Annotated in this window: 93 protein-coding genes and 1 riboswitch (2 of these 94 running past the window's edge); of the genes, 56 read left to right on the plus strand and 37 right to left on the minus strand. The window is 50.9% G+C overall.

Going from position 1 to position 115,343, the window contains the following annotated elements; genetic code table 11:
• Positions 1 to 216 carry the final stretch of a M48 family metalloprotease gene (locus tag J3P34_RS00445; protein ID WP_210485904.1) on the plus strand. The gene continues 1,263 nt to the left of window position 1, outside the view, so 216 of the gene's 1,479 nt are visible here — the last part of the coding sequence; the start codon falls outside the window, past its left edge; it ends in the stop codon at positions 214 to 216.
• A gap of 76 nt (positions 217 to 292) precedes the next feature.
• Here the strand turns inward: J3P34_RS00445 and J3P34_RS00450 are convergent, their stop codons facing one another.
• The gene (locus tag J3P34_RS00450) at positions 293 to 1,249 is read right to left on the minus strand and encodes a CvpA family protein (RefSeq protein ID WP_210485906.1); all 957 of its coding nucleotides are present in this window, start codon (positions 1,247 to 1,249) and stop codon (positions 293 to 295) included.
• Positions 1,250 to 1,454: 205 nt separating this feature from the next.
• Here J3P34_RS00450 and J3P34_RS00455 point away from each other — a divergent pair, with 205 nt between their 5' ends.
• Both J3P34_RS00455 and J3P34_RS00460 read left to right on the plus strand, forming a co-directional pair.
• Positions 1,455 to 1,742 carry a GNAT family N-acetyltransferase gene (locus J3P34_RS00455; protein WP_210465747.1) on the plus strand — a complete coding sequence of 96 codons (288 nt, stop codon included), beginning with the start codon at positions 1,455 to 1,457 and terminating at the stop codon, positions 1,740 to 1,742.
• 173 nt (positions 1,743 to 1,915) lie between these two features.
• Complete coding sequence (locus J3P34_RS00460; RefSeq protein WP_210485908.1) at positions 1,916 to 2,788, plus strand: prephenate dehydrogenase; 873 nt, start codon at positions 1,916 to 1,918, stop codon at positions 2,786 to 2,788.
• Between the two features lie 27 nt (positions 2,789 to 2,815).
• On the opposite strand, the gene J3P34_RS00465 is transcribed toward J3P34_RS00460, so the two are convergent.
• Entirely contained in the window at positions 2,816 to 5,743 is a 2,928-nt protein-coding gene (locus J3P34_RS00465; RefSeq protein WP_210485910.1) for a PKD domain-containing protein, read from the minus strand.
• 246 nt (positions 5,744 to 5,989) lie between these two features.
• Between J3P34_RS00465 and J3P34_RS00470 the strand changes: the two genes are divergently transcribed.
• A complete protein-coding gene (locus tag J3P34_RS00470) occupies positions 5,990 to 6,631 on the plus strand; it encodes a hypothetical protein (RefSeq protein WP_210485912.1) in 642 nt (213 codons plus the stop codon).
• 173 nt (positions 6,632 to 6,804) lie between these two features.
• Here the strand turns inward: J3P34_RS00470 and J3P34_RS00475 are convergent, their stop codons facing one another.
• The 14 genes from J3P34_RS00475 to J3P34_RS00540 all read right to left on the minus strand — a co-directional run bounded on the left by J3P34_RS00475 (position 6,805) and on the right by J3P34_RS00540 (position 28,475).
• On the minus strand, positions 6,805 to 8,310 hold the full coding sequence (locus J3P34_RS00475) for an ATP-binding cassette domain-containing protein (RefSeq protein WP_210485914.1): 1,506 nt from the start codon (positions 8,308 to 8,310) through the stop codon (positions 6,805 to 6,807).
• 172 nt (positions 8,311 to 8,482) lie between these two features.
• Entirely contained in the window at positions 8,483 to 9,979 is a 1,497-nt protein-coding gene (locus tag J3P34_RS00480) for a calcineurin-like phosphoesterase C-terminal domain-containing protein (protein ID WP_246853485.1), read from the minus strand.
• Between the two features lie 181 nt (positions 9,980 to 10,160).
• Positions 10,161 to 11,204, minus strand: coding sequence for a glycerophosphodiester phosphodiesterase (locus J3P34_RS00485; RefSeq protein ID WP_246853486.1), 1,044 nt, complete (start codon positions 11,202 to 11,204; stop codon positions 10,161 to 10,163).
• A 111-nt stretch (positions 11,205 to 11,315) separates the two neighbouring features.
• Positions 11,316 to 12,755 carry a SusD/RagB family nutrient-binding outer membrane lipoprotein gene (locus J3P34_RS00490; RefSeq protein ID WP_210485916.1) on the minus strand — a complete coding sequence of 480 codons (1,440 nt, stop codon included), beginning with the start codon at positions 12,753 to 12,755 and terminating at the stop codon, positions 11,316 to 11,318.
• A gap of 92 nt (positions 12,756 to 12,847) precedes the next feature.
• Complete coding sequence (locus J3P34_RS00495; protein ID WP_246853487.1) at positions 12,848 to 16,123, minus strand: SusC/RagA family TonB-linked outer membrane protein; 3,276 nt, start codon at positions 16,121 to 16,123, stop codon at positions 12,848 to 12,850.
• 1,086 nt (positions 16,124 to 17,209) lie between these two features.
• On the minus strand, positions 17,210 to 18,478 hold the full coding sequence (gene ilvA, locus J3P34_RS00500) for a threonine ammonia-lyase IlvA (protein WP_210485919.1): 1,269 nt from the start codon (positions 18,476 to 18,478) through the stop codon (positions 17,210 to 17,212).
• A gap of 82 nt (positions 18,479 to 18,560) precedes the next feature.
• The gene (ilvC, locus tag J3P34_RS00505; RefSeq protein WP_210485921.1) at positions 18,561 to 19,604 is read right to left on the minus strand and encodes a ketol-acid reductoisomerase; all 1,044 of its coding nucleotides are present in this window, start codon (positions 19,602 to 19,604) and stop codon (positions 18,561 to 18,563) included.
• 249 nt (positions 19,605 to 19,853) lie between these two features.
• Complete coding sequence (ilvN, locus tag J3P34_RS00510) at positions 19,854 to 20,462, minus strand: acetolactate synthase small subunit (RefSeq protein WP_210465756.1); 609 nt, start codon at positions 20,460 to 20,462, stop codon at positions 19,854 to 19,856.
• A gap of 21 nt (positions 20,463 to 20,483) precedes the next feature.
• A complete protein-coding gene (gene ilvB, locus J3P34_RS00515; RefSeq protein WP_428480410.1) occupies positions 20,484 to 22,217 on the minus strand; it encodes a biosynthetic-type acetolactate synthase large subunit in 1,734 nt (577 codons plus the stop codon).
• On the minus strand, positions 22,180 to 23,901 hold the full coding sequence (ilvD, locus tag J3P34_RS00520) for a dihydroxy-acid dehydratase (protein ID WP_210485923.1): 1,722 nt from the start codon (positions 23,899 to 23,901) through the stop codon (positions 22,180 to 22,182). Before ilvD ends, ilvB begins: the two co-directional genes overlap by 38 nt.
• A 213-nt stretch (positions 23,902 to 24,114) precedes the next feature.
• Complete coding sequence (gene leuB / locus J3P34_RS00525) at positions 24,115 to 25,233, minus strand: 3-isopropylmalate dehydrogenase (protein ID WP_210485925.1); 1,119 nt, start codon at positions 25,231 to 25,233, stop codon at positions 24,115 to 24,117.
• A complete protein-coding gene (gene leuD / locus J3P34_RS00530) occupies positions 25,221 to 25,817 on the minus strand; it encodes a 3-isopropylmalate dehydratase small subunit (RefSeq protein ID WP_210485927.1) in 597 nt (198 codons plus the stop codon). Before leuD ends, leuB begins: the two co-directional genes overlap by 13 nt.
• A 92-nt stretch (positions 25,818 to 25,909) precedes the next feature.
• Positions 25,910 to 27,307, minus strand: coding sequence for a 3-isopropylmalate dehydratase large subunit (gene leuC, locus J3P34_RS00535; RefSeq protein ID WP_210485929.1), 1,398 nt, complete (start codon positions 27,305 to 27,307; stop codon positions 25,910 to 25,912).
• A 1-nt stretch (position 27,308) separates the two neighbouring features.
• On the minus strand, positions 27,309 to 28,475 hold the full coding sequence (locus J3P34_RS00540; RefSeq protein ID WP_210485931.1) for a 2-isopropylmalate synthase: 1,167 nt from the start codon (positions 28,473 to 28,475) through the stop codon (positions 27,309 to 27,311).
• 179 nt (positions 28,476 to 28,654) lie between these two features.
• Here J3P34_RS00540 and J3P34_RS00545 point away from each other — a divergent pair, with 179 nt between their 5' ends.
• The 5 genes from J3P34_RS00545 to J3P34_RS00565 all read left to right on the plus strand — a co-directional run bounded on the left by J3P34_RS00545 (position 28,655) and on the right by J3P34_RS00565 (position 32,665).
• A complete protein-coding gene (locus tag J3P34_RS00545; RefSeq protein WP_210485932.1) occupies positions 28,655 to 30,169 on the plus strand; it encodes a hypothetical protein in 1,515 nt (504 codons plus the stop codon).
• Between the two features lie 213 nt (positions 30,170 to 30,382).
• Positions 30,383 to 30,763: a hypothetical protein gene (locus tag J3P34_RS00550; RefSeq protein ID WP_210465763.1), complete on the plus strand. Its 381-nt coding sequence runs from the start codon at positions 30,383 to 30,385 to the stop codon at positions 30,761 to 30,763.
• 152 nt (positions 30,764 to 30,915) lie between these two features.
• Complete coding sequence (locus J3P34_RS00555) at positions 30,916 to 31,554, plus strand: hypothetical protein (protein WP_210485934.1); 639 nt, start codon at positions 30,916 to 30,918, stop codon at positions 31,552 to 31,554.
• A gap of 86 nt (positions 31,555 to 31,640) precedes the next feature.
• Positions 31,641 to 32,111, plus strand: a complete 471-nt coding sequence (locus J3P34_RS00560) for a DMP19 family protein (protein ID WP_210485936.1) — start codon at positions 31,641 to 31,643, stop codon at positions 32,109 to 32,111.
• A 107-nt stretch (positions 32,112 to 32,218) separates the two neighbouring features.
• A complete protein-coding gene (locus tag J3P34_RS00565) occupies positions 32,219 to 32,665 on the plus strand; it encodes a hypothetical protein (RefSeq protein WP_210485938.1) in 447 nt (148 codons plus the stop codon).
• Between the two features lie 223 nt (positions 32,666 to 32,888).
• Here J3P34_RS00565 and J3P34_RS00570 read toward each other — a convergent pair whose 3' ends face one another.
• Positions 32,889 to 33,740, minus strand: coding sequence for a winged helix-turn-helix domain-containing protein (locus J3P34_RS00570; protein ID WP_246853488.1), 852 nt, complete (start codon positions 33,738 to 33,740; stop codon positions 32,889 to 32,891).
• 245 nt (positions 33,741 to 33,985) lie between these two features.
• On the opposite strand from J3P34_RS00570, the gene J3P34_RS00575 reads away from it, so the two are divergent.
• Both J3P34_RS00575 and J3P34_RS00580 read left to right on the plus strand, forming a co-directional pair.
• Complete coding sequence (locus tag J3P34_RS00575) at positions 33,986 to 34,546, plus strand: hypothetical protein (protein WP_210485942.1); 561 nt, start codon at positions 33,986 to 33,988, stop codon at positions 34,544 to 34,546.
• Positions 34,547 to 35,000: 454 nt separating this feature from the next.
• Positions 35,001 to 35,495, plus strand: a complete 495-nt coding sequence (locus J3P34_RS00580) for a hypothetical protein (RefSeq protein WP_210485944.1) — start codon at positions 35,001 to 35,003, stop codon at positions 35,493 to 35,495.
• Between the two features lie 93 nt (positions 35,496 to 35,588).
• Here the strand turns inward: J3P34_RS00580 and J3P34_RS00585 are convergent, their stop codons facing one another.
• The 6 genes from J3P34_RS00585 to J3P34_RS00610 form a co-directional block, all read right to left on the minus strand.
• Positions 35,589 to 37,907 carry a DUF7133 domain-containing protein gene (locus J3P34_RS00585; protein ID WP_210485946.1) on the minus strand — a complete coding sequence of 773 codons (2,319 nt, stop codon included), beginning with the start codon at positions 37,905 to 37,907 and terminating at the stop codon, positions 35,589 to 35,591.
• 137 nt (positions 37,908 to 38,044) lie between these two features.
• On the minus strand, positions 38,045 to 38,275 hold the full coding sequence (locus tag J3P34_RS00590) for a hypothetical protein (RefSeq protein WP_210485948.1): 231 nt from the start codon (positions 38,273 to 38,275) through the stop codon (positions 38,045 to 38,047).
• A gap of 76 nt (positions 38,276 to 38,351) precedes the next feature.
• Positions 38,352 to 39,704 carry a Gfo/Idh/MocA family protein gene (locus J3P34_RS00595; protein ID WP_210485950.1) on the minus strand — a complete coding sequence of 451 codons (1,353 nt, stop codon included), beginning with the start codon at positions 39,702 to 39,704 and terminating at the stop codon, positions 38,352 to 38,354.
• A gap of 76 nt (positions 39,705 to 39,780) precedes the next feature.
• Positions 39,781 to 40,251, minus strand: coding sequence for a VOC family protein (locus tag J3P34_RS00600; protein ID WP_210485951.1), 471 nt, complete (start codon positions 40,249 to 40,251; stop codon positions 39,781 to 39,783).
• A gap of 58 nt (positions 40,252 to 40,309) precedes the next feature.
• Positions 40,310 to 41,074, minus strand: coding sequence for a 3-keto-disaccharide hydrolase (locus J3P34_RS00605; RefSeq protein WP_345890318.1), 765 nt, complete (start codon positions 41,072 to 41,074; stop codon positions 40,310 to 40,312).
• 60 nt (positions 41,075 to 41,134) lie between these two features.
• Positions 41,135 to 42,049 (minus strand): sugar phosphate isomerase/epimerase family protein, encoded by a 915-nt coding sequence (locus J3P34_RS00610; RefSeq protein ID WP_210485952.1) that lies wholly within the window; start codon positions 42,047 to 42,049, stop codon positions 41,135 to 41,137.
• Between the two features lie 540 nt (positions 42,050 to 42,589).
• Between J3P34_RS00610 and J3P34_RS00615 the strand changes: the two genes are divergently transcribed.
• The 7 genes from J3P34_RS00615 (at position 42,590) to J3P34_RS00645 (ending at position 46,609) form a co-directional block, all read left to right on the plus strand.
• Positions 42,590 to 43,108, plus strand: a complete 519-nt coding sequence (locus J3P34_RS00615) for a hypothetical protein (protein ID WP_210485954.1) — start codon at positions 42,590 to 42,592, stop codon at positions 43,106 to 43,108.
• Positions 43,109 to 43,208: 100 nt separating this feature from the next.
• Positions 43,209 to 43,817: a hypothetical protein gene (locus J3P34_RS00620; RefSeq protein WP_210485956.1), complete on the plus strand. Its 609-nt coding sequence runs from the start codon at positions 43,209 to 43,211 to the stop codon at positions 43,815 to 43,817.
• Between the two features lie 177 nt (positions 43,818 to 43,994).
• On the plus strand, positions 43,995 to 44,363 hold the full coding sequence (locus J3P34_RS00625; RefSeq protein WP_210485958.1) for a hypothetical protein: 369 nt from the start codon (positions 43,995 to 43,997) through the stop codon (positions 44,361 to 44,363).
• A 15-nt stretch (positions 44,364 to 44,378) separates the two neighbouring features.
• On the plus strand, positions 44,379 to 44,747 hold the full coding sequence (locus tag J3P34_RS00630) for a hypothetical protein (RefSeq protein ID WP_210485960.1): 369 nt from the start codon (positions 44,379 to 44,381) through the stop codon (positions 44,745 to 44,747).
• Between the two features lie 132 nt (positions 44,748 to 44,879).
• Positions 44,880 to 45,410: a dihydrofolate reductase family protein gene (locus tag J3P34_RS00635; RefSeq protein WP_210485962.1), complete on the plus strand. Its 531-nt coding sequence runs from the start codon at positions 44,880 to 44,882 to the stop codon at positions 45,408 to 45,410.
• A 96-nt stretch (positions 45,411 to 45,506) separates the two neighbouring features.
• Positions 45,507 to 45,971, plus strand: coding sequence for a hypothetical protein (locus J3P34_RS00640; protein WP_210485964.1), 465 nt, complete (start codon positions 45,507 to 45,509; stop codon positions 45,969 to 45,971).
• Between the two features lie 269 nt (positions 45,972 to 46,240).
• Positions 46,241 to 46,609 (plus strand): VOC family protein, encoded by a 369-nt coding sequence (locus J3P34_RS00645; protein WP_210485966.1) that lies wholly within the window; start codon positions 46,241 to 46,243, stop codon positions 46,607 to 46,609.
• 405 nt (positions 46,610 to 47,014) lie between these two features.
• Here J3P34_RS00645 and J3P34_RS00650 read toward each other — a convergent pair whose 3' ends face one another.
• Positions 47,015 to 47,764, minus strand: coding sequence for a LytR/AlgR family response regulator transcription factor (locus J3P34_RS00650; RefSeq protein WP_210485968.1), 750 nt, complete (start codon positions 47,762 to 47,764; stop codon positions 47,015 to 47,017).
• Positions 47,751 to 48,830, minus strand: a complete 1,080-nt coding sequence (locus J3P34_RS00655) for a sensor histidine kinase (protein ID WP_210485969.1) — start codon at positions 48,828 to 48,830, stop codon at positions 47,751 to 47,753. Before J3P34_RS00655 ends, J3P34_RS00650 begins: the two co-directional genes overlap by 14 nt.
• Positions 48,831 to 49,021: 191 nt before the next feature.
• On the opposite strand from J3P34_RS00655, the gene J3P34_RS00660 reads away from it, so the two are divergent.
• The 8 genes from J3P34_RS00660 (at position 49,022) to J3P34_RS00695 (ending at position 57,972) form a co-directional block, all read left to right on the plus strand.
• On the plus strand, positions 49,022 to 50,878 hold the full coding sequence (locus J3P34_RS00660) for an alpha-amylase family glycosyl hydrolase (protein ID WP_210485970.1): 1,857 nt from the start codon (positions 49,022 to 49,024) through the stop codon (positions 50,876 to 50,878).
• A 404-nt stretch (positions 50,879 to 51,282) separates the two neighbouring features.
• Positions 51,283 to 52,203, plus strand: coding sequence for a helix-turn-helix transcriptional regulator (locus J3P34_RS00665; RefSeq protein WP_210485972.1), 921 nt, complete (start codon positions 51,283 to 51,285; stop codon positions 52,201 to 52,203).
• An 84-nt stretch (positions 52,204 to 52,287) separates the two neighbouring features.
• Positions 52,288 to 52,668, plus strand: coding sequence for a cupin domain-containing protein (locus tag J3P34_RS00670; protein ID WP_210485974.1), 381 nt, complete (start codon positions 52,288 to 52,290; stop codon positions 52,666 to 52,668).
• Positions 52,669 to 52,816: 148 nt separating this feature from the next.
• Entirely contained in the window at positions 52,817 to 53,272 is a 456-nt protein-coding gene (locus J3P34_RS00675) for a helix-turn-helix transcriptional regulator (RefSeq protein WP_210485976.1), read from the plus strand.
• Positions 53,273 to 53,322: 50 nt separating this feature from the next.
• Positions 53,323 to 53,739 (plus strand): VOC family protein, encoded by a 417-nt coding sequence (locus tag J3P34_RS00680; protein ID WP_210485978.1) that lies wholly within the window; start codon positions 53,323 to 53,325, stop codon positions 53,737 to 53,739.
• Positions 53,740 to 54,016: 277 nt separating this feature from the next.
• Positions 54,017 to 54,451 carry an SRPBCC family protein gene (locus J3P34_RS00685; protein WP_210485980.1) on the plus strand — a complete coding sequence of 145 codons (435 nt, stop codon included), beginning with the start codon at positions 54,017 to 54,019 and terminating at the stop codon, positions 54,449 to 54,451.
• Positions 54,452 to 55,406: 955 nt separating this feature from the next.
• Positions 55,407 to 56,855 (plus strand): DUF4394 domain-containing protein, encoded by a 1,449-nt coding sequence (locus J3P34_RS00690; RefSeq protein WP_210485982.1) that lies wholly within the window; start codon positions 55,407 to 55,409, stop codon positions 56,853 to 56,855.
• 256 nt (positions 56,856 to 57,111) lie between these two features.
• Positions 57,112 to 57,972 carry a bestrophin family protein gene (locus J3P34_RS00695; protein WP_210485984.1) on the plus strand — a complete coding sequence of 287 codons (861 nt, stop codon included), beginning with the start codon at positions 57,112 to 57,114 and terminating at the stop codon, positions 57,970 to 57,972.
• 113 nt (positions 57,973 to 58,085) lie between these two features.
• Here J3P34_RS00695 and J3P34_RS00700 read toward each other — a convergent pair whose 3' ends face one another.
• From J3P34_RS00700 to J3P34_RS00715, 4 genes are all read right to left on the minus strand, one after another.
• Positions 58,086 to 58,478: a hypothetical protein gene (locus tag J3P34_RS00700; protein ID WP_210485986.1), complete on the minus strand. Its 393-nt coding sequence runs from the start codon at positions 58,476 to 58,478 to the stop codon at positions 58,086 to 58,088.
• Complete coding sequence (locus J3P34_RS00705) at positions 58,459 to 58,956, minus strand: Panacea domain-containing protein (RefSeq protein ID WP_210465791.1); 498 nt, start codon at positions 58,954 to 58,956, stop codon at positions 58,459 to 58,461. The genes J3P34_RS00700 and J3P34_RS00705 overlap by 20 nt, the downstream gene beginning before the upstream one ends.
• 269 nt (positions 58,957 to 59,225) lie before the next feature.
• The gene (locus J3P34_RS00710) at positions 59,226 to 59,756 is read right to left on the minus strand and encodes a GAF domain-containing protein (protein ID WP_210485987.1); all 531 of its coding nucleotides are present in this window, start codon (positions 59,754 to 59,756) and stop codon (positions 59,226 to 59,228) included.
• Positions 59,757 to 60,179: 423 nt separating this feature from the next.
• A complete protein-coding gene (locus tag J3P34_RS00715) occupies positions 60,180 to 62,345 on the minus strand; it encodes an FUSC family membrane protein (protein WP_210485988.1) in 2,166 nt (721 codons plus the stop codon).
• Positions 62,346 to 62,734: 389 nt separating this feature from the next.
• Here J3P34_RS00715 and J3P34_RS00720 point away from each other — a divergent pair, with 389 nt between their 5' ends.
• The 9 genes from J3P34_RS00720 (at position 62,735) to J3P34_RS00760 (ending at position 78,909) form a co-directional block, all read left to right on the plus strand.
• Positions 62,735 to 63,718 (plus strand): YpdA family putative bacillithiol disulfide reductase, encoded by a 984-nt coding sequence (locus tag J3P34_RS00720; protein WP_210485990.1) that lies wholly within the window; start codon positions 62,735 to 62,737, stop codon positions 63,716 to 63,718.
• Between the two features lie 712 nt (positions 63,719 to 64,430).
• Positions 64,431 to 65,003 carry a TetR/AcrR family transcriptional regulator gene (locus tag J3P34_RS00725; protein ID WP_210465795.1) on the plus strand — a complete coding sequence of 191 codons (573 nt, stop codon included), beginning with the start codon at positions 64,431 to 64,433 and terminating at the stop codon, positions 65,001 to 65,003.
• Positions 65,004 to 65,046: 43 nt separating this feature from the next.
• Positions 65,047 to 66,375 (plus strand): TolC family protein, encoded by a 1,329-nt coding sequence (locus tag J3P34_RS00730; RefSeq protein WP_210465796.1) that lies wholly within the window; start codon positions 65,047 to 65,049, stop codon positions 66,373 to 66,375.
• 22 nt (positions 66,376 to 66,397) lie between these two features.
• Positions 66,398 to 67,540, plus strand: coding sequence for an efflux RND transporter periplasmic adaptor subunit (locus J3P34_RS00735; RefSeq protein ID WP_210485993.1), 1,143 nt, complete (start codon positions 66,398 to 66,400; stop codon positions 67,538 to 67,540).
• Between the two features lie 33 nt (positions 67,541 to 67,573).
• Positions 67,574 to 70,744: an efflux RND transporter permease subunit gene (locus J3P34_RS00740; protein WP_210485995.1), complete on the plus strand. Its 3,171-nt coding sequence runs from the start codon at positions 67,574 to 67,576 to the stop codon at positions 70,742 to 70,744.
• 74 nt (positions 70,745 to 70,818) lie between these two features.
• Positions 70,819 to 71,316, plus strand: a complete 498-nt coding sequence (locus tag J3P34_RS00745; protein WP_210485997.1) for a hypothetical protein — start codon at positions 70,819 to 70,821, stop codon at positions 71,314 to 71,316.
• Positions 71,317 to 71,731: 415 nt separating this feature from the next.
• Positions 71,732 to 76,237 (plus strand): glutamate synthase large subunit, encoded by a 4,506-nt coding sequence (gene gltB / locus J3P34_RS00750; RefSeq protein ID WP_210485999.1) that lies wholly within the window; start codon positions 71,732 to 71,734, stop codon positions 76,235 to 76,237.
• Entirely contained in the window at positions 76,237 to 77,691 is a 1,455-nt protein-coding gene (locus J3P34_RS00755) for a glutamate synthase subunit beta (protein ID WP_210486000.1), read from the plus strand. The genes gltB and J3P34_RS00755 overlap by 1 nt, the downstream gene beginning before the upstream one ends.
• 366 nt (positions 77,692 to 78,057) lie before the next feature.
• Positions 78,058 to 78,909, plus strand: a complete 852-nt coding sequence (locus J3P34_RS00760) for an alpha/beta fold hydrolase (protein ID WP_210486001.1) — start codon at positions 78,058 to 78,060, stop codon at positions 78,907 to 78,909.
• Positions 78,910 to 78,998: 89 nt separating this feature from the next.
• Here the strand turns inward: J3P34_RS00760 and J3P34_RS00765 are convergent, their stop codons facing one another.
• On the minus strand, positions 78,999 to 80,315 hold the full coding sequence (locus tag J3P34_RS00765; protein ID WP_210486002.1) for a DUF6600 domain-containing protein: 1,317 nt from the start codon (positions 80,313 to 80,315) through the stop codon (positions 78,999 to 79,001).
• Between the two features lie 371 nt (positions 80,316 to 80,686).
• Between J3P34_RS00765 and J3P34_RS00770 the strand changes: the two genes are divergently transcribed.
• The 3 genes from J3P34_RS00770 (at position 80,687) to J3P34_RS00780 (ending at position 84,769) form a co-directional block, all read left to right on the plus strand.
• Positions 80,687 to 82,015 carry a sensor histidine kinase gene (locus tag J3P34_RS00770; RefSeq protein ID WP_210486003.1) on the plus strand — a complete coding sequence of 443 codons (1,329 nt, stop codon included), beginning with the start codon at positions 80,687 to 80,689 and terminating at the stop codon, positions 82,013 to 82,015.
• Between the two features lie 243 nt (positions 82,016 to 82,258).
• Positions 82,259 to 82,359, plus strand: a riboswitch (SAM riboswitch).
• 404 nt (positions 82,360 to 82,763) lie between these two features.
• On the plus strand, positions 82,764 to 83,747 hold the full coding sequence (locus J3P34_RS00775; protein ID WP_190300507.1) for an ATP-grasp domain-containing protein: 984 nt from the start codon (positions 82,764 to 82,766) through the stop codon (positions 83,745 to 83,747).
• 2 nt (positions 83,748 to 83,749) lie between these two features.
• On the plus strand, positions 83,750 to 84,769 hold the full coding sequence (locus J3P34_RS00780; protein WP_210486004.1) for an LLM class flavin-dependent oxidoreductase: 1,020 nt from the start codon (positions 83,750 to 83,752) through the stop codon (positions 84,767 to 84,769).
• 369 nt (positions 84,770 to 85,138) lie between these two features.
• On the opposite strand, the gene J3P34_RS00785 is transcribed toward J3P34_RS00780, so the two are convergent.
• From J3P34_RS00785 to J3P34_RS00815, 7 genes are all read right to left on the minus strand, one after another.
• A complete protein-coding gene (locus J3P34_RS00785) occupies positions 85,139 to 85,660 on the minus strand; it encodes a DUF4890 domain-containing protein (RefSeq protein ID WP_210486005.1) in 522 nt (173 codons plus the stop codon).
• 263 nt (positions 85,661 to 85,923) lie between these two features.
• A complete protein-coding gene (locus J3P34_RS00790) occupies positions 85,924 to 88,734 on the minus strand; it encodes a TonB-dependent receptor (protein WP_210486006.1) in 2,811 nt (936 codons plus the stop codon).
• A 673-nt stretch (positions 88,735 to 89,407) separates the two neighbouring features.
• Positions 89,408 to 89,611, minus strand: coding sequence for a hypothetical protein (locus tag J3P34_RS00795; RefSeq protein WP_210486007.1), 204 nt, complete (start codon positions 89,609 to 89,611; stop codon positions 89,408 to 89,410).
• 191 nt (positions 89,612 to 89,802) lie between these two features.
• Complete coding sequence (locus J3P34_RS00800) at positions 89,803 to 90,561, minus strand: LytR/AlgR family response regulator transcription factor (RefSeq protein ID WP_210486008.1); 759 nt, start codon at positions 90,559 to 90,561, stop codon at positions 89,803 to 89,805.
• The gene (locus J3P34_RS00805; RefSeq protein WP_210486009.1) at positions 90,542 to 91,624 is read right to left on the minus strand and encodes a sensor histidine kinase; all 1,083 of its coding nucleotides are present in this window, start codon (positions 91,622 to 91,624) and stop codon (positions 90,542 to 90,544) included. Before J3P34_RS00805 ends, J3P34_RS00800 begins: the two co-directional genes overlap by 20 nt.
• Positions 91,625 to 91,887: 263 nt before the next feature.
• The gene (locus tag J3P34_RS00810) at positions 91,888 to 92,892 is read right to left on the minus strand and encodes a Kelch repeat-containing protein (RefSeq protein ID WP_246853491.1); all 1,005 of its coding nucleotides are present in this window, start codon (positions 92,890 to 92,892) and stop codon (positions 91,888 to 91,890) included.
• Positions 92,893 to 92,916: 24 nt separating this feature from the next.
• Complete coding sequence (locus tag J3P34_RS00815; RefSeq protein ID WP_210486010.1) at positions 92,917 to 94,227, minus strand: DUF4270 family protein; 1,311 nt, start codon at positions 94,225 to 94,227, stop codon at positions 92,917 to 92,919.
• A 956-nt stretch (positions 94,228 to 95,183) separates the two neighbouring features.
• Between J3P34_RS00815 and J3P34_RS00820 the strand changes: the two genes are divergently transcribed.
• The 18 genes from J3P34_RS00820 to J3P34_RS00905 form a co-directional block, all read left to right on the plus strand.
• Positions 95,184 to 96,818 (plus strand): M28 family peptidase, encoded by a 1,635-nt coding sequence (locus J3P34_RS00820; protein WP_210486011.1) that lies wholly within the window; start codon positions 95,184 to 95,186, stop codon positions 96,816 to 96,818.
• 416 nt (positions 96,819 to 97,234) lie between these two features.
• Positions 97,235 to 97,717: a GbsR/MarR family transcriptional regulator gene (locus J3P34_RS00825; protein WP_210465814.1), complete on the plus strand. Its 483-nt coding sequence runs from the start codon at positions 97,235 to 97,237 to the stop codon at positions 97,715 to 97,717.
• Positions 97,718 to 97,790: 73 nt separating this feature from the next.
• Positions 97,791 to 99,146: a TolC family protein gene (locus J3P34_RS00830; RefSeq protein WP_210486012.1), complete on the plus strand. Its 1,356-nt coding sequence runs from the start codon at positions 97,791 to 97,793 to the stop codon at positions 99,144 to 99,146.
• A 20-nt stretch (positions 99,147 to 99,166) separates the two neighbouring features.
• Complete coding sequence (locus J3P34_RS00835) at positions 99,167 to 100,225, plus strand: efflux RND transporter periplasmic adaptor subunit (RefSeq protein ID WP_210465816.1); 1,059 nt, start codon at positions 99,167 to 99,169, stop codon at positions 100,223 to 100,225.
• Between the two features lie 40 nt (positions 100,226 to 100,265).
• Positions 100,266 to 103,469, plus strand: coding sequence for an efflux RND transporter permease subunit (locus J3P34_RS00840; RefSeq protein WP_210486013.1), 3,204 nt, complete (start codon positions 100,266 to 100,268; stop codon positions 103,467 to 103,469).
• A gap of 259 nt (positions 103,470 to 103,728) precedes the next feature.
• Positions 103,729 to 103,983 (plus strand): acyl carrier protein, encoded by a 255-nt coding sequence (locus J3P34_RS00845; protein WP_210486014.1) that lies wholly within the window; start codon positions 103,729 to 103,731, stop codon positions 103,981 to 103,983.
• Positions 103,984 to 104,388: 405 nt separating this feature from the next.
• Positions 104,389 to 104,811, plus strand: a complete 423-nt coding sequence (locus tag J3P34_RS00850; RefSeq protein ID WP_210486015.1) for a MarR family winged helix-turn-helix transcriptional regulator — start codon at positions 104,389 to 104,391, stop codon at positions 104,809 to 104,811.
• A gap of 171 nt (positions 104,812 to 104,982) precedes the next feature.
• A complete protein-coding gene (gene spt, locus J3P34_RS00855; RefSeq protein ID WP_210486016.1) occupies positions 104,983 to 106,224 on the plus strand; it encodes a serine palmitoyltransferase in 1,242 nt (413 codons plus the stop codon).
• Positions 106,202 to 107,320, plus strand: coding sequence for a GNAT family N-acetyltransferase (locus tag J3P34_RS00860; protein ID WP_210486017.1), 1,119 nt, complete (start codon positions 106,202 to 106,204; stop codon positions 107,318 to 107,320). Before spt ends, J3P34_RS00860 begins: the two co-directional genes overlap by 23 nt.
• Positions 107,317 to 108,303, plus strand: a complete 987-nt coding sequence (locus tag J3P34_RS00865; protein WP_210486018.1) for an NAD-dependent epimerase/dehydratase family protein — start codon at positions 107,317 to 107,319, stop codon at positions 108,301 to 108,303. The genes J3P34_RS00860 and J3P34_RS00865 overlap by 4 nt, the downstream gene beginning before the upstream one ends.
• 25 nt (positions 108,304 to 108,328) lie before the next feature.
• A complete protein-coding gene (locus tag J3P34_RS00870; protein WP_210486019.1) occupies positions 108,329 to 109,654 on the plus strand; it encodes an inositol-3-phosphate synthase in 1,326 nt (441 codons plus the stop codon).
• Positions 109,655 to 109,661: 7 nt separating this feature from the next.
• The gene (locus J3P34_RS00875) at positions 109,662 to 110,120 is read left to right on the plus strand and encodes a phosphatidylglycerophosphatase A family protein (RefSeq protein WP_210486020.1); all 459 of its coding nucleotides are present in this window, start codon (positions 109,662 to 109,664) and stop codon (positions 110,118 to 110,120) included.
• Positions 110,121 to 110,492: a GtrA family protein gene (locus tag J3P34_RS00880; protein WP_210465825.1), complete on the plus strand. Its 372-nt coding sequence runs from the start codon at positions 110,121 to 110,123 to the stop codon at positions 110,490 to 110,492.
• Positions 110,479 to 113,082 carry a DUF5686 and carboxypeptidase-like regulatory domain-containing protein gene (locus J3P34_RS00885; protein ID WP_210486021.1) on the plus strand — a complete coding sequence of 868 codons (2,604 nt, stop codon included), beginning with the start codon at positions 110,479 to 110,481 and terminating at the stop codon, positions 113,080 to 113,082. Before J3P34_RS00880 ends, J3P34_RS00885 begins: the two co-directional genes overlap by 14 nt.
• Before the next feature lie 16 nt (positions 113,083 to 113,098).
• The gene (locus J3P34_RS00890; protein WP_210486022.1) at positions 113,099 to 113,833 is read left to right on the plus strand and encodes a CDP-alcohol phosphatidyltransferase family protein; all 735 of its coding nucleotides are present in this window, start codon (positions 113,099 to 113,101) and stop codon (positions 113,831 to 113,833) included.
• Between the two features lie 13 nt (positions 113,834 to 113,846).
• Positions 113,847 to 114,410, plus strand: a complete 564-nt coding sequence (locus J3P34_RS00895) for a DUF4833 domain-containing protein (protein WP_210486023.1) — start codon at positions 113,847 to 113,849, stop codon at positions 114,408 to 114,410.
• Between the two features lie 12 nt (positions 114,411 to 114,422).
• Positions 114,423 to 115,043: a sterol desaturase family protein gene (locus J3P34_RS00900; protein WP_210486024.1), complete on the plus strand. Its 621-nt coding sequence runs from the start codon at positions 114,423 to 114,425 to the stop codon at positions 115,041 to 115,043.
• Position 115,044: 1 nt separating this feature from the next.
• Positions 115,045 to 115,343: the 5' portion of a phosphatase PAP2 family protein gene (locus J3P34_RS00905; RefSeq protein ID WP_210486025.1), read on the plus strand. Its footprint extends 652 nt past the window's final position; 299 of the gene's 951 nt are visible here — the first part of the coding sequence; the start codon lies at positions 115,045 to 115,047; the stop codon falls past the right edge of the window.

Genomic DNA, 115,343 nt, shown 5'->3' on the forward strand with positions numbered 1-115,343 from the left:
ATGCAGAACTTCCGGCAACTCTCTGACCCGGATAAACTCAACCGGAAACCCGAGGTGGTCAGAATCAAAACCGTGAGAACAGCGGCTCCCTTGTCTCAGGTGCTTCAGTCTTACAACGTACCAAGCAAACGCTTTGAGGAAATGGCCATCCTGAACGGCATGCAGTTAACCGACCGCGTAGCAGCCAACACTTTGATAAAGGTGATTGAAAAGTAGACCTGGAACCTTCCTAAAACGAAAAGCCGCTTCTGAACAGGAGCGGTTTTTTTATGGGCGTTTTTCTCAAAACTAACTAATTCCGGAAGTTCTGGGTGATCATGAGCCGGCGGTCATTGCCCTGCAGCACGCCAATGCCTACCCGCCCGAAATTAGGCCGCAGAATGTTGGCGCGGTGACCCGGCGAGTTCATGAGTCCGTTGTGGGCAATGTCTAAGGTGGGCGCCAGCGCCAAATTCTCGCCTGCCAGCCGAAATGGGACCCTGGCCTTGCGGATGCGATCAAACGGACTCCAGCCCTCGGGGGTGTAGTGGGAGAAATAGCCACGGCGGAACATGTCTTCTGAGTGCAGCCGGGCTACCCGGCGCAAAGAAGTATCCGGGGCCAGGGGCCGAAGGTTTTGTTTGGCGCGTTCCTCGTTCACCAGTTGCAGCATTTCGGCCTCCAGATCGGGGCGGGGTTTCATGTTTGTGACCTTGTACGGCAACTCAATCATCTCCTCGGTGCCCGGCTGCACCGTGAGTTTGCGCATGGTGCGGTTCAGGGCCTCGTCAAAGACCGGCGACAAGGCGATTTCGGCTTTCTCAGAAACAGCGGAGAACTTCGTAGCCAGGGTGCTGCCCTGTACTTCCTCTTGTACATTGGACGGCAGAGGGAAAGCCGTGAGCAGCACTACCACCAGGGCCGCCGTTACCAGGCCGCTCAGCAGGCCAGGAATCAGGCCCAGGATCTGGTTGGTTTTGGTTTTATGCACGTTGTAGGGCAACCTGGAAAGGACCCAATCGCCCAGCGCCTGGATAAGGATACTGGCCAAAACGGCTACCAGAAAAAAGGAGACCGGCAACAGCCAAAGCTCGTTCCAGTCCACCACCTTTTCCAGCCAATTGGCTACGTAAGGGTATAAACTCAGGCCTAAAACTAAACTCCCTACCCACCTGACCAGGTCCAGCAGGCCATAGGTAAAACCCCGGTACCAACCCGTATAAAGGCTGGAGAGTATGATAAACAACAGAAGCAGGTCAACGTAGTTCATAGAAGGCGGGCTAGGGCTCTTTCGGGAGCTAAAAGCTACAAAATCTAAGGTGATTATCCGTTTCTTTTACCAACGCCCCGGCGGTTCTGTTACCCAACAAACCCTGCTTCTAAGAGGATAAAATACGGAATTTCGCCAAACCGGGGAAGCAGGCGCTTCTTCTGGCACCTTTTTTCGTATATCCGTTCAAAAAAAGACAAACAAGATGGGCAAGACAGAAGTCATTCATGACGAAGATGACCTTAGGTTCTACATAGACCTGGACGGCGAGGAAGCCGAACTCACCTATACCTTCACCGAGAACAAAGAATTTGACCTGGATTACACCTTTGTGCCGGAAAGCCACCGCAACCAGGGCCTCGCAGATAAGCTGGTTAAAACGGCGCTGGACTACGTACGGGACCACCACCTGCACTTCATTGCCTCCTGCCCCGTGGTGGAAACCTACGTGAAGCGGCACCCAGAGTACAAGGAGTTCATGCACGAGGTGTAAGCCTGCGCCCGCAGACGCACCTTTTATGACAAACCGATTTAGGCTGTTTTCCCCAGATCGGCCTTGAAACGAGCCCATGCTCTCCATTTCTTCTGTCTGCCCGCCCGGTCAAATGGAAGCCGATAGCAAAACTTGTAGTACCTTCGTGTTTCTACTTGCGTACGCTTTCAGACATGAAAACTATCTCCATCATTGGGACCGGGCTTATAGGCGGTTCTGCTGCGTTAGACATCAGAAAAGCGGGTTTTGCCACCCACCTGGTTGGGGTGGATCACAACCCCCAGAACGCTGACCAGGCCGTGGATTTGGGTTTGGTGGACCAGGTGCTTCCGCTGGCGGAAGCCGCTGCCCTCTCTGATCTTATCCTGGTGGCCATCCCGGTATCGGCAATCCAGAAACTGCTGCCTTCCCTTTTGGATATGGTGCCGCCGCAGACGGTGGTCATTGACCTGGGCTCCACCAAAAGCCTCCTCTGCGATGCCGTGCGCGAGCACCCCAACCGTGCCCAGTTCGTGGCCGCCCACCCCATTGCCGGTACCGAGTACTCGGGCCCCACAGCGGCGCTGGAAGGTTTGTACCAAGGCAAAATGAACATCATCTGCGAAAAAGAACTGTCATCTGACCATGCCCTTTCCACCGCCGAGGACCTGTTTTCAACCCTGGGTTTGAAGACCATTTACATGCAACCCGAGGAACACGACAAGCATGTGGCCTATGTTTCTCACCTCTCGCACGTGAGCTCTTTTCTGCTGGGTTTGACCGTGCTGGACGTGGAGAAAGACGAGCGCAATATCTTCACGCTGGCAGGCTCGGGTTTCGCCTCCACGGTGCGTCTGGCCAAAAGCTCCCCGGATATGTGGGCACCCATCTTTGAGCAAAACGCCCATTTCCTGAGCCACGCTTTAGCCGAGTACATCAAGCACCTGCAACAGTTCCACCAGTGCCTCCTCAACGGCGACACAGACCAACTCTACCAGATGATGCAGCAGGCGAACCAGATCAGGCCGGTGCTGGATGGCATCGCGCAGGTATCGCCGGTGAAGTAAAGGCGTTTAGGGGCTGTTTTCTAGGAATTACAATTTAACTATCTTCCTCCTAATGTTGAGCCCTTCAAAATACAGGATGTAAACCCCCGGGCTTAATTGCTGAAGGTCTATTCTGTTCTCCCCTACATTCAGTTTCAGCTGTTTAATAGGCTTACCTTCTATTGAATACACAGTGACATTGCTTGGCCTGGTTAAACTTAACGTCATGGCGTCACTCGCAGGATTCGGCTTTAGCCTTACCAGGTCTGCTTTCAGGTCGGCCTCTACATTCGTTACGGTAGTGGTATGCTCAAATGCCCCTATGTCAACAATACCTTTGATTGCATCCACTCTCGGGGAACCCATTAGGTCCAGAATTGGAAGAAATAATCCTGTAGTATCTATCATTCCTTTATCAATGGCAACGCTACCAGGCTTTAATGAAAAGTCCAGTGGGGTTTTTAATCTAAAAGAAGGATCAACACCTATCAGGTTGTTTTTCAGAACCGCGTCTGGATGATCATGATAAGGGTCAAACTGGTAGAAGACATAATCTCCCTGTCCATTAGAACCCCAGCCTTCGTTGCCAAAGATAATATTGTTGGCAATCAGGCCTGAGGTACCAGTATACAGGCCATGGCCCCCCATGTTTGTAGCTTTGTTTCTGTAGATAGTGTTGTTCGCGATAACTTTACCCTCTCCGTAATACCCTCCACCGCCGTTGGAAAATACCTGATTATTCTCATTGTAGGCAATGACATTACTAACGGCATACACATTTGAAGCTTCACTGTAAATGCCTGCCCCTTTAAGGGCACCTTTATTTTCTAATATCCAGTTATTGTAGACATGCGTGAAGGCAGCAGAAGTGAACAAATTGATTCCCTGTGTATTTTTGGCAATACGGTTATGGTGTATTGTATACCTGGGAACAGCTTTAGTAGCTTTATAACTGTCTGTCATGTATATACCTATGCCGCTGTTTCCTTCTATGGTATTATGGTGGACCGAGGCGTCTGACGACGTCAAATGTATACTGGCTCTCCATCCTTTTTTATTGTTAGAGATTATGTTACGCGCAATCTCTATTTTGGACTGGTAAACATTAAGGGCTTGGCCCCGGTGTAGAGAATAAGAACCTATACCGTTATCAGTGAACAGGCAATTGGTAACCTTGGCATTGCTTTCACCTACGGAAACGCCGGGGCTTCCATAAAAATAAACCGATCCATCATTATAGCTTGGGTCTGGGGAAGAAACGAAATTACTGATGAACGAGCAGGAGTCTATTTCAACATTAGCTGCCCGGTAAGCTACTATGGATCCCAGCGGAGGAAAATAGATATACTTGGGCTTCCCTGAGGAGAAGTAGGTACCCCTTCTGCCAAACTCTCCTACGTTCTTGATGATACAATTCAAGAGGCGCACAGTGTCCTTGGGCAAGGTATCCAGGAAATTAATTCCGCCCCAACCCTCCTCGTACGTGATGGGGTTGCTGTATTCGTATTTAATCCAGTGGGCGGTATCCTTGGCGTGGAACAGGATCTTTTCCTCAGCAGTGCCTAAGGCCTGGAGGTTCCCATAAACAGTGAGGTCGTACTCTCCCTGGAACTCTATCTCTACTCCAGGTCTAATTTGGAGGCTTTTAGCACTGTCAACGGTTATGTCATTGTAGACTAAGTAAGGGCTTTCCGTCTTGGTCCACGTGCCTTCCACCTTTTTGTTTGTTACTGCTGTCCCGCTCTTAATATAGTTGGGTAAGCGCAAGGTAGCTTCCAAACCACTGCCATCCTTTACTGTTAAGCTCACACTGTAAGTGCCATTTTCTTTGTACTCATGCTGAGGTGATTTTTCTGCAGACGTAAACCCATCACCAAAATCCCAGTGGTAAATAAGTTCTTTATTGGTGCCTGCAGAGGAGTTGTTAGTGAATGGGACAAGAAACGGGGTCTGACCTCTGGTAGTTTTACTCAAGAAGTCTGCTTTGGGCTTGAAAACGCCTTGAGATTGGTTGAAGGGAAGGGCGCCAAGATCTGCTGGCGACCCGTCTGGATCATTTGGAGTATTAAAGTGCGATGCGTCAATGGCCGGGGATTTTAGGCCGGAGTTATTAGGGTAATTTTCCCAAACCAGCCTATAATCATCTTCTTCAGGGTTTACAAAAAGGGGATCTTTGTTTATTGCCACTTCCGGCTTAGATAAGGAGGCACCTTTGATGATACAATTTTCAAATACCATTTCGCTTGCGCTTCCTTGCACAACATCCTGCTCTCCCCAAATGATGCAGTTCCTTATTTTTGGAACATAAGGGAACGAAGAAACTACATTCCTATACTCAACATTAAATTGGTCATTGTACCCCGCCGAAACAATTGCCTTGTAGTAACCAGTACCAATGTTATAAGCTACTGTGCAGTTTTCTACTACTGGCCGGTCTGTAAGACCGGCCGCCATCACAATCGCACCAACCTCTCCCCTATTTTTATAAATAAGACACTTATCAATTTTGGTGCTGGAGTTTATGACATAGAGTCCCCCAGAATGGCTTCCGCTGTTATATCTTATGGTAGTGTTGCTAATTATCAATTGGTCATATTGGTCTACTCTGACAGGGGAATACGTTTCTGGGTCTAAAACTTTCTCTATGATGGCAAACTCAATTTTGGATTTATGGCCTTCTCCCGGTGAACCTAAAAGCTCAATTCCTCCCCAACCTTTTGTCTGGGTAGATAGTAGTACTGGCCTTTCTTTTTCTCCTGCTATTTCTATATCCCCCAACACGCGCATATCTACGTCCTCCCCAAAGAGAATTTGTGTACCTGGAAGAACGGTAAGAAGTACCCCTTTCTTTACAACCACTGATTTGTCTACTCTAACCGTGCCCTGCCAGGTGGAGTTGACTGCAATGGTGTCACTTGATGCAATAGAAGGGAAAGCGGATATAAGAAGTAATAAAAGGGTAAAGTATTTTCTCATAAAAGACCTTAGGCACTTGGCTGATAGCAGCATTTGGGATTTAACACACTCTGCAAAGGTATCATAAATAGAATCCTTACTTGCAACTCTTCTTTAGTAGGAAAAGAGGTTGTCTTCCCCAATTCAGAAAAGATAAAGGTGTTTCCGGCCTGATTCTGGAAAAACGTGCTGAAAGCAGGTGAACCCCATGTGGCTAGGCCCGTACTCTGCAGGAAGGGATTTTCCACACCACCAAAGGAAATAAGCATGGGCCTCACCGATTTTCTGCAAAAGATTAAGAAAGAATGGGAAGTACTGCAGGGCGAGAACGCCAAGGATAAATTCTTCTACCACGAGAACACCTATCCAGATGAGGCCACCGCCCGGCAGGAGTTTGTGCGGACCAAACAGAAACTGTTTGATGTGAACCGCTGGTCCTCCCTGTCCGGCATCAACTCCACTTTCCACCTCTATGATAAGCAGGGGCATCCCTCCAAAGCCACCAAAGTACAGGTGGGTGATTACATGCAGATCATCCTGCCTGCCACGGCCATTGAGAACTGGGTAACCGTGATAGAAGTGGTGGAGGAAGAAGACGCGGCCCAATTCATTGTGCGCCCCTGCCCCAAACCCGAGGTCCAGAAAGATGCCATGGATGGGGAAGAAGTAAAGCATTTCTTCTCCGAAGAAGCTACCAGCACGTTTCGGGTCCTGCGCGAGGGCACCAAGATCATGGGTATGGAGATCGGCCGGGACGAGAAACCCAACCAGGGCGACCAGGCCGGCGGCCGAGGCGTTCTCAACACGCTAATCTCAGCCGGCGGCTGGGCAGGATTCCAGGCCCTACAATGGGGTAAAATCACACGCTATTACGTGCACCTGGAGGAAACGCCCGAAAACCAGGCCTGAAAGAACCCGGGTCAATTCTGGGGCATCGCGGAATCCTGGGGCTTTTTAGGATGGAACCTGCCAAACATGATATTCAGGATGAAACCGGTGTATTTCACTTTTCGGCTAAGATGGTATTCTGCGCCCAGGCTTAAGCCCACGGTAGAATAAGGGCAGATAATCATTTCACCTCGTTAAAAAGTCACCCTGCCCTGCTCTAGTCTCAGTACCTTGGTCACGCACCTTGGGATTTCCTGCTGGTAATGCGTCACGTAGATGAGCGTGGTGTTGCTGCTGGCGCAGATGGCCTCAATGACCTGTTGGAAGCGTTGTTGCTGCTGGGCATCCATCCCCTGACAGGGCTCGTCCAGGATCAACAGCGGCGGGTTCTTGATGAGGGCCCGGGCCAACAAGCACAGCCGCTGCGTGCTAGCCGGTTCCAGCCGGAGGTTCTTTTGCGCCTCCTGCCCTTTTCCCAGTAATTCCAGCCACTTCATGGCCTTAGCGGCATTCTCGGGTACGCTTTGTTTGAACAGGCCCAGGGTATCGTACAAGCCAGATTCCACCACCTGCAGACAGGTCTGCTGGTACGGAAAAAATTGAAACAACTCCGGCGACACAAAGCCTATTTTCTTTTTAATATCCCAGATGGTTTCGCCGGTACCGCGCTTACGGTCAAAGAGCGTGATGTCTTTGGAAAAGGCCTGCGGATTATCGCCGTTCAGGAGACTGAGCAGGGTGGTTTTTCCAGCACCGTTGGGTCCCAGCAGCGCCCAGCGTTCGCCTTGCTGTATTCTCCAGTTCACCTGTTGGAGCACCGCTTTTCCGCCGTACTCCACTGATACCTCCTTCAACTCCACAATGGTATTAAACTCAGAGGGCGTTTCGGAGGTGAGCAACTCTGCCAGCAGGTTTAGGTCAATGTTCCCGTGGGATTCTGGCTGGAAGCCGTTCAGGTCAAAGCTTTCCCTGCGCTGGGCCGACGCCAGTTTCCCCTGATGCAGTACCGCCACGTGCGTGATATCCTGCGGAATTTCCTCTGCTGAGGTTGCCATTACCACCGTCACGCCGGAGGCGATGATCTGGGAGAGCAGATTGTTGAAGTTCGCGCGGGAAGCCACGTCCAGCCCGGTGAGCGGCATGTCCAGGAGCAACAGCTTGGGATTTCTAAGCAGAGCCGCCGCCATGAGCAAGCGCTTGGTCTCGCCGTTGGATAGTTTGATCAGCTCCTTCGGGAGTAACTCCTGCAAAGCGAAGGTCTCCACCACTTGCGAATACGTCCAGTGGGCATCAGATTCTTCCAGCGGGCGGGTAGAACTCAGGTAATCTTCCACGATGGGCGCGTCCTCCACATCGGTGGCGTGGTAGCGCTGCTGGTAGTAGAAGTTACTGCTGTTGGTGGAGAAATTACGGAAGGAATGCCGTTGTCCCACCTCCCCAATTAAGTCCTTGAATGTGAAAAGTGGGTCAGAAACGGCATGTTCCTGCACATACTCCTGGTAGAACTCATGGGTCACCTTTCCGCCCACCACGCTCAGTTTTCCGGCGATGGCCTGCAGCAAACTGGTTTTCCCGGAGCCGCTCTCCCCCACAACGGCCCAATGCTGGCCTTTCTGCACCTCAAAGGAAAGGTCCCGGAAAATAACATGGTTCAGGTGACGGACCGTCACGTTACGGAGGGAAAGAAAAGGTGATGACATGAATGCAAGCAATGGTAATTTCTCTAAAATAAGGGGTTTGCCCCGCCTAACCTAGCCTTTTCTGGTCTTCTTATTTTACCCCCGAAATCTTAAAAACAGGCCAAAAACAGCATCGGGCTGAAACTGTGCCCAATGAACACGCTTCAGCCCGATACCGCAACCCAACTTCTGCTTAAACCGCCTGCGATTGGGTGTACACCTTCCCAAACCTATCCGAGACTTCAACCTTGATTTGCTTGGCGCCCGCCGAGGGTTTGGCCCAGAACAGATGGTCGGTCATGGTGGGGTCAACGAACTTGTGCTTGGCCGGCAGATTTGGCCCGGCGTGCAGCTCTACTGAGAGCGGGTCCAGGCCCATCTCCTGTTTCATCTCGCCTTTGCGTACGCCATCTTCAAACCAGGTCACTTTCCACTCCGGGTCCCAGTTCCAGACGTTCACCACCACTTCCTCGGGGCGGTCTTTCACGGCTCCTTTTGGGTAGATCCTGAACTGGTGATCGCGCTCGTGGCCTACTGATTTGTAGTACCATTTCATCTCGGAGCCGTTCACCTCATATACCCCGTAGCCGCTGGGCGAACCGTCGGTGCAGATGGGGCCCGTCCACCAGGCGCCGCACACAGCTCCGTGCGTGTGTTCAATGATGTCGTTCTCTATCACCTTTTCGCAGATGTGCGTGTGGCCAGACATGATGTGCGCTTTGTAGGGCTTCAGCAGGCGGTACAGTTCCTTGCGGTTAGACACCACGCCGCCCAATGTTTCGTCTTTGAGTTTCATGCGTCTTTTCTCCCCGCTGTTCACCGGAATGTGCACCGATACCACCACCATGCTGCCCGGCTTCACATAACTTAAATCCTGCTCCAGCCACTGCAATTGCCGCTCCGTGAGGTACCCGATGTAGCGTTTGGCCGTGCCGATGAAGAAGACATCGTCCAGCACCACGTAGTGCACCTCGCCACGGTTGAAGGAATAATACGTCGGTCCGAACAGCTTCTTGAACGTATCACCGGAGCCTTCGTCGGTGCGGGCGGTGAGGTCCATATCGTGGTTCCCGATGACCTGGAAAAACGGAATGCCCGAGATCCCGATGGCTTTCTGGTAATCCTCAAACAGCTCAAACTTGTCCCACACCAGATCCCCGCAACCTATGCCATGGAACAGCGTGTTCTTGCCGTAGCCGTCCACCAGCTTCTTCAGATCCGGTGCCGATACGTTCACCAGTTCCTCAGCGTCTTTCTTGTTGATCATCTGCGGATCGGCCCATACCACGAAGTTGTGATTCGTATCGTCCTGGGTTAGTTTCTGCAACTCAAAATCGGCAGTAAAGCTGGACTTACCGGCCGGGATAGGCTGGTAGAATTTTGCCACGCCTTTTTCCTGCGGAATCTCATAGCCGCGCGGCACCGAGATGTACACAAACTGAGCGGTGGCGTTGCTTTCCAGGCTGTATTTGCCGGATTTATCCGTTGTAACCAGGTTGATGCCATCGGTGACCACCACCCCGGGAATTCCTTTGCCTCCAGCCTGCACTTTGCCTTTGATGCCCACCGCTGACAAGTCAACTTTCTGGTCGGTGGCTTTCTTGACAGCTTGCGCCTGAACCGCACCCATGGGCAGGGTTAACCCGAGCCCCAAAGTGCCTAAGCTTTGGAGGAATTTTCTTCTAAACATGTGAGAGAATTTGGTTGTTGTTGATTAGGGGAATTGACCTTGGCAGGCCGGTAAATATTCAGATAAGCGGATTTCCGTTTAGAGCCTCCTTTTGCAAAAACAGCCCTAAAACGGCAATAAATGTCAGTTGGCCGTTTTTCGCAGCCAGCCGGAATGTGTCACGAAAGCGAGTAGGATCAAGTTAGTTCGCGGTTAGTTTCTTTACTTTCTCCAGCAGCAACTCGGGCTCGTTGGTGGTGATGAAATCTACCTTGCGCTGCAGGAGCCAGTCCATCATGTCAGGGGCATTCACGGTCCAGACGTTGACGGTGAGGTTCAGGGCGTGGGCCTCCTCTACCCACTGCGGATTCTTCTTCACCACGCTGTGGTGGTAGTCGAAACCGTACATCTTGTCTTTGGCCAATTCACCCGGGGCCTTCTCGCCGTTGAGGTAAGCCACCTTCGCCGAGGGCTCCAGCTCCTTTACTTTCTTGCAGATGTCGTAGTCAAAGCTGATGTAGTCTACCCACCCTTGGGCTTTGTGCTTTTGCACCATTTCTACCACTTTCCGCGCCAAGGCCTGCCCCCGCTCTTTACTAATGCTAGAAGGTTTGATCTCCAGGATCAGCTTGGTTTTGTTCTGGCTCATTCCAGCCTGCAGGTACGCCTCCAAAGTGGGAAGCAGTTCACCGTTAGGCAGCTTCAGTTTAGCCAACTCGGCAGCCGGGGTTTTCTCAATGTGGATGCCGCTCACATCGTGGTCATGGTGGATGAACAGCACCGAGTCTGAAGACATGTGCACGTCAAACTCGCTGCCGGCGCAGCCTAGTTTGATGGCGTGTTGCAAAGCGGCAATGGAGTTTTCCGTAGCTCCGGTGTTCTTCCAGGCGCCGCGGTGAGCTACCACCCGGTTGGTGATGAACTCGTCCCTGACAATCCGGAAGGTATCCTGAACTGTGTTCTGCCCCTGCCCTACTGCCAAGACCACGTCTACCCATGGTTCAGAGATGGCCTTCTTGGCTTTTAAGGTATTGTCTTTGCCTAAGATGAAGGTAGTAGCGGAGGGACCTACCAGCTTCACCTTTGCTTTACTCATAGCAGGGGAAAGAACTACCACCTGGCCCACTTGCATTGAGCCGGGCTTAAAGGTAAATTTAGAAAGCGTCAATTGTGATTGAGCCATGGCGTTGGCGTGTACCCCTAATAAGAAACAGAAAAGCAGCTTCCAGGGTGTTACGATTCTCATAGTTTGATTGGTTAAAAGGGATCTCAAATACAAGGAAAGAATCTAAGCTTACCATGCCCAGGTTGTTAGAGGCACGGTAAGCTTAGATAGCCACCAAAGGTTATAACAGGCTTATTTTTCCCACCAAACCTTGGTATTGATGTCATCGCCGCCCATCATTTCTACGGCTTTTCTGTAGTTCTCGGCGTTGTTGGTTTGCACCGTAGTGGGGTATCTGAAGCGAACCGGAACTACTTTGTTGTTCATCATGACATTGGTGGTGGGAAGAACCGGGAAACCCGTGCGACGGTATTCAAACCACTGTTGATAATCCACAAAGAACAAGGCCAGGTACTTTTGCAGCATGATTTGCTCTAAGGTTCCGTTGTACGCGGCGGCCGGATTGGTGAAATACTCTGCGGGCATCACGGTTCCCCACTGTTCAATGGCGGCCTTCACGCCTTTCTCATATGCAGCTTTGGCGTCACCGGTCACAATGCCTTTCTGGGCCAGTTCCGCTTTGATGAACTCCACCTCGGCGTAGGGCATGATCACGGTGATCATGGGAGCGGTCACCAGGGCGACGTTGAAGGTGGAGGGAGCATAGTCAAATTGGGTGTCACTTCCTTCATAGCCGCTGGGAATCCCCTTGTACCCAACCTGCGTTCTACCATCTTTCGAGGTGGCTTGGGTGAAGAATCTAGCCCGGCGGGGGTCATTCAGAGCATTCAGGTGATCAATGAAGAAAGAAGAAGCCGCCCGACCGGTTCTGAAGTCTACCGCCCGGCCCCAAGGGGAAATCAACGGCGGAACCCCTGAGATCTGCAGAATGGCCGCATCTGTGTTTGAGGTGAATACCGGAAACTGTGTTGGGTTGTTGAGGATCTCCGTCATCTTAGCCACCGCATTCGTTTCCGTTCTTTTAGAGACTCTGAGTAGTAACCGTAAGCGCAGTGAGTTGCAGAATTTCTTCCACTTGGCCACGTTGTTGTGATACAGAATATCATCACCGTAGATCATGGTTTTGGTCGGATCAAACTTGCTGTTGGCGGCTTCCAGATCGGCCAGGATCTTAGTGTATATCGATTGCTGCGTATCAAAGGCCGGATACAGAATCCCCTCATCGCCGCGCGAAGCATCCACCATGGGAACATCGCCAAAACTGTCGGTGAGCAGGGAATAAACCCAGGCATTCAAAATAAGCGACACTGCCTCATAGTTGGGGTCATTGGCTTTCACGGCCGCGGCCTGCATTTCCTTGATGTTGGTTAACCAGCGGTAGTAGGTGTTCCAGGTAGAGCTACCGGAGTTCTCGGTGACATCATAGCGGTGGATGCCGCCCGAAGCACTGGGGAACGGAAGCGCCACTTGCATGAGGTCAAAGGTGAAGTCATCTGCCCGGTTGGCGTTGAAGCTGCTCATCTCATACAGGATGGGGTTTAGCAAGGTACCCGGGCTGATTTGCTCAATGCGGTTAGGGTCGGTGTTTACCTCTTCAAAATCATCGGTACAGGCGGTGTTGAGGGCACCAAGAGCAAGGAGGAATACAAAGGTCTTCTTTATGGATAACATGGTTCTTAGTTCTTTGTAAGAACCGCCGGCAGACTGGGTTAGACCACCGGCAGCTCTGAAAGGTTGAGTTGAAAAACTAAACTGTGATTGGCTTAGAATTTAAGGGTCACGTTCATGCCCATGGTTCTGGTAGAAGGCATCTGGCCCATCTCAATACCTGGCATGATGTTGCTTCCGTTCAGGGCCGCCGTTTCGGGGTCAAAAATTGGGAAGTCGGTGAGCATCGCCAGGTCACGGCCGTAAAGGGCAATGCTGGCACCATTGAAGAACTTGGTTCTAGCCAGAATTGACTTAGGCAGATTGTATTCCAGGCGAACTTCCCGCAGCTTCAGGTAAGAGGCGTCAAAGGAGTTGGACTCCACGTTGGCGCGGCGGTAGTATCGGGTGTAGTAGTCGGCGGGGTTAACTTTTTTGGTGTTCTGGGTGTAGGTACCGTCACCGTTCAGCACCACGCCATCGCCAATGATATAACCTTCTTCGCGGCCCATCAAGGTGTGTTTCAACTTGCCTTGCTCAGACATTTTGTGGTGGGTCTGGGAGTAGATGATGCCGCCGTAAGAAGCATCCAGCAGGAAGCTGAACCGGAAATTCTTATAAGAGACCTCGTTCAGGAAACCGCCTTTCCAGTCGGCGTAGGCGTTCCCGATGTACTGTACTTCATCTGGGTAGGCGGGCAAACCGCTGTTATCATACACAATCTGGCCATCGGGACTCCGCACAAATCCGAAACCGTAGATATCGCCGGTGGTACCGCCTACTTTGGCAATGATGGAGGCGTTACCTCCAACCCCCAACACCTGCTGGTCTTCAATGCCATCTGCGAGTCTCAGCACCTTATTATCGTTTTTAGACCATGTGACCGTTGACCTCCACTTGAAGTTGGCCAGGTCAATGGGTTTGGCATTTAGGACTAGTTCCAAGCCTTGGTTCCGTACTTTACCCGCATTCAACACCGCTCTGGTATAACCGGTGGTAGGATCAACCGGAATCTCCAAAATCTGGTTCTTGGTGAAGTTTCGGTACATCGTGGCATCTAAGCCAATACGGCCATTGAAGAGCATGAACTCCATGCCGGCTTCATAACTGGTAGTGATCTCGGGTTTGAAGTTGATGTTGTGTAGTGTGGTAGGCACGGAGCCCGAGCCGGCGAAATCGCTTTGGCCGTAGTATTTTCTGGTTCTGTACGGATCCGTGTCACTTCCTACTTGGGCGGCAGATAACCTCAGTTTGGCAAAAGAGATGTCGGTTGGCAGCCTGAACAGATCGGTTAAGATAAAGCTGGTACTGATGGATGGATAGAAGAAGGAGCTGTTCTGAACCGGCAGCGTGCTGGACCAGTCATTACGGGCGGTCAGGTCCACAAAAATCTTGTCTTCATAAGAGAAAGCGGCCAAGGCGTACAAGCTGTTCACTTCGCGGTTTCTGTGACGGGTGGTCATCATGGCGTTGCCTATTCCGTTGGACAGTTTGTATACCCCCATAATCACCAATCCATCCACCACGCCATCCGTGGCGCGGTACCGCTGGTTTCTCAGGTTACCCCCCACTGAGGTTCTCACGTCAATCTTGCTTCCTAACTGCTCTTTGTAGGTCAGTAAGGCGTCTGTGTTGATCTCGTAATCAAAAATGTTCTGCTCTTTGAAGTAGCCATAAGGGAAGTTGGCCGTGTTGAAAGGCCGGCGCATGGCCCGGTCCTCGGCAGTTAAATCAATCCCTGAGCGGACCATGATGTCTAGCTTGGGTGAGAACTCATAGGTTGCCGCCAGGTTCCCCACCACCGAATAGTTGTTCAGGGAGTTGGTCATCTCATAGGCAATCACATACGGGTTGTCAATGAAAGAACTGAATGGGTGAATTTGCTGCACTTGCTCCTGCCCGGCTTTCCATCTTGGCTCATACCAGGCCAGATCCACGTTAGGGTTCTGGAAAATCATGAAGTAGGCAATAGACTGGTTACTGTAGCCCGTGCCCGGCAGGTTGTCGCTCTTCTTGTTGGTAAAGTTAACTTTAGACGAAAGCTTTAGCCTTTTAGAGATGTTTTGGTTGATGCTCAAAGCTGCTGTTAAACGCTCAAAGCCGGTGTTAGGCATGATCCACTCGTTTTTAGAGTGCGTCAGGGAAGCCCTCACCGAGCCATTCTCTCCCCCACCCTCTAAGGCCACGTTGTTGGTGAGGGTGTACCCGGTTCTGAAGAAGCCTTTGATGTTATCTTTGTATGGTCTCCAAAGCTGTCTTTCCGCCGACTGTCCCTCCCGGGTTGGGTCATACTGGTAATAAGACTGACCATTGAACTTAGGTCCGAAAGCGCTGCTGGTTCCCCCGGTGTTGGCTCCGTCGGCTGAGGCGCCATAGGAATAATAAGGCTCACCGGCGGCGTTGAAAGATTTACCGGTTCCCTGCCCATATTCATATTGGTAATCAGGCCATTTCAGGACATCGTTGAAGCTGATGTTGGTATTCACCGTAACCCCAATGCCCTTGTCTTTACGAGACCCAGATTTGGTGGTGATGATCAAGGCACCGTTAGCAGCCCGGCTTCCGTAAAGGGCGGCGGCGCTAGGGCCTTTTAGTACTGTAATGCTTTCAATGTCATTCGGGTTAATATCCGCGATTCCGTTACCGAAGTCCACCGGGATATCATTGCCAGAACCGGCGCCGTAGGCATTGTCCACTCCAGAACTGGTCATGTCGCTGCTCATGGGTACCCCGTCTAACACGATCAGGGCATTGTTTCCGCCCGGGTTCAGGGAGTTATCGCCTCGTAAGCTGATGCGGGTGGAGTTTACGGGACCCGAGCCCGGAGAAATCAAATTTAAACCGGCCACTTTCCCAGACAGAGCCTGTGCGAAGTTATTGGGCATGGCATCGGTTAAGGCTTCGCTAGAGACGGTTTGGGTGGCATACCCCAACGCTTTCTGCTCGCGCTTGATACCCAAGGCCGTCACTACCACCTCAGATAACTGCTGACTGTCCTGCACCAGGTTTACCGTAACATTTGCCTCGTTCTGCGTGAAGGTTCTTTTGAGCGAGGTATAGCCCACAAAAGAGAATACCAACTCCGCACCTTTGGGCACCTCTATGGAGAAATCTCCCTCGCTTCCGGTGGCACCAACGGCTGTCCCGTTTGACGTGATCACCACGCCCGGCATTGTGCCTAACTCGGCAGAAGAAACCGTCCCTGAGACCCTGATTCTCTCGGTTTGTTGGGCAGGAGCAGCCACTCCCGCCTTTGGTTGAAGTTGGATTTTACCTGCTTGCCCCAACACCATTCTGGCAGGATCAGACGTCACTTGCATCAGGCTGGATGGGGAACGTTGTTCGGTGGCATGCACCACCGTGTTGGTTGGTTGTCCCTGCGCTCCTGCCAAAGTTGGCAGAGCTAGAAATGAAACCCCCAAAATCGTCTTGTAGGGAAATAAGTTTATCCTCTTGGAAGAAGGACGTAAACGTTTTCTCATGATTGGGTTTATCTGTTAATGAAAAGTTGGAGATGGACGATGTTGATGCACCGGCACGCTGAAGACTGATAGAAAATGTTACATTTCCTATAAGCAAGACGCCTTGGTTTTGACACTTCAAAAGTAGTGGACTGGGTTGTGAGAGGATACACCTAACCAGTTATGCTTTTGTAAAGCTTTTATTACCGCAATGTTTTGAGGGGATATGGCAGGAAGTAACCTCCCGTTTTCAAGCCACTTTCTGGAAAACAGGCAGGAAATGCTGGGCAGCTTTGGGATGAATATGGTTTTAGCTACAGATCTACCAAGCTTTGAAAAGAGCACATTATCTGATTGTACCCGATGTGAAAGTGAGAGGAATTCATTCTCAGAAGAACCTGGTTCAAGTTTTCAACTTGGACCTAAAATGGGCGGAAGTTTGCAACTTCCGTGAGGCGGCAGCCTCAAACATCTTGTGCTGAAAAGCAAAAAAGTGAGATGTCTTTTTAGTAGAAATAAGCCTTGCCATTGAAGGCAAAAGGCCTTGAAGTTCTACATTGAAGCTTAACTGCGGTGAAGCCCATTGACATTCTAACACATTTGAGGTTGCCGCCTCACGGAAGTTGCAAACTTCCGCTCATTTTAGGTCCAAGTTGAAAACTTGAACCAGCTATATTTTTAAACCAATATGGCGCGGAAGTAACTTTCCTAACTAAGAAAAAAGATGATTCTCATAGATACTTGATCAGCATGCCCCATCATCCCCCTACCCCCTTCAAAGGGGGACGAAATGCGTATGCGCTTGGAAGGGTATTGACAATTGAAATTCGGCAGCAGAAAACTACAACTGTGGACTTTGTTTGGTCCCAATCTTAATTCCTGATTCTGGTTCCTTTTCATAAAAACACCCTTGAAACAAACTAACCCAAAAGCAGAAAGCCCCGACACCTTTTCAGGTGCGGGGCTTTCAACAACACACAAACTAAATAAACGAACTATAAACAAGCTAAAATGGCCTTACACAAATAGATTCAGGAAGTCCTGGCGGCCGTTGAGGTACTCGTAGGCGAAGCCTTCTTCCAACATCCGGAGTTTGATGTTCTCCACATCATGGGGGCGTTTCACTTCTACGCCAATAAACACCGGACCTTTTTCCTTGTTATTTTTCTTAATGTACTGGAAATGGATGATGTCATCCTCGGGGTCTAGCACGCGGTTCACGAAGGTGCGCAGTGCGCCGGGCTTTTGGTTGAAGGTCACCATGAAATAGTGTTTCAGGCCCTGGTGCTGCATGGCGCGCTCTTTGATGTCCTCCATGCGGGTGATGTCATTGTTGCTGCCGCTGATGACGCAGACCACGTTTTTCCCTTTGATCTCCTCGGCCAGGGTTTTCAAAGCCGAGATGGTCAACGTACCGGCCGGTTCCAGGACTACGCCTTCCTCGTTGTACATCTTCAGGATGTCTTCGCAAATCTGACCCTCGGGCACCAGGATCACATCGTCCAGCAACTCGCGGCAAATCTCGAAGGTGATCTCGCCGGGGCATTTCACCGCGGCACCGTCCACGAAGGAGTCAATGGTTTCCAGCGACTGGCGCTTTTTCTCCCGGATGGAGTTGTACATAGACGGCGCCCCCAACGGTTGCACGCCAATGAGCCTGGTTTGCGGACTCACCTGCTTGAATACGCTGGAAAGACCAGAGGCCAGTCCGCCGCCCCCTATGGGCATCAACAGATAATCAATAGAGAAATCAGCGTCCTTGAAGATCTCCAGCCCCACGGTGGCCTGGCCTTCAATGATGGACAGGTCATCGAACGGCGGAATGAAGGTACTGCCGCGGCCGTCGCAGAATTCTTTGGCGGCCTGGAAAGTATCATCGTAGGTGGCACCGGTGAGCACCACTTCCACCATGTCCTTCCCGAAGAGGCGCACTTTGTTCACCTTCTGGGCGGGCGTGGCGGCGGGCATGAAGATGTAGCCTTTGATGCCCAGCAACTGGCAGGCATAGGCAACGCCCTGCGCGTGGTTCCCGGCGCTGGAGCAGACAATCTCCCGCTCTCTTTCCTCAGAGGACAATGAGGAAATCTTGTTGTACGCCCCCCTGATTTTATAGGAACGCACCACCTGCAAATCCTCGCGCTTGAGGTAAATCTCAGCCTCGTAGGTTTGGGAGAGCCACAGATTCTTCATCAAAGGCGTCTTGTAGATGACGCCTTTCAGGTTTTTAGCCGCCCTCTCAACATTTCCCAACGCGACCACGGTATCTAAGGAAGCTTCTTTCTGCATCTTTATTCTCTGTTTAAAGGAGAGGTGTTTCAGGCCCGATTTTCAGACAACAGCCTGGAAACACCTCTTTCGTTTTGATGGCTTACCGGCCCGAGCGGAGTTTTCTTACCACCGCGCCGGTTTGCCACAATTCTGATTCGCGCACTTCTTTCAATTCGGCTTCCAGTTCCTGACGGTAGCCTGGGGTAGAACCGCGCTGGATGGTGCGCTCGGCTTCTTTCCCCGATGCTACACTGTCATACAATTCATTTAATACCGGAAGGGTCGCCTCGCGGAATTTGCCTTTCCAGTCTAGGGCACCACGCTGAGCCGTTACGGAGCAGTTGCTGAACATCCAGTCCATGCCGTTCTCGCCTACCAGAGGCACCAGGCTTTGGGTCAGTTCTTCCACGGTTTCGTTGAAGGCCTCAGACGGAGAGTGACCGCGCTGACGCAACACCTGGTACTGGGCTTCGATGATACCGGCCAAAGCGCCCATCAGCACACCCCGCTCACCGGTTAGGTCTGAGTACACCTCTTTTTTGAAATCGGTCTCGAACAGGTACCCGGAGCCCACGCCAATGCCCATGGCAATGGCTTTCTCGTAGGCTTTGCCTGTGGCATCCTGGAACACGGCAAAAGAGGAGTTCAATCCACCACCCTCTAAGAACAGACGGCGCAAGCTGGTGCCACTGCCTTTAGGGGCCACTAAGATCACATCTACATCGGCGGGTGGAATGATGTTGGTCTGCTCCTTGAAGGTAATCCCGAAACCGTGCGAGAAATACAGAGTCTTGCCGGGCTTCAGTCTTTCCTTGATGGTAGGCCACACGGCAATCTGACCGGCGTCTGACAACAGGTTACAGATGATGGTACCACGCTCTACGGCTTCTTCAATAGGGAACAGGGTCTGGCCTTCTACCCAACCGTCTTGCTTCGCCTTCTCCCAGGAAGCAGAATCCTGACGCTGGCCCACAATCACGTTGAAGCCGTTGTCACGCATGTTCAATGCCTGACCGGGTCCTTGCACGCCGTAGCCAATCACGGCTATCACTTCGTCTTTCAGGGTTTCCTGGGCCTTTGCCAACGGATATTCATCGCGGGTCACAACGGTTTCTTCTACACCGCCGAAATTGATCTTTGCCATTTTGTTTGGTTAATATGGGTTATGGTTTTATTTACTCGTTTGGTGTTTTAGGCCTGTTTTCATGAAAAGAGGGCTAAAACAATCTGTATTCTCTGGCGTGAACTTTTCACCACCCCGCCCTTCGGGCACCCCTCCTAAATCAGGAGGGGAGTTTCTGTTGGCTAACACTATACCGGTTGTTCAAAGGCCTTGCAGCATCCGGAGGTCCTGCGAGCGTTTGGGCCGATAACTGCTTAGGCCAGCTTTAGTTCACATGGTGAACACCTTGTCCCGGCTGTTCAGGAATTCGTTTTCAATGGCGTCCTGGCCTGGCTCGGCGCGTTCAAATTCTCGGAGTTTGCGGTTGAAGCCGTCACTGCCTTTGATGATGGCGATGCGGGCGCTGCGCACAAACTCTATCAACCCGAAGGGCTGCAGAACCTTAATCAGGTTGTCGGTCTCTTCGCGGTGGCCGGTGGTTTCAAAGACGGTGTAGTCCTTCCGGATCACCACGGCGCGGGCCCCGTTTTCACGCAAGAGGCGTTCCACTTTGGCTTTCTCGGCGATGATGTCGGTAGGCACTTTGTAGAGGGCCATCTCCTGCCAGATCACGTCTTCGTTCGTGTTGTAATACACCTTCAGAACCTCCACCTGCTTCTCAATCTGCCGGGCGATTTTGCTTACCACCTCCTCTGTCTCGTTGATCACGATGTTGAAGCGGTGAATGCCTTCGATCTCAGAAGGCGACACGTTCAGGCTATCGATGTTGATCTTGCGGCGCGTGAAAATCATGGCGATGCGGTTCAGCAACCCCACATGGTTCTCGGTGTACACCGTAATGTTGTATTCCTGTTTTTCTATGGGCGCTTGCTCACTCATTTTCTTTTCAGTTTAGCAAGGTTATTTCAATCTGATTTCACTCACGCTGCAGCCCTGCGGCACCATGGGAAACACGTTGTTCTCTTTGGTCACCATCACTTCCAAGAGGAAGGAACCGGGATGCTCCAGCATTTCTTTCAAGGCATCGGTGAGGTCGGCGCGTTGGTTCACGCTTCTGCCCGAGATGCCGTAGCCTTTGGCCACCTGCACGTAATCGGGGCTCTGGATGTCCACGAAGGAGTAGCGGCGCTCATGGAAAAGCTCCTGCCACTGCCGCACCATGCCCAGAAACTGGTTGTTCAGGATCATGATTTTCACGTCCACGCCGCTTTGCATGATGGTGCCCAGTTCCTGGATAGTCATCTGCACGCCCCCGTCGCCAATCACGGCTACCACGGTTCTATCCTCGGCGCCAAACTTGGCCCCGATGGCCGCCGGTAGCGCGAAGCCCATCGTTCCCAAACCGCCGCTGGTGATGTTGCTGCGGGTGTGGTTTAGTTTGGCGTAGCGGCAGGCCACCATCTGGTGCTGACCCACATCAGATACAATGATGGCTTCACCTTTGGTGAGCTCATTCAGTTGCTGGATCACCTCGCCCATGGTCATTTCCCCTGAGGTTGGGAACAGCTCTTCGCGGATGACCGCGTCAATCTCTTGCTGCTCAAACTCCCGGAACTTCTCTACCCACTCAGCGTGCTGTTTCTTTTCCACTAGTTGGGTCAGCAACGGCAAGGTTTCTTTGCAGTCGCCCCACACCGGCACGGTGGTTTTCACGTTCTTGTCGATCTCAGCAGGGTCAATGTCCAGGTGGATAATTTTGGCCTGTTTAGCGTATTTGTCCAGTCGGCCCGTCACGCGGTCATCGAAGCGCATACCAATGGCGATCAAAACATCGCACTCATTCGTCATCACGTTAGGGCCGTAGTTGCCGTGCATGCCCAGCATGCCCACGTTGAGCGGGTGGTCAGAAGGCAAAGCGCCCGCGCCCATGATGGTCCAGGCCGCCGGAATACCGGATTTCTCCAGGAACTCCCGGAACTCCTGCTCCGCCGCGCCCAGCATCACGCCCTGGCCCCATAGCACAAATGGCTTTTTAGCGCTGTTGATCAGTTCGGCGGCTCGTTCTATATATTCTTTCCGCACGATTGGCTTGGGCCGATAGCTGCGGATGTGGTCGCACCGCTTGTAGCCCTGGAAAGGGAACTTCTGCAACTGGGCATTTTTGGTGATGTCAATCAAAACCGGCCCGGGCCGACCCGTGCGTGCAATGTGAAACGCCTTGGCCAGAACCTCCGGAATCTCGGTGGCATCGGTTACCTGGTAGTTCCACTTGGTCACCGGGGTAGTGATCCCGATTACATCGGCTTCCTGGAAAGCATCGGTGCCCAGCAGGTGCGCGAACACCTGGCCCGTGATACACACCAACGGCGTGCTGTCAATCAGGGCATCGGCGAGGCCGGTGATCAGGTTCGTGGCACCGGGTCCGCTGGTGGCGAACACCACGCCTACTTTACCGGAAGCGCGGGCGTAGCCCTGCCCCGCGTGGATGCCGCCTTGTTCGTGGCGCACCAGCACGTGCTTCATGTTACCCGGGAAGTCGAACAGCGCATCGTAGATGGGCATGATGGCACCGCCGGGATAGCCGAAGATCGTATCCACCCCTTCCACGGAAAGGGCGTGCAGCAGCGCCTGACTGCCGCTAATCATGGTGTCTGTTTCAGGCAAGGCTGGGGCTTGTTTCTCTTGCGTTAACATAGGCTTCTTCCTGTAAATCGGTGATACAACCGTGGCTGGCATCACTTACTGTTCTGATATATTTCAATAGCACTCCCCCTTGCACGTTTGGCTTGGGTCTTTGCCAGTGGCTTCTTCTAAGGGCAAGCACGGATTCATCTACCTGCACGTCCATGGTATTGGTGGTAGCATCCAGCACAATCCAGTCGCCGTCTTCTACCAAGGCAATGGTTCCGCCGTCGTAGGCTTCGGGGCAGACGTGGCCGATGACGAACCCGTGCGTCCCGCCCGAGAATCTGCCATCGGTAATAAGGGCTACTTTATCACCAAGTCCAGCACCCATGATGGCCGAGGTGGGTTTCAGCATTTCCGGCATACCAGGTCCGCCTTTTGGTCCTACGTAGCGAATTACCACTACCTGACCGGGTTGGATTTTGCCATGGGTGATGCCTTCGTTCAGTTCTTCTTCTGAGTTGAAGACAATAGCGGGTCCTTCAAACCGAAGGCCTTCTTTACCTGAGATTTTCGCCACCGCGCCTTTGCTGGCCAGGTTGCCATACAAAATCTGAATATGGCCATCGGCTTTGATGGGGTTAGAAAGTGGCCGTAACAGATCCTGCTCCTCGCCCAAGGGCTTCACGTTTGCCAGGTTCTCCGCCAAGGTTTTGCCCGTGACGGTCATCAGGTCGCCTTTGAGCAAACCGGCTTCCAATAAGGTTTTCTGCACGGCGGGCACCCCACCTAGAGCAGAAAGGTCCTCCATCAGGTACTTGCCGCTGGGTTTCAGGTCGGCCAGCACCGGCACGCGGTTGCTCACTTCCTGGAAATCCTCCATGGTCAGTTTCACTCCGGCGGCATGGGCAATGGCAATCAGGTGCAAAACGGCGTTGGTAGAACCACCCAAAACGGTTATCATGACCAGTGCATTCTCAAAGGCCTCGCGCACCAGAATGTCACGCGGTTTGATGTCTTTTTCCAACAGTTGCAGGATGTAGGCGCCGGTATCCAGGGCTTCCTGGTTTTTCTCAGCGCTGACCGCTGTGGAAGAGGAAGAGAAAGGAAGGCTCATGCCCAAAGTCTCAATGGCGGCGGCCATGGTGTTGGCCGTGTACATGCCCCCGCAGGCCCCCGGCCCCGGACACGCGTTGCGGATGATGCCGCGGTAGTCTTCGTCTGAGATGGCGCCGTTCAGTTTCTTGCCGTAGGCCTCAAAGCAAGACACAATGTTTAGTTTCTGGCCTTTGTACTCCCCTCCTTTGATAGTACCACCGTACACCATCAATGACGGACGGTTTAGGCGTGCCATCGCAATCAAAGCACCCGGCATGTTCTTGTCGCAGCCCACCACGGTAGCCACGGCATCATAGTAGTGGGCTCCCGCCATGGCTTCAATAGAATCAGCAATCAGCTCTCTGGAAACTAGCGAGAATCGCATCCCGGCGTTGCCGTTGGTGATGCCGTCGCTCACGCCAATAGTGTTAAACCGGAGGCCTACCATGCCGTTGGCCTGCACCCCCATCTTCACGGCATCGGCTAAACCATTCAGGTGCATGTTGCAGGTGTTCCCTTCAAAGCCCGTGGAGCAGATGCCCACAAACGGTTTGCGCAGATCTTCCTCCGGGATACCCGAGCCGATGAGCATGGCCTGGGAAGCCGGCAGGCTGTCGTCTTTGGTGTAGATGCTGCTGTATTTATTTAAAGCCATGGTTTGTAATGCGGTGTTTTTGAGGTGTTTTTACAAAAAAAGAGCCTTTCTACCGGGTGGTGAGAAAGGCTCTGAATGGTTGTAAGAGGCCGTTCCTACCCACCTTGCGGCAGAGGAATAATGACAATAATGGAAATGACCGACTGTAGTCGCATCTGGTATTATCTCTTTTAGGCCTGTTTTCAGCAAAACTGGCCCTATAACGTTTCTTCGTTAAATAATGGTGCTTAACCCTATTTCTATGTTTTTCAAATGCCGGAAGCTTTCTCCACCTTCCTGCACGTAGTTAGCGATGAAGGCACCCACCTGCTCGGTTGTGAAAGGATGATCTTTTCTCAATTCCGGAGTTAGCACGTTTTTCTCAAGGGTATAATCCACTGCTTCCTTCACCAGATCGGCCTCTTCCTGTAACCCGAAATGCTCCAGCATCATGGCTACGGAAAGAATAGTGGCAATGGGGTTAGCGATGCCTTTGCCCTTGGCCTGCGGGAAAGACCCGTGGATGGGCTCAAACAAGGCCGCAGTCTCTCCCACTGAAGCGGAGGGCAGCAAGCCCAAAGAACCAGCGATCACTGAGGCCTCGTCTGAGATGATGTCCCCGAACATGTTCTCCGTGAGGATCACATCAAACTGTTTCGGGTTCAGGATCATCTGCATGGCGGCATTGTCCACGAACAGGTAATCTACCGCAACCGATGGATATTCCGGGGCAATCTGCTGCACCACTTCACGCCACAGGCGGGAAGTCTCCAGCACGTTGGCTTTGTCTACCAGGGTCAGTTTGTTCCGGCGGTTGGCCGCTGCCTGGAACGCCAGGTGCGCGATGCGCACGATCTCTTCCTTGGAATAAAAGCAATTGTCAAAAGCCCCATCCTCAGTGCGGCCTTTCTCCCCAAAATAAATACCGCCGGTCAGCTCCCGGTAGATCACCATGTCTACGCCGGAGATACGGTCTGCTTTCAAAGGAGAATGCTCCAGCAACACATCATAAGCGGTAACCGGACGAATGTTGGCGTATAAACCCAAAGATTTACGCAGGCGCAACAACCCTTGCTCTGGGCGTACTTTAGCGGCCGGGTTGTTGTCGTATTTAGGATCACCAATGGCACCCAGCAGGATGGCATCGGCTTCAAAACAAGCTTGCAGGGTAGATTCAGGCAGCGGGTTACCGGTGGCATCAATGGCGCAGGCGCCCATCAACTGCACATCCAGTTCAAACTCATGCCCGAAGCGTTCAGAAACGGCTTCTAATACTTTGAGGGCCTCGGCACATACTTCTGGTCCAATTCCGTCGCCGGGGAGAACGGCTATCTTTTTACTTAATACGCCCATGGTCTACTCTTTTCGTATTGTTCTATTGCGTCTTTCTGGTTTACTAAATAATCAATGTCATCATATCCATTGATCAGGCACTCTTTCTTGTAGGCGTCAATCTCAAACGAGATCTTCTCTTCCCAAGCCGGTACCTGTAATTCCTGTTTCACTAAGTCCACCACCAGGGTGGTCTGCGGGTCTTCTTCAATCTGGCCCAACAATCTTGCCAAAACCTCATCTGAGACCTGCAGCGGTAACAATCCGTTGTTCAGGGCGTTGCCTTTAAAAATATCAGCAAAGAAGCTGGAAATCACCACTTTGAACCCAGCATCATAGATAGCCCAGGCGGCGTGCTCGCGGCTACTGCCACACCCGAAGTTCTTGCCCGCCACCAGAATCTGACCGCTGTAACGGCTGTTGTTCAGCACGAAATCGGCTTTTGGCTGACCGGCGTTGTCAAAGCGCCAGTCGCAGAATAAATTCTCTCCGAAGCCTTCGCGCGAAGTAGCCTTCAGGAAGCGGGCCGGAATAATCTGGTCGGTATCTATATTCTCAATCGGGAGCGGAACCGCCGTAGATTGAAGCACTTCAAACTTTTCCATCTAACTGTTTTATGTGCCACAAGGGCACTTTACAATTCTTTATCTGACCGTCCCCCTTTGAAGGGGGATGACCCAATATGCGTACCTAAAGGCTAGTTCAGGTATTGGGTAATGTCCACAATCTTTCCTTCCACCGCGGTGATGGCCGCCACCAGTGGGCTGGCCAGCAAGGTTCGGGAACCCGGTCCCTGACGGCCTTCAAAGTTGCGGTTTGAGGTGGATACACAGTAGGCACCGGCGGGAATCTTGTCTTCGTTCATGGCCAGACAAGCGCTGCAGCCCGGCTCACGAAGTTCAAAACCGGCTTCGGCCAGTACTTTGTCAATGCCTTCCTCAATGGCTTGTTTCTCCACGTGTTTGGAACCCGGTACAATAATGGCCTCCACGTGCGGTGCTTTGTGCTTCCCTTTCACGAATTTGGCTACCTGGCGCAGATCCTCAATGCGGGAGTTAGTGCAAGACCCGATGAACACGTACTGGATTTCTTTGCCCAGCAAAGATTCGCCCGGCTGAAAGCCCATGTAGTTCAACGATTTGTTATAACTGGCTACTTCGCTGGCCGGAACATCAGTAGGAATCACCTCATTGATGGCCATGCCCATGCCCGGGTTGGTGCCGAAGGTGATCATTGGCGCGATTTCCTGCGCATCAAAGAAGAACTCTTTGTCAAAGGTGGCGTCTTCGTCGGTGTACAAGGTAGTCCAGTAAGCCACGGCCTGTTCCCAACGCTCACCCTGCGGCACGAACTGACGGCCTTTCAGGTATTCAAACGTGGTTTGGTCCGGTGCAATCATGCCTCCGCGGGCACCCATTTCAATACTCATGTTGCAGACGGTCATGCGGCCTTCCATGCTCAGGGCGCGGAATGCGCTGCCGGCGTACTCTACAAAGTACCCCGTGGCACCGCCGGTACCCAGTTTGGAGATCACGTACAGGATGATGTCTTTGGCGGTAACGCCGTTTTTCACCTCACCCTCTACCGTGATGCGCATGCTTTTGGGTTTGCTTAGCAGCAAGGTTTGCGAGGCCATTACCTGCGCCACCTGGCTAGTGCCAATCCCGAAGGCAATGGCCCCGAAGGCGCCGTGGGTGGACGTGTGGCTGTCGCCACATACGATGGTCATGCCAGGTTGGGTCAGGCCTAATTCCGGTCCCATAACGTGTACTATGCCCTGGTTTTCGTGACCCAGGCCGTACAGCTCAATGTTGTGCTTGGCGCAGTTCTCGGTGAGTTTATCCACCTGAAAACGGGAAAGCGGCTCCTCAATGGGGAGGTGCTGATTTTTAGTGGGTACGTTATGGTCGGCGGTAGCCACAATCTGCTCCTTGCGGAACAAAGGCAAACCGCGGTGTTCAATCTCGTCAAATGCTTGCGGGCTGGTTACCTCATGGATAAGGTGGCGGTCAATGTAAAACACGTCCAATCCACCCCCGGGAATGGATTTCACCACGTGGGCAGCCCAAATCTTATCTAATAATGTCTTCGCCATATTAATTTGCAGAAACCAAATTATCCTGCTCCACCATTAAATGGAGGTCTTCGTCTACTACTTCTTTCTTTTTATCTGCCACTACCAGGAACGAGGCATACGCTTTGTCCAAGGCTGCTTTCTCCAGGGAATAACCCAGCTTCTGCATGCGGTAGGCCAAGGCGGCTCTGCCGGAGCGAGCGGTCAATACAATAGAGGAATCTTCGGCACCTACTTCTTTGGGATCAATGATCTCATACGTCTCGCGGTGCTTGATGACACCGTCCTGGTGGATACCGCTGGAGTGCGCGAAGGCGTTGGCGCCCACAATAGCTTTGTTGGGTTGCACCTGCATGCGCATCATGTGCGATACCAGGTGTGATGTCTCGGTTAACAGGCGCGTGTTCACGCTGGTGTCCAGGTTCAGGTACGGGTGCTGGCGGAGAATCATGACGACTTCCTCCAGGGCCGTATTACCGGCGCGCTCCCCTACCCCGTTGATGGTGCACTCAATCTGGCGGGCTCCGTTGATGACCCCGGAGATGGAGTTCGCGGTAGCCAAGCCTAAATCATTGTGACAGTGGGTGGAAAGGGTTACGTTCTGTACGCCGCGCACATTCTCGTAGAGGTACTTGATCTTGGCTCCGTATTCTTCGGGCAGGCAGTAACCGGTGGTATCCGGAATGTTCAATACGGTGGCTCCGGCTTTGATGGCCGCCTCGCAGACCATGGCCAGGAACTCGTTATCGGTGCGGCCGGCGTCTTCGGCATAGAATTCTACGTCTTCTACAAAGCTTTTCGCTAACTTCACGGCAGCCACGGCACGCTCAATGACATCGGCTTGGGTGGTGCGCAATTTGAATTTGACGTGAGACTCAGAAGTACCAATTCCGGTATGGATTCTGGGGAAACGGGCAGCTTTCAAAGCCTCGGCGGCTACCCTGATGTCGTTTTCCACGGCGCGGGTAAGGCCACAAACAGTAGCTTCCTTGGTTTGAGCCGCAATTGCCCGAACCGCCTCAAAATCGCCGGGGCTGGAAACGGGGAACCCAGCCTCAATCACGTTCACGCCCAGAAGCTCCAGTTGACGTGCGATGACCAACTTCTCCTCCATGTTCAATTTGCAGCCAGGCACCTGTTCGCCATCGCGCAACGTTGTATCAAATATTTGTATCTTCTGAGCTGACATCGTTATTTTGGCTTCTATTCGGATACAAAGAAGCGCGTACTAATACGGAAGCAAAAAATTATTTTTCAGCATTCTACTATTTCTAAGCGCCCCTATTATAAAGTTATCAATCTGAAAATCAATATTTTAGTTCCTTTTCTCATACAATGCCTAATCAAAATATTGATCCTATTTTTCAATTGATAAAATCTCTGACGCCCTCTGAGAAACGCCATTTCCGGCTGAACACCAACAAGAGCGGCTCCAGCGAAGACTTGAAGTTTTTGCAGTTGTTTGATGCCCTGGAACAGCAGGACACCCTCAATGAGACCCAGATTCTGAAGCAGGTACCCAGCATTAAGAAGACTCAACTGGCCAACCTGAAGAACAACCTGTACAAACACCTGCTCTCCAGCTTAAGAACGTTCCATGCGCCGCAGAACCTGGACATCCAGCTGCATGAGCAACTGGATTATGCGCGCGTACTCTATAATAAAGGGTTTTACCAGCAGAGCCTAAAAATATTGGACAAAGTAAAAGTATCGGCGCTGGAGTACGAGTTGCCGCACATTGCCCTTACAGCCATTGACTTTGAGAAACTCATTGAGAGTCAATACATCACACGCAGTTTGAGCGGCCGGGCCGAGGACCTTACCCAACAGGCAACCCAGGTTTCTTCGCACATCTACCGGATGCACCAGCTCTCCAACGTAGCCCTGCGCCTGTACGGCCATTACCTGAAGGTAGGCCTGGCCCGGAACCAGGAAGACTACGATTCCATCACGGCTTTCTTCCTGGAGAACCTGCCGGAGATTGATTATCAGAACGCCGGGTTTTACGAGAAACTGTATTTCTACCAGGCCCACGTATGGTACCATCTCATGACCCAGGACCTGAAGGCCTGCTACCGGTACGCCCAGAAGTGGGTGGATCTGTTTGACGAGTACCCGCACATGAAGGAGCGCCGGCCGGTGCTGTATATCAAAGGCATGCACAACCTGCTCAACGCCCTCTACAACCTGCTGTACCATTCTAAGTTTGTGCAGGTCTTGCAGCAACTGGAGGCCTTTGCCGATGATCCAAAGCGCCGCTCCAATGCTAACATTGACACCCTGCTGTTCCTTTATATTTATACCAATAAGATCAACGCCTACTTTCTGGAAGGGAAGTTCACCGAGGGGTTGAAGGTAATTCCGGGTGTTTTGAAGAACCTGGAAGGTTTCCAGGCGCAACTGGACCCTCACCGCATGCTGGTGTTCTACTACAAAATTGCCAGCTTGTACTTTGGCAGCGGCGATTTCAAAAAAGCGATTGAGTACCTGAACAAGGTCATCCACCACAGCAATACCAGCCTGCGCGAAGACCTGCAGTGTTTCGCCCGCATCCTGAACCTGATTGCCCACTACGAGGCCGGCTACGACGACGATGCCCTGGATTACCAGATCCGGACGGTGTACCACTTCCTGGGCAAAATGGACAACCAGCAGCAGATGCAGGTAGAGATTTTCCGTTTTCTGCGCAATGTGGGAAATATAGCCCCGAATCAGGTGAGAGAGGCTTTCATCACCCTCAAGGAAAAGCTCATTGCCATCTCCGAGAACCCCTACGAACGTCGCCCTTTCATGTACCTGGATATCATCTCCTGGCTGGAAAGCAAGATTGAGAACGTGCCAGTGCAGGAGATTATGAAAAGGAAAGCAGGAAGGTTGAAGTAGGATGGTGTTTCAGGGCTGTTTTAGTGAAAACAGCCCTGAAACAGAGTAAGCAGTCCTTACCTTGGTCATTTGGAAAGAACTAAATAGTATGTTTGGCAGTGCAGTTCCGGTTATCCGACCTACGGTGGTTGTATGTCCGGAACTTTGACACTATACAAAGTACTAATAACCGGAACAGCTCCTTATACACAGTAGTTGGCAGAAATTATAAGAATGGAAGATTACTCTGAATTAGTCGGTGACAGCAGGATAGAAAAACTATGTCATGACTTTAAATTAAAAACCATCATCTTCAACTTGACTCGGTACAGAGACGAATTAGAAGAAATAGAGGTAAGATTTGAAGGAGTAGTAAACCAAGATTTTCAATGCATCGACAGCGATAACATTGTTTTCGGGATTGAAGAGACAGATTGGGACGGATTACAAATCCAGTTTCCTGATTTAATGAAATACTATAAGCATTACAAAAGCATTGACCCTGAAGATAGGAAAAGATTAGATAATGGAACTATAAAATGCTACCATATAAGAGGTTCTGTTGGGCTTGAAGGGTATGTAATTGCAGAAGCTATAAGAATTACTGAAAAATAACATCTGCCAACATTGTATAAACATCAAGCCACGGCCGACGGCTTTGCTCGTTGTTTATACGAGGCCGTTGGTGGTAATAAATAACATGAAAGTATTATGGAAAATAGACAAAAAGTGAATCTATACTAAACAAGCTATTTCCCATAACCATAATGAAAAAGATATTCTTTACCATAGTCCTTCTGCATCTTTATACATTCTCTTTCGGTTGCATGTGTACTAAACCTCCTGAAACCACCTTGGAAGATTGGGAGAAAAGTGATTTAATACTTGTTGGAAAAGCAACGGAAATAATCGAAAACTCAAGGTTATTCGACAAAGATGGACAGCAACTAAGAATCATCAACTTCCAGATATTGGAGGGTTTTAAAAATATAGAGAAAGAGCAGAAAGTAATTTCTTTTGACTATTCAGACAATTCCTGTCAGTACACTTTTGAGGTTGGTAAAACATATGTGATTTACGGACATCAAATGCCCTCGGGACTTGCTTTTACTAATTCTTGCACCAACACCAAGAACCTTCCCAACAACTTCGCACAACTTCCAGCTATAAAAGAGCTAAGGGAAATTTCTAAAGAAAGGGACATCAAGCAGCCGAAGGGTGAAGCATTCGCAATGATTGAAACCTCTACTTTAGAAAAGCTCCAAAGAGATGGTAGCGAACTTGCAGAATCAAAGGATAGGATAAAGTACTTGTATTATGCTCTTGGCGTCTCAGCATTTTTTAACGTCATTTTAGCTATGCTGGCATATAAAAAAAGAAAAATTACTACCCACAACATTGTATAAACACCATGCCACGGCCGACGGCCTTGCACGCTGTTTATACTAGCCCGTTCGTGGTAACCTTAAAATAAAAATCAAATTTAAATTGAATGAATACAAAGCCAAACCTAGAACAGCTCCTTGAAGCGGAAGATACGAACAGTAGTATTATCAAATTGGACGACTATATCTGCGAATTATGCTCTTGGGGAGAAAAAATGGATGCCCTCTCCCAACCCCAAAAGTTGTTCTTCTTCAACCAAAACTTAGAAAGGGAGATAAACAACGGCGGATTCAATCAATTCTATTACAATTCCTCGGGGGACTTTGCGCACGAGACTGTCGAATCCCTTAATGCAATCGGGGCAGACAAGACAGCTGAAATCCTGAAAAAAGCAAACGGCCAGTTCCCAAACCAGACAGTTCCAAAGGATAGAGCGGAAAGACAAGAAATTGTAGAACAGATTGAGGAAGAGGCTAATGTGGTATGGGAGGAACTTGACCAGCAATTCTTCGACTACGAAGATGACCTGAATTCAATAAACTTGGAATTTGTAAGAAAGAACAAAAGTTTCTTCTAACTAAAAAGAAAAAGGGCTTCCACCAACAAGGTGTAAACGTCAGCCTTCGGCCGACGGCCTCACCCGCCGCTTACACTAGACGTTGGCAAGATTATAAGATATTTAGAATGAACTTTGGAATAGCGCAATACTCAAATCTTTCAATAGATCAATCATCTTGGATTAATGATTTGTCAAATGAACTAAAGTTATTTTTTGAAGAAAAGAACTATGGAGAAGACTTGAACGAGCTTTATTTCGGACTAATTACAGTTAAACCAGAGTTTGACCAATTTTTTAGAAAAAAAAGACCTAGATATTTATCTGGGGAGAAAAGTTCGTCTGTTGACGGAATAACGATCAAAACTATTAATTGCGCCGAAATAGATGTAAAGCTTGACTATTCTGAAGTATTTAAACTTGGACAATCAGAATTGATTGAGATAATTTGTAAAGCATTATTATCTGAAATTAGCTGTTTAACAAGGTTATCTAAACTTAAGAAATTTGATTTTACATTATTCAAGTCGGATTTAAAAGATTATCTTATCAAACAATCTTATTTAAAAGGATAAATACTTTTGCCATCAACAGCTAAACGCCAGTATCGGCCCACGGCCTCAGCCGTCGTTTATACTAGGCCGTTGTACAGCACTGTAAAGATTTACCGTCTGCGTTAATCCACAGTTTTTGTTTGGCGGACATTAACAAAGGTAACAATCATCGGCATCTACAACTGCACGTACTTTTTTGCGGTAAACTTGCTCAATAATAAATGGCCAATTAATTCTTATAACCTCAGTTTGGAACGGGAAGATTTTCTAAACTGCTAATTTCAAGCTTATATCCTTTGCCGCGTATAGCAGCAATTTTGATAGTTGGATCAGGTTCCAGTTTCTTTCTAAGTTTTGAAATGAACATATCCAGACTGCGGCCTACTATAACCCCCTCATCTTCCCATATTTCCTTTTGTAACCGGCTCCGCTCTATCATCTCATTAGGTGACAGCGCGAAAATGCGTAGTACGCGGGTTTCAGTCTTGGTTAAGTCCAGGGAATTTCCATGTATCATGAGTTTACGAGCCTCTGCGTCGAACGACATTGACCCCAAAGGGATTATACCGGTAGGCTGACTGTCAGGTAAGGCCTTCCGCGGCTTAACAGATCCTATTAACATAAAGCCAACAAAGGCTAAAACTGTCAGGCTGCCCAGAAGATATCCATTCTTTGCTGTGATTATTCCTGGCGGTTTAAATTTGATACTAATCTTATAACACGCTACGGGTTGCCTTCTTCCTATACAGGCTACAATATCTTCTTTCTTATTTTTTGATATAGCATATCCATAGGCTACACTGGCATTGGCACAGTTCAGTACATTAACCACGTAATCACTTGCGAGCGGGTCTTGGGCTAACAAACGCTGCGTAGTATTCACCAGGGATTCGGGCTGAAAAGTGAAGGCATTCTCAAAACTAATCTGGTATTCATTTCCAGCGATTTTTTTTACCGGTAGTACCCGTGATACACTGTCGCCCGACTGCAAGAGTATTTCATGTCCGATCCGGCGAAGTAAAACCTCCCTTCTAGCAAAGTCATAGTCATCATTGCCCGCCATGCTGAAAGCCACGCAGATTATCGAAATAAACATGAGTAGTAACAACCCGCCTAGGTGCTTTCGATTGACGGACAAGAGATTTCTTCTAACAGGCATGATGTCAAGATATTATTTACAAAGTTTACATTCTTATTTACGGACCAAGTCCCTGAGGCTGAAATAAATCAACGTATTTTTATTGTACCAACTTCAAGAGGATTCGAAAAATAAATGAAAAGCCTTAAACGAATCTGATGTACCAGGAGAGGGATCTATGTTAATTAAAACTACAACGAATTATGAAAAAGGTTATGTATGCGCTGATCTTACTGCTGGTGGTGGTAAGCGGACTAGTATTCGCCAATCGCGAAAACAAAAATGAAAATCGCGAAAACAAAAACGAAACTTCCAAAAGACCAACCCCCAAGCCGCTCTCTGCTGCTGAAAGGGAGGCCGCATTGAAAAAATGGGAGGCTACCCCTGAAGGTATCATATACAAAAAATGGGAAGCGTCTCCCGCTGGGGAAAAAGTGTTTGCCAGTGAGGCTAAAATAAGAAAGTCCCTTCGAGATTATAGCAATATGGAGGGAGTGATAACCTCTCTTTCTCTTCCGCAAGGCTCACGATTAGGTTTTGGAGTGATGGTCAGGATTAATGGTGACGATTATATTCTCAATTTTGAGCCAGAAAAGTCTCAACTTGAGCAATTGCTTAGCCTGAAAGTGAACGACAAAATAATTATCAAAAGCCGTACCGTATCACATGCGCCCAAGTATTCCTATCCAATTGTGCGGGGCGACTATGTAGAACGAGATGGTAAAGTTATTTATCAACGTATCCCTCGCAAAGGCGGCTGCTAAGTAAAGTTATGATGAAAGGCCTTTACTGAATTTAAAGGTAAAGCGAGCTAGAAATAACATTTTCAGCCGGCACTTTTAAGAGGACATTTTACTTCAGGCAGTACATTTTTCGGCAATAAAAAGCGGTTGATATTTTTACCCGGTGGACTTTTATTTTAGATTTTAAAAGTAAAATTTAAACAGATTAACCATAAGTTAATCCTGAAGAAAGAAAAACAGCGGTTTACATTTAAAAAATATGGCAGCACGTCAAGGGATCAACTTAATACCTCTATTTTGATTTTGCGGTTAATTGAACTTGGCTTTTCTTCAGATACCACAAACTTTAACGATCTTCTGCTGCGGCCTTTACATGTACGAACCATATTAAAGGCGTACCTTAGCCGAACTAATTCGCACCAATGAAAGATGTTTCCTGGAAGAGTACATCTTAAAAGTTTTTAATTCTTAATTAATGAGTGATTCAACCAATATCTGTTTGTCTTGTGGACTTTGTTGTGACGGTACCGTGATTGGTTTTGTACAGGTTGGTTGTGAAGAGTTGCCCTTGTTGAGAGATGTAATAGATATTGAGAATACCAATGGGGATGGTTTCTTTCTTCAACCCTGTAAAAAATATTGCGATGGTTGTACTATCTACTCCAGAAGGCCGAAACAGTGCGCCAGTTTTGAGTGTGGAATTCTAAAATCAATCGAAAAACAGGAATTAGACTTTGATTCAGCCCTTGATATCATTAACGTAGTTAAACAAAAGAAATTCACTATTGAAAGAGAGTTAGCGGTACAGCAATTTAATCTACAATCCCAGTCGTTTTACTTTAAAATGGGAGAAGTTAAAAAGCTGTTTCAAAAAAAATCTCCTGATTTAGCGTTAACACCAAGCCAACTGAATTTAATAGAGGAAATCAATCAACTTGACAATCTACTGGCAAACGAGTTTGATGTCTAAAAATTTTTTGACATCAAACTCGTTAAATATCATTGATAAACTACGATAAACCAGCTGCTACCCATGAGCTGTAGAGACTGGGTAATAAGCTAGTTATAAGGCATTCAACTCTCCCATGGTGAATGCTTTCTGCCTGCCTTTGTACACTTTGCGAGCCTGCTCCACATCTGCTGTCTCTATTTTTCCGGCATTGTTGTTCCAGGACTTCCGGATAAAGCTTAACAGTTCGGCTATATCCTTATCAGACAAAGCCTTGTTGTGGCCAATGCCGGGCATCTCACCAATAACATCCGGGGTTTGGTAAAGCATTCCATTTACTTTGACGGGGCCGGTCATGCCATACAGGACAATGGGTATCAACTTGCTTTTGCTGCCGGTTACCCAGTTAGAGTTATTCAGCGGCGGCGCCAGGCGCTTTACGCCATTGCCATCTGCCCCGTGACAGGACTGGCAGGTGGATGTGTACAGTTTGGCGCCAACCGGAAATTCTTTTGCCAGCAGTTCTGGATTTTTGCTGCGCTTTGCTTTACGCATATCCTCCAACACTTCTCCCAGCCGCACGTGTAACACAGAACTTGTATCCTTGGCAGCCATGGCTTTATGATAGAATACCTCTTCCCTGGCCTGCATACTGCTGATGGCGGCATCGGCCACATATTTGTTCCCAGGATACTGCTTTACGACCGCCTGCACCAGCCTGTCGGCAGCAGGCTTATTAAACTGACGGATACTGGGTGCCAGAAAGGCCACATACGGGGCCGCCAGCGAGTCATGTTGTGCGACAAGTTGCCCAAGTGCCTTCACAAACGTGGTGTAGTTCTTTGCCGTCATAACGGAAGGCAATACACTCAGGGCCTGCATCCTGATAGACCATTGTGACTGTTTAAGCAGGGGCAGTACGTCTTCGGACCGTAAGGCATCCATTCCTTCCAAGGCCCACAGCGCATGAGCGGCCGCTACCGGTTGCTTTGTCTCTTTCAGGAGCTGACGCAAGGCAGGGACAGCCTGCTGATACTTTTTATCTACCAGCAGCTGCTGTGCTTTGTCACGCACCCATCCGTTTTTATGCTGCAGCAGCTTTACCAGTTGTAGAGGTTCATGCGGCACAACCACCGGTTTAGCTTCTTTTTTTGCTGGAACAATCCTGTATATGCGCCCACAGGTGATAGGCTGTTCCAGTTTTCTTTGGGCTATCTCATTCGCCAGGTATTCGGTTAGGTAGAATTTATGCTGTATCACACCCCGATACATATCCAGCACATACATACCACCATCAGGGCCGTCGTATAGGTTGACGGGCCGGAAACGCTCATCTGTGCTTGCCAGAAATTCCCGTCCTTTGTAGGCTTGCGCACCCTGCATTCGGTAGCCATTTTCGGTTAGGATGTTGCGCTTAATCAGGTTGGCCGCCGGTTCAGCTACAAAAGCATTCTGGGAGTACCTTTCGCCAAACAACCCACCCCGGTAGATAACCGGTCCGCAGGCCGCGGTGAAGTTTACCAGGCGCAGGTTTTTGTCTAATACACCTTCCTGATACCCCCGGTTTACCCCAGTAGTAGCCCTGGCCGGATATACCCTGTTGTTGCCTACCAGATCCACGTCAAAGCCGGCTACCGTCTGTTGGTTCGCGTTAGTGGCTCCCAAGCCCGGGGCGAAATAATCGCCTAACAGGTTTTGGGAGTTGTTGTTGTAATAAAGCCTGCCATGGTCATCCTGGGCAATGCCCCACTGGCCCCTGAAATGCGTTTTCTCAATGAGCCACTTATCTCCTTTTTTACGGTAGCGCTTGGTGAATTTGGCGCTATAAATCCAGTTATCCATGGCACGCAGCAGCCCGTTCGGTTCATGCTCCACATTGCCGCCCTGGGTGTATTTATTATCTACCAGGGTCTTTTTGCCGGGCTTGTCCTGCTTTCTTTCATAATACCACAGGTTGGGCGGCATGGCCACCAGCAAGCCTTCTTCTACCAGGCAGAGCGCCCGAGGCAACACAAGCGAGTCCAGGAATACTTTGCGGTCATCAAATTTCCCATCTCCGTTCTTGTCTTCCAGAATGACAATCTTGCCCGTGGGCAGTTCCTCACCGGTGCCTGCCGTATCAGGCATGTAGTTCTGCATTTCTGCTACCCACATGCGGCCTTTCTCATCAAAGGTCATGGCTACGGGCGAATTGATCAGGGGCTCTGCTGCTACCAGTTCCACCGTAAATCCGTCCTCTACCTGCATCTTCTTCAGCGATTCTTCCGGCGACAGCACAGGTGAGGAAGCGTACATCTCCCTTATTTTAACCGAGTCTGTTTCAATTTGCTCCCCTCCCTCCTGCCCAACCTGATTATTACTGTTCGGCTGACAAGCCTGCAACATGCCTGCACAAGTGATGATCAACAAGGCACTATAAATAAAACTTTTCATGCGGTACTTCTACTTTCCTAATACAGATGGTGCGGTGCCTGCTAAATTGCACATAGCAGGCACCGCACCATCTGGTAGTGAACATGATACTGGTACTTGATTTTACTTTTTACCTATGAACTTTTGGTACTGAGTATTTACTTGGTCCTCGTGCGAATGGGAAACAACACGGGCTTTTTCAATATATCCGGATAGACATAGGAGGTGAAAGACTTACCCTCTATTGTTACGTTTACCCGCTTCTCCTGCTTGTTTTCCGTGAATACAAAGCGCTTTGCCTTCTGCGCGGCCACCTGGAAGTTGCTGCCCATCAGCAAAGCCATGGCCAGCAGTGGTGCTACAATATATTGTATCGGTTTGGATTTCATGTGCCTTCAGGTTTGTAGAACCTAATCCGGCTGCAGCCTTAGGAGCCGGTAATATGCTGCCTCTTCTAAAATTGAATTAGCTTACCACAACCTCCTGTTTGGCATCATCAAAGGTGACGCGTTTGCCGGTTTGCAGGGCTATGCGGGTCATGATGGTAGCAAGGGAATGGTTATAGCCCGCCCGCACAGAGGCATTGGGCGTTTTGCGGCTGCGCACACATTCCATCCAGTTACGCATGTGCAGTGAGGTCATGGGATCGCCCCCGGTGTTGGCATCGGTAGATACTTTTTCAGAGCGAGTGGGCAAGGTATAATCTGCCAGCAAATTAGCTTTCATGCCCATTTCATCGGCCATACTCTGCGTGAGGCCGCCTTCTGAGGTAACCTTATTTGTGTCCAGGTTCAGCATACCGCCGTTTGAGTAGTACAGCTCTCTCACGCCGCCAGCACTGTTGGTGAACCGGGAAGTGTACACTACCTGAAAGCCTTTCTTAGGGTCGTTTAGCGGCCCATAATCGAAAACTGCCGTCAAAGTATCCGGGTTTTCGCGGCCGTCCTGCCACAGGTAGGTACCGCCGTTGGCTACCACACTTCGCGGATGCTCCAGGTCAGTGAACCAATGTACGGTATCAATCTGGTGCGACATCCACTGGCCCGGTATGCCCGAAGAGTAAGGCCAGAACAAACGGTACTCCAGGTACTTGCGCGGGTCCCAGGCCACTTTGGGGCGGTTCATCAGGAAGCGGTCCCAGTCGGTGTCTTCCTGCCGGATTTCGCTTACCAGCTTAGGCAAACGCCAGCGGCCCGGCTGGTTCACGTTCCAGCTCATTTCCACCATTTTAATGTCCCCAAACTTGCCAGATTTGATGTACTCATTTGCAGAAATGTAGTTGGGCGCGCTGCGGCGCTGAGAACCTATCTGTACAATTTTACCGGATTCCTCTACGGCCTTCAGTACCGCACGGGCATCTTCCATGGTTTCTGCCAACGGCTTTTCAATGTAGGCATCCTTGCCGTTGCGTACTGCCTCCACTCCCATGAGGGCATGCTGGAAGTCGGCGGTACTGATGATCACGGCATCCAGGTTTTTGGAAGCGTACAGCTCATCGTTGTTGCGGTACTTCTTGATCTTCCCACCCGACTTCTCTCTGATGAAAGCTTCCGCCTCATCGCGGCGGCGGTTCCAGATGTCTGAAATCGAGACAAACTCAAAGTTCAGCTCTTTGGAATGGCTCATGAACGCCGGGTACAGCGAGTGCTTAAACCTATTCGAAAACCCTACAATACCTACCTGTACGCGGTCATTGGCGCCTAAAATTCTGCTGTAACTTCTTGCACTTATGCCCATGCCCATTAAAGAAAAGCCTAATGTTCCGAGCGCAGCTTTTTTGATAAAGTCCCGGCGGGGGTTGTGGTCTTTGTAATCCATAGGTACTGCTGATTTAGGTTTTGAGTTTACACATTATGCAGGAGGAGATAGCACCGTTATCAAGTGCCAATGCTGATCAATATTCGTTGTTTATTTCCAGCCAGTAACCGTCCGGATCCTGGATGTAAATCTGCTTCACGCCATCGGTCCGCACATTTACCTTATCGGGCACACCCTTTGAGTTGTAGTACCTGATGTTGTGTTTGCGGATGCGCTCCATGAAGGCATCAAGAGAGGGCACGCTGAAACAGAAATGGCGGGTGATGTCCTGGTAAATCTCTTTTGGTGCGCCTTGGATCAGGTGCAGCTGGTAAGGGTCGCCTATGGTGAACCAATCATGCAGGCCGTCTTTGAAAGGCTCCGGAATCTTCTTGAACTGCATGACCTGCTCGTAAAAAGCGGAGCTCTTTTTCAGGTCATGCACGTGCAAGGCAAGGTGGTTGAATCTGATGGCAGGTTTCTCTGTAGCAGCTGTGGTCTGTGCCTGCACAGTATTTAGTTGGGTCATCAATAGGCCAATAAGTAAGAACTTGAGAAATAGTTTCATGTGATAGATGGGACGGACTTCCGGTCAGGTAAGTCCTATTCTGAAGTTCTGTTATGGTTTACTTTGTGTTCAGATTCAGGAGTTTGATGTTGCGGTAACGCACTTCATCGCCGTGGTCCTGGAGCAGGATGTGGCCTTGCGGCGCTTCCCCAAATGCCTCAAACTTCTGGTACTTGCTGGCCGCCACCAAATCCCTGAACTCCTGGCTACCCCGCTCATACTCCACTACTTTCACCCCATTCAGCCAGTGCTCCACGTGTTTGTTTTTTGACACAATGCGTACTTTGTTCCACTCGCCAATGGGCATGACTTTCTTATTTCGGGCAGTAATCAGGTCATAGAGCGAGCCAATGGTGCGGTTGCCGTCTTTTCCCATTTTTGCATCGGGGTGCAGCTCGTCGTCCAGAATCTGAAACTCCAGGCCAATGGCAGAGCCCGGGCTTTTGGGAAGGCGCTCCGTGACAAAGTACTTAACGCCGCTGTTGGCACCCGGGGTTAATTTTGCCTCCAGGGTCAGTTCAAAGTTGTCGTACTGCTGCTCTGTGATAATGTCGCCCCCATTCCTGGATTCAGCACCTCCTGATTTGATGACCACCAGTTCGCCGTTTTCTATCTTCCAGCCTTGCTCCGGAAACGCATCTTTGTAGGCTCCCCGCCAGCCTTTGGTGGTTTTGCCGTCAAAGAGCAATTTCCAGCCTGCCTTTTTTTCCTTTTCGGTTAGGGTGTTATGACTTTCAGGTGCTGTCATTCCTTCAGCGGTAGAAGTTGCACTTGCTGTCATCTGTTGCTGATTCTTGCAGGCTACTACCGTTCCAAGTGCCATAGCGCCCATTAATATGTTTTTTCTTAAGTTTCTCATTTATAGCCTGTTTTACAGAAATCGTTACACTTTTACTCCTTTAGACTTCAGGTACGCATGGCTGATTTTAGCACACTCCAGCGGTGTCTTGTCTTTGTCAGGCACCGCATCTAACTCGATGATTCCCCAGCCTTTGAATTTGATTTCCTGAAGGGCCGCCAGAACCTTGGGCAGGTTAACCTCACCCTGCCCAAGCTCTACAAATTTGTATGCTTTGGTACCCGCTTCCGGGGTCTGTCGCACGTCTTTCAGGTGCAAGGCCTTGATCCTGCTTTTATATTGTTTGATGGCTGCTTCCGGATTTCCTTCCCCCTGTTGGTAATGGGCGATATCCAGCAGTAGATTTACATACTTTTCATCGCAATTTTCCATGATCATCTCCACTTCTTCTGGTGTTTCCCCTAACTGGTGCATGTGGTTATGGTAGACCGTCTGTACACCCAGATCTAGGGTGCGCTTGCCTATCTCGTTCAGGAGGCGCCCATAACTTTGCAGGTCGGCAGTGCTGGGAGCACCTTCTTTGGGACGTGAGGAATTAGTCACCTGAAGCATCTGCCCACCTAGTCTCTTTATAAATCTCGCATTATTCAGATGCTGATCAATTACCGCTTGGTCGTTGCCCGTGTTGATGTTGGCATTACCGCTGGAGAACATGCACAGCTCCAGTTTATGCGTTTTGAGAAGTTCCAGCAGACCATCTGGTTTCTCACCGTACTCTTTCAGAATAGTAGAGCGTAACTGTATTCCTTTATAGTCCAGAGAAGAAATATCTTTGATGGCCTGTACATCATTCCCGCCCCAGGTAATGGAGGCATACCCCACTTTCATACCCGGCACCGAGACTAACCCGGCACTACCTATAAAGGACAAAGCCGGAAGTGCCATTGCTGCCACTCCTGCTTTAACAATAAACTCCCTGCGCGAGATTTCTGAAGCCATAAAATACAAGGGAAATAGTTTCGTGAACGAACTAACAAAAGCGGTTATAACCAAAAACCGCAGTTATACCCTTGAATATAGTAAAACAACAGGAGCCGACAATAAGAAGTGAGCATCTTTGGGAATCTGCTATATCAGGAGCATTGCCCCTTATCAGTTGAAGGATGCTTTTATTACCCTCAAAGCAAAGCTGATCTCTATCTCCAAAAATTCTTATGAGCGTCGTCCCTTCCTATACCTGTACATCATCTCCTGGTTAGAAAGCTAAATTGAAAACGTGCTGTTCTTGGAGATCATGCGCCACAACGCCCTCAGGGTGAAGTAGAGCTAAGTTTTAAGGCTGATTTAGGGAAAATAGGGCAGAAACTGGGTTGGCGGTTCTTTCCTTTGTTATTAGGAAAGACAATATTGTATATTCGGCTGTGCAGTACCGGTTATCGGATCAATGGGAGAAGGATAAACGGAAGTTTGGCTCCATCCTTAGGGCCAATAACCGGAATTGTTCTGTTTATACAGCAGTTGTGCTAAATATTAAAAAACTTGAAGCGACCATTAATATACTTTCAAGAACTAAATACTTGGGATAAAGTTACTATCGGACTTTATCTTAATATATCGCTTGGACTGTACTTTCTTTATGCAGGTTCAGAATTAGTTGAAGAGAAGAAGGACATTTTGTTTTGGTATCCATATGGGACTCAGTTGTTCCTATACTTTGTGAACTATAGGTCGCTTAGGAATAAATCTGTTTATGCAATTTGGTTTCTAATTGGCTTATTCCACTACTACTTCTATCTGAATTTGATTAGTGACCCTCTGCTGGAGGGGGTAAAAGTACATGCTGCAACTGGATTGAGGAATACAGTTATTCTACTCTCACTCTTTCAGGTTTTAAGAATTGTAAGCTTAAAAATCCAAGGTGAGGAATTAGTGTGCCCCAGCAAAAGCAGAACAGATTTGTTTGAGGAAAGAGATGTGACAATAATAGATTTTATCCTTTTTGTTATTTATATATTCTTTTTGGTCATGCTAGGGCTTAATTTCCAGTTTGACAAGTAGAAAAAATACTTAGCACAACAACACCTAAACGCCAGCATCGGCCGACGGCCTCCGCCGTCGTTTAGCCTAACCGTTGTAGCCAATTTGAAAAAAGAGACGAGTGAATAAAAAGCCTTTATTATGGATTGTAAGTGTATGGGTAGTTCTTACAATTGTGAATTACTACTTTGTCCCATACTTCATAGTTGCACTCGAATGGCTAATTCTGTCCTTCGTTCTTCTCATATGGACAATTAGACAAATAGTCAAACTGATTAAGGAAAGAAAAAATTTAACCCGAGAGAGAATTGCATCAGTTGCAGTCATTTTGACTTTGTTCCTATTGACTTTATTTCGACAACCTGTAAGTCATATAATTGAGAAAGCCGATTGGCACATATTTTATAACAAAAGAACAGAAGTTGTAAAACAAGTAAAGAATGGTGAATTAAAGCCAAATGTGAATTGGAACGGTTGGGTTTGTGAATTACCGTACGAATTTCCAGTAATATCAAATGGTGGAAATGACATTGGAATTTCTAAGAATGAAAGCACAAACCAAGTAACTGTGACTTTTTGGGTCTTTAGAAATTTCTTCAGTGCCCCTTCAACTCACTTCGTGTACACCAATCGAGAAGAAGATATAAAATATTATAATGAACTTATTAAACGAAATCCTGAAGACAATTGGAAAATAGAAGAAAATTGGTATCGAACATTTCACGAATAAACAAAAAACAGGCTACAACAAAGTATATAACTTATGGTGGCTGAATTCGCTACGTATCCATATTCAGTTTCGGCTAATAGGAAGGTGCTTCGAAACCGCCACAGGCCATATGCAAACCGTTAGCTGCAAGTTTATACAACTATTATAGAAAGTAAAACCATATTGAATTTTCAAATAATGGGAGACATTGTATATCACTACACGTCAATTGAGGTTTTAAAAAAAATTCTTACGGGAAATAAATTGAGGTTTACTAAAATGAATTCCTTAAATGATAAATCTGAATACAAGCATGGAATACAGTTATTAAAAAACAAAATTATTGAATTTGAGATAAATAATAATATTACAAATGGATTCGATACCGATTTGCTTGATATCTTTTCATTCCCCAACAACCTATATTCAATATCTTTCACTAAAAATGGAGATGATTTAGCTTTTTGGAATAGCTATTATGTAGATAAAGCTACAGCAGTTTGTATAGGCTTCTTAAAAGATAAAGTATTTAATAATGATTTTATTATAAATCGATGCACTTATTGAGACCCTTATCCACCAATGAGTAATGAACGTTACTTTTGGTTTACTAAAATATTTAAAAATCAAAATATATTACAACTTTCAAAGAACAGAGAATATATTCAAATCACTTTCCAAACAGCTCATATAAAAAATAAAGCGTTCGAAATTGAACAAGAATCTAGGGCGGTTTCTTTTGGCACAAAGGCTGCTGAATTTGGAAAATTTAATAGAAATGGAAAAGAAGTAGAATACTTTGACCAAATATTTAACCTTGATAGCATTTGTGAAATAGTAATTGGACCATCAAGTACACAAGAACTAAATTTTTTACATGTTAGGTCACTTATGATGGACCAAAATCTGAACTGCACTATAAAAAAATCGTCAATTCCATTAGAACTTTAATTAAACCTACAGCTAACATTGTATAAACAGCAGCCAATGACCGACGGCCTTGCCACCGTTTACACTAACCTTTAGCGGTCATTGTAATAAAATATATACTTTAATCATGAGGAAAGTAATTGCCGCTTCAACATGACGCTTGACGGGGTTTGCGACCATACAGTGGGCATTACCGATGAAGATTTACATCAACATTATGCTGAGCTTTTAGACAATGCGGGAGTTATATTATATGGCCGGACAACTTACCAACTTATGCAATTTTGGCAAACGCTGTTAAAAAATCCTTCTGGTCAGAAATCAATGGACGACTTCGCTTTAGCAATAGACAAAGTACCAAAAATCGTTTTTTCGAAGACCTTGAAGAATACCGAATGGGACAGTGCGAAGCTGGCAACAAAAGAAATTGAAAAGGAAGTTTTAGAACTCAAACAACAATCTGAATCTCGGAAAGATATTTTGGTCGGCAGTCGGAGTTTAATTATTCAGCTTATGAACCTTAATCTGATTGATGAGTTCCAGCTTTGTATTCACCCAATGATAGAAGGAAAAGGTCTGCCGTTGTTTGACCAGATAAAAGAGAGAACAATTTTCAAACTTTTAAATACCAAAACCTTTAATTCAGGCGCAATCGTCCTCTATTACAAGCCGACACAACAGTAAACAACGAACTGCTGATAATATGTAAACACCATGCCACGACGACGGCCTCTCACGTCTCACGGACTAGACCGCGATAATTAAAACTAAAAAGACTCCATGGAAATCAATAAATTAAACCCAAGGCCAGACCTTATGGAAAATACCAGAGAAAGCAAAGCGTACCTTCAGTTTGAGAAACTTCTGAGTGAATTATCAAAAAGGAATTTACCCGATGAAGTTCTGGCATCCATCAATAAGGAGATAGAGGAAATAAACTCAATTTCTGTTTCCGGATCCATTTTAATGAAAGAGGTCAAAAAGAAGCAAACAGGTATTCTCAAATTAGTTGAAAAGGACCTCAAGTTGGTTCCCAAAGCACATTACCGCAACATGTGGCTCGCAGGGGGTTTGTCTGCAATTGGGCTTCCCATTGGGGTTACTTTTGGATTGGCACTCGGGAACATGGCTTTTCTGGGCTTAGGACTACCCATAGGACTGGCCATTGGTAGTGCCGTTGGTGCAGGAATGGACAAGAAGGCCTTTGAAGAAGGAAGACAATTAGATGTAGAAATCAAATACTAAGCACAACATTGTTTAAGCGCATTGCGGGCTAAACAACTGAGCTTTGACCTTTTTATTTTACCTTTATCTCCTAGCGGCAGATCTGTGAATTGCTCTAGATTCAGACTTCGCTTATTATTGTCCGGTAGTTCTCCTGGAAGACGAATTGACCGGTAGCTACGCCTGAAAGATATCAGCAAGGGCGCCAGGAGATAAACAGCAGAATCATTAGATTTCTGTAGTAAAAGCAATAGAACGGCCAACAGAATGTTACATCAATACCACCCTTAATGGACTTTACACCTAAAAACATCCGCACCTTTATTGGGGCAAAAGATTACGAAACATCAAGGGCGTTCTATCGGTCGCTTGACTTTGAAGAAGTTATTCTAAGTGATAAGATGAGCTTGTTTAAGGTGAATGAGCACTTAGGTTTTTATTTGCAGGACTATTATGTAGCCGACTGGATAGATAACTCCATGGTGTTTATGGAAGTAGATGACATAGAAAAATGCGAAGCAGAACTACTCAGCAAAGACTTACCCAATAAATACCAGGGCGTAAAACTGACGGAGATAAAGCAATTTGACTGGGGAAGAGAACTATTCTTGATTGACCCATCCGGGGTTCTATGGCATTTTGGCCAATTCAGCAAATAAACGCAGGGCACCTTACCTGAAGGCATAAAAAGCTATCCCTTGGTCCGGAATGAAAGGAATGTGCCGGTGCAGAAAATCATGCGGCGGAAGGCGAATAGACTCAGGTAAAAGCAGCCCTGAGATTTGGGCCTACATTTCAAAAAACAGCCCAAAACCGGCAAGATCTTTCAATTCTCTTCTAAAGGCCTTTTGTTTCGTAGCTTCTACTAATCCTATCTACTTTCTCATTTTGCAAGCGCTTCTTGCAAGTCCTTCCTTATCCTGTTTTTGGCTTTGTTTCAGAAAACCAGGCCATAAACAGGATAGCGAATTTTGTGAAATCAGAATAAGTACTCCTTGTCAAATCCCTTGCTTTTGAATGTGCGATGCCATTGGTGCCAAATACTAAAAGTAACCTCCAGAAAGCTATTTCTGCCTGATGGAGGCCAAGCCTGTTTCTTTCTCCAAAACCGCCAATACTCTTCTTTGATACATCCGCCCGATGGGAAGTTGGAGGTGATGCAACCACACGTATTTGTGGGAAAAACCGGTAAGGTTAGCCAGGGAAATGATAAATGATCGGTGAATCCGCAGAAAGCCAGGTTCCGGCAGTTTCTCCTCCATTTCTGAGATAGAATGGTAGGTTTTAAACACTTCGGTTTTGGTGCAGATGAGCAGGTAATTTCGCTGGGCCTCCAGGTACAGAATTTCGTCCGTGAAAATCTTCATCATCTGCCGATCGCACTTTATGAGAACAAAGGGGCGGTCCAACTCTGAGGAAGTGCGTGCCGGAATTAAAGCAGAGGGGGCAGAAAGGGCCCAAAACCGCTGCACCGCTTGGGAAAACCGCTCAAAGGAAATGGGTTTCAGCAGAAAATCTACGGCCTGCACGTTGAACCCTTCCACGGCGTATTCAGAGTAGGCGGTCGTGAAGATGAGGGCGGGCAGGTTTTGCTGCGTCTTGGCAAAATCAATGCCCGACAGGCCCGGCAGGTTTATGTCCAGAAACACCAGATCCAGGTTGCCTGCTTGCAGAAAGGGCTGGGCCTGCCGGATACTGGTACAAACGCCCGCCAACTGCAATGAGGGGGTGCGGTCTAGGTGCAGCCGGAGAATGGTGGCGGCAGGCGCCTCATCTTCAATGATCAGGCAGGAGGCGATCTTATTGGGGTCCATGCAACCGTACCGTTAGATGAATGGAGAAACTTTCCTCTTTTTTCTGCGCCAGTAACTCATGGTCATGGGGGTAAAGCATTTCCAACCGCTTTCTGACATGGCGCAATCCAAAACGGCTACTCCCCTCCTGCCCCACCAGAACTGATCCAGAGGAAGCCGATGGGGAGGGCAAACTGTTTTCCAGGAGCACATTCAGTTTATCCTGCTCTACGGCTAGGTCTAGTTTGATCCAGCCGGTGCCCAGGTCATTGTCCAGACAGTATTTAAAGCTGTTCTCCAGAAAGGGCTGGATCAGAAATGGCTCCAGGTATTTGCCCTCCACCTCCCCCGATACGGAAAAACAGATGTCCAGCCTATCTTCAAACCGAAGTTTCTGGAGAAAGATATAGTTGCGGAGGTAGGTGATTTCGTCTGTTAACCTGAGGCGCTGGTGCGGCACCTGGTACACCGAGAACCGGAGCAGTTCAGAGATTTTCAGAACAATTTCGGCGGACTGATCAGACTTCTCCAGAATCTTGGCATACAGTCCGTTGAGCACATTGAAAAGAAAATGCGGGTGAAACTGCCCCCGGAGGTAATCCAGTTCCGCTTGTATCTTTTCGGTCTGTATCTCCTGCACTTTGCCAGTGGCGGCGGCCCACTGGTGAAAAAGCTTCAGGCAAAAAGGCAAGGTCACCACAAACTGCAGCTTGAGCACATTGTACAGAAACGGCGGAATGCTGAGGAGCGGCTCGCGGGCATAATCGGTGAGGAAATAGGGCAGTATCAGGTAGTTGTCTATGATGCGCAGCACCCCGGCAAAAATCAGCAGCAAGGAAACGTACCCCACCAGGAAAAGGCCTCGCCGGTTTCCGAAAAACAGCCGATCCATGAGAGGTCCGGTGATCAGTTCCACAAACAGCACCTTGGGCAACAGGCTGATGAGTTCATTGATCAAAGAAGTGCCCACCCGGCCAGACGGAAGGCCCTGTACCAGCCCAAAAAGCAGCACATACGCGACCCAGTACATCACCGAGGTGCGGCCAGTCAAAGAGCCCGTGGGGTTGAACAGCTTTTTTAGTTCCATACAGCAGCCTGAAAGGTAACAGTTTCCGGAAAGAAGTAAATGCCCCTTTAGGCGCAACAAAGGAGATTTCTGAAAGCAGTTGGTTGTCTGTCCTGCAAAACAGGCTGTTTGCATAAGGAATTTTCAGGGCGAGGGTTCTGCGGCTATTTTCATAAAATAACCTTTAAAACACTCCACACCCTGGCTTGCTTATGAAAAAATCACCCTTCTTTTTGCTCTTCTTCCTGGTGCTGGCCACCACTACTTTGCGGGCACAGTCTACGGCGGTCTACCCTACAAACTGGTGGGTAGGCATGAAGATGAACAAGCTCCAACTGCTTCTGCGCAACCCCAGCCTGGACATTGGGCAGCAAAACGTAAGCATTCAGTACCCCGGCGTGACGGTGGTCAAAACCCATCGGTTTGAAAACCCGCACTACCTGGCGGTAGACGTAGAAATTTCCCCCGGTGCCCCGCCCGGTCAGGTGCCCATTACGCTGAAAGGGAAAGGCAAAACCCAGACCTTGAAATGGCCGCTGCGGCAACAGCGCGAAGGCAAAGGAACGACCTACGCCCAGGGCGTCACCTCTAGCGACTTCATTAACCTGCTCATCACAGACCGTTTCAGCAATGGAAACCCGGCCAATGACCGGATTCCCCGCCTGCGCGACCAATCCCTGAACCGTGACTCCATGTACCTGCGCCACGGAGGCGATTTTCAGGGCATCACCAAGCACTTGGATTACTTTCAGGACTTGGGCGTGACCGCCCTTTGGCTGCTGCCGGTTCAAATCAACGACCGCCCCAACCGCACCGAGCACGGCTACGCCATCACTGACCATTACCGCATTGATCCGCGGCTGGGCGGCGAAGAGGCGTACAAAAAGCTGAGCGAGAGCCTGCACCAAAAAGGCATGAAACTGGTCATGGACGCGGTCTACAACCACGTGGGGCTGCAGCATTTCCTGGAAATGGACCCACCCGCCTCTGATTGGATGCACCGCTGGCCCACCTATACCCAGACCACCTATAAAGAGCAAACCCTCTTTGATCCCTATTCCGCTCCCTCAGACCGCAAGAAGATGAGCGACGGTTGGTTCGATGACGGCATGCCTGACCTCAACCATCACAATCCCTTTATGGCCAACTACATCATTCAGAACCTGGTGTGGTACGTGCAGGAGTTCGGCATTGACGGCATCCGGATTGACACTTATACTTACAGCGACCTGGAATTTGCGAACCGGTGCAACCAGGCATTGATGGAGGAATACCCTAAGCTCACGCTGTTCGGGGAAACCCGGGTATTCGGGACGCCCAACCAGGCTTATTTTAACCAGAACGTGATGAACCTGCCCTACAAGAGCAATCTGCCTGGCTCCGTGGATTTTCAGCTGCTCTACCATGGCATTATTCCGGCCTTGACGCAGCCCTTCGGGTGGACCGACGGCGTCAACAAAATGTACAACACGCTCACCAACGATTTCCTGAACCAGGACGCCACCCGCAACGTGCTCCTGCTGGACAACCATGACGAACCGCGCTTTTTCTCGGTGGTGGGCGAAAACGTTGAAAAGCAAAAAATGGGCTATAAATGGCTGCTCACCTGCCGCGGCGTGCCGCAGATGTACTACGGTTCTGAGGTGCTGCTGAAAGGCTTCACCAACCCCGACGGGCTGGTCCGGTCTGATTTCCCGGGAGGCTGGCCTTCAGACAAAAAGAACGCCTTCACGGGCCAGGGCCTGACCACCGATGAAAAAGCCGTGCAGGACCTGGTCAAAAAACTGGGACAATTCCGGAAAACGTCTTCGGCGCTGAAAACCGGCAAGCTGATGCATTATGTGCCCAACCAGGGCTTGTACGTTTACTTCCGCTATGATGCAGACCAAACCATCATGTGCGTGATGAACACAGACACCAAGCCCCGTACCCTCAACTTCGGCCACTATGCTGAGCGCACGCAGGGCTTCTCCCAGGCCCAGGACATCCTGGAAGCTAAATCCCTGAGTTTGTCTTCTTCCCCTACCATTCCGGCTATGCAGATGTGGGTGCTGGAACTGAAGAAATAGCTGGGTAAATTTGACCCAATTTTTCTGAAAGGATAGAACGGGCTTGCCCCGGTTCTATCCTTTTTTTGAAGCCTTTGCTACCTCGCAGATGGAATAGGCTTCATTTAAATTCAAGGTTTATCACCTCGGAACTGGCAAAGGAATGGATGCCTAAGTGATCCCAGGTCTGGAAATCAATTGGAATTTATGACTCTATCGGGGTGATCATTTTTACGTTCATATAAAGGTGAGATCGTAGTAAAGAAGATTTAAACGGACTACCTGTTAATGGAAAGGCAATCTTCCCTTCTGGCGGAGAGTAACCTATCTTTTCCAGACTCAAATAAGCCTTTTGACCTAGATGTGCATTGACACCATAGGAGTTTCTGATGTGAACTAAATAGGCTGCAGAAATGGGTTGACGCATGAAAAAGCATACCGCATCAGGAAACAAGGAGCATGAGATCCTGAACATCGGCACGCTTGAGATGTTTGAACGCCTGATCAACCATGATACAAACTTTCATGATGCTGATTTAATGGTAATGCCCGGCACCCTGGAAGACAAGCACAAGAACTGTGATTCTATTCCGGCCCTGAGAAGGCAGTTCAACCTCATTTACCTGTTGCTCAGCGGCGAGCATGACGTAAAGCTAGGCGCCGACCATCTGAAGTTGAACCCCAATGACCTGGTCATTGTCCCTGAAAACATGCTTTACGCCAGTGACCATATCAAAAACTGTCAGGGTTACTGCATCCATTTTAAATCTGAATTCCTGCAGCCCCACCTTTCCAGGCCCTTGCAGGAGGAATTTCCTTTTTTCCACTTTGACGCGCCGCATATTGTGAACCTCAACCAGAGTGAGAGTGACCTGGTGCAGACCTCGTTCAAAAACATTATAGAGGAAAATGAGCGCTCTTCGCCGGAGAAGAACTTCCTGCTCTGCCACCTGATTCTCATTCTGCTTTTAAGGGTCCGCGAAATCTACCGGAAGCATGTGATGGAATTAAAGCAAAACCTGACCAGGCATGAGCACTTAGCCAAACAGTTCAAACTGCTGGTGGAGAAACACTTTATCCAAAGCAGAACGGTGAATGACTATGCAGAGATGCTGAACATTTCTCCAAGGCATCTGGCAGAGGCGGTGAGCCAGACCTTCGGGCGTTCTCCTTTGCAGATCATCCATGACTTGCTGCTGCTGGAGGCCAAGGTTCAACTGGTTTCCACTGACAAGACGGTTTCAGAGATCGCCTATTACCTCAATTTTGATGACCAGCCCCATTTCACGCATTTCATAAAAAAGCGGACCGGCTATTCTCCCTCTGCACTGCGCAGGAAAGGGTGAATTTTTACATGCTTTGCCCACTTATTTACAATTCCGGGTCAGGCATACTTCTTTCATTTGCGGTGTACAAAAGCTACTACTGTCATGGAAAAAGTAATCACCGAATCGAAAAAAGCGGAGTGGAAAAACTTCGGCGAGGCCGATGAGGTCCGCTGGTTCCCTAATGGAAGGCTTGAGCTGGTGAAAGTTGGCGGGGCCACCGTGGGCCGGGCCTTTTTGGAGCCTGGCTGGCGCTGGTCCACCTCGGTACAGCCCATTGCTAAAACCCACAGTTGCGAAGCTGCCCACTTTCAGTACCACGTGGCAGGAACCCTGCATGTGGTGATGGATGACGGAACAGAATTTGACTGCAAACCCGGCGATGTATCTCTGTTACCCCCTGGCCATGATGCCTGGACCGTGGGTGATGAAACCGCCATTGTGGTTGATTTCCAAGGAATGGTAGACTACGCCAAAGAATTGTAGGCCGCCCTTCATTGGATTTCACCAATTTACCACCCAACTTTAGGGAGATTTACGCTCTTCCTGTAGCCGATGCCAGAAAAGTAAGTGCTCTGTACCGCCAGGAATCATCTTAACCCAGGGCCATTAACCAAACAGACGCTTACTTTCCTTGACTTCGGCCGCCCAGACCTACCCCAAGTTTTACCTTTACAGCCGCATTGTAAAGGCAAAACTCTTTATTGACTCAAATTACCACCAGAACCTGGACCTGGAGAATATCTCTGATGAGGCCTCCTTCTCAAAATTCCACTTCATCAGGCTCTTCAAATCCATCTACGGCAAAACGCCGCACCATTATCTCACCCAGGTAAGGATTGAAAAGGCCAAGCATTTCCTGCAGACCAACTGCACCGTAACCGATACTTGCTTTAAAGTGGGTTTTGACAGCATCACCTCTTTTACCGGCCTTTTCAAAAAAACAGTAGGGAAAACACCCTCAGAATACCAGCAACTGTACTGTTTAAGGCAAGACCAGATCAAGGCGCAACCGCTCAGGTTTATCCCGGGTTGTTTTGCCTCGCAGAAAGGCTGGGCCGAGAAAAGCAATTTTGAAGAGGTCCGGTAAAGATAAACTTCAGACTTTTGTGTCATTGTAAAACAGAAACCAGGAAAGCAATGATTACAAAAATGAACCACGTGAGCGTGTTTGTTCTGAACCAGGACAGCGCTTTTGACTTCTACGTGAACAAACTCGGCTTTAAAGTACATACAGATGCCTCCATGGGACCAGGTATGCGGTGGCTCACCGTCTGCCCCCCAGAGCAACCAGACCTGCAGATCTCTTTGATGTCTATTGAAGAAGGCATGATGTTCAAAGGCGAGGCTGCGAATCAAATGAGAGAGTTGGTAAAGAATGGCACCTTTGGCTTCGGGATTTTTGAGTGCAACGACCTGAACGCCACCTACGAAGAAATGAAAGCCAAAGGCGTAGTCTTCAAGAAACCGCCCACCAAAGAATTCTACGGCTACGAGGCCCTGTTCTCTGATGACTCAGGCAACTGGTTCTCTTTAGGCGAAAAGCAGGAAGCATAACTCACAATTGAGTAAGCCACCGGATAGTTAAACCAGACCAACTATACTTTGCCAGATAATAGGTCCGGGCAGTCTCCCTAAGCAGAGGCTGCCCGGACTTTTTTGCTGGAAAATCCTCTTCCCTTCTGTCACCCTGTATCTTTTAGCACCAGCTTTCCAGTTAAGCATTCCTTGCGGTATTTCCCTCCAATCCAAAATAGGTGCTGAGTTTTACAGATTCCTTTCTTAGTTTCAAGGCCGATTTAACCAAAACACCTCTGAAACCAACTCTGTAAAAATGGAAAGCACCCCGATCTTAGTAGAAAGTACCGTAAATGCCCCTTCAGAAACCGTCTGGCAAGCCCTTACCCACAAGGAGCAGATGAAAGAATGGTACTTTGACCTGGCAGAGTTCAGACCAGAGGTTGGTTTTGAGTTCCAGTTCTCCGGCGGCCCTGAGGACAGAAGCTATCTGCACCTGTGCCAGATAACGGAAGTGGAGCAAGGCCGCAAAATCGCCTATAGCTGGCGCTACGACGGCTACCCCGGCAACACCCTGGTGACCTTTGAACTGTTTCCCCAGGGAGATAAAACCCAAGTAAGGCTCACCCATACCGGGCTGGAAACCTTCCCTGTCAGTAATCCAGATTTTGCCCGTACCAACTTTGAGGCGGGTTGGAATGAGATCATTGGTCAGCTCCTGCCTGCCTATCTGGAGAAGAAAACTGCTTAGATTATCTTCACTCCCGAAGAACAGACTTTCTGAAGGGAGCCTATAAGTTTAGATATTTTCACTTTGTTTATGCTTGGCCAGCCTTGCTTTTGGGATGTTTTCTGAAAAACATCCCCAAAGCAAGGCTGGCTCTTCTTTGAAAAGTAAGGCCATTTTCTTACACCCAACTCTCACCCGTACGTGTCTGAAACGCCCATGAAGCGACAGCCCTCCGCCTCTCATCAGCCACGAAAACCAACCTTCTTCTTTAAAACCCGCAGTTGGGTTCCGGTATTAGGTCTACTGGTGGAACCTGGGATTCTTACCGCCTACAGAACTGCTACTGCCCCAAAGTAGCCATTCTGTAGCGCATAAAAGGACCGGTCATTCCCACCAAAGGATTGCATTTAAAAGCGCATCAGCCAACGGCATTAACTGGAAACCGGCGTTAAACAGAGCCACGCAGCAGGTGAATAAGAGCAAAGGCTAGGGTTCATGCGGGCACGGACCGGATCAACGTCCCTAATCACTTCCAGTCAAACACCGAACTGCACTTGCAGGAAGGCGCCAATTTGCTATTCAGTTCTGATACTTGGTAACTCCTGTGATTCGCTGATAACAGCGAAGAAAGCTTGTTTAATCCAAGCAGTTTCCCTCATTGATTTACTTGTCCCGGCCACTCTTCTATTACGCGTCAGACAAGAAGAACCTTTGTTCAGCCCTGATCCTTTTCTTCTCCCTCTAAGCGAAGGAAAATTATAACAGAATTTTCGTGGCCCTTGTAAAATCCGGTGGCAATTACAGGTCGTAGGTTCTGTCATTCAATCACTTAAACCTATGTAATATGAAAAAAAATTATCGCTTTCAAGTATGGGTTTCGGGCCTGTTCTGCTTTTCTAGTCTTCTAACATCCTGTTCAGAAGACGTACTGGAATCTAAAGACCATCTAAACGCTACATCTGGCTTAGAAGCGGTGGTGCAAAGTGATGTAACCTTTTACGCCCTCACAGACAATAATCAACTGGTGAAGTACACCACCGGTGGCAAGGTGCAGGAAGCAGGAGAGGTGAATATCACGGGCCTGAGAAGTGGTGAAAAACTCCTGGCCATCGACTTCAGGCCGGCTACCGGGCAACTCTACGGGGTGAGCAACCAGAGTTACCTGTACGTGATCAACCAAAACACCGGAATGGCCACCCAGGTGGGCACCATGCCTTTCTCGCCGGCCATAGATGGTACGCAGGTAGGGTTCGACTTTAACCCAACGGTAGACCGCATCCGGCTGGTGACGGATAAAAACCAAAACCTCAGACTGAACCCAGAAACGGGAGCGGTAGCAGCCACAGACGGAGCCCTGAACCCCGGCGACCCAGATGTGGTGGCGGTGGCCTATACCAACAGCATGGCAGGCGCTACTTTTACTACCCTCTATGACATAGATGTAAAAAGCGATAAGCTGTATATCCAGAATCCGCCTAACGCCGGTACGCTGGTGGAAGTTGGCCGCCTGAATGTGCAGGCGGTGGGCGAAGGAGGTTTTGACATAGCCCCGGATAATTCGCTGGCCCTTGCGGTGCTATTCGGGCGGGGTGGCGGAAGCGAGAACCAGAAAGAAGCTTCCAACGGAAACAAATACCGCTTCTATAGCATTGACCTGGCTACCGGCAAAGCCATGAACCTGGGCAAAACAGACCGTACCCTTCTGGGCATTGCCATTCCTAGCAATCCGGTAGCCTACGGGGTAGATGCCAGCAACAATCTGCTCATCTTCAATCCGTACAGTGCCTCCATGGTGGTCTCCAAAGCCATTACCGGCCTTAAACCCGGTGAGCGAGTATTGGGCATAGACATGCGCCCGGCCACTTCACAGCTTTACGCGCTGGGCAGCACCAGCCAACTGTATACTGTGAACCTGGCTTCGGGTGTCGCCAGCCCCGTAGGTACGCCGTTCACCCCTGCCTTGTCCGGGGAGTATTTCGGGTTTGATTTCAACCCTACGGTAGACAGAATACGGGTGGTGAGCAATACCGGCCAGAACCTGCGCCTGAACCCCAACACCGGCACGGTAGCCATGGCAGACGTGATGCTCAATCCGGGTAGCCCAGCGGTAGACGCCAGCGCTTATACCAATAACTTCGCCGGGGCTACCACCACCGCGCTGTATAACATTGATTACAACACCAATGGTCTTTACCTGCAGAACCCACCCAACGCCGGAACCCAGGTGTTCATTGGCAGCCTGGGAGTAGCCACCGGCCCAAACAGCGGGTTTGACATTGGAGGCGTAAGCGGCACCGCGTTGGCTCTTCTGCAAACCGGCGCACAATCCGGCATTTACCGCATCAACCTGAGTACCGGCAGTGCTACCCTGGTGTCTACCCTTTCGCAGACTCCGGTAAGCTTTGCCCTTGGGTTGGGCTTTTAATCAAATTGGTCTATTCTTAAAATCGGTTGGTCCTACCCGAAAAGTAGGATCAACCGATTTTTGGTATATGAGTCAACAGGTAGGGTTATTTTAAGGCAGTTTTCAGGAAAACGGAGCCAAAACGGTGCCAGTAAGCTTATCCTAGGCAAACCTTGCAGCCATCAACAGAAAACAGGAAGCCAAACTAAATCCTTTATATTTGAGGCACCTCTACACTAGCACTGGCCCTTTTTAACCGCTGCAGCGTACCTCTTCTATGATCAATTACAATCCCAAAGACTGGTTTGTCTTCATTTTCCGCTTCTCCAGATCAGACACCTTCCGGCAGTTGCTGCCGCTTTTATTTGCGGTTGGGGTTTATTCTGGGTTGGTAGCGTACCTGGAGCTAAACTATCTGCAGGAAGAAGCGGCAAACCACCTTAAAAATGTGGGCTTGATGCACAGCGTGCTCGGATTTGTAATTTCCCTTTTGTTGGTGTTCAGGACCAATACGGCGTATGACCGCTGGTGGGAAGGCCGCAAAGTGTGGGGCAGCCTTACCAACTGTTCCCGCAATCTGGCCCTGAAACTGCAAGCCTGCCTCCAGGAGCCGGAAGACAAACTCTTTTTCCGCCAGATGATTCCCAACTTTGCCTTCGCCCTGAAGAACCACCTGCGCGAGAACGAAGACTACCAGGAGCTGGATTCTGTTTTGGACCTGAAAACGGAAAAACACCTCCCAAACCAAATTGCCGGCGCTATCTTTTCAAAAGTAAACGATCTGCACCAAACCGGTACCCTTTCTGCGGGGCAGTTGATGATTCTGGACCAGGAGATCAGGAACCTGACCGATGTAACCGGCGCCAGTGAGCGCATCAAGAACACACCTATCCCCTACACCTACAGCGTCTTCATCAAAAAATTCATTTTCTTCTATGTCATGACACTGCCGTTTGGGTGGGCGTTCAGCATGGGCTATTACGTAATCCCGATGGTGATGCTGGTCTTGTACGCCATGGCTAGCCTGGAATTGATAGCCGAGGAAATTGAAAACCCCTTCGGCACTGATGACAATGATTTGCCGTTGGACCAGATCTGCCACAACATCCGCAAGCACGTAGGCGAACTGCTGGGGTAAACCGTTTAAGACTCGTTTTTCAAAAAAGAGCCCGAAAGCAGGGAAGTACATGAAAAGAAAAAGGAGAGCGGTCAGCTCTCCTTTTAAGTTATATCCTAATCAGGCCTACCCCATTACCTTGGTGGTGGCCCGGTGTCTACGTTTTTGGTCAGGTACCTGGTGAGTAAGCTGCCAATAGCCCCTGAGCCGGCGTATTTGGCCAAGTTATCCAGAACCTCAATCTGTTCCTTGGTCAGCCACTTCCACTCCTCGGCGGCAATGAGGTGGAAACCCCGCACCCCAATACAGATGGCAATGACAATACCTGCTATGATGATGTTTCCCTGAATGGCCCAGTGGATGATGGTTTTGGCCCCTTGCTCCCGCTGGTGCTCCCTTTTACGCCTGTCGCTGGCAAACCATTCATCCTCTTCCTTGGCCTTCCTTAATGCTGCCGGCGGCGGCGGTGATGCCCTGATGGCGGCAAGATCAAGGTTGGAAGACGGACTAGGCTGATTGGGCTGCATGGGGGGCATTCACTAGCTTCTGATAATATTCCTTTATAAGATCGTTGGGGATGATGACATTGTTGCTGTGCTTGCCTTGCGTGTCCCAGACCTGTTTCCAGGGGGTATTGTCCTGGTGGGTCATAGCAGACAAGTCCACGCCCGAAAACTGCCCGTACACCTCCCAGATTTTCTCCAGGAACGGCACCAGGTCGGGATCAGAGAGGGTCACCAGGGCAGACTCATTGGCGTTGCCCGCCGTTACCATCTGCTTGATGGTCTCGCCCCCGTAATCTTTGAAACTGTAATAAATGGAAGGAACCACCGGGCCATATTTCCAGGCCTCCACGGGTTCAGTCAGCAGTGGTTGCCCTGATAGGCCCAGGTACCACCCATGGGCGATGTACACCAGTTTCACCAGCTTCATATTGGTCACGGGTTCGCCGGTGTCAAAAGACTTCTTGATAAAGAAGTTGGCCACTGCCAGAGCATTTTCCATGACTTTCAATTATTTACCTCTATTAAAGTAACGCCCAGCCTGAAAGGAAGGTTGGGCAGTTAACAATACAAAAATATAAAGATAAAGCTGGGAAAACAAAAGTGGCGAGGACCTTTATCCCTTGAAAAGCAGCATGATAACGGGGCACCCCGCTACTGGTAGGCAGGGCACTTTTTAGGCTATAATTAGGACCAAACGAAAAGCCTGAACACGGATTTGCTCAGGCTTTTCAAGGGTATTTTCTGCAAAACGGCTCTAAAATGGAAGCCTCAGATCATAGTCTGGGTATAGAGCTGGCACTTCCAGAGGTCCAGTTCGTCCATAACCAGCTTGGCCATGTATTCCAGGGTGATTTTGTCATCAATGGTGAATTCACGGGGCTCTTTGTCTAAAATACAAACCGCCCCCAGGTTATAGCCATCATAGGTGGTGATGGGCACCGCCGCGTAGAACCTGAGCCCGAATTCTCCGGCTACGAGCGGATTCTTCGCCAGGCATGGCTCCTGAAGGGCATCCCTGAAAATAGTGGCTTCCTGCCGTAAGATGGACAAGGAGCACAGGCTTTGGCCTCTATCTACCTCGTTGGTGTCTTCCATGCCCACGTTGCCCTTAAACCATACCCGGTCCGCATCCACAAAGGATATCAGGGCAATGGGCACCTTAAAGATATGCGCCGCCAGCGCCGCGATATGCTTGAAAGGACCGTCTGTTTCTGTATCTAAAATCTGGTAATCATGCAGTTTCCTCAACCTCTCTGCTTCATTTTGAGGGATAATATCTACCCCAAAAGTATTTGTCATGGCCATGTACACTTGTCTGTTCTTTTCCCACTACTGCTTTAAGATTTCCGTCTTTACGTCCAATTCAAATCAAGGTTAAATGAAATATTAAAGAAAGTATGGGAAAAGTTATAAGTGACTATTTCCCAAGGCTTAGCTTAATATTAAAGTAATCTTGTATTTGCCCATGCAGCACCCAAAAGACCGGTAAACACCCTCCATTAAAGCAGTTCGTCAAGCCGCAATATAAGGGTTTAGAAGGCACAGCAAGAAACATACCCAAACTGATTCGATGACCTGTTTTCCTGCAATCCGAAAGGAAGTTGCTGGAGAACGACTCCCCTTCCTTGCCCTTCTTCCCATTTCAGGCTGCCTTTTTCAAGAACAGGCGCTAAACAGGAAAGCCATTAAAAACGGCTGCTCTCCCTGCATGAAAGTAGTTACTTAAGTCTTGCTCACCTGCTCGCCTTGCAGCACGGCAGAGATCTTGGCGATATCCGTGGAGACCTTCTTGATTAACTCCAGCTGTTCTTTGAGCAGGAGCTCGTCTGAGGAAAGCCCGGACGGTTCCGGCACTTCAGGCTCGGGCAGGTGCACGGTGCTCTCGCAGGCTTTTTCAGCGGGGTCTAAGGTTTGCAGCGCCTCGGAGAGGGAAAACTCTGCCCGCCGCAGGATTTTGAAAAAAACGGTAGGATAGGTTTCCGGTGCCCGGTTCCTTCTGGACGAGAAGATAGTGGCTATGTAAGACGACAGAATATGGTTCAGAACCACAAACTGGAAAATCTCCTGCCGGTGCAGTTGTTTACTGCGGGGTTCATCGGTCATGCGCTGGAACGCCGCCGATAGGTTCGCCGAGTTGACGTACACTTCCTTGCGGGCCAGCTTGTACTGCACCTCGGTGATCTCCTTTCCGGCCAGTCTTTCGGCCAACACCTGTAGGTACCGTAGATTGGCCTGCACCACACTTTTGAGCAATCGGCCCACCTGCTTGGACTCCCAATTAGGAAATATGAAATAAGTAGCCGCAAAGGCGATGGCGCAGCCCACCACGGTATCTACTATGCGTTCCTGCACAATGGTCATGCCCCCGCCGCCCAGAAAACTGAACAGGATGAGCATGAAAGGTGTCATGAGCGTCACACTCAGCATGTAGTTGATCCGCTGCACGCTGTAGAAACCGGTCATGAACACCAGCATAAACGCAAACTGAAGCCGCGTATCCTGCACCAGGTACAAGATCAGCAGCCCCAGCACCCCTCCCGCCACCGTCCCGATGATCCTTTCTTTGTTCCGTTGTTTGGTCAGGCTAAAGGCGGGCTTTATCAGGAAAATCACGGTAAGCAGGACCCAGTAACTATGCTGCCCGTACGGGAAAAACTTGGTCAAAGCATAGGCGAACAGTGCCACCAGCGCCACCCTGAACGAAAACCTGAACACCGATGACCCAAAAGTGAGGTTGTTCAGAAACACTTTGGGGTCAATGGTCTGGTGCGAGATAAAAAGCGAGAACTCTATCTCCCGGGACCTTTTCCTAAGCTCCTCTTTATCCAGGCTAAAGTAAGACCTGATCACCGTGAGCCGTTGGGCAATGGACCTGATGTTCACGAAAATCTTGCGCAAAACAAGGTGGCTGGTTTGGTCTTCCTTCTCGGCCACGGCGTCAATGCCGGTTTTGAGTTGGTCCAGCCTAGAGGTCAGGTCCTGGGTGTTGCGGTGCGGCAGGTTGGCCTGCACGGAAAAGGCAATGTTGTCCAGCTCATCGGCGAGTAGTTCTATGAGTCCCGCAAACTCCGGCAGCAGTCCCGTATGCCCGTATTTCTCTCTGATGGATCCATAATCATAATGGATAGCGGTGACCTGTTCATACAGATCCACGAGGTCTACAAACGCCATGAGCAGCGTGCGGCCGGTATCCGTGGACTCTTTCAGGAGCTGTCGGCTCTTGAACATAAGCTCGCGCAGAGCATCCATCTTGTCACTCACCAGGATCTGCTGCGAGATCAACTGGCGGTAATCGTCCTCCAGATTTGTCTGGGAATGATAGAAAGCGGCTTTCAGCCGAAGGAACTTCGCTACTTCCTTCACGCACTCGCCCAGGGCCTGCTGCGCGGGCCGGTAAGGCATAAACCGGTTAGAGATCAGGCTCAGAAGCATGTACCACACGCCGCCCGCCATCACCAGACCGCTGTAGATAAACACCTGCTCCGGCGTGAGCGGCCGGTCCATGGTCATGACCAGCACAAGCAAGCCTCCCAGCCCAATAAAGGAGGCCCGCATCCCGTACACCAGCAGCATAGAGCAAAGAAAGCTGGACACCAGAATGGCCAAACCCAAGGTAACCACGTGCATGCGGGCGAAGCCAATGGCCAGCGCCATAACTGTGCAGAGGCCAATACTCAGGAGCATGGCGTTGCGCTTGTGCCGCTCGGGTCCCGGCGAATCTGCCAGGCTCACACTGATGGCCCCCAGGGAGATGGTAATACCCGTCTCAAAATGGCCCAATTGCGAGAAAAGTAAGGAAGGCAGCAGCGCCGCCACGGTGGTGCGGATGCCGTCATAGAAGTTCTGGCTGTAGAAAAAAGACTGGAGCTCCCTTACTTTCCTGTTCATTCTTTGCTAATGGGTGAATGCGTGATTGAGTGACTGAATGAATATGACCTAAAATCGAAAGTACTAACTTTCAGTAAAGCAGCAGGGCTTCTCCTAAAATCAGGTTGGCAGCCCTTCAACTCAGCAGCCGTCTCTATATTTGGGCTACTTTTACGGAAACAGCGTAAAAACGTCAGGCGCAACCCAAAGCCTTAACGTAATAGACGCAAGTGGGGATTTGGGTCAAAAGGAGCAGCCAAAGTCCAAGGCATTGACCAACAGGCATCTCAGATTAAGCCTAAAACCATTTCCTGCGTATTATTTTTATTTGTTTGAATCACCTATATCTGTTCCTCTATATTCATTCGTTCTCTCACCCACTCGTTCACTCATTGAATTACCTTTACGGCATGCGTACCTCTTCAGAATTTGATATTGTCATTATTGGGGCCGGCCCTATTGGCCTGACCTGCGGTATTGAGGCCCAGAAAGCCGGTCTCTCTTACGTGATCATTGACAAAGGCGCCCTGGTCAACTCGCTCTACAACTACCCGGTGACCATGACGTTTTTCTCCACCTCAGAGAAACTGGAGATTGGGGGCGTGCCTTTTATCTCTGACAACCCCAAGCCGCGCCGCAACGAGGCCCTGGAATACTACCGCCGCGTCACGCTCAAGTTTAACCTGAACCTGCGGCTGTTTGAGGAAGTGCTGTCGGTGCAGAAGACTGGGGAGCAGTTTGAGGTACAGACCATCAAAGAAACCTACAAGGCCCGCAAAGTCATTGTCTCTACCGGCTTCTATGACTTGCCCGCGCTCATGGACGTGCCCGGTGAGGACCTGCCGCACGTGACGCATTACTACAAAGACCCGCATTACTATGCACTGCAAAAAGTAGTGGTGGTGGGCGCGAGCAATTCCTCCGTGGATGCCGCCCTGGAAACCTACCGCAAAGGCGCCGAGGTCACCATGGTGGTGCGGGGACCGGAGATAGGCCGGCGGGTGAAATACTGGGTCCGCCCCGATGTGGAGAACCGCATCAAGGAGGGCAGCATCAAGGCGCACTTCAACTCCTGCATCACGGCCATACGGTCCGGCGAGGTGGACATCAATACCCCCGATGGGCCTATCACGGTGGAGAACGATTTTGTGCTGGCGCTCACCGGCTACAAACCCAACTTTGAGCTCCTCCGGAAATTTGGCGTAGAACTCTCCCCAGACGACAAACTGTACCCGCAGCACAACACCCAAACCATGGAAACAAACCAGCCAGGGCTCTACCTGGCGGGCGTGGTCTGCGGCGGCATGGACACGCACCTCTGGTTCATTGAAAACTCCCGTGACCACGCCGAGAAAATTGTGCAGCACATACTGGCCCAGGACCAGGTTTCTTAGTCTCTTTCTTTTAAGGGCTGATTTTCTGAAATAGGCCCCCAAACGAAAGCTTCACCGGGACACAGTTTTTTTAAGTCAACCTGTTTCCTTTTTCCTTGGTTCGTTTCCTCGGTTTGCCTCCTTGTTTCCTTGGTCTGTCCCCTGACAGACCAACCCTGTAGATTTCTAAGTCATACTTTTGGTCTGCCAGGGACAGACCGAGGATAGGCCAAGTCTCGGAAAAACGGCCCCGAAACCAAAAGAGGCCTCCTCCAATTCAAAGGACAAGCTTCACCTTGCAAGTGCTGACAGTTTACCTAACACCAGCCAGATGCTTTCCAGCCAGTCAATGGCAATGATTTTTCATAAAGTCAACAGACTAGCACCTCCCTCCTGAACAATCAGAAAATTCCTGAACCGGCCTTGTCTGAAAACATGCAAGCCACTCCTCCAACTCCTCTCCCATTCCTTATAGAAAGCCTCTGTTCCGGGCCTGATTTTGGAAGAACAGGCCCGGAATAGATAATTACCTAAAATCCAATGGCCTTAGGGTATCCCAGAGGTAACTAAAAGATAACACCATATCAATTCATTGATTAACAGGTTGTTATACACAACACATCTCCTTTCCGCTTTCCTCTCTATTGAATAAAACAAACAATGGCTTGTATAAACAGGGTTGACCTGCTTTACTTTGCACACCGAATGAACGTTCAATAGACAGAAAAACACCTTGGAGATTATTGCAGAGAAGAAGAAAGCGATTCTGGAGAGTACGCTGAAATTGATCAAGGAAAACGGCTTCCATGGCACGCCCATGAGCATGGTGGCCAAAAGAGCGGGGGTAGCCGCGGGCACCATCTACCATTACTTTGACAGCAAAGACACCCTCATCATGGACCTGTTTGCCTACACCCAGCAACAGGTGCAGGAAGCCGTGCACAAAGACCTCCGTGAGGGCATGGACCTGAAGGAGAACTTCTTTCTGCGCTGGATCAGCCGCTGCCAGTTCTACATCCAGCACCCCGATGTGCTTTTCTTTATTGAGCAGTTTGTAAGCTCGCCTTACTACCCGCGCTGCCCCGCCGACCAGAATGATCGCATCCAGAACGATATCAAAGAATTTATCCTCCTGGGCCACCAGCATGGTATCCTGCGGGAGGTGGACCATAAACTCATGTCCATCATGATCCACAGCAGCATCATGACCGCCGCCCGGGTCCACCTGGACGGCAGAGTGCAGCTGGGAGACAAGGAGTTCCAGCAACTGGCTCAGATGATCTGGGACAGCATTCGTAAACTATAAATCACCCCCTAATCAGCTTCTAATACATTTATCACCCTCAATTATGAAAAAAACAAAATATCTGGTGCCCCTGCTGCTGAGTTGCCTTCTGGCACCTTTGGCCTTGTGGGCACAGGTGACCCCAGATAGCACCGCTGGCAGGCTATCCCTGCAGCAGTGCGTGGAGTACGCCCTGAAAAACCAGGCCCAGGTACAACAGGCACAGATAGACGAAGAGATTGGCGAGCGCCAGATCAGGGCGCAGTTATCGGGTTGGTTGCCGCAGGTGTCTGCGAACTACGCGCTTACCCACAACATCAAGCGGCAGCAGAGTGTGTTCGGGGACCAGGTTATCACCATCGGGCAGAAATACACCTCCAACATCAACTTCCAGGCAAACCAGACCCTGTACAGCAATGACCTGCTGCTGGCCTCCCGGGCTGCGCGCTTTACTCGCTCAGCGCTGGACCTGAACACGCAGGCCACCAAGATCAATACGGTGGTAGACGTGAGCAAGGCCTTTTACAACATCCTACTGAGTCAGGAACAGCTCCGGATTCTGGAAGAGAACATCCTTCGCCAGGAGAAACAGTACCGCGATGCCCGCGCCCAGTATGAGCAGGGGCTGGTAGACAAGACCGATTACCAGCGCGCTTCCATCACGCTTAACAGCATCAGGGCAGACCGCAAAAGAACCCAGGAGGCCATCAAGTCCAGCACCGCCGTGCTGCAGGAGCTCATGGGTCTGCCGGTGGGTTCTCCCCTCACCTTGGCTTATGATTACAACCAGATGCAGCAGAACATCCTCATGGACACCACCCAGAATGTGACCTTCGCCAACCGGGTAGAGTTCCAGCAGGTGCAAACGCAACGCCAGATCCAGGGCCTGAACACCCGCTACTACCGGTGGGGCTTTCTGCCTACGGCCTCGGCGTTCGTGAATTACAACCCTACGTTCTTCAGCTCCACCTTCTCAGACATCTACAGCCAATCTTACCCCACCTCGGCTTTAGGGCTGCAGATAGGCATCCCTATTTTCCAGGGGGGCCGCAGACTGCAGAACGTGCGCATCTCTGAACTCCAGGAAGAAAGCCTGAACGTGGAACTGCAGAATATCCAGCGCCGCATAAACACCGAGTACCAGACTGCCCTGGCTAACTACAAGAGCGATTACAATGACTGGCTGACCCTGCAAAGCAACGTGCAGCTGGCCGAGGATGTCTACAACGTGATCAAGCTCCAGTACAACGAGGGCATTAAAACCTACCTGGACCTGATTGTGGCCGAGACCGACCTCAGAACCGCCCAGCTCAATTATTACAATGCCCTGTACAACGTGCTGTCCAGCAAACTGGATGTGCAGCGCGCCCTGGGCACTATTGCAGTTAACTAACCGAGAGAAAAACCATAGTATCATGAAGATAAATCTATCCACCTTGACGGCGCTCACTTTGTCTGGCGCGTTTTTGATTTCCTGTGGCAAAAAGGAAGCCGCCCCTGCCGGCCCTATGATGGGCGGTCCGGTTCCCGTGAACACCATTACCGTTGCTGAAGAAAATGTGGTAGGCACAGACACTTACCCCGGTACCGTGGTGCCGCTCAGCGAAGTGGAATTGCGCCCCCAGGTAAGCGGTTATATTTCCCAGATTTTTGTAAAAGACGGTCAGCGGGTAACCAAAGGCCAGCGGCTGTACGAGATTGACCGCACCAAGTACCAGGCAGCTTACCGCCAGGCGCAGGCCAACGTGCGTAGCGCCCAGGCCAACCTCAACCGGGTACAGAAAGACCTGGAACGCTATGAGAACCTGGCCAAGCAGGACGCCATTGCCCGCCAGCGCGTAGATTACGCCCGCGCCGATGTGGAAACCGCCCGTTCCCAGGTGGCCGTAGCCCGCGCCCAGGTGGCCAGTGCTGCCACAGATTTGGGTTACTCCTTAATCAACGCACCTTTCAGCGGTACCATCGGGATCTCTCAGGTGCGCGTGGGTTCGCAGGTGAGCCCGGGCCAGACGCTCCTGAACACCATTTCCTCAGACGGACCTACCGGCGTGGACTTTGTGATCAATGAGCAGGAACTTCCCCGTTTCAATCGCCTCAAGCAGGGCAACCAGCCAGATTCCCTTTTTACGCTGACCCTTGCCGATGGCTCCAGATACCCGCACACCGGTAAATTAACGGCCATTGACCGCGCTATCGGCACGCAGACCGGTACCATCACCGTGCGCGTGAGTTTCCCTAACCCAGACCGCCAGCTGGTTTCCGGAATGACCGTGACCCTGAACGTGCTGAACCAGGACATAGGAAACCAGATCACCCTTCCGTTCAAAGCCGTGACCGAGCAGTTGGGCGAGTTCTACGTGTACAAAGTGCAGGGCGATTCTGTGCAGCAGCAGAACATCAAGCTAGGCACCCGCTTCCAGGACAAAATAGTGGCCCGTGAAGGCCTCAAATCCGGCGATGTGATTGTGGTGGAGGGTATCCAGAAACTGCGCCAGGGCGCCAAAATCCAGGTAGGTGCGCCGCAACCGGCCACCGGAGCCCCAGTTGGTGCCAGATAATAATATTTAAAATATAGTTTTTTCAGAAAGAGTATGATATCTGAAGTATTTATAAGACGGCCCATCACCGCCATCGTGATCTCCATTGTGATCGTGTTGGTAGGAACGCTGGCCATGATGAACCTGCCCGTTACCCAGTACCCGGACATCTCCCCGCCCACGGTATCGGTTTCGGCGAACTACACCGGTGCCGATGCGCAGACGGTGGAGCAGACGGTGGCCACACCCATAGAAACCCAAATCAACGGTACCCCGGGCATGGCTTATCTGACCTCCACCAACACCAGTACCGGGCAGATGAACATGAGCGTGATCTTTGAGGTAGGCACTGACATTGACATCGCTACCCTGGATGTGCAGAACCGCGCTAGCGTGGCTGAGCCCAGCCTCCCAGAAGAAGTGCGTCGTTTGGGTGTGACCGTTAGAAAGCGAAACCCCAGTATTCTGATGGTGGTGGGGATCTACTCCCCTAACAAAACCCACGACATCCAGTACCTGGACAACTACACCAACATCTACGTGAAGGATGCCTTGCTGCGGGTGAAGGGTGTGGGTGACGTGACTTCCATTGGACAGGACTTCAGTATGCGCCTGTGGCTGCAGCCAGATAAAATGGCGCAGTACAACCTGAGCGCAAACCAGATTGTAACGGCCATCCAGGAGCAGAACTTGCAGGTAGCCGCTGGTACCGTGGGCGGCAGGCCGCAGTACAACACCCAGGCTTTCCAGTATCCTATCACTGTAAGCGGACGTCTGGCAACCCAGGAGGAGTTCGGAAACGTGATCATCCGCACGAACCCCGAGGACGGCTCGCTGGTGTATTTGAAAGATGTGGCGCGTATTGAATTCGGTCAGTTTGACTACGGCCGCCAGGCTACCATCAACAGCAACCCGTCTGGGATCATGCTGATTTACCAGGCGCCGGGTTCTAACGCGGTGGAGACCGCCGAGGGCATCTACGCGGCCCTCACTGAAATGAAAAAGACCTTCCCCGCCGACGTGGATTACATTGTCTCTTTTGAGTCAGTGTCTGTGGTGGAGGTGTCTATCAATGAGGTGGTGCATACGCTGTTGGAGGCCCTGGTGCTCGTGATCATTGTGGTATTCCTGTTCCTGCAGAGCTGGCGCGCCACGCTGGTACCAATCCTGGCTATTCCGGTGTCCATCATCGGGACGTTCATCTTCTTTATCCCGCTGGGCTTCACCATTAACACCTTGACCTTGTTCGGATTCGTGCTGGCCATTGGTATTGTGGTGGATGACGCCATTGTGGTGGTAGAGGCCGTGCAGCACTACATTGACCATGAGCGGCTGTCGCCAAGGGAGGCTACCCGCCGCGCCATGAAAGACATCACCGCGCCGGTAATCGCCATTGCCTTGATCCTGGCGGCGGTTTTCATCCCAGTGGGCTTTATCCCCGGCATCGTGGGCCGTCTGTACCAACAGTTCGCTATCACCATCGCTATCTCGGTGTTGATCTCGGCGTTTGTGGCCTTGACGCTGACCCCGGCGCTTTGCTCGCTCATGCTGCGCCCTATGAACGTGAGCCGCGAGTCAAGAGGTCTGAACAAGTTCTTTTACCGGTTCAACAACTGGTTTGCCAGAACCACCGAGTCTTACTCGGGCGGCGTGCGCCGAAGCATCAAGGCAGCGCCTTTGGCTTTGATTCTGCTGGTCTGCTTGTATGTGGGTACCGTAGGCTTGTTCGCGAATAAACCAACCGGCTTTATCCCTACCGAGGATGAAGGACGTCTGTTTATCTCCGTTGAGTTACCGGAGGGTTCCTCTGCGAACCGCACCCAGGCGATTCTTGAGAGAATGGCCGTGATCCTGCGCGATGTACCGGCCATTAAGAACTCCACCTCTATCTCCGGTCTGAATGCCATCAACTTCTCGTTCAAATCAAACAGTGGTACGTTCTTTATCCAGATGCACCCCTGGGAGAAAAGACAGGAGGAGTCTATGCGCTTGCAAGGGGTAATGGCCGATCTGAACAAACGTTTCAGCGCCATTAAAGAAGCCAACATCATTGTGGTGGCGCCGCCGGCTATTCCAGGTCTGGGTCAGTCGGGTGGTTTCAGCTTCATGCTGGAGCAGCGCACCGCCGGCGACATCAAGGAGATGGAGCGTGTGATGGGTCAGTTCCTGGGCGCCGCGAACCAACGTCCCGAAATTGCCATGGCCTACAGCTTCTTCAACACCCGCACCCCTGGTTACCACGTGGATGTGGACCGCGAAAAAGTGAAGAAACTGGGCATCAACCTCACCGATGTTTTCGCGACGATGTCTTCTTACATGGGTAGCCGCTACATCAACGACTTCACCCGCTACGGCCGAAACTATCGCGTAGTAGCCCAGGCAGACACCGCCTACCGCATGGACATCCAGAACATGAACCAGTTCTACGTGCTCAACCGCCAGGGAGAATCAGTGCCACTGAGTGCCCTCATTACCACCAAGGTGGAAGAGAATCCGGCGGTGATCTCGCACTATAACCTGTTCCGGTCAGTGGAGATCTCTGGTAGCGCCAAACCCGGTTACAGTAGCGGTCAGGCTTTGCAGGCCCTGGAAGAAGTGGCCGCGCAAACCCTGCCAGCCGGTTACGGTTACGACTTCTCGGGCCTGAGCCGCGAGGAGTTAGCGGCAGGTAACAATACCGTCTACATTTTCGCGCTGTCTATTGTGCTGGTGTTGCTCTTGCTGGCCGCCCTGTATGAAAGCTGGTCAGTTCCGTTCTCTATCTTGTTTGCCATCCCGCTCGGGATGTTCGGGGCGATCCTGGCCCTTACCTTTTTGCCTAAACTGGACAACAACGTGTACGCCCAGATCGGGATGATCACCCTCATCGGTCTGGCCGCCAAAAACGCCATCCTGATTGTGGAGTTCGCCAAAGAGCGGGTAGACAAAGGCATGGAACTGATTGAGGCGACTATTGAAGCGGTAAGGCTGCGTCTGCGCCCTATCATCATGACCTCCCTGGCCTTTATCCTGGGGGTGGTGCCGCTGGTACTGGCTTCCGGTGCGGGCGCGGTATCTAGACAGACTATTGGTTGGGTGGTAATTGGCGGTATGCTGGCGGCTACGTTCCTGGCCATCTTCATTGTGCCGGTGCTGTACGTGGTGATCACGCGTCTGGCTTACGGTAAAAAAGGCCTGGCTGCACTGCGCGAAAGATACCGCGATGTTGACTTTGACCACCACTAGGTTATATAAACTATAAACCAAAAAGCCCCGGCTCCTGAGGCCGGGGCTTTTTACTAAACACACGCATGCTGTTTATGAGCCAATTTTCGCAAAACGCCCCTAAAACCGCTTTTACCCTTTCCTCCGCCATTGGCCTGTACCAACTGGTGGGAGGTCTGCTGGGCCTGGGCTTGTTCCTGAAGTTGATTCCGGCTTTGGAGAATCCTTCTGCCACCACTTGGCTGGGCATTCTGCTGGCGGCCCTGCTCTACGGCTTCTCTATCTGGTGCGGCTTTTCGCTTTTGAAGAAAACCCGCTCCGCCTACACCTTGTCTATGGTGAACCAGATTCTGCAGGCGTTCAGCTTCGGGATGAGTGGCGTGGCTTACAATTACGTGGCAGGTCTCAAGGTGGGCGTAGGCATTGATTTCCTGGCTAGTTGGGTATTCAAGCTCCGGTTCTCTTTATCATCCTTCAACTTCAGCTTCGGAACTCACGCGGGCATTTCCTTCGTGTCGGTGAATCTGTTGGCCTTGCTGCTGCTTTACCTGCTGGAACGTACCAAAGACGAGGCGAAAGGAACACTCCGGTAAGGCTATTTCATTCTCATGTGGCAACCAGACAGGTAATCGGCTGATTTCACCTCCAGTCGCTTCCTTCTTTTCACGCCTGGTTTTCTGTTTTAAGCTTGTTTTCCCAAAAACAGGCACAAAGCAGAAAGTCAGGCTTTTACCGTTTTAAGCCCAGTTTTTAAATTTCAGGCCGATTTCACAAGGGATTAATTATCAAATACTTAAAAATTTATTTATTCCTCTATTTCTATTTTCATAATGAAAGCCCAATCAGCTACAATTATTTTAAAATATTTAAACCAAACAAAACATTAACTTACTAATTCATTAATACTAACACTTGTTTGTTAATTATTCTTCAAAATACAGCTTGATTCTTTAGAAAATACCCCATAAATTACTGATTCACCCTTACCCGAACAAGACAAACAAAGGAATGAATCAGGCCGATGAACTTAATAGAGGGTTATATACCCCCGAGCTAGAGCACGATGCTTGCGGTGTTGGATGTGTAGTCAATTTAGACGGCCATAAATCACATGCTACGGTTAAAGACGCCCTCACCATGCTCAAAAACATGGAGCACCGTGGCGCCACCGGCAGCGACCCCGAGACCGGCGACGGTGCCGGTATCTTAGTGCAATTGCCCCACGAGTTCTTCAAGAAAGAACTGGCCGAGTTTGCCATCACCTTGCCGCCTGAGGGAAGCTACGGCGTAGGCATGGTCTTTTTCCCCATCGTTTACGAGGTACGGGAAAAATCTCGCAAGATTCTGAACAACTGCCTGCGCAAGCTGGGTCTCAGCCTTATTGGCTACCGCCTGGTGCCGGTCAACAGCCAGGTGCCCGGGCACGGCGCTAAAGCCGTGGAGCCGTATATTGAGCAGGTGTTTGTGCAGCCGGTAGACCCTACCATCAAAGGTGAGGATCTGGAGCGCAAGCTGTTTGTGCTGCGCAACCTCATCAGCAATGAAACCCGCAAAAACGTGCGCGGCGAGAACGGTACATTCTACATCGCCAGTTTCTCTTCCCGTACCATCATCTACAAAGGCCAGCTCAAAACCGATCAGCTGGAGCGTTACTACCATGACCTGCGCCATCCAGATTTCAAATCTGCGATAGCGGTGGTGCACTCCCGTTTCTCCACTAACACCTTCCCCAACTGGCGGCTGGCCCAGCCGTTCCGCTTTATTGCGCACAACGGCGAGATCAACACCATCCGGGGGAACGTGAACAAAATGAAGTCCAAGGAGGCGCTCATGTCTTCTCCCCTTTTCACCGAGGAAGAGATGCAGTGGCTCTTGCCCGTGACCAACCCAGAGGACTCTGACTCTGCCAACCTGGATGCCTTGGTGGAACTGCTCACGCTGTCCGGACGGCCCTTGCCGCACGTGATGATGATGCTGGTGCCCGAGGCTTGGCAGAACAATCCGCACATGGACACCTATAAAAAGGCGTTTTATAAATTCCACGCCTCTCTGATGGAGCCCTGGGACGGCCCTGCCGCCCTGTTCTTCACCGATGGTACCCAGATTGGCGCCACTTTAGACCGGAATGGCCTGCGCCCGGTGCGCTACTGCCTCACCAAGCAAGGCCGCCTGATCATGGCCTCAGAGACGGGTGCCTTGCCGGTAGACCCCAAAGACGTGATCAAACGCGGCCGCCTGCAGCCCGGCAAAATGCTCTTAGCTGATATTTCCCAGAACCGCGTGATTGAGGATGAGGAGATCAAACAGCTGGTCTGCAATGACAAGCCGTATTTTGACTGGATTCAGAAAAACCGCATCAAACTGAGACTGCGCCCAGAGCCCGCGGTGCTCCTGGAGCCCTGCACACCCGAGGAGCTGCGCCAACGCCAGAAAGCCTACGGTTACACCCGCGAGGACCTGAAAATGGTGGTGGAGCCCATGGCAGCCACGGCCTATGAGCCTGTGGGCAGCATGGGCTCGGACACGCCCTTGGCCGTACTCTCGCACCAAAGCCAACACGTATCCAACTACTTCAAGCAGTTCTTCGCGCAGGTGAGCAACCCACCTATTGACTCCATCCGGGAGCGATTGGTCATGTCTTTGTTCACGCGCGTGGGTGAGTCTTTGAATATCCTGGATGAGTCTGAGGCGCATACCCGCCAGATCCATATCTCGCAGCCGGTCATGGACCCGGTGGAGTTCCAGAAGCTGGTATTCCTGAAAGAGGAAGGCTTTGAGCACGAGACCCTGGACGCTACTTTCTCCACCCGCGAGACTGGCAACCTGCAACGTGAGATAGACCGCATCTGCGCCGAGGCTGAGGCTGCCGTGCGTGCCGGCAAGAAAATCCTGATCATCTCTAACCGCAACATCCAGGCGCAGCGGGCGGCTATTCCGTCTTTGCTGGCCGTAGGCGCGGTGCACCACCACTTAATTGAGAAACGCCTCCGTACCAAGGCGGGGCTGGTGGTTGAAGCCGGCGATGCCTGGGAAACCCACCACTTCGCTACCATCATCGGGTACGGGGCCAGCGCGGTGTATCCGTTCCTGGTGTATGACACCATCAAGGGTCTGCATGATCAGCAGAAACTCGACAACAAGCATCCGTACACCCATTATTTCCAGAACTTCATCTACGCGGTAGACAATGGCCTGCTCAAGATCCTATCCAAAATGGGCATCAGCACGCTGCAGTCTTACCAGAGCTCCCAGATATTTGAGATTCTGGGGCTGAGCCAGGAAGTGATTGCGAAATGCTTTAAAGGCACTACCAACCGCCTGGAAGGCCTCAACTTTGAGGACCTGGAGCGCGAGGCTTTGACCAAGCACCAATCGGCGTACCCAGACCATGAGAACCTACTGGAATCCGGTGGGTACTACCAGTGGCGCCGCGATGGCGAAGAGCATTTGCTCACGCCCAAGGTGATTCACCTGCTGCAGAAGTCCACCCGCTTGAACGACTACTTATTATATAAAGAGTATTCCAAGTCCATAAGGGAGCACCAGCAGGAAACCGCTATCACGCTGCGCAACCTGTTTGAGTTCCGGAAGCGGCAGTCGGTGCCTCTGGATGAGGTGGAGCCTGTTTCCTGCATCCTCAAGCGGTTCGCCACGGGTGCTATGTCATTTGGCTCTATTTCCTACGAGGCGCACAGCACGCTGGCCATTGCCATGAACCGCATAGGCGGCAAAAGCAACAGCGGCGAGGGCGGCGAGGACGAGGCCCGCTTCATCCGGAAGCCTAACGGTGATTCTGAGATTTCACGCGTAAAACAGGTGGCCTCCGGCCGATTCGGTGTCACCAGCCACTACCTGGCGAACGCCGACGAAATTCAGATCAAGATTGCCCAGGGTGCCAAACCCGGCGAGGGCGGTCAGCTGCCCGGCCACAAAGTAGACCACTGGATCGCCCGCGTGCGCTGTTCTACGCCTGGCGTAGGTTTGATCTCGCCGCCGCCGCACCATGACATCTACTCCATCGAGGACCTTAAGCAACTGATCTTCGACCTGAAGAATGCCAACCCCAGAGCGCGCATCAACGTGAAGCTGGTGGCCGAGGCCGGCGTAGGCACCATCGCCTCAGGCGTGGCCAAAGCCAAAGCCGATGCCATCATGATCTCCGGCGCTGACGGCGGTACCGGGGCCAGTCCGCTGAGCTCTATCCGCCACACCGGTCTGCCCTGGGAAATCGGGCTGGCCGAGGCGCACCAGACGCTGATTAAAAACAATCTGCGCAGCCGCGTAGTGTTGCAAACCGATGGCAAGATCCTGACCGGCTATGACCTGGCCGTGGCCACTTTGCTGGGCGCCGAGGAATATGGGGTAGCCACCGCTGCGCTTATCACCGAAGGTTGTATCATGATGCGCAAGTGCCACCTGAACACCTGCCCGGTTGGTATTGCTACCCAGAACCCAGACCTGCGTGCGCTGTTCACCGGCGACCCTGACCACGTGGTGAACCTGTTCACTTTCATGGCCATGGAGTTGCGGCAGATTATGGCCTCCCTGGGCTTTAGAACCATCAACGAGATGGTGGGCCAGTCACAGGTGCTCAAAATCAGAACCGACCTGAACCACTGGAAACTCAAGAACCTGGACCTCTCTCCTATCTTCCACCAGGAGTACGCGCCCAGAAACGTAGGTACCTACAAACAGATTGAGCAGGACCACGAGATTGGCAAAGTACTGGACAAGAAACTCATCCGGGACCTGAAAAAAGGCAACACCGAGGTGGAGTACCGCATCAACAACGTGGACCGCTCCGTGGGCACCATGCTGTCTTATGAGATCTCCAGAAACTTCGGGAAACACGGCTTGCCGGAGGATTCCTTCAAAGGCACGTTCTACGGTTCGGCTGGGCAAAGCCTGGGTGCGTTCCTGGCCCCGGGTATCACCTTCAAGCTGTACGGTGAGGCCAATGACTACCTGGGCAAAGGCCTTTCGGGCGGGAAACTGATTCTGCAGCCCTTCAAGGAAAGCCAGTACCTGGCGCATGAGCACATCATCACGGGCAACGTGGCGCTGTACGGCGCTACCGCCGGAAAGGTATACATCAACGGCCTGGCGGGTGAGCGTTTCTGCGTGCGGAACTCGGGAGCCGAGGCCGTGGTGGAAGGCATAGGCGACCATGGTTGCGAGTACATGACTGGCGGGAAAGTGCTGGTGCTGGGTGAGATCGGGAAGAACTTCGCAGCGGGTATGAGCGGTGGCATGGCGTACATCTACGCTCCAGATCCCAACCATGTAGACCAATTGAACCTGGACATGGTAGGCATGGAAGAACCAGACGCCGATGACCTGCTCTGGATTGCGGAGAAACTGCAAGAGCACGTGGCCTATACCGGCAGCGTTCTGGCCCGCGAGTTCCTGGAGAACTGGGAAATCCACCGCGACCACTTCCGGAAAGTAATGCCGCACGACCTGAAGAAGGCCCTGCAATTAAAAGATAAAGAAACTGAAAGAATATTGGCGTAATGGGAATAGCAGACGGATTCTTGAAATACAACCGCGAGGTGCCGGGTACCCGCGACCCTAAGGTTCGGGTAAACGACTCCAACGAGATTTACCTTCCTTTTCCGGAAGAAAAGACCAAACAACAGGCCTCCCGCTGCATGGATTGCGGCATCCCTTTCTGTCACAACGGCTGTCCGCTGGGCAACCTGATCCCGGATTTCAACGATGCGGTGTCTGAGGGCGATTGGGAACGGGCCGTGCGCGTGCTTTATAGCACAAACAACTTCCCGGAGTTCACCGGCCGCATCTGTCCCGCCCCGTGCGAGAGCAGTTGTGTGCTGGCCATCAACAAACCGGCCGTAGCCATTGAGCACATTGAGAAATCCATAGCCGAGAAGTCCTTTGAACTGGGTCTGGTGAAACCTCAGCCGCCGTTGCACAGAACCGGCAAAAAGGTTGCCGTGGTAGGTTCAGGCCCGGCCGGATTAGCGGCTGCTGCCCAGTTGAACAAAGCGGGGCACAAGGTCACCGTGTTTGAGAAAGACGAGAAAGCCGGAGGCCTGCTGCGCTACGGTATCCCCGATTTCAAGCTGGAGAAGTGGACCATTGACCGCCGCCTGGCCATTCTGGAAGCAGAAGGCATCAAGTTCAAGTACAACCGCAAAATAGGCCAGGACACTACGCTCAAAAAGCTGTACCGAAAATACGATGCCGTTTTGCTTTGCATCGGTTCTACGAAACCGCGGGCCATTGCCATCCCGGGCAATCACCTCAAAGGCATCCATTTTGCGATGGATTACCTGGGCTTGCAGAACCGCCGGGTTGACGGTGCGCAGATCGCGCCTGAGCAGGACATCAACGCCTTCGGGAAGCACGTGCTGGTAATCGGCGGCGGCGATACCGGTTCTGACTGCGTGGGTACGGCCAACCGGCATTTCGCGAAATCGGTGACGCAATTGCAGTACCGCTACATGCCGTCTACGGAACGCCATCCTACCAATCCTTGGCCCGAAGTAGCCGTGACTCTTTCCTCCTCATCTTCCCATGAAGAAGGCTGCGAACGCAGTTGGGGCTGGCTGAACAAGGAGTTCATCGCCGATGAAAACGGACACGTGAAAGGCCTGCGCGTAGTGGAGCTGGAATGGAAAAACCAGTCTGAGTACACCGAAAAGCCCAACAGCGAACGCATTCTGCCCTGCGACCTGGCGTTGATCGCCATTGGGTACGAGCGTCCGGAGCACGATGCGTTTACCTCCAACTTCAAGTTTGAGCTGGACCGCCGTGGCAACTTCAAACTGAACGACTGGCAAACGAACGTACCAGGCATTTTCTCGGCCGGTGACGCCTGCCGCGGACAGTCGCTGGTGGTCTGGGCCATCTCAGACGGCCGCGAAGCCGCCCGCGCCATTGACGTCTACCTGATGGGTTCTTCAGAACTGCCTTCTAAGGAGCTTTCCAAGTACCAGCTGTTTTAAGGAGTAGCACGTACCATGATTTTAATTAGAGCCCCGTTCTTACCTGCTTGGTGAGGCGGGGTTTTTCCGTTTAGGGTCTGTTTTCTAAAAAAGTCCTTGGTTTGCAGCATTTGTAGAGACCAAGCACCGCCATGTCTCTCAGGCATTCCTGATCTCAGGGTATCTGATCATGTAGGGGCAATCCCTTGTGGTTGCCCATGCCGTTTGAAACGCTATTGGCATAGACGTTCGCAGGTCCTCCGGACGCTACGAGGTTTTTTGAGAATGCGCCGAAAGGTTTGTTTCAAAGCAGTTTTCCGAAAATCAGCCTATAAAAAGGACAACTCTTTTCTTTTTCGTAGAAGTCTGGATAACCAAAGGCCCACCATGGAGACAAGGACAAACTTCTACAACACCAACGGCATCCAACTTCAGGTGGTGCAGGCAGGACCTGAAGACGGTAAGGTAATCTTGTTTCTGCACGGCTTCCCGGAGTTCTGGTATGGTTGGGAAAAGCAACTCCGCATTTTCTCAGAGGAGGGTTGGCTTGCGGTGGCGCCGGACCAAAGAGGCTATAATCTGAGCACCAAACCCGAGGGAGTAGAAGCCTATACCATTGATGAATTAACCAGGGACATTGCCGAGCTGATTCCGCAACTCACAGACCGGAAAGTAGTGTTGGTTGGGCATGACTGGGGCGGAGCGGTTGCCTGGAACCTGGCCCTGCACCATCAGGACTTGTTGGAGAAACTGGTGATCCTGAACATGCCGCACCCGCAGGTCATCCACCACCACCTCACCCACAACCCCAAGCAGATGCTCCGGAGCTGGTACGCCGGTTTCTTCCAGCTTCCCTGGGTGCCCGAAACCCTGAACAGTTCCTTTGATTTCAAACTGCTGGAAAGCACTTTGACCAGATCGGCGCAGCCCAACACCTTCACTGAACAGGATCTGGAGATTTACAAAGAAGTCTGGCGCCAGCCGGGTGCCCTGGAGGCCATGATCAACTGGTACCGTGCCTATAAATACAACCCCATAGAACCAGGCCACAAAATAGAAGTCCCTACTTTGATGCTGTGGGGAAAGCAGGACCAATTCCTTGGCACCGAGTTGGCCCAACCCAGCATTGACCAGTGCCTTAATGGCCAACTGATCTTTCTGGAAGAGGCCACCCACTGGCTACACCATGAACAACCCGATGAGGTGAATAAGCTAATTCTAGATTTCCTACGGGTTTGACCTCGTTTTTGCAAAATCATCCCTAAAACAAAAAACCGCACCTCAAAGAAGTGCGGCTTTCTCATCATTCATTAAATCAAAAACTCTCTTTAATTTCTTCCGCCTCGGCTACTCTCTCTTCTACCGGAGGATGGTTCCTGGCGGGGAGCAGACTGGCGCTGGGCCGGGGCTTGTTGTGACGGGGCAGAAACCTCGCGGCTACGCTGCTGGTACTGGCCCTGTGGGCTAGGTTCCTGCCGGCTGCGCGGCTCATACTGTCCCTGGCTTGTTGGAGCCTCTGTTCTGCGGGGAGAATAACCTCCCTCAGAGCGTTGTCTTGATTCCTGAACACCGGAGCGGGTGCGAACCTCGGCAGTGCCGGTTTCATCTGAACGTTGCTGGTAATCTGGTCTGCTGGTACGGGTTTGGGTGGCGTCCTCCCCGTAGCCAGCGGATGTTCTCCGGCCAGATTCCCGGGTGCGGCCGTACTCGCCGGCGGTGCTGCGCTGCTCTGAAGTTTGTTCCAGCCCAGTTCGGTTTTGCGAAGCAGTGCCCCCGTCCACGGTACGGCTGCGGGTAGAACCGCTTTCCATGCCAGCACGGTTGGTGTTGCTGCTGCGGTCAGATCGGCCTACGGTGCCTTGGTCTGACAAACGGGAACGATTGTCACGGCTGGCCAGGCGGGTTGGTGCTTCCTCGCGGCGTGAGTTCACATCTGGGCGGTAGATCCGGACGGAGTTCTCGGCCACCGAGGTTCTGCCGGGCCGATTGTCACGGTCTACGCGGTAGACATTCACCTTGCGGTTAGTGGCGCGCTCTATGTCTTGGTTTCGGGGTCCGTAGTTATAGCGGCGGTTGTCCCGCTCATAGTAGTTATTGATAATGGTGGTATTGTGGTAGATGTTCACCACCCGGGTTCTGGGCACACAATAGTCATAAATGCGCGGACTGGTGATGTACATCACCGGCACAAACACCCACCGCACGGCAGGCACTATGTAGGTCACGCGCGGGCCCATAGGCGCCCATCCGTAGTAACCGCCGCCGTTGCGCCAGTCTACCCAAGCCGGTCCCCACTCAGAACCTGGTATCCACAGCCATCCTTCGTAGTCATCGTAAATCCAGCGACCGTAATGGAACGGAGCCCAACCCCAGTCATAGTCAGAGACCCAGGTGTTGCCGTACTCGGTCATGACCCAATGGCCCCGGGTAGCGTACGGCTGAAATCCGCGCTCCACGGTAGGCGACCACACATAGCCATACTCGGGGTCCCGAATCCAGCGACCGTAGCGGTCCAGTTCGTCATAGAACGTCTGGAAAGACACCTGGTCTCCCGGACGGGCCTGCGCTTCTGGTGGAGAAGCCAGGCTGAGGGTCAGAAGCAGCAAAGCTCCCCAGACCCACAAGTTGTTAATAAAGGTTTTCATGTAACAGAGATTTAAACTAGACAGCGGCTTCATGTTTGGGGCACTAGCCAGCGTGCTAATTGGGTCATAGGAGAAAAATTCTCCTATTGCTTTTAAACCAAACATCTTGCCAAAAACACACGCTTTTCTGGGCTAAATCAAATATATTTTTATACGGACAAATGCCAACTTGAACCGGGCAAAAAGCCCCTGAAGATGCTTTTATTTTCTGGTCTATTCACCTCACCATCAGATAGAATTATTTGTAGCCGATGAGGAAAATACGGATAAGTAGAAATCCGGAGATACAAGACTTTTCGTACCTTTGTAGCAAAGCAGAAACCTGTTTTTCCAGGGCTCTGCTTTACCTATTCTATTAGCAGCGTATTGGCTTGAAATTTTACTTTTTTGACACGCCCGCCCAGCCGCATTCTTTTCAGTTCCGGGCACATTATCTTCCAGAAAACCTGAGGAAACTGAGGCTGGTGGGCAACCTTGCCCTGGCGGTAACCTGCGGGATTTTGCTTTTACCCCTGGTTTTTCCTTTTCTGAACCAGACCGCGCATGTCACTTTCTTCCGTGGCCTGAATATCTCGCTGGCTCTGGCCTCAGCAATGGCGTTGGGTTTAGAAGGATTGCTTCACCTCAACCAGAAACGCCAATACCCTTTGTGGCTTGTGCAGGCACTGTGCCTGGCCTTCGGGTTTGCGTTTATTTCCTGCTGCCTAGGCATTACGTTCATTGCGCAGTCTAACCCTAGAAACACCCTCACCATGTATTTGCTGGGGCTGGTTACGGTGGCTTTTCTCTGGGACTTTGAGTACTATGAGACCCTGGTGCTGGTCTCCTTAACGGCGCTGGCTTTCACGTTGGTGCTGCATTTCTCCGGCCTCAACCCAGAGCAAGTGGTCCTGAACCAGTGCATGTCCTTTGTGATCCTGCTTTGCTTTCTGGTGCTTTCCCGCCTGATGTACAGCTACCGGGCCAACCATTTCATTCAGCTGAAGGAGATTGAGGAAAAGAACCGCGAGATTCAGAAGATAAGCCAGGCCAAATCTGAGATTTTGGGCGTGGTGGCGCATGACCTGAGAAGCCCTTTCAACAACATTGAGATGATTACCTCTCTGTTGCAGAAGAAGAACCTCACCCCCGAGCAGGAACAACAGTATCTGAACCTGATCTTAACCAGTTGCCAGAACTCGCGCCTTACCATCAATGAGTTGCTGTTCATTGCCCGCGAGGAGCAGCAGGAAACCATTCCGCTGGAGAAAATGGATCTGTGCGCCTTGCTGCAGGATGTGCAAGAAGAATGGCAAACCCAGCTGCAAGGCTCCCGAAACCTGCTGCTCTCCCACCCTGCTACCCCGCTGTACGCCAACCTGAACAAAGAACGCTTCCACCGGGTGTTGAATAACCTGGTGTCCAATGCCGTGAAGTTCACCCCGGCCCAGGGCAAAATCAGGATCAAGGTGCGCGAGGAAAAGAAAAAGCTCCTGCTGGAGGTATCAGACAATGGCATCGGGATTCCAGAAAGGATGCGGCCTTTGTTGTTTGACCGATTCTCCAAAGCCAGGAGACGCGGCCTGCAGGGCGAAAAATCCACAGGTTTGGGCCTGAGCATCTGCCGCCAATTGGTGGAGCAGCACGGTGGCTCCATAGACGTAGAAAGCCAGGAGCGCCAGGGCACCACTTTCCATATCACCTTACCGGCGGCGGTTTAAGTCTCCCATTTCCTTTTCACTTAAGGTGCAGAAAGCTCATCTGTTTTAGGCTTGTTATGGGCAAAACAGCTTCAAAACAGGAAACAAACATCGGTAATAAGTAAGTACAATATGGGAACAACGAGTAATTTGGCCGTAAGCAAATTTCCTGTAGCTACAATAATTTATCCTAAAATTTGGATGCTAACTTTTTCGCTTCCACATTTGCACCCGTAAAGTCGATTATCCCTATCCAAGGGTTTTGATTTATAAAGAAGAAGGGAGAGAACAGGCTCTGTGAACTTCTAGCAACCTACAAAGACAAGGTGCTAATTCCTGCCTAAAGCATTTAGGAAATATAAACCGTAAGAAAACCCATGATGCAGCACACGCTTTCTTCTATTGCCACTTTTCTGAACGATCTGATCACCGGATTATTCGGTCAAACTTTGCAACCTGTTCCGGTTTCTGTGTCTAAGCAGAACCGCTGTTGTTGTTGAGGCGCATCTCGCCGGAAGGGTTCTGAAGAAGCCTGCCCGTTACTACTGTGTTTCCAGTTTTGTACCCGGGTTCATGATTTGCCCCCACATCATTTCTTCTCTCCCTTAAACCGGCTGGCACTTAGGTGCCAAAATTCATCCTCCGTTTTTAATATGATTTTGTAAAAGCAGCCCAGAAAAAGGGTTTTCCATTTGCTTACAACACAATACTCCTCTAAATCTATAGAGATTAGCTAAATAAACACACCACAAGTAATACACGAACTAATATGTCAACTTCTGCATCCGTAAAGCCTATTGCCATCTACCACGAGCACCCAGACTGGTTCAAGCCTTTGTTTGAGGAACTGGACGCCCGCGGCCTTCCATATGTACGCCTGAACGCCGCTGAGCACACCTATGACCTGGCCGAGGACGAAACCCCATACAGCCTGTTCTTCAACCGCATGAGCCCTTCTGCTTACCTGCGCGGCAATGAGAATGGCATTTTCTATACCTTGGGCTTACTTGCCCACCTGGAGCGCACCGGCACCCCAACCGTGAACGGCCACAAAGCTTTCCAGTACGAGACCAACAAAGCCCTGCAGTTGTCTTTGCTGCAGTCACTGGGTCTGCCTTATCCAAAAGCGCGCGTGATCAACCACGCTTCCCAGGCCGTGAAAGCCGCCGAGGGTCTGCGTTTCCCCATCGTGGTGAAAGCCAACATTGGCGGTAGCGGTGCGGGGATCATCAAGTATGATTCTGTAGAAGCCCTGGAGCAATCCGTAGCTAACAACGAGATAGATCTGGGTATTGACCACACAGCGCTGGTGCAGGAGTTCATCCCGGCCCGCGGCGGGTACATCCACCGCGTTGAGACTTTGGGCGGCAAATACCTGTACGCCATCAAAGTGTACACTACCGGCGAGAGCTTCAACCTGTGCCCAGCTGATATCTGCCAGACGACTACCGGTGTGGAACTGGTGCGCAACGCCTGCGCCTTGGACGCTCCTAAAAATGGCCTGAAAGTAGAGGGCTATACCCCGGAGCAGGAAGTAATTGATGCCATTGAGGCCATCATGCAGAACTCAGGTATTGACGTGGGCGGCATTGAGTACATCATTGACGACCGTGACGGCCAAATCTATTACTATGACGTGAATGCCCTTTCCAACTTCGTGGCCGATGCCGTGAATGTGATCGGGTTCAACCCGCACAAGAAGTTGGTTGACTTCCTGGAGAAAAAGGCCCAACTAGTAACTGAGGAGGTATAAGCATGCAGTTTGGATATTGGTTACCTGTATTTGGCGGCTGGCTGCGCAACGTGCCCGATGAAGGCATGACCACCTCCTGGGAGTACGTAAAGAAGTTGGCGCAACGCAGCGAGGATTGGGGCTACAGCCTGGCCCTTATTGCTGAGCTGTATTTGAACGACATCAAAGGCCAGGAAGCCCCGGCCCTGGATGCCTGGTCTACCGCCGCCGCTTTGGCTGCCGTGACCGAAGAACTGGAGATCATGGTGGCCGTTCGGCCTACGTTTCATAACCCGGCACTGCTCGCGAAAGCCGCCGCCAACATTGACCTCATCAGCAATGGCCGCCTGTCTCTGAATGTGGTGTCTAGCTGGTGGAAGGACGAGGCCACCAAGTACGGCATCCAGTTTGAGCAGCACGATGACCGTTACGCCCGCACCAAAGAGTGGCTGGACGTGGTGACCAACCTCTGGGAGAAAGACCATTTCACCTATGAAGGCAAGTACTACCAGGTCACCGATAACGTGCTGCAGCCCAAGCCTAAGAAAAAACCGTTCATCTACGCCGGGGGCGAATCTGAAGCCGCCAAAACGCTTATCTCTAACCAGTGTGATGGCTACGTGATGCACGGCGATTCCCCGGAGACCATCGGGAACCGTATCTCTGACATGCGCGAACGCCGCGAGAAAGCCGGTTTGCCGCCGATGAAATTCGGGGTGGCCGCTTACTCCATCGTGCGCGATACGGAGCAGGAAGTGAAGAAAGAATTAGACCGCATCACGGATGTAAACGCCTCGGCGGCCGGATACGGCAACTACCAGCAGTGGCTGGCGGGCACGCAGCTGGAGCAGCAGGTTTCTCTGCAGGACTACTCCGTGTCTAACCGCGGACTACGCACCGGACTCACCGGCACACCGGCCCAAATCCAGGACCGCATAGGTGAGTACGAGAAAGTAGGCGTTGATTTCTTCCTGCTGCAGTGTAGCCCACAACTGGAAGAGATGGAGCGTTTCTCTGAATCAGTCATCCAGGTGACAGCTTAGATAGATTTTAATTCCATTTTAGAATGACCAGAATCCCTGCTCCCGTTTGGTGGCAGGGATTTTTTATGTGCTTGTTCAATCACAGCTTTTCGTTAAATACCCCGAATAAAAGAAGAAAGGTTCTAAGTACTATGAGCTAGGGAATCCTTTGGTACTTGTCTAGTAGCAGATTCTCCCCTTGAGGGGAGCGAAGAGGGGAGAATCTGCGTTGATTAGAGGGAGTTGGTACTACTAGCAGTTAGTACCTAATGAAGAATAATTTCTGGCCTTATGGCCTTTATAATCCTAAGTCAACTTTAAATCAGCAACCCCTTAAACGCAAAAGAGGCAAGCCACTGGCCTGCCTCTTTTGCACACTTATACTACTACTTAACTTCTGTTTTGTCCTCTTGAACGAGTGCTGTCGCGGTCAAAGCGGTTGCCGTCTTTTCCCCGGCGATTAGCGCGGTTGGCTTGCATCTGTTTGCGGTCTTCCTGGTATTTGGCGTATTGCTTTTTGGTCAGGATATCTTTGAGTTCTTTTTCCCAATCGGCGCGGAGGTTTTTCATTTGCTGGTGCTGCTGGTCGTTGCGCTCAGTGCGTTGGCTTTTCTGGGCAAACTGGCCGTGGAAGCTTTCCATCTGCTGGGCGTGTTTCAGGTTCAGGGCCTGCAGTTTTCTTTTCTGCGAGCTGCTTAGATCATACTTCTGGCTCAGCATCTCGGTGCGCTTGGTGGCGTGCTGCTCGGGAGTCAGTTTTTCTCTGCGGTCTCCATCACGGCGAGCCTCGCGGTTGCCTCTGCCCTGCTCGGTTCTGTTCTCTGATCTCTGGCCACGTTGCGGATTATCCTGCGCCTGAGAAGTACCGGCTATCGCCAAACCTAACGCTAACATTACTACTACCTTTTTCATCTTCGTTTTTAATTAATGGGTTTAGAGTTTCTATTTTGATCCGGGCTGCTTGCCCCGGTGACTGGTTATTTGCAAAGCAGGTGCCAGAAAAGGGCCAAAGCAGACTGAATTTGGCCAAATGGACAATTCCCGAAGTGAACCGGACAGAACCGGCAGGTCAAACGACCAACTCTTTTTGGGGCTGTTTTTCCAAAATCAGGCCCGAAACAAAAAACGCTTTCACCCTATGGCAAAAGCGTTTTCCTTATTTAATCTAGTGCCGGTTATCCCTGGGGCGGTGGTCCGCCCGGTAATCCTCCGCCGGGAGGCGGGCCAGGGAAATCACGGTCTCGTTTCTGTTCCTGTGGCGCGCTGCCGGTGAAGTTGCGCAGGTTGTAGGTGAAGGTAAGCATGAAGAACCGCTGCAGCACGCTGGACTGCACATCTTCCACATACTGCGAAGTGATGTTGCGTTGCACGCTCACGTTCTGGTTCAGGAGGTCATTCACGCTCAGGCTCAGCTCGGCCGTCTGGCTTTTGAACAGCTTCTTGCTGATGCTCATGTTCCAGAGCAGGTAGTTGGCATTGTACCCCTCAGACAAACCCGAGTTGTACTGGTGGTTCAGCTCGGTGCGGTACACCAGCCCCGGCCCGAAGATCCAGTTGTACTTGAGGCTGGTATTCTGGGTGAAGTAGTTGCTGTTCAATTGGCTTTGGAGCGAGTTCTGCACAAAATTGTAGGTGGAGTTGGTGGAGATATTGAAATCTATCTTCTCGCTAATGTTGCTGCTCAAAGACAACCCACCACTCACGTTGGGCGCACTGGCAATGTTCAGTTGGCCGTTGGTAAGGCCCGGCGTGCGGGTGTACCCTATCGAGCCGTTGATCCCGAAGTTGGATTTAAGGAAACCCACCGGCTGCCCCAGGTGGAAGACCGAGCGCACGTTTACGTAACCATCCAGGTTCACCGGTGTGGTGAGCTGCTGCCCTTTCTCCAAGACCTGCCCGTTGGCCAGGGTGATGGGTTCGGTAGTAGCCCGCGTGATGCTGTTGCCCACGTAGTTTTGCACCAGATTTCCGAAAACACCTACAAAAAAGACCCGGTTGGTTTCCGTATTGAAGTTGCGGAACCCGGTCCGGAAGTTGTGCGTGTAGCTTTGCTGCAAGGCCGGGTTCCCCTGGTACAGTTGGAGCGGATTGGAGTTGTCTATGGCCTGGCTCAACTGGTCCACTGAAGGCGCGTTGGTGCTGGTGGTGTAGTTAAAGTCAAAGTTCTTGCTCTGCGAGAACTTGAAATTAAGGTCCACCGAGGGCAAAATGCTGGTAAACCGCCGGGTATAAAAATCCTCCGAAGGATACTCCTGGTCGTTTTCCAGGGTGGCCAGTTGGTAGCGGACGTTCACCCGCAGCCGCAGTTTGCCCTGGTTGTACTGATACCCCGTCCCGAAACGCTGGGTGAAATAGGTGCTCTGGAAGGTGTTGCTCAGGGCCGTGTTCAGCTGGCTATACTCGCCAGTGCCTTCCACCAGATTATAGGCCCGTTTGTCTGAATCGTTCAGTTGGTTACCCAGGTTGTAGATGAGCTGCAGCTGCCCGCTTTTGCCCACCGGCTCATTGTAGGTCAGGTCACCGATCCAGGAGAACCCAGAGCGGTGCTGTTCGGTGAACAGGTTCTGCGTATGGTCTTCATTAGCGCCCCGGTAATAAATGGTATTTGCCACCAAGGTATTGTCACCGTTGCTGTTGGTGTAGCTGGTGTTTAGGCTGGCCGAGAAATTCCGCCCCACCTTTCCGAATTTATGGCTGAACAGGATATTGTTGTTAAATGTCAGTGATTTACTCTGGGCTAGGGTAGAGTTCTCCGAGGTATTCAGAGCGCCGTTCAGATTGGAGGTGGCGCTGGAGACCTGATTATCTGAATTGCTCTCCTGCACCGTAAGGCTGGGCGTGATCAATAGGCGGTTATTGGGGTTGATGTTATAATCCAGCCGGAAGTTGAACTGGTGGTCTTTGGTATTGGTAGCGCTCAAACGATTCTCTGAGTACACCTGACCAGAATCCGAAGGCAGTGTATAATTCTGCACCCGGAACTGATTGTTGGTGATACTGCGGTCCGTGAACTTGTAATTGCCGCTCACCTCCATCTTCTTGCCCCATAGGTCGCTGTAATTCAGGCCCAGGGTGTTAGTTGAGATCAACCCCGAGGTAGTGCCGCCCCCCATAGGTGGCCTACGTCCGCGCATGCCGCCGCCGGGCGTCTCGCCCACCGAGAAGTCCAGCAAATTGATGTTATTGGTGAGGCCGGTGAAGGTCAGGCGCTGGTTCCCATTAAAGGAGTTCACGGCCACGCCCACCATGTATTTGTTATCGGACCCGTACCCCGCAGAGGCTTTACCGAACTGTCCCGTCCGCTTCTCCGGTTTGGTGATGATGTTGATGGTCTTGGCTGAGTTGCCATCGTCCACCCCGCTGAACTCAGCCTGGTCGCTTTTCTTGTCGAAGATCTGAATTTTAGCGATCACCTCGGCGGGAAGGCTGCGCAGGGCGGTACTAGGATCATCGCTGAAGAAGCGCTTGCCATCCACGAGTACCTGTTTCACGTCCTGGCCCTGCGCCTGCAGCGTACCATTAGTCACCGTGATGCCCGGCATCTTCTGCACCAGATCCTCGGCGCTCGCATCAGGGGCGGTCTTGAAGGCGGCGGCATTGAACTGCGTGGTATCGCCTTTCTGCTCACCCGGCGGAATCTTACCCACCACTTTCACCTCATTCAGCAGCTGGGAGTTCAGCGCTAAAGCCAGCATGCCCAAATCCACTGAGGCAGTCACCGGCACCGATTTCTGGAAAGTCTGGTAACCCAGGAAAGTGATTCTGAGGGAGTAGTTGCCGGCGGGCACCTGCACCTTGAACGCCCCGGTGACCTCGGTACTGGCCATTGTTTGCGTAGAGTCAAGCACGCGGGTAATTATCACCGTGGCGCCGGGTAGGGCGGATTTATCAGTGGCATCCACCACCTTACCGGAAAGGGTAAAAGACTGTGCCCAGGCACCCGTGGCACCTGCTAGCAAGATCATCAATAATAGGAACCGTTTCATGCTTCAGAACATCTGTAATAGGCTTTACGCCCGATGAGACAAATGTCCTGAAACAAGCCCCGCTGCACCAGCTAAACCTCAGTGAAGCAGGCAAATCTCTGTTTGAAGCAGCTGCTGCTTTGGAGTTTCTGTTTTGGAATAGCTAGCCATTTTGCGCCAGTTATTAAGAAAACGGCCTGTAAACAAAACCTCTAGAAATGGTTTCTATTAAGAATGGTTGCTACGTTTTAGCAGGATTTCCCACTACCATTATCACGCATTCCGTCCCCCTTTGAAGGGGTAGGGGGATGATTACTCGTGCAGGTCTCTCGCATTCTTGATATGTAGGGGCAATCCCTTGTGGTTGCCCTTGCGCATTTCACCTGTTTTTGGTTGTTGGTGATAACACCAACAACAGGAGGAAACTAGCTAAAGTAAGTCTATAGAATGGAAGGATAGGAAGGAGTAAACACCCCCTCTTCAGAGATTCGCTCACTGTCACAAACTCTCGTTTAGGAAATTCTCAAGGTGAGAATATGCAGTGGCAAACGCTAAGGGCAACCACAAGAGATTGCCCCTACAATATTCCGGGAATGCGTGTAATCTGCACGAGTAATCATCCCCCTACCCCCTTCAAAGGGGGACGGAATGCGTGCTGAAGATGCTACTTCTTGTTTAAAGAACGAGAAAGGAGTTAGTAAGAGACCACCGAGGACTTTCTCTTGGCTAGTTTGGCTTGCTGCTGTCTCAGGCCTTTGAGCTGGAACTTGAGCTCCTTCAAATCTTCCATGAGCAAGATGGCCACCTTCTTATTCAGTTTCCGGAGTTCTGCTGAATGCAGGCATTTTTGTTTCAGGGCAATCTCGTTCTCCAATTTTGTGATGCGTTTGTCTTCCATAATACTTGAAAGGTTGGGTTAAAATCTAAGTAGAAGGTGGGGCAAATGGTTTTGATTTCAGTTGTGTATTTCGGCTTTAGGCCTGTTTTCTAGAAATCAGCATCAAAACAACTAGTCTCTAGAGAACAAAGGGCACAGCTTATCCTCATGACAGTTCTTGGCCGTCATTCCCTTATCTCTAAAACAAATTATTACTGGGCCAGCCAGGCCAAGAACAGCGGGCTCTTGGCTTTGCTCACAATGATCTCTTCCTGGAACGGGATGTTGAGCGTAACGGAGAGTTTGCGGCCGAAGTACTGCGAGGCTTCCTTGATGACCTTGTAGTTGAGCAGGAACTGCCGGTTGGCCCGGAAAAATTGGTTTCCGCAGAGGGCTTCCATTTCTTCCATGTTCTGATTGAGAGTGAATTTCTTTTGGTCAAAGGTGAGCACGTGCGTGACCAGGTTCTGGGAATAAACCACCGCTATCTGGTCTAGGGGCAGCGGAATGATCTTGTCGCGCTGGAATACGAGTACAGACTGCGGCTTTTGGGCCGGACGGTGGTCCAGGAGTTGCAGCAGGGCCTGGTAATCCGGCTTCTCGGGGGCCAGGCTTTCCTGTAGCTTCTTGTATTTGAGCAGCGTTTTCTGGATCGTTTCCTGGCTGAAGGGTTTCAGGATGTAGTCAATGCCGTTGGCCTTAAAGGCCTCCAGCGCATACTCGTTGTAAGCGGTGCAGAACACCACCGGCTTGGTGATGTCCACGGCCTGGAACACCTCAAAGCTCAGCCCATCGCCCAATTGGATATCCGAGAAAATCAGGTCGGGCTGAGGGTTCTCCCTAAAATAAGCGATGGCCGCTTTCACTGAGGGCAGCACCGCCAGGATTTTGGCGCCGGGCTCAACCTCCAGCAGCGTGTCTTCCAGGTCTTCGGCGGTGAGGGTTTCATCTTCAATTATGACAATGTTCATTGAAAAGCAGCTTTAATTCAACAGAGAAATATTGGTCGGTTTCCCGGATGGTCACGCCATGCCCGCAGATAACCTGGTAGCGCTCCGCCAGGTTCTTCAACCCGATGCCGGAGGATGGCTCCAGGGACTGTTTGGGCTTTTTGTTGTTCCAGACCACAATGGCGTCCTCGGGCCCGTAGGATATCCTGATCCGCAAAGGTTCTTCTACGGTGAAGGCGTTGTGCTTGATGGCATTCTCCACCAGTAACTGCAGAGAGAAAATGGGCAGGCAGCCGGTAGAGAGGATATGGTCCGGGATCTCTATGGTATAGGAAAAGGAATCCTTGAACCGCACTTTCTGCATCTCGAGGTAATCTACGCAGAGCTTGAGTTCTTCCTCCAGCGGAATGGTGGTCTCGTTCCCGGAGGAGATGGAGGCCCTCAGTAAGTCCGAGAGCCGCACCAGGTATTCCTCGGCCTCGGGCCGCTGTTTCTTGATAAGCGACTTAAGCGTGTTGAGCGAGTTAAACAGGAAATGCGGCTGCAACTGGTGCTTCAGGTGCTGGTGCTGCGCGATGGCGTGGTTCATTTTGAGCTCGCTGTTCTCCACCGCAATTTGGGCGCTCTTGCGCTGCAGAATCATCAGATCCATGAGCACCAAAATAATGGTGTTATTGGTGAGCGCCACTATGAGCGGAAAAATCCGGAACCGGGCCCCGTCGGTGATCACGAAAATGAGCGCCAGCCCACCGTAATACACCAGGGCGGTGAGCAGGTAGCTGATGCCATACCGGACAAAGCTCTTGGTTTTCTCCCGCCAGTCCAGCTTGCTGATCTTGCCATACAGGTAGATATTGATAAACCACAGGCAGAACATGAGAACCGAGATCTCCAGCACGGAGAGAAGGATATTCTCCTGCGGCCGCGGAAAAGGCATATCCCGCAGGCGCGGCCTGGGCGGACGGTCCCCGAAGAAAAACGGACGGCCAGCATTGATCACCGGGAACAGACTGATGACTCCCCAGGCCACCGTGGTAATGGCCGCTACTTTCCAGAGGCCTTTCTTATATGATTCTTGCTCCATGTGGCGTAAAGCTAATTAATGATTTTACATACGGATGCGCTTCTTCAGTACCCATCCCGTTACCCGTACAGAAAAATAAAAGAAGAGCCCAATCAGATGGACTCCTCAGTGAGCATTAAGTGAAGAACATTTTTATGGCAAAACTTAAAAAACGGTCAATAAACAGGTCCACTTGGCTTTGTGGCGTTATCCTCTATGGTGGACCAAGCGCTGAAGATATTTGATTGCCTCCTCAATGGCTTACCCGTGGAGAATCGCTTCGCTTAGTCGTTGTTGGCCATGGTGGGGTCAAACTGCCACAGGTCATCAAAGCGGGAGGAACCGTAAGCCCCGGTGGTGATGTAGCCGTAATTCCCGATCACGAAGCCTACCGCGCCTTCGCGGGGATACCCGTCAAAGGCACTCATCTGGGTCCAGGTATCGGCGATAGCGTCATAGGCCCACACCTCAGAAAGCGCGCTGCCGTTGGTGCCTACGCACAGGTAGGCTTTCCCATTCATGGTGAAAGTCACGGCCAGGCTACGCGCCGAGGGATAATCTTCGCCCTCGCGGTCGGTTTCGTCCAGGGCCTTCAGTCTTTTCCAGGAGTCGTTCACGGGGTCATACTCCAGCAGGTCGGTTTCGTAGAGGCCGTTGTTCTGGCCGCCGCCCACGTAGCCCTTTCCGTTAAGCGAGAACGCGAAGCCGTTGAAGCGCTTGGCGCCGCCCAGGCCTACTTTCTCGGTCCAGTTGCCGGTGGTGGGGTCATACTGCCAGAAATCCTTGAGGTAGTTGCCGTCATAACCGGCGCCCAGGTATCCTTTGTCATTGATGGTGAGCGCCAGGGCGCCGTAACGGGCACTGCCTGGGAAATTGGTGATTCTGGTCCAAGTGTTTGCCTCAGGGTCATACTCGTAGAAGTCTTTGAGGTAATCTGCGCCGTTGTAGCCGGTACCCACGTAGCCTTTGCCGTTGGCGGTAAAACTCACCGCCGCGCTCCGGGCATCGCCGGGGAAATCCGCGATCCTGATCCAGGCGCTTTTGCTGGGGTCGTATTGCCAGAAGTCTTTCAGACGGTTTTTGCCGTCATAGCCGGTGCCTACGTAAGCCTTCTCGCCTATCACAAAGGAAACGGCTCCGCTCCTGGACACGCCCGCAAACTCTGACTGCCGCAGCCAATCGCCGTTGAGATCTGTGTCTTCTTCAGAGGAACTGCAGGAGGTGATGGAAAACAGGGCCATCCATATGAACCCCAGGAATACGCTTGCCTTATTGAAACTCTTTCTCATGTGTACAGGTGATTTTCTTTGTGTTTACTGGTTTAACTTGGTGTAAAAAATTCTGAGCCGCACGCGGTTGGCGGCATGGTGCTGGCCTCCCACGTTGATTTTGTTTATTTCTGAGAGAAAGGATTCTGAGGCAGCGGCCACCAGGAGCCCGTTGTTGGGTTTGGTGCCGGCCAGCAGCTGGTCCAGGTACTCGGTGATGACAAAACGGTACTTAGACTGCATGTCAAACTCGGCATCGGGCTGGTAAGTGGCCGTCTGGGCTTCTGTGGTGGAATAGTCCTTGAGCAGCGGTGAGCCCGGCACGTTCGTTTCCCCGGATTGGTAAAGGGCCAGGGTCTGGGGAGGAAGCGAAGGATAGCGGTTGGTGTTGGTGACCGGTACAACCTCCAGCACGGCCTTGTGGATGAGGGTGAAACCCAGCCCGCTTTTCAGGGCGGCCAGGTAAGGAAAATCCAGCTTGACCATGATCCCCGTACCTGATTGCGCAAAAGCCATGTCATTGGTGGCTGTGCTACTCACCGTCTGCCCACGCTTCAGGCCTTTGAAGACCGACTGGCCGTAATCTCCCGTTACCTGGTTGAACTGGGTATTGCCGGTGGTCAGGGCAAAGTCATAGGAAGAGATGTCTGAGGCAGCAGGATTGGTATAGTAGAGCCTCACCTTCACCCCGCTGCCGGTCACACCCAGAATAACTTTCTGCCCCGAGGCACTGATCCGGAAACCGTTCATTATTTTCTTATAATCCGCGGCGTTGAGGGCAGTACCGCCGTTTTTCTGCAGCGCCAGCAGCTTTCTTCCCATCTCATCCGGCAGGGTTACCTCAATGCTGTCGCCGCTGGCGGGTCTAGGGGCAAAAGTGTGCGTGGCCAGGGGCTGGGCCTCCGGCTGGAAGCTGGACACATTGTACAACCCAGTGGAAGCATAGAAATAAGAGTTTGGCACCTCCGTGCCGATGTAGGGTGGCAGAGCCTTGGTTTCAATGGCTTCCTCTAACTGGTGCACCTGCAGGTTCATGCGCGAAGTAGTATCACCATAGGAATAGCCTGAGTAAGGCAGGATCAGCTTCACGGAATCATAGGTGGCTTCCTCGTCAATGGTGGCGTAGTCCACCAGGTTAAGCTGGAAGTAAGCGCTGGCCGTAGTCTCCCCGATCACCGCATCCGGGTAGTTCCCGAAGAGCAGCGTACCGGTACCCGATGTCACCACCGAATCCAGCAAAACCGTGGACACATTCACCGTGACCGTGTCTGAGTACTGCACCGCCTGGGTCTCTCCCTGCAGGTCCAACCCGATTGCCCCGCCTTCTGAACAGGAAAAAATTGCTTGAGAAAGCAAGAGCAGGCAACAAGCCCTGAGAAAATCTTGGCGGAGAAAAGGTAAAGGCATAGTGGAAAAGGTGATCTGTTCCACAAACTTGGCGTAATGAGGCCCCGGCCACAACCAGAAAAGAAGTCAAGAGGACAATCTGCGGGGTGAAACGGCTATATGGACCTTTGTAGCTTCAAGGCAGTCAAAAGCAGGCGTATTTCCCTTTTAAGGCCGTTTTTTAAGAAGTTTCAACTTTTTCAGAAAGATTGGAACAGACCATGCTGTACTTATTGTTGTATCTACAAGAATGAAAATTGGAAAGAATTGTAAAAAATAATTCCTATATTCATTAAAACACCGTAAAATCTTCTTGACCCAACGGCGTTGAGAGTACAATGGTAGAAGGGAGAGAACAGGCTCTATGAACTTCTGGCAACTAATTAATCAGTTGCTGCACCCTGTCCAACTTTTATTTCTAAACCCATGACAAGCAACACAGTTTCATCCATCGCTTCGTTACTGAAAGAATTGATTTCAAGATTAACCGGCCCTACCCTGCAACCAGTACCCGTTCCAGTTCGGCAGCAATCGCGCTAATTCACTATCTGGAGTTTGCAGGCAAGTGCCGTAGAAGCCTTTCCCTGACTTAATCACCACCAATGCATAAACAGAATCCCTGCCCCTTCTTGCGGCAGGGATTTTTTGTTATCCTAACAGGGGAAGTTTTGCCTCCTCATTCCCCCTTCTTTTAGGTAACCTAGCCACTGTTTAAGAGCCATTTTCAGGAAAACAGGTCTAAAACGGAGAGTCATCCCGCCAGCAAACTTCCGGCTAGCCAAGTGCCTCTTTCGCTGTATTCTGGTTTAGCACGGATTTTGCAAAAACGTCCTTTAAACGGTTGTCGCGTTTTATCTTGCCTCAGAACGCCCGCAGTTCGGTTTTTTCTTCTTTATTTTAGAGACCAGATACCACTTATCTAAAAAATGAAATTCAAATCTCTTCTTTTAGGTGCCCTGCTTGTCTCGGGCACTTCCTTCGCGCAGTCACTTACCCTGGACAAAGAGGTGACCAAGCAGCTCAACACCGTAAAACCCGAGGCCATCAAAGCCCACATCAAGTACTTAGCGGATGACAAATTACAGGGCCGCCTGCCGGGCACACCGGGTTACCAGATGGCCGTGGACTACGTGGTGCGGCAGTTCAAGAACCTAGGCATTCAGCCGGGTGGCGAAAACGGCACCTACCTGCAGACTGTGAGACTCAGAAAAGCGTTCACGGGCAAAGATGCCACCCTGGCTTTCACCACAAACCAGGGTACTAAGACGCTGATCTCTGGCGTTGATTTCACCATTTACCCAAATCCGCAGAACCCAACCGTTACGCTGGATGCTCCTTTGGCGTTCGCCGGTTACGGCATCACCGCCCCTGAGGTGGGTTATGATGACTATGCCAACCTGGATGTGAAAGGCAAAGTGGTGGTGATCCTGAGAGGTGCGCCCAAGAACTTCCATTCTACTATTGCGGCCGCCAGCGTGAACTTCTCCACCATTCTTCAGAACGCGGTGAACCACGGCGCCGTGGGCGTGATCATCGGGAACAACAACCCTAAGGCCAGGGTACCGGATCTGTCGCGCGGGGCCAACAGCGTCATGGGTGCCGATGGAAAAGTAGCCGCCTCCGGCAGCTTTTTCGCTGATCAGGTCAAAATGCTTTCTTACGTCAATGCCGCCACGTTCCAGACTTTGCTGCAGGGAGCGGGCCTGGACACAGCCCAGGTAGTAGCAAAAATCCAGAAAGGTACGCCTAACTCAGCAGTATTGCCGGCAAAGGTGCAGGCCAGGTTCACCTCTACCTACCAGGATTTTGCCTCCTATAACGTGGCTGGCAAGATCACAGGTTCAGACCCTACCCTGCGCGAAGAGTACGTGGTGCACAGTGCTCACCTGGATCACATGGGCGTCAGTACGCCGGTGAAAGGTGATTCTATTTATAACGGGGCCCATGACAATGCCTCGGGCGTGGCCAGCGTGCTGGAGATAGCCAAAGTGTACTCCCAACTGAAGCAGAAGCCCAAACGGTCGCTTTTGTTTGTGCTGGTGACCGGCGAGGAAATGGGCCTGCTGGGCTCGCAGTACTTCGCCAAATACCCAACCGTTCCCAAGCAGAAGATTGTAGCTGATATCAACACCGACATGCCCACCATCATTGCGCCGCTTCTCTCAGCAGTGGCTTTAGGGGCCGAGCACTCCTCCTTGAAAGAACCGGTGGCTAAGGCGGCAGGTTACCTGGGCATTGCCATGGAAGCCGATCCGGAGCCAGACCAGAACCGTTTCGTGCGAAGTGACCAATTCAGCTTTGTAGCGCAGGGCATTCCAGCGCTGCACATCAAATACGGAAACAAAACCAAGGACGGGCAGAACAACCTGAACAAGCAGGTGGAGGTTTGGCGCGCCGCTTTCTACCACAAACCGCAGGATGAACTCAATGACTCCTTTGATTTTGAGGCCGGAAAGCGTTACGTACAGTTGAACTTCCTCATCAGCTACCAGGTGGCCCAGGCCGCAGAACGCCCCACCTGGAACCCGAACGACTTCTTCGGGGTACGATATAAGAAGTAGGCCACCTTTTAAATTAAGTTGATGACTTTATCCCGCTTCGGGGTTGTTTCCTGGAAAACAGCCCCGAAGCGGGACTTTTCATTTAGTCGCGTTGGGAAGGATATGAGAATTTGGAAGGGAATTGGCGGAATTGGATGCTATTGCTCTGAAGGGTTATAGGAAATCCAAGCCTCAGGTGAATGGATTTCGTTTTGGATCTGTTTCTGTAAAATCGGCTGTAAAACACTTTTTTGGAATTAATTTCCTAAAGTTTTCTCCTTTCAGCAGAGATTCATGCTTAACAAAATGTGACATAAAAATCTGATTTCCACTTACTTACCTAACAAAATGTTTTATTCATAAAGAATAGAGAAATTTGGTTCTCAAAATTATGAACCAAAGAAACTAACCACTACCTTTGTGCTGTTCTAAAACATATGAAAGGAACGATTGTGGCACAGCTAACAGAAGAACAGAGACAATTGATTGAGAAGATCGGGATTTTCCATGAGCAGCAGGGTTTCCCTCCTGCCACCGGGAGAATCATGGGTCTGCTGTTTGTCTCTGATAAGCCGGGCTTGAGTTTCGAGGAGATCCTTGAGACCCTGAACATCAGCAAGAGCGCCACCAGCAACGCGTTGAACATGCTGTTGCAGATGCGCGTGATTGAGTACACCACCTTCCCCGGCGACCGGAAACGCTACTTCAGTGTGCTGCTGGACAATTGGCACCAGGAGGTCATCAACAAAATGGAATCCATTCTGGGCTTCAGCAAATTGTTGAGACAGGCCAATGAACTAAGAGGCAACGTGAACCCCGAGATGAACGAGAAGGTGCTGGAACGCATTGAGTTCATGGAGTTTCTATCCAAGGAGGTTCCCGCGCTTATGCAGAAGTGGCTTAAAGAAAGACAGAAATAATTTTTTTGCCTATTTGGTTCTTTTTATTAAGAACTAACTAATAAGATACAAACCAATTACTAACTATAATACCGTGAACAAGAAGCATTTCCTACTGAGCCTGCTCCTCTCTTTGGTGGCCAGCTTCAGTTATGCCCAAACCCAGCCGCAAGGCGCTGTCCTCACGCTCAAAGACGCCCTGAATTTTGCCACCACCAACAACGTGGCCATTAAGCAGGCGCAGTTAGATGAGCAGGGGGCGGAATACAAAATCAGCGAAACCAAAGGCTCCGGGCTGCCTCAGTTGAGCGGTACCGGCCAATTGACGGTGTCTCCCTCGGTTCCTACCCAGCTTTTGCCAGGTGAGATCCTGGGCCAGCCAGGCACCTACATCCCGGTGAAATTCGGGCAGAAGTACAACGCCAACGGGGGGCTTGAGTTATCGCAGCTGATTTTCAGCAAATCCTACTTTGTAGGGCTGGAGGCCGCCGCCACTACCCGTGACCTGTACCGCCTGCGCACGCAGATGAGCCAGGAAGACGTGATCTACAACGTGAGCTCTGCCTATCTGCAGGCGTTGCAGACCAGAGAGCAGTTCAATACCATTGAGGCCCAGTATAACAAACTGGTGCAGCTGGAGAAAATCCTGAAACTGCAGTACAAGAACGACTTTGCCAAGAAGGTAGACGTGAGCCGTATCACGGTAAACAAAACCAACCTGGAAAGCCAGCGCCAAAGCCTGGCTGCTGCCTATGAGCAACGCAAGAACGCCCTTAAGTTCTTCATGGGCATGCCCATGGACCAGGAGTTTGAGCTTTCAGACTCCACCACACTGGCCAACACCACGCTGCCGCTAACCGCCAACGCAAACGAGATTGTGGCCCAACGCGCCGACTACAAAGCCCTGCAGACCCAAAAGAAACTGTACGGCTTGAACATAGAGAACATCAAAGGCAAAGGCTTCCCTACTTTGGCTGGATTTGGGCAATACGCTTACCAGGCCCAGCGCCAGCAGTTCAACCTGTTTGACACCAGCCAGCCTTGGTTCAACACCTTCGTGCTGGGCGTGAAATTGAACATCCCCATCTTTGACGGTTTTCAGCGCAAAAACCAGGTGAGACAAGCCGAGCTGGAAGTGAAGAAAACAGAGCTGACCATGCTGAACCTGGCCCTGGGCACCCAGATGGGACTGGACAACGCCCTGAAACAGATCTCCACTAGCCAACTGGCCATTGAGAACCAGGAGCGCAACGTGCAGCTGGCGCAGGAGGTGTACGCCACCACTAATGACCTGTACAAAGAAGGCTTATCCCCGCTGACAGAATTGCTGGATGCCGAGGTAGCCCTCCGCGAAGCCCAAACCAACCTGAACAACGAAAGACTGAAATATAAAATCGCGCAGCTTGATTACGTGAAGGCGCGCGGCGAACTCAAAAACCTCATCAACTAAGCACGCACACAACTAAAAAAATGAAAAAACTGATTTATATCCTCGTTGTTGTTGTCTTGATAGGCGCGGTAGCTTATACCCTCAACAAGAATAAGAAGGAGATGACGGAAAAGGCCGCCGTGGCCGAGATCAAAAGTGAAGCCATTCCAGTGACCTTAACCGAGGTACAGTCTGCCAAACTGGACAAGTCGTTTACCGCCCAAGGTAACTTCCGCCCGGTGCAGAGCCTTACCCTTTATTCAGAGACTGCCGGTCAGATCCAACGCGTGCTCAAACGCAAAGGCGATAAAGTACGCGCCGGTGAACTTCTGGTGCAGGTAGAAGACAATACCATGAGCGCCAACCTGGCTACGGCCCAGGCAAACTACCAGAAAGCGCAGAAGGACTTGGAGCGCATGAAAAACCTGGCGGCCGGTGATGCCATCACCAAACGCCAGTTAGAGGAGGCCCAGATCAACGTAGCTTCTACTCGTGCCCAGTTAGTTGCGGCCCGCCAGAACCAAGGCAACACCCGCGTAACCGCTCCTATCAGCGGCGAGATCAATGAAATGTACATTGAGGTAGGATCTTTCCTGACCCCTGGTAACACCAAGATGTACGACATCGTGAACGTAGACCGCCTGAAGCTGAACGTGAAGGTTTCAGAGGCCGAAGTGCTGCTCATCAGCCGGGGCCAGAAAGTGAAAGTAACCGCCAATGCCGGTGGTGCCCAGGAATACGAAGGTACTGTGACCGCCATCGGCGCAGCCGCAGACCCTACCCTGAAATTTGATGTGGAGGTTGAAGTGAAAAACGCCGCCAACAACAACCTGCGCGCCGGTATGTACGGCACCGCTTTCTTCCAGGTAGCTGATCAGCGTGACGCCCTGTTGCTGGCCCGTGAGTCTATTGTGGGTAGCATCCAGGACCCAAGCGTGTACGTGGTGAAAGACAACAAAGCCTACCTCCGGAAGGTGAAAGTAGGAGTTGTAACGCAAGACCAGGTAGAGATCCTTGACGGCATCCAGCCCGGCGAGAAGGTAGTGCAGAGCGGACAGATCAACCTGCGTGAAGGCATTCAGGTGACTACCCTCAAATAATCAAGACAAGTAGCTTTTCTTATTCAGAAGAAGTTTAGAAATGAATATAACCAAATTATCTATCCAGCGGTCAACCCTGGTGGTGGTGGTCTTCACAGTACTCACCCTCCTGGGCGTTGTCTCCTACCAATCGCTCAACTACGAGTTGCTGCCTAAGTTCAGCCCGCCCGTATTGACGGTGACTACGCTGTACCCCGGGGCTTCGCCCAACGAGGTGGAGAACTCCGTGACCAAAGAGATTGAAGACGTGCTTTCTTCCCTGGAGAACGTGAAAGAGATGAAAGGAACCTCCCTGGAGAGTTTCTCTATCATCACAGTGCAGCTGAACCAGGGTACCAACGTGGACCTGAGCTTACAGGATGCCCAGCGGAAGATCAACACCATTCTGGCCCGTTTGCCAGAGGACGCTGATGCCCCTACCCTGAACAAGTTTGACTTTGACGACTTGCCTATCATCAAGATGGGAGCCACGGCAAACATGTCTGGCACAGAGTTCTTCGACCTGATCGACAACAAAATCAAACCGGAACTTTCCCGTGTGCCTGGTATGGCCCAGATCAAGATCCTGGGTGGTACTGAGCGGGAGATCAAAGTGAACATTCAGGCGGCCAAACTGGAAGCCTACGGGATCTCCATTCTGCAGGTCCAGCAGAAGATCAGGAACTCTAACCTGGACTTCCCTACCGGTAGAATCAAAAACGAGAACGGCCAGACCCAGCTGCGTCTCTCTGGTAAATACCAGAACCTTGACCAACTGCGTAACCTGGTAATCAAGGAAGACCAGAACGGAATTGTACGCTTAGCTGACTTAGCCGAGGTGCAGGATACCCAGAAAGACACCGAGGTATTGAGCCGTATCAACTCCAAACCATCAGTGGGTATTACCATCCAGAAGCAGTCAGATGCCAACGCCGTAGAAGTAAGCCGCCTCACCAAAGAAGCGCTTGCCAGCCTGGAGAAAACCTATGAGAAAGAGGGCCTGAAGTTCAACATCGCTTCAGACAGCTCTGACTTTACCCTGGAAGCCGCTGACTCTGTGATGCACGACCTGGTGATTGCCGTGGTGCTGGTAGCGGTGGTAATGCTGTTGTTCCTGCACTCCCTGCGGAACGCCGTGATTGTGATGGTGTCTATCCCGGCCTCCCTGGTGGCTACGTTCATTGCCATGTACCTGCTGGGTTACTCTCTGAACCTCATGTCCTTGCTGGCGCTTTCGCTGGTGGTAGGTATCCTGGTAGATGACGCCATTGTGGTGATTGAGAACATCTACCGCCACATGGAGATGGGCAAGAACCCGGCGCAGGCAGCCTATGACGGGATTAAGGAAATCATGGCCACGGTTACCTCCATTACCCTGGTAATTGTGGTGGTGTTCATCCCGATCGCTTTGTCCTCAGGTCTGGTGTCTGACATTCTGCGGCAGTTTGCCGTGGTAGTGGCCATTGCCACCATGATCTCCCTGTTCGTGGCTTTCACCTTGATTCCGTTGCTGGCCAGCCGCTTCTCCAAACTGGAGCACGTGTCAGACAAAAACATGTTCGGGCGCTTTATCCTGTGGTTTGAGCGTTTGCTGGACAGAATCATTGAAGGTTTCACCGGCGCTTTGCAGTGGGCGTTCAACCATAAGTTCATCACGCTGGCCTTGACCTTTGTGCTGCTGATCTCTTCGTTCATGCTGGTGCCGTTTGGCTACATCGGGTCTGAGTTTATCCCGGCCGGTGACCGCGGTGAGGTGAGCTTACAGCTGGAGTTGCCCAAGAATGCTACCGTGGAGCAGACGAACAACGCCACCAAACAGGTGGAAGAGTACCTGCGCAGCATGCCTGAGGTGAAACGGGTGTTCACTACCGTGGGTACCACCGCTTCCTCACAGCAGGGCCAGAACTCGGCGTATCAGTCTGAGTTGTCTGTGGCGCTGGTAGACGTGAAGGAGCGTTCATTCAGTACGCAGCAATTCAGCCGCCAGGCCAAAGCCGATATTGAGAGCAAACTGCCCAACGTGGAGGTGACCCCGGTACCGGTAGGTCTGGTAGGTAACGCCCAGGCCCCTATCCAGGTGGTATTGTCAGGCCCTAACCTGGATACCTTGCTGGCTTTCTCACAGCGCGTAATGAAAGTGGTGGAAGGCGTGGAAGGAACCGTGGACGTGGAAACCTCAGTAGAAGGCGGTAACCCCGAGATTGAGGTAGTGGTGGACCGCGACAAGATGGCCAGCGTAGGCATGTCTCTGGAAAGCGTGGGCGCCGGTATGCAGATGGCCTTCTCTGGTAACACAGACGCCACTTTCCGTTCTGGAACCGAGGACTACGACATCAACATCCGCCTTGATGAGTTTGACCGCCGCAATGTGACCGATATCGCGAACCTTTCCTTTGTTAACAACCAGGGCAAACTGGTGCGCTTGGGTCAGTTCGCCGACATCAGACAGTCTACCGGTCCTTCTCAGCTGGAGCGTACAAACCGCGTGACTTCTTTGAACGTGAACTCGCAGGTAATTGGCCGTCCGGCTGGTTCAGTGGGTGCTGATATCCAAGCTATCCTGGGTACCGCGGAGAAACCAGGCAATATCAGAATCCCGAACGGGGTAACGGTGGACTACGCCGGTGACCTAAAAAACCAGAGCGAAGGTTTCGGTACACTGGGGATTGCCTTGCTGGCCTCTATCATCTTCGTGTACCTGATCATGGTGGCCTTGTATGACTCCTACGTGTATCCGCTGGTGGTATTGTTCTCCATTCCGCTCGCGATCATCGGGGCCTTGCTGGCCCTGGCTTTGGCCGCCCAGTCACTGAGTATCTTCTCTATCCTGGGTATTATCATGATGATTGGTCTGGTAGCCAAGAACGCCATTATGGTGGTGGACTTCACTAACCAGATGAAGAAGGAAGGACACCACGTGAAAGACGCCTTGTTGGAAGCCGTTAGAATCCGTTTCCGCCCGATCTTGATGACAACCCTGGCGATGGTGATTGGTATGTTGCCTATCGCGTTGGCCGGTGGCTCAGTGGCCGCCACCAAGAACGGCCTGGCCTGGGCCTTGATCGGGGGTCTGAGCTCTTCCATGTTCCTGACTTTGATTGTGGTGCCGATTATTTACTATGGATTTGACCGCATCCTGGCCAAATTTGGATGGGATAAGACGACTGAGATTGTCCTGATAGACAAAACCGCCGAAGAGCTGGAGCGCGAAACCGCCGAGCTGGAAGCGAAAAAAGAGCACAAGGGCGAGCACGCCGTGGCATAGATAACAACACTCAACCTGAATAATGAATGATAATCAAAGGCGGGCGCAAATTGCGCCCGCTTTTATCACTTTCATACAGGATACCTCACCCCTTGATGACACAAACCCAAAGGCGTCGTACATTTGTCGCCCCGTTTGTCACCGGTCCTTGAAAACCTTTGGGCGGAAAGCTCCGGTTTCTGAGAAAACAGGCCAAAAACCGGTGGTTTACTTCCATTCGTTTAAAAGACTTACTATAGAACACGTTTACCCTACTTATATGATATCCCTAGCAGCACCCTCCGTTACCCAGAAGGTGGTAGAAATCATCAATGACGTAAAGAGAATCCGGCCTTCCAGGCTCCGTACCTCTTCTGACCTCAGCAAGGAATTCGGTTTTGACACCGTAGACCTGGTCAGCGTCATCTGGGAACTGGAGAAAAGCTTCCAGATAGATATTCCCGATGAACTCCCGCTCAATACCCTGAGAGACTTCGTGGATTTCGTTTCCAGCCACACCAAGAACCTCAACTAAGCATACCCCAGGCACCGCAAGGCTAGGGGCGTTTCTCCCCTGTTTTCCCAAAACCAGCCAATAAACGCTCCTAGCTTTGCGGTGTTTTTTATAAGTAAGAACCGGCTTCCGTTTAGGGACTCATTTCTGAAAAAGAGGTGCAAAACAAGACCTTAGCCATTGCTTTAGTCCTGCCTTTGGCAGCTTACTATCCTGTTTTCAAACCAGGCAGCACACACAGAACGAAAAGCAGCAAAAGCCTGAGGTTCAGGGGCAACAAAAGGTAATCCGGAAGAAGAATAAAATGACTGTATATTCCTGTGAACCACATTTCTGGCTTTTCGGCGCTATCGTTTAGGATACCAAATAATAGTTGACATCATCAACTATTATCCCCAAATTTGCCTCAGTTAATAAGGGAAAGAAATGAACGAGGCGTCACATCTTGGTTTACTTATCGCCAGAACCGGCCTTGTGCTGGGGAAAGCGGTAGAGAAAGAGTTTGAGTCCGCCAACCTTGATCTCACTTACCAGCATTTCATCTTCCTGAATGTTTTGTCTAAAGGCAACAAACTCATCCAGCAAGACCTCGCTGACATTGTGAAGATTGACAAATCGGCGGTACTGCGGGTGATTGCGGCCCTGGAAGAGAAGAACCTGGTGGAGAGAACCGGTGATACCTGTGACAGAAGGAAAAAGACCTTACACCTCACCGTGCTGGGTAAAGCCCTCCTGAAACAGGCCCTGCAGATAGAGCACAGAATCAATACAAAACTGCAAGACGGCCTGGCCAAAGAAGAAGTGGACACTTTTGTGAAAGTAGCGTTGCACTTTAGGAATAAAGTTTAAAAATTTTTATATATTTAGTTGATAAACTCAACTACTTACAAAATAAATAGTTGACCCGGTCAACTACCCTACAGACACAAGAATCCACCTCCCCCATGTTGCTGTCAAGAAGCCAATAATTGAGAAAACCTGCACGTGCGGCCATTATAAGACTAGTAAATGTCAATTGATATGACAAAAAAATTAAGCGAGAAGCTGGCGAACCGGGAGAAGGGTGCTCCTGAGAAAGCCGGAGAGAAAGCCAGGGAGTCAGGCGCTTATCCATATTTCAGGTCCATTGAATCTGCCCAGGACACTGAGGTAATCATAGAAGGGAAGAAAGTATTGATGTTTGGGTCCAATGCGTACCTGGGCCTCACCAATCACCCTAAAATAAAAGAAGCCGCCAAGAAAGCCATTGATGACTATGGCACCGGCTGCGCAGGCTCCCGGTTTTTGAACGGCACCCTGGACATCCACCTGGAACTGGAGCGCAGGCTGGCTTCCTTCGTGGGCAAAGAGGCCGCCCTGGTGTTCAGCACCGGTTTCCAGGTAAACCTGGGGGTGGTTTCCAGCTTAACCGGCCGCAATGACTATATCCTCCTGGACGAGTTCAACCATGCTTCTATTATAGACGGCAGCCGCCTCTCCTTCTCCAAAGTGCTCAAGTACAAACACAATGACATGGAGGACCTGGAGAAGAAAATCAGCCGCCTGCCCGCCGATGCCATTAAACTGATTGTGGTGGACGGCATCTTCAGCATGGAAGGTGACATTGTGAAGCTTCCGGAGTTGGTGTCCATTGCCCAGCGCTACGGCGGCAGCATTATGGTGGATGACGCCCACAGCCTGGGGGTGATTGGCGAAAAAGGCGCCGGCACGGCCTCCCACTTCGGACTCACTGACCAGGTGGATCTCATCATGGGCACGTTCAGTAAATCCCTGGCCTCGCTGGGCGGATTCATCGCTGCCGACCATGAAACCATTCTGTACCTGAAACACCACGCCCGCTCGCTTATCTTCAGCGCCAGTATGTCGCCGGCCTCCGTGGCCAGCACCATTGCGGCCCTGGACATCATCGAGACCGAGCCTGAGTGGATGGAACGCCTCTGGGCCAACACCCGCTACATGACCAAACTGCTGCAGGAAGAAGGCTTTGAACTGGGTCCTACCGAGTCACCCATCATCCCCATCTATGTGCGGGACAACTACAAGACGTTTATGGTGACCAAAGCCCTGCAGGACAAAGGGATCTTCGTGAACCCGGTGGTGGCCCCGGCCGTGCCAGCAGACTCCACCCTCATCCGCTTGAGTGTGATGGCGACACATACCTTTGCCCAGATTGAGGAAGCCGTAAGCAAACTAACCGAGGCCTTCAAGGAACTTGAGATCAACTTAAAGCAAGAAGTGTATGTGGCAAGTACTGCCCGTTAACTCAAAGAGTCTGCTCAAAGCCTTTATAGACTTTCCGCACGAGCTTTTCAAAGGCGATCCTAATTACGTGCCGGAGCTGTTCCTGGGCCAGTGGGACTTGCTTACCCCCGGTAAGCACCCTTTCCATGACCACTCCGCCGTGCAGCCTTTCCTGGCCTATGACGGAAGCAAGATCGTGGGTCGCATTGCCGCCGTGCTTAACCGAAACCATAACCAGACGAACCAGGAGAATGACGGCTTTTTCGGGTTCTTTGACTGCATAGACAACCAGGAGGTAGCCAACCTGTTGTTCTCAGAGGCGGCCAGGTGGCTTAAAGCCCAGGGTGCCCAGACCATGATAGGCCCGGTGAACCCGTCCACGAACGAGACCTGTGGCATGCTGGTGGAAGGCTTTGACTCTCCGCCGGTGGTCATGATGACCTACAACAAGCCCTATTACCTGAGGTTGCTGGAAAACGCGGGCCTGAATAAGAAAGTAGACCTCATCGCCTACCAATTCACCCAAGGCTACAACGAGCGCCCTTTCAGGATGACGAAGGTGCTGGAGGAACGGCTGCAACGGAAAGGAATCAAGATCAGGAAAATCAACCTGAAGAACTTCAAGGAAGAGGTCTCCAGGATACGGGAAGTGTACAACAAAGCCTGGGACCAGAACCTGGGGTTCGTGCCGATGACCCCGCAGGAATTTGACCACATGGCCAAAGACATGAAAATGATCCTGGACCCTGACTTCTGCATGGTGGCCGAGCATGACGGCGAGATTGTGGGTTTCTCGCTCTCAGTGCCGGACATCAACCAGATATTGATCAACGTGAAGAGAGGCCGCCTGCTGCCCACGGGCATTTTCAAGCTACTTTTCCAAAAGAAGAAGATAAACGGCCTGCGCATCATCGCCCTGGGTGTGCTGGAAGGTTACCGCAAACTGGGCATTGAGGCCTGCTTCTACGGCCATGCCATGGAGGAGTTCAAGAAGAAGAAAATGAAAGTGGCCGAGGCCTCCTGGATTCTGGAGAACAATACCCTCATGAACCAGGGTCTCCTGAACATGGACGCCAAACCCTACAAGAAATACCGCATCTACCAAAAGGCGATATGAAGGAACGAGTACTGATCACGGGCGCCAGTGGCTTTGTGGGCTATCATCTGGTGGAGGCAGCGGTGAACGCAGGACTAGACGTCTATGCGGCCGTGCGTCCCTCCAGCGAGATTGACCACCTGTGCTCATTCCCCATTCAGTACACCCAACTTGATTTCACCAGCGTGACTGGTTTGCAGAAAGAACTGGAGGAAAAGCAGTACACCTACATCATCCACGCGGCGGGCATCACCAAGGCAAAGGATGCCAAGGAGTACAACACGGTGAACGCCGAGTACACACGCAACCTGGCATTGGCCGCGGCGCAAGCCGCTATCCCGCTGAAGAAGTTTGTCTTCCTCAGCAGCCTGGCGGCTTTGGGGCCGGTTTCCTACAAACAGGCCCAACCCATCACCGAGGAAAGCAACGCCCAACCGGTCACGAACTACGGCCGCAGCAAGCTGCTCGCCGAGAAGTACCTGGCTCAGATAGAGAACCTGCCCTTGGTGGTCTTGCGGCCTACCGCCGTGTACGGGCCCCGAGAGAAAGACATTTTCATCCTGTTCTCTACCATCAGCAAGGGGTTAGACCCTTATATAGGGAAAATAAGCCAAAAATTGAGCTTTGTGTATGTAAAGGATCTGGCCAGAGTGGTGCTGCAGGCTTTGACCTCAGAAGTGACCCACGCCACCTTCAATGTGTCAGATGGGAAAAGCTATGACCGGTACGCGCTGGCAGACCTCACCAAAAAAGCCCTCCGGAAGAAAGCCTTCAGGTTCCATCTTCCCTTGGGGCTGGTAAAAATCATGGCTACGCTGTCTGAGAAGATGGCCGGCCAAAAAACCCCGGCCTTGAACCGGGAAAAGCTAGGCGAACTGGTGGCTGAGAACTGGAACTGCAGCATCAAGCGCCTTCAAAGAGACTTACACTATACCCCTGAGTATGACCTTGAAAAAGGGCTTTCGCATACCATCAGGTGGTATAAGGAGAATAAGTGGTTATAAACAATTGATTACCTTAATAAGAACTATGGATTACCAAGTTAAGAACGCCGATGGCCGGTTAGGTATTTTGATGCCAGGGTTAGGAGCTGTAGCAACTACCCTCATTGCCGGAGTTGAATCAATCAAGAAAGGATTTTCGCAGCCAGTGGGTTCCCTCACCCAGATGGGCCGCATCCGGTTGGGTAAACGCACCGATGACCGTTTCCCCCTTATCAAAGAATTTGTACCATTAACTGACCTGGAGAACATCGTGTTCGGGGGATGGGACGTGTACGCCGATAACGTGTTTGAAGCGGCAGTAACCGCCAAAGTGCTGGAGCCGATGCTGCTGCACGCCATCAAACCAGAGCTGGAAGCCCTGAAACCTATGAAAGCGGTGTTCGACAAGGCTTATGCCCGTAACCTGGACGGTACCCACGTGAAAGAGGGCGCCGACAAGATGGAGCTGGCCGAGATGCTGATGGAAGATATCCGCAACTTCAAAGAAACAAACAACTGTGACCGGCTGGTGATGGTATGGTGCGGATCTACTGAGATCTACATCGAGGAGTCTGAGGTACACCAATCCGTGGCTGCTTTTGAGGAAGGTTTGCGCAACAACGACCCGGCTATCGCGCCGAGCATGATCTACGCGTATGCCGCCATCAAAATGGGCGTACCTTTCGCGAACGGCGCCCCTAACCTGACAGTGGACATTCCCGCCATTGTAGAGCTGGCCAAGGAGAACGGCATCGCTATCTCTGGTAAGGACTTCAAGACTGGTCAAACACTGATGAAAACCATCCTGGCGCCTGGTCTGCACGCTCGTGCTTTGGGCGTGAAAGGCTGGTTCTCCTCTAACATCCTGGGTAACCGCGATGGTTACGTGCTGGACGCTCCTGAGAACTTCAAGACCAAAGAGGTCTCCAAGCTGAGCGTGCTGGACGAGATATTCCGCCCCGAGTCTAACCCTGAGCTGTACGGAGACATGTACCACAAGGTGCGCATCAACTACTACCCGCCGCACGGTGACAACAAAGAGAGCTGGGATAACATCGATATCTTCGGATGGTTGGGTTACCAGATGCAGATCAAGATCAACTTCCTGTGCCGTGACTCTATTTTGGCAGCGCCTTTGGTACTTGACCTGGCCCTGTTCACGGATCTGGCGCAAAGAGCCGGTATGTCTGGCATCCAGGAATGGCTGAGCTTCTACTACAAATCCCCGCAGACCGCCGAGGGACTTGCTCCGGAGCATGACATTTTCAAGCAGTTGATGAAACTGCAGAATACTCTTCGCCACATGATGGGCGAGGATTTGATCACCCACCTGGGTCTGGACTATTACCAGGACCTGGTAGAAGCGCTGTAATAACTGTATGATTCAACTGCACAAACTCATTTCCACCAGCCTGGGCATAGGGTACGTAGGTAAAGGCGGAGGTACCGTGGCCGCAGTGGCCACCTGCCTTTGCTGGTATCTCTGGTCAAGCGGTGGAGATGGGCTTGTTCTCTGGCAAGCCATCGTCACGTTCCTGATCACGGCGTTGGGCGTCTGGTCTGCCAATGAAGTGGAACCCTATTGGGGCAAAGACGACAAAAAAGTAGTCATAGACGAGGTGGCGGGCATGTGCATCAGCCTGCTGTTTTTACCGGTGACGGTACCCTATGTGTTGGCGGCCCTGGTCTTGTTCCGTTTTTTTGACATTGTGAAACCCTTCTATATAAGAAGAACAGAGAAGTTAGCCGGAGGATGGGGAGTGATGCTGGACGATGTGGTTTCCGGAATATACGCTAACGTGATCTTGCAAATTTGCTTGTACTTCGACCTTTTCTAAATGCTCACCTTTCTGAAGTCCCAAGCGGCTTCCCTTATTGCCTCGGGCACCGATTTTCTGGTGACCATCATCGCCGTTGAACTCTTAGGACTCTGGTATGTAGGCGCTACCGTTCTGGGTACTATGGCTGGCGGAATCACGCATTTCACCATCAGTAGAACCTGGGTATTTCATGCCACCCACAAAAACTTACCTACCCAAGCCACCAAATACTTTATTGTTTGGAACGGAAGCCTGATTCTCAATGCCTCAGGGGTATTTGCCTTCACCCATTACCTGGGCCTGAACTACATCTTTTCCAAGGTCTTCGTCTCGCTGCTGGTAGGTTTTTCTTACAATTATATTCAACAAAAGAGATATGTATTCAAATAAGAATGTATATGTCAGCACTTTACATATACTGGTTTACTGCTTAGCCTTTCTAGCTATTGGAGTAAATTTCAACGCTGTTCAAGCCCAGAGTGCCCCTACAGTTATCAAAGGAACCATCAAAGACGCCGTTACCAACGAGCCCTTGATAGGTGTGTCTATATTTCTGCCCGGCACCACGCAGGGCACCAGCTCCGATGTGGAGGGAAACTTTTCCCTCAGAACAAACCAGGTAGTCACCAGAATCCAGTTCACCTACCTGGGCTACAAAACCAAGACCGTGGAAATTGCCCCGGGTGAGAGCAAGGTTTTGAACGTGAAACTGGAAAGTGAGTCAAAAAGGCTGAAAGAAGTAGTTATCAAAGGCCGCAGCCGCAACTACAGCAACAAAAACAACCCGGCGGTGGACCTCATCAGGTTGGTGGTGGACAACAAAGACAAGAACCGCCTGGAGAGCTATGACTACGTGCAGTACCAGCAGTATGATAAGCTGCAGCTGGCCCTGAGCAACTCGCCGGAGAAACTTAAAAGCAACATCCTCTTCAAGAAGTACGACTTCATCATGAAGAACATAGACACCTCCAAACTGGAGGGCACCGCCGTTCTTCCGTTGTACCTGCAGGAGTCTATTTCGCAGCAGTTTTACCGAAAAGACCCCGAAAAGAGAAAGACTATTGTCCAGGCCGAGAAGAAGGTGGATTTCGGGGAGTTTGTGGTGGTCAATGCCTACGTGAAGCACATGTACCAGGACATTGACATCTACAAGAACAACATCAATATCCTCACAAACCAGTTCCTGAGCCCTATCGCTGACCTGGCGCCTACGTTCTACCGTTTCTACATCACCGATACCGTGGTGGTAGACGGTCAGAAACTCACTGAGCTTTCCTTCAGCCCCAAGAACGAGACAGATTTCCTGTTCACCGGCAAGCTGTACGTGACCATGGACGGCAACTACGCCGTGCAGAAGGTAGACATGGAGGTGGGCAAGAAAGTGAACATCAACTGGGTGCGCGACCTGCACATCAACCTTGATTTCAACCGCCTGGCCAACGGACGCTACAATTTGAGCAAAAGCGTATTCCGGTCTCAGTTTGCGGCCACGCAGAACAGCAAAGGCGGCGTTTACGGCGAGCGAACTGTTTCTTTCCGCGACTTTAGGGTAAACCAGCCCAGACCAGAAAGCTTCTACGAAGGCGAATCCCTGACCAAAACCGAGTCTGCCGAGCGCCACGATGATGAGTTCTGGGTCGCCAACCGCCATGACGCCCTTTCTCTCTCAGAGGCCAACACCTACCAGAGCATTGACTCACTCAGGAACACCCGGTCCTTCAAACGGACCCTGGATATTGCCACCATGTTCATTGCGGGCTACAAGCAGGCGGGTCCAAACTTTGAGATCGGGCCGGTGAACACGTTCTACAGCTTCAACCCGGTAGAGGGCTTCAGGCTGCGGGCCGGGGGTAGAACCACCACCACCTTCAGCAAGAAGATGATGTTTGAGACCTACGCCGCCTACGGGTTCAAAGACAAGCAATGGAAGTATTTTCTGGGTGGCACCTACTCACTCACAGACCGCTCCATCTTTGAGTTTCCGGTGCGCGCTTTACGGGTGAATTACCAAAAAGACACCAAAATCCCGGGGCAAGACCTGCAGTTTGTGCAGGAAGACAATTTCCTGCTTTCTTTCAAGCGCGGTACCAATGACAAATGGCTCTACAATGAGACCTACAACGTGGACTACCTGCACGAGTTCAGAAACCACATGTCTGTCAGGGTGGGGTTCAAGAACTGGGAGCAGACCCCGGCTGGCAGCTTAGAGTACTACAAGGCCAATTACGCCCCTCCTACCGAAGGCAACCCCGGCACGGAGAAAGAGATAGTAGACAACATCACCACCTCTGAGGTGAGGCTGGAGCTGCGCTGGGCACCCAATGAGAACTTCGCCCAGGGCAAACTCTACCGCTACCCTATCGTGAACCGCTACCCTATTTTCACCTTGCGGGCGGCCGCCGGGGTAAAAGGCCTCTTCAACGGTGACTATGATTACCAGAGCCTCACCCTGAACATCACCAAACGCTTCTACCTTTCGCAGTTTGGGTACTCAGACGTGATCACCGAGGGCGGCTACATCTTCGGGCAGGTGCCGTTTCCGTTGCTGGCCATTCACCGGGCTAACCAGACGTACTCGTACCAGATCCAATCTTACAACCTCATGAACTTCCTGGAGTTTGTGAGTGACCAGTACGCCAGCATCAACATTGACCATTGTTTCAATGGCTTCATCTTCAACAAACTGCCTTTGGTAAGAAAGACCAAGCTACGTGAGTTTGCCACTGTGAAAGTGCTGTATGGCAAGGTGCGGGAAGAAAACAACCCGGCCAACAACAAAGACCTGCTGGCCTTCCCGGCCTATGCCACCGGGCTGCCCATCACCTACACGCTGGACAAAAAACCTTACGTGGAGGCCAGCGTGGGCGTGGGCAATCTGTTTAAGTTCTTCAGGGTAGACGTGGTGAAACGTTTGTCTTACCTTAACCACCCAGATGTTTCTGAGATAGGCATCAGAGGCCGTTTTAAGTTCGATTTCTAAGAATCAAGGAGAAAGCATGGAGAGTACCCTGCCTAAAAGCACCACCAGAGACGCCCTGCAACAGGGCATCTACAAGATTATAAATCCGTTTGTAAAGTTTATCATCTCCCTGGGGTTCACCCCCAACACCGTTACCATCACCGGTTTTATGCTGAACATTGGCGTGGCGGTGATCTTTATCCTGGGCGGCGAGAAAGGCAACCGTGGCGACCTGAGCTACGTGGGCTGGGCCGGTTTCCTCATTCTGTTCGCCGGGTTGTTTGACATGCTGGACGGCCAGGTAGCCCGCATCGGGAAGATGAGCTCTCCGTACGGTGCCCTGTTTGACTCGGTGGTAGACCGGTACTCAGAGCTGATCATGTTCCTGGGCATCTGCTACTATTTGGTGGCGCACCATTATTTCCTGAGTTCGCTCCTGGCTTTCGTGGCCATGATAGGCTCTATGATGGTGAGTTACACCCGGGCCCGGGCCGAGGGGCTGGGAGTGGAATGCAAGGGCGGTCTCATGCAAAGGCCGGAGCGGGTGGTACTGATCGGGCTCTCCAGTATCCTGTGTGGGGTACTGGCCACCTGGATAGGCGGGAACTACCGGGTCATGTTCCCGGGTACCCAAGTGCAGGTGTTTGAGACCATGTCAGTGTTTACGTTTCCGCTAGCGGTGCTGGCGGTCATGACCAACATCACGGCTTTCAACAGATTACTGGACGCGAAAAAGGCACTGATAGAGAAAGAGAACTTGTCTGGGAAATAGGTGTTGATAGGAAATGGAAAGACTCCTCTTTTACTTTTTGGCTTTGATGGTCTTGGTGGGCACCAGCGTTTTACCGGCGTTTTCGCAGGAAACGCTTAAAACCAACAAGGGTCAGGAGCTGCCTACGCCCAAAGGCATCGCCAACATGCTGTTCTACGTGCAGCGCGACCCCAACACCAACACCATTGTGTACGAGCTGAACCTGGATAGTAAAGGAGGTTTAGTGGAGGCTGAGCCGGTGAAAATCTACTGGATCAGGTACGCCGATGGCGGGAACAGACAGGACCTCAACTTCATTCAGCGCAAGTTTGCCTACGGCCTGAACGTACGTAAAATAAGCGCCGACAAATACGAACTCAATTTTGTCGCTTATGGCAAGCGCGCGTTTACCTTACAGAAGGGCCCTGATGGCAGGTTCCATGTGTACGCCCCCGTCAACAAGAAACAGGCGGTCCTGGACCGGGTGTTTGTGCGGATTGAGGGTGGTTCCTTCTGGGTGCCGAATGTAGTCTATGCTGAGTTTAAAGGGCGGGAAACCGCCACCGGAAAAGAAATTGTAGAACGGTTCAAACCATAATTTTTCGGTTTTATGAAAAAGAACTATGTCTCCAACTCCACTGAATCTACCCGCATGTTCAAGGCCGACTGGATGGAAGCCCTCTCCAAGGTGCATTTCACGGTGCCGCTGTACATCTACGTGCCGGTGATCTGCTTCCTCATCTATGATGCCCTGTTCCGGCAAAACCTTCCCCTCCTCTCCTTTATAGGTTATTACGCGGTGGGGCTGGTGGTCTGGACCTTGTCTGAGTACCTGTTGCACCGGTTCGTGTTTCACTTCGTGCCCAAGGCGCCCTGGGCGTTGCGGCTGCACTTCATCTTCCATGGCGTGCACCATGACTACCCCAATGATGCCAAACGCCTGGTGATGCCACCTTCGGCCAGTATTCCCATGGCCACCATTCTGTACCTTTTCTTCCGGTTGTTTCTGAGCGGCGGTCCGCTCCACGCTTTCTTCGCCGCCTTCTTGACCGGCTACCTGGTGTATGACATTTCGCACTACGCGCTGCACCATTTCAATTTCAAAAGTGAGTTCTGGAAAAAGCTGAAGAAGCACCACATGCTGCACCATTACTCAGATGCCACCCGCGGTTACGGCGTAAGCTCGGCCCTGTGGGACAAGGTATTTGGCTCTGATTTTATCAAAAAATAACATGCGTACTACTTCCACGGTAGAAAACAGAAAAGACACCAGCGTACCCCTTAAAGCAACCCTCTGGATCACGGCCATCTCCCTGGCCTACCTGCTGCTCTCTTATGTACTCATCGGGTTCAAGACTGACCAGTTGCTGTTGGTGGCCCTGTTTACTTCTTTATACTACCTCTCACCCATTACCCGCAAGTTTGCGGTGGGCTTCACCATTTTTATGGTCTTCTGGGTCTTGTATGATTACATGAAGGCCTTCCCCAACTACTGGTTCAACCAGGTGCATATCCAGGACCTGTACGAAGC

The organism is Rufibacter aurantiacus, from assembly GCF_017916345.1.
Classification (GTDB): Bacteria; Bacteroidota; Bacteroidia; order Cytophagales; family Hymenobacteraceae; genus Nibribacter; species Nibribacter roseolus.

Bases quoted from the DNA above. Each gene is read 5' to 3' on its own strand.
- leuD (WP_210485927.1), bottom strand. From the start codon at position 25,817: ATGGAAAAGTTTGAAGTGCTTCAATCTACGGCGGTTCCGCTCCCGATT.
- J3P34_RS00790 (WP_210486006.1), bottom strand. From the start codon at position 88,734: ATGAAACGGTTCCTATTATTGATGATCTTGCTAGCAGGTGCCACGGGT.
- J3P34_RS00685 (WP_210485980.1), top strand. From the start codon at position 54,017: ATGGAAAGCACCCCGATCTTAGTAGAAAGTACCGTAAATGCCCCTTCA.
- J3P34_RS00460 (WP_210485908.1), top strand. From the start codon at position 1,916: ATGAAAACTATCTCCATCATTGGGACCGGGCTTATAGGCGGTTCTGCT.
- J3P34_RS00900 (WP_210486024.1), top strand. From the start codon at position 114,423: ATGAAAAAGAACTATGTCTCCAACTCCACTGAATCTACCCGCATGTTC.
- J3P34_RS00785 (WP_210486005.1), bottom strand. From the start codon at position 85,660: ATGAAAAAGGTAGTAGTAATGTTAGCGTTAGGTTTGGCGATAGCCGGT.
- J3P34_RS00740 (WP_210485995.1), top strand. From the start codon at position 67,574: ATGATATCTGAAGTATTTATAAGACGGCCCATCACCGCCATCGTGATC.
- J3P34_RS00670 (WP_210485974.1), top strand. From the start codon at position 52,288: ATGGAAAAAGTAATCACCGAATCGAAAAAAGCGGAGTGGAAAAACTTC.
- J3P34_RS00850 (WP_210486015.1), top strand. From the start codon at position 104,389: ATGAACGAGGCGTCACATCTTGGTTTACTTATCGCCAGAACCGGCCTT.
- J3P34_RS00595 (WP_210485950.1), bottom strand. From the start codon at position 39,704: ATGGATTACAAAGACCACAACCCCCGCCGGGACTTTATCAAAAAAGCT.
- J3P34_RS00475 (WP_210485914.1), bottom strand. From the start codon at position 8,310: ATGTCATCACCTTTTCTTTCCCTCCGTAACGTGACGGTCCGTCACCTG.
- J3P34_RS00455 (WP_210465747.1), top strand. From the start codon at position 1,455: ATGGGCAAGACAGAAGTCATTCATGACGAAGATGACCTTAGGTTCTAC.
- ilvB (WP_428480410.1), bottom strand. From the start codon at position 22,217: ATGTTAACGCAAGAGAAACAAGCCCCAGCCTTGCCTGAAACAGACACC.
- ilvC (WP_210485921.1), bottom strand. From the start codon at position 19,604: ATGGCAAAGATCAATTTCGGCGGTGTAGAAGAAACCGTTGTGACCCGC.
- J3P34_RS00585 (WP_210485946.1), bottom strand. From the start codon at position 37,907: ATGAAAAGTTTTATTTATAGTGCCTTGTTGATCATCACTTGTGCAGGC.
- J3P34_RS00465 (WP_210485910.1), bottom strand. From the start codon at position 5,743: ATGAGAAAATACTTTACCCTTTTATTACTTCTTATATCCGCTTTCCCT.
- J3P34_RS00760 (WP_210486001.1), top strand. From the start codon at position 78,058: ATGGAGACAAGGACAAACTTCTACAACACCAACGGCATCCAACTTCAG.
- J3P34_RS00630 (WP_210485960.1), top strand. From the start codon at position 44,379: ATGAGTAATGAACGTTACTTTTGGTTTACTAAAATATTTAAAAATCAA.
- J3P34_RS00735 (WP_210485993.1), top strand. From the start codon at position 66,398: ATGAAGATAAATCTATCCACCTTGACGGCGCTCACTTTGTCTGGCGCG.
- J3P34_RS00810 (WP_246853491.1), bottom strand. From the start codon at position 92,892: ATGAGAAAGAGTTTCAATAAGGCAAGCGTATTCCTGGGGTTCATATGG.
- J3P34_RS00720 (WP_210485990.1), top strand. From the start codon at position 62,735: ATGCGTACCTCTTCAGAATTTGATATTGTCATTATTGGGGCCGGCCCT.
- gltB (WP_210485999.1), top strand. From the start codon at position 71,732: ATGAATCAGGCCGATGAACTTAATAGAGGGTTATATACCCCCGAGCTA.
- J3P34_RS00870 (WP_210486019.1), top strand. From the start codon at position 108,329: ATGGATTACCAAGTTAAGAACGCCGATGGCCGGTTAGGTATTTTGATG.
- J3P34_RS00660 (WP_210485970.1), top strand. From the start codon at position 49,022: ATGAAAAAATCACCCTTCTTTTTGCTCTTCTTCCTGGTGCTGGCCACC.
- J3P34_RS00835 (WP_210465816.1), top strand. From the start codon at position 99,167: ATGAAAAAACTGATTTATATCCTCGTTGTTGTTGTCTTGATAGGCGCG.
- J3P34_RS00680 (WP_210485978.1), top strand. From the start codon at position 53,323: ATGATTACAAAAATGAACCACGTGAGCGTGTTTGTTCTGAACCAGGAC.
- J3P34_RS00795 (WP_210486007.1), bottom strand. From the start codon at position 89,611: ATGGAAGACAAACGCATCACAAAATTGGAGAACGAGATTGCCCTGAAA.
- J3P34_RS00885 (WP_210486021.1), top strand. From the start codon at position 110,479: ATGTATTCAAATAAGAATGTATATGTCAGCACTTTACATATACTGGTT.
- J3P34_RS00625 (WP_210485958.1), top strand. From the start codon at position 43,995: ATGGGAGACATTGTATATCACTACACGTCAATTGAGGTTTTAAAAAAA.
- J3P34_RS00550 (WP_210465763.1), top strand. From the start codon at position 30,383: ATGGAAGATTACTCTGAATTAGTCGGTGACAGCAGGATAGAAAAACTA.
- J3P34_RS00485 (WP_246853486.1), bottom strand. From the start codon at position 11,204: ATGAGAATCGTAACACCCTGGAAGCTGCTTTTCTGTTTCTTATTAGGG.
- leuB (WP_210485925.1), bottom strand. From the start codon at position 25,233: ATGGGCGTATTAAGTAAAAAGATAGCCGTTCTCCCCGGCGACGGAATT.
- J3P34_RS00895 (WP_210486023.1), top strand. From the start codon at position 113,847: ATGGAAAGACTCCTCTTTTACTTTTTGGCTTTGATGGTCTTGGTGGGC.
- J3P34_RS00875 (WP_210486020.1), top strand. From the start codon at position 109,662: ATGATTCAACTGCACAAACTCATTTCCACCAGCCTGGGCATAGGGTAC.
- J3P34_RS00635 (WP_210485962.1), top strand. From the start codon at position 44,880: ATGACGCTTGACGGGGTTTGCGACCATACAGTGGGCATTACCGATGAA.
- J3P34_RS00695 (WP_210485984.1), top strand. From the start codon at position 57,112: ATGATCAATTACAATCCCAAAGACTGGTTTGTCTTCATTTTCCGCTTC.
- J3P34_RS00775 (WP_190300507.1), top strand. From the start codon at position 82,764: ATGTCAACTTCTGCATCCGTAAAGCCTATTGCCATCTACCACGAGCAC.
- ilvD (WP_210485923.1), bottom strand. From the start codon at position 23,901: ATGGCTTTAAATAAATACAGCAGCATCTACACCAAAGACGACAGCCTG.
- J3P34_RS00650 (WP_210485968.1), bottom strand. From the start codon at position 47,764: ATGGACCCCAATAAGATCGCCTCCTGCCTGATCATTGAAGATGAGGCG.
- J3P34_RS00655 (WP_210485969.1), bottom strand. From the start codon at position 48,830: ATGGAACTAAAAAAGCTGTTCAACCCCACGGGCTCTTTGACTGGCCGC.
- J3P34_RS00570 (WP_246853488.1), bottom strand. From the start codon at position 33,740: ATGTTTATTTCGATAATCTGCGTGGCTTTCAGCATGGCGGGCAATGAT.
- ilvA (WP_210485919.1), bottom strand. From the start codon at position 18,478: ATGCAGAAAGAAGCTTCCTTAGATACCGTGGTCGCGTTGGGAAATGTT.
- J3P34_RS00715 (WP_210485988.1), bottom strand. From the start codon at position 62,345: ATGAACAGGAAAGTAAGGGAGCTCCAGTCTTTTTTCTACAGCCAGAAC.
- J3P34_RS00610 (WP_210485952.1), bottom strand. From the start codon at position 42,049: ATGGCTTCAGAAATCTCGCGCAGGGAGTTTATTGTTAAAGCAGGAGTG.
- J3P34_RS00480 (WP_246853485.1), bottom strand. From the start codon at position 9,979: ATGTTTAGAAGAAAATTCCTCCAAAGCTTAGGCACTTTGGGGCTCGGG.
- J3P34_RS00580 (WP_210485944.1), top strand. From the start codon at position 35,001: ATGAGTGATTCAACCAATATCTGTTTGTCTTGTGGACTTTGTTGTGAC.
- J3P34_RS00645 (WP_210485966.1), top strand. From the start codon at position 46,241: ATGGACTTTACACCTAAAAACATCCGCACCTTTATTGGGGCAAAAGAT.
- J3P34_RS00470 (WP_210485912.1), top strand. From the start codon at position 5,990: ATGGGCCTCACCGATTTTCTGCAAAAGATTAAGAAAGAATGGGAAGTA.
- J3P34_RS00540 (WP_210485931.1), bottom strand. From the start codon at position 28,475: ATGTCAGCTCAGAAGATACAAATATTTGATACAACGTTGCGCGATGGC.
- J3P34_RS00605 (WP_345890318.1), bottom strand. From the start codon at position 41,074: ATGGCACTTGGAACGGTAGTAGCCTGCAAGAATCAGCAACAGATGACA.
- J3P34_RS00800 (WP_210486008.1), bottom strand. From the start codon at position 90,561: ATGAACATTGTCATAATTGAAGATGAAACCCTCACCGCCGAAGACCTG.
- J3P34_RS00825 (WP_210465814.1), top strand. From the start codon at position 97,235: ATGAAAGGAACGATTGTGGCACAGCTAACAGAAGAACAGAGACAATTG.
- J3P34_RS00805 (WP_210486009.1), bottom strand. From the start codon at position 91,624: ATGGAGCAAGAATCATATAAGAAAGGCCTCTGGAAAGTAGCGGCCATT.
- J3P34_RS00700 (WP_210485986.1), bottom strand. From the start codon at position 58,478: ATGCAGCCCAATCAGCCTAGTCCGTCTTCCAACCTTGATCTTGCCGCC.
- J3P34_RS00765 (WP_210486002.1), bottom strand. From the start codon at position 80,315: ATGAAAACCTTTATTAACAACTTGTGGGTCTGGGGAGCTTTGCTGCTT.
- J3P34_RS00640 (WP_210485964.1), top strand. From the start codon at position 45,507: ATGGAAATCAATAAATTAAACCCAAGGCCAGACCTTATGGAAAATACC.
- J3P34_RS00745 (WP_210485997.1), top strand. From the start codon at position 70,819: ATGAGCCAATTTTCGCAAAACGCCCCTAAAACCGCTTTTACCCTTTCC.
- J3P34_RS00845 (WP_210486014.1), top strand. From the start codon at position 103,729: ATGATATCCCTAGCAGCACCCTCCGTTACCCAGAAGGTGGTAGAAATC.
- J3P34_RS00590 (WP_210485948.1), bottom strand. From the start codon at position 38,275: ATGAAATCCAAACCGATACAATATATTGTAGCACCACTGCTGGCCATG.
- J3P34_RS00730 (WP_210465796.1), top strand. From the start codon at position 65,047: ATGAAAAAAACAAAATATCTGGTGCCCCTGCTGCTGAGTTGCCTTCTG.
- J3P34_RS00560 (WP_210485936.1), top strand. From the start codon at position 31,641: ATGAATACAAAGCCAAACCTAGAACAGCTCCTTGAAGCGGAAGATACG.
- J3P34_RS00710 (WP_210485987.1), bottom strand. From the start codon at position 59,756: ATGACAAATACTTTTGGGGTAGATATTATCCCTCAAAATGAAGCAGAG.
- J3P34_RS00600 (WP_210485951.1), bottom strand. From the start codon at position 40,251: ATGAAACTATTTCTCAAGTTCTTACTTATTGGCCTATTGATGACCCAA.
- J3P34_RS00565 (WP_210485938.1), top strand. From the start codon at position 32,219: ATGAACTTTGGAATAGCGCAATACTCAAATCTTTCAATAGATCAATCA.
- J3P34_RS00450 (WP_210485906.1), bottom strand. From the start codon at position 1,249: ATGAACTACGTTGACCTGCTTCTGTTGTTTATCATACTCTCCAGCCTT.
- J3P34_RS00820 (WP_210486011.1), top strand. From the start codon at position 95,184: ATGAAATTCAAATCTCTTCTTTTAGGTGCCCTGCTTGTCTCGGGCACT.
- J3P34_RS00755 (WP_210486000.1), top strand. From the start codon at position 76,237: ATGGGAATAGCAGACGGATTCTTGAAATACAACCGCGAGGTGCCGGGT.
- ilvN (WP_210465756.1), bottom strand. From the start codon at position 20,462: ATGAGTGAGCAAGCGCCCATAGAAAAACAGGAATACAACATTACGGTG.
- J3P34_RS00705 (WP_210465791.1), bottom strand. From the start codon at position 58,956: ATGGAAAATGCTCTGGCAGTGGCCAACTTCTTTATCAAGAAGTCTTTT.
- J3P34_RS00780 (WP_210486004.1), top strand. From the start codon at position 83,750: ATGCAGTTTGGATATTGGTTACCTGTATTTGGCGGCTGGCTGCGCAAC.
- J3P34_RS00860 (WP_210486017.1), top strand. From the start codon at position 106,202: ATGTGGCAAGTACTGCCCGTTAACTCAAAGAGTCTGCTCAAAGCCTTT.
- J3P34_RS00665 (WP_210485972.1), top strand. From the start codon at position 51,283: ATGAAAAAGCATACCGCATCAGGAAACAAGGAGCATGAGATCCTGAAC.
- J3P34_RS00890 (WP_210486022.1), top strand. From the start codon at position 113,099: ATGGAGAGTACCCTGCCTAAAAGCACCACCAGAGACGCCCTGCAACAG.
- J3P34_RS00490 (WP_210485916.1), bottom strand. From the start codon at position 12,755: ATGTTATCCATAAAGAAGACCTTTGTATTCCTCCTTGCTCTTGGTGCC.
- J3P34_RS00575 (WP_210485942.1), top strand. From the start codon at position 33,986: ATGAAAAAGGTTATGTATGCGCTGATCTTACTGCTGGTGGTGGTAAGC.
- J3P34_RS00865 (WP_210486018.1), top strand. From the start codon at position 107,317: ATGAAGGAACGAGTACTGATCACGGGCGCCAGTGGCTTTGTGGGCTAT.
- leuC (WP_210485929.1), bottom strand. From the start codon at position 27,307: ATGGCGAAGACATTATTAGATAAGATTTGGGCTGCCCACGTGGTGAAA.
- J3P34_RS00840 (WP_210486013.1), top strand. From the start codon at position 100,266: ATGAATATAACCAAATTATCTATCCAGCGGTCAACCCTGGTGGTGGTG.
- J3P34_RS00555 (WP_210485934.1), top strand. From the start codon at position 30,916: ATGAAAAAGATATTCTTTACCATAGTCCTTCTGCATCTTTATACATTC.
- spt (WP_210486016.1), top strand. From the start codon at position 104,983: ATGACAAAAAAATTAAGCGAGAAGCTGGCGAACCGGGAGAAGGGTGCT.
- J3P34_RS00880 (WP_210465825.1), top strand. From the start codon at position 110,121: ATGCTCACCTTTCTGAAGTCCCAAGCGGCTTCCCTTATTGCCTCGGGC.